The sequence below is a fragment of the Candidatus Baltobacteraceae bacterium genome (genome assembly GCA_036488875.1).
Classification (GTDB): Bacteria; Vulcanimicrobiota; Vulcanimicrobiia; order Vulcanimicrobiales; family Vulcanimicrobiaceae; genus JAFAHZ01.
Genome location: DASXGW010000004.1, coordinates 1 through 111,766, shown reverse-complemented (window position 1 = coordinate 111,766; position 111,766 = coordinate 1). Strand labels below are relative to the sequence as shown.

The 111,766-nt window shown below is 63.8% G+C and carries 117 protein-coding genes and 1 tRNA gene (1 of these 118 cut by a window edge); 66 read left to right on the top strand and 52 right to left on the bottom strand.

The features are described from left to right. Positions 1 to 124, bottom strand: partial view of a hypothetical protein gene (locus VGG89_06085; protein HEY1976089.1) — the start only. Its footprint begins 1,277 nt before the window's first position; the window shows 124 of its 1,401 coding nt (coding positions 1–124); it begins with the start codon at positions 122 to 124; the stop codon falls past the left edge of the window. Positions 125 to 145: 21 nt separating this feature from the next. Beyond that, positions 146 to 406: a glutaredoxin gene (locus tag VGG89_06080; protein HEY1976088.1), complete on the bottom strand. Its 261-nt coding sequence runs from the start codon at positions 404 to 406 to the stop codon at positions 146 to 148. On the opposite strand from VGG89_06080, the gene rsmI reads away from it, so the two are divergent. From rsmI to VGG89_06050, 6 genes are read left to right on the top strand one after another with little or no spacing between them, the layout of a single operon-like run. Then, positions 405 to 1,304 carry a 16S rRNA (cytidine(1402)-2'-O)-methyltransferase gene (gene rsmI, locus VGG89_06075; GenBank protein ID HEY1976087.1) on the top strand — a complete coding sequence of 300 codons (900 nt, stop codon included), beginning with the start codon at positions 405 to 407 and terminating at the stop codon, positions 1,302 to 1,304. The two genes, VGG89_06080 and rsmI, sit on opposite strands and share 2 nt — an antisense overlap. Then, positions 1,301 to 2,848: a methionine--tRNA ligase gene (metG, locus tag VGG89_06070; GenBank protein HEY1976086.1), complete on the top strand. Its 1,548-nt coding sequence runs from the start codon at positions 1,301 to 1,303 to the stop codon at positions 2,846 to 2,848. The genes rsmI and metG overlap by 4 nt, the downstream gene beginning before the upstream one ends. Continuing rightward, positions 2,845 to 4,521, top strand: a complete 1,677-nt coding sequence (locus tag VGG89_06065) for a GGDEF domain-containing protein (protein HEY1976085.1) — start codon at positions 2,845 to 2,847, stop codon at positions 4,519 to 4,521. Before metG ends, VGG89_06065 begins: the two co-directional genes overlap by 4 nt. 12 nt (positions 4,522 to 4,533) lie before the next feature. Continuing rightward, entirely contained in the window at positions 4,534 to 5,298 is a 765-nt protein-coding gene (locus VGG89_06060) for a TatD family hydrolase (GenBank protein HEY1976084.1), read from the top strand. Further along, complete coding sequence (locus VGG89_06055; GenBank protein HEY1976083.1) at positions 5,273 to 6,556, top strand: PQQ-binding-like beta-propeller repeat protein; 1,284 nt, start codon at positions 5,273 to 5,275, stop codon at positions 6,554 to 6,556. Before VGG89_06060 ends, VGG89_06055 begins: the two co-directional genes overlap by 26 nt. Positions 6,557 to 6,559: 3 nt before the next feature. Beyond that, a complete protein-coding gene (locus VGG89_06050) occupies positions 6,560 to 7,798 on the top strand; it encodes a PQQ-binding-like beta-propeller repeat protein (GenBank protein HEY1976082.1) in 1,239 nt (412 codons plus the stop codon). Here the strand turns inward: VGG89_06050 and VGG89_06045 are convergent. Further along, the gene (locus VGG89_06045; protein ID HEY1976081.1) at positions 7,784 to 8,590 is read right to left on the bottom strand and encodes a hypothetical protein; all 807 of its coding nucleotides are present in this window, start codon (positions 8,588 to 8,590) and stop codon (positions 7,784 to 7,786) included. The two genes, VGG89_06050 and VGG89_06045, sit on opposite strands and share 15 nt — an antisense overlap. 55 nt (positions 8,591 to 8,645) lie before the next feature. On the opposite strand from VGG89_06045, the gene VGG89_06040 reads away from it, so the two are divergent. Genes VGG89_06040 through ccsB form a run of 6 tightly spaced genes read left to right on the top strand, consistent with a single transcriptional unit; the run spans position 8,646 to position 13,614 of the window. Continuing rightward, positions 8,646 to 9,359, top strand: a complete 714-nt coding sequence (locus VGG89_06040) for a ubiquinone/menaquinone biosynthesis methyltransferase (protein ID HEY1976080.1) — start codon at positions 8,646 to 8,648, stop codon at positions 9,357 to 9,359. Continuing rightward, a complete protein-coding gene (locus VGG89_06035) occupies positions 9,356 to 10,315 on the top strand; it encodes a polyprenyl synthetase family protein (protein ID HEY1976079.1) in 960 nt (319 codons plus the stop codon). Before VGG89_06040 ends, VGG89_06035 begins: the two co-directional genes overlap by 4 nt. A 23-nt stretch (positions 10,316 to 10,338) precedes the next feature. Continuing rightward, entirely contained in the window at positions 10,339 to 10,641 is a 303-nt protein-coding gene (locus VGG89_06030; protein ID HEY1976078.1) for a twin-arginine translocase TatA/TatE family subunit, read from the top strand. 44 nt (positions 10,642 to 10,685) lie between these two features. Beyond that, a complete protein-coding gene (gene tatC / locus VGG89_06025; GenBank protein HEY1976077.1) occupies positions 10,686 to 11,390 on the top strand; it encodes a twin-arginine translocase subunit TatC in 705 nt (234 codons plus the stop codon). Continuing rightward, entirely contained in the window at positions 11,375 to 12,721 is a 1,347-nt protein-coding gene (locus VGG89_06020) for a cytochrome c biogenesis protein ResB (GenBank protein ID HEY1976076.1), read from the top strand. Before tatC ends, VGG89_06020 begins: the two co-directional genes overlap by 16 nt. Continuing rightward, on the top strand, positions 12,718 to 13,614 hold the full coding sequence (gene ccsB / locus VGG89_06015; protein HEY1976075.1) for a c-type cytochrome biogenesis protein CcsB: 897 nt from the start codon (positions 12,718 to 12,720) through the stop codon (positions 13,612 to 13,614). The genes VGG89_06020 and ccsB overlap by 4 nt, the downstream gene beginning before the upstream one ends. A gap of 1 nt (position 13,615) precedes the next feature. Here the strand turns inward: ccsB and VGG89_06010 are convergent, their stop codons facing one another. Then, positions 13,616 to 13,924, bottom strand: coding sequence for a hypothetical protein (locus VGG89_06010; GenBank protein HEY1976074.1), 309 nt, complete (start codon positions 13,922 to 13,924; stop codon positions 13,616 to 13,618). Positions 13,925 to 14,034: 110 nt separating this feature from the next. Here VGG89_06010 and VGG89_06005 point away from each other — a divergent pair, with 110 nt between their 5' ends. From VGG89_06005 to VGG89_05995, 3 genes are read left to right on the top strand one after another with little or no spacing between them, the layout of a single operon-like run. After that, positions 14,035 to 14,664 (top strand): ubiquinol-cytochrome c reductase iron-sulfur subunit, encoded by a 630-nt coding sequence (locus tag VGG89_06005; protein ID HEY1976073.1) that lies wholly within the window; start codon positions 14,035 to 14,037, stop codon positions 14,662 to 14,664. Between the two features lie 29 nt (positions 14,665 to 14,693). Beyond that, complete coding sequence (locus tag VGG89_06000; protein ID HEY1976072.1) at positions 14,694 to 16,190, top strand: cytochrome b N-terminal domain-containing protein; 1,497 nt, start codon at positions 14,694 to 14,696, stop codon at positions 16,188 to 16,190. An 11-nt stretch (positions 16,191 to 16,201) separates the two neighbouring features. Continuing rightward, the gene (locus VGG89_05995; GenBank protein HEY1976071.1) at positions 16,202 to 17,500 is read left to right on the top strand and encodes a hypothetical protein; all 1,299 of its coding nucleotides are present in this window, start codon (positions 16,202 to 16,204) and stop codon (positions 17,498 to 17,500) included. Here the strand turns inward: VGG89_05995 and VGG89_05990 are convergent. Continuing rightward, positions 17,473 to 19,128, bottom strand: a complete 1,656-nt coding sequence (locus VGG89_05990; protein ID HEY1976070.1) for a glycosyltransferase family 39 protein — start codon at positions 19,126 to 19,128, stop codon at positions 17,473 to 17,475. The genes VGG89_05995 and VGG89_05990 overlap by 28 nt on opposite strands. Before the next feature lie 61 nt (positions 19,129 to 19,189). Here VGG89_05990 and hemC point away from each other — a divergent pair, with 61 nt between their 5' ends. From hemC to VGG89_05950, 8 genes are read left to right on the top strand one after another with little or no spacing between them, the layout of a single operon-like run. Further along, positions 19,190 to 21,070, top strand: coding sequence for a hydroxymethylbilane synthase (gene hemC / locus VGG89_05985; protein ID HEY1976069.1), 1,881 nt, complete (start codon positions 19,190 to 19,192; stop codon positions 21,068 to 21,070). Continuing rightward, positions 21,067 to 22,035 carry a porphobilinogen synthase gene (gene hemB, locus VGG89_05980; protein HEY1976068.1) on the top strand — a complete coding sequence of 323 codons (969 nt, stop codon included), beginning with the start codon at positions 21,067 to 21,069 and terminating at the stop codon, positions 22,033 to 22,035. Before hemC ends, hemB begins: the two co-directional genes overlap by 4 nt. Then, complete coding sequence (locus VGG89_05975; protein ID HEY1976067.1) at positions 22,028 to 22,606, top strand: molybdenum cofactor guanylyltransferase; 579 nt, start codon at positions 22,028 to 22,030, stop codon at positions 22,604 to 22,606. Before hemB ends, VGG89_05975 begins: the two co-directional genes overlap by 8 nt. Further along, positions 22,603 to 23,919, top strand: a complete 1,317-nt coding sequence (hemL, locus tag VGG89_05970) for a glutamate-1-semialdehyde 2,1-aminomutase (GenBank protein ID HEY1976066.1) — start codon at positions 22,603 to 22,605, stop codon at positions 23,917 to 23,919. The genes VGG89_05975 and hemL overlap by 4 nt, the downstream gene beginning before the upstream one ends. Next, a complete protein-coding gene (gene hemA, locus VGG89_05965) occupies positions 23,919 to 25,235 on the top strand; it encodes a glutamyl-tRNA reductase (GenBank protein ID HEY1976065.1) in 1,317 nt (438 codons plus the stop codon). The genes hemL and hemA overlap by 1 nt, the downstream gene beginning before the upstream one ends. After that, a complete protein-coding gene (gene cobA, locus VGG89_05960; protein ID HEY1976064.1) occupies positions 25,222 to 26,745 on the top strand; it encodes a uroporphyrinogen-III C-methyltransferase in 1,524 nt (507 codons plus the stop codon). Before hemA ends, cobA begins: the two co-directional genes overlap by 14 nt. Further along, on the top strand, positions 26,742 to 27,512 hold the full coding sequence (locus VGG89_05955) for a DUF92 domain-containing protein (GenBank protein ID HEY1976063.1): 771 nt from the start codon (positions 26,742 to 26,744) through the stop codon (positions 27,510 to 27,512). The genes cobA and VGG89_05955 overlap by 4 nt, the downstream gene beginning before the upstream one ends. A 16-nt stretch (positions 27,513 to 27,528) precedes the next feature. Beyond that, positions 27,529 to 28,173 carry an MT-A70 family methyltransferase gene (locus VGG89_05950; protein HEY1976062.1) on the top strand — a complete coding sequence of 215 codons (645 nt, stop codon included), beginning with the start codon at positions 27,529 to 27,531 and terminating at the stop codon, positions 28,171 to 28,173. Here VGG89_05950 and VGG89_05945 read toward each other — a convergent pair whose 3' ends face one another. Further along, entirely contained in the window at positions 28,174 to 28,428 is a 255-nt protein-coding gene (locus VGG89_05945; GenBank protein HEY1976061.1) for a glutaredoxin family protein, read from the bottom strand. Positions 28,429 to 28,494: 66 nt separating this feature from the next. Here VGG89_05945 and VGG89_05940 point away from each other — a divergent pair, with 66 nt between their 5' ends. Then, positions 28,495 to 29,193, top strand: coding sequence for a hypothetical protein (locus VGG89_05940; GenBank protein ID HEY1976060.1), 699 nt, complete (start codon positions 28,495 to 28,497; stop codon positions 29,191 to 29,193). Here the strand turns inward: VGG89_05940 and VGG89_05935 are convergent. Genes VGG89_05935 through VGG89_05920 form a run of 4 tightly spaced genes read right to left on the bottom strand, consistent with a single transcriptional unit; the run spans position 29,183 to position 32,176 of the window. Beyond that, positions 29,183 to 29,752 (bottom strand): hypothetical protein, encoded by a 570-nt coding sequence (locus VGG89_05935; GenBank protein HEY1976059.1) that lies wholly within the window; start codon positions 29,750 to 29,752, stop codon positions 29,183 to 29,185. The genes VGG89_05940 and VGG89_05935 overlap by 11 nt on opposite strands. 20 nt (positions 29,753 to 29,772) lie before the next feature. After that, the gene (rocF, locus tag VGG89_05930) at positions 29,773 to 30,660 is read right to left on the bottom strand and encodes an arginase (protein HEY1976058.1); all 888 of its coding nucleotides are present in this window, start codon (positions 30,658 to 30,660) and stop codon (positions 29,773 to 29,775) included. Then, a complete protein-coding gene (locus VGG89_05925) occupies positions 30,657 to 31,745 on the bottom strand; it encodes an AI-2E family transporter (GenBank protein ID HEY1976057.1) in 1,089 nt (362 codons plus the stop codon). The genes rocF and VGG89_05925 overlap by 4 nt, the downstream gene beginning before the upstream one ends. Beyond that, entirely contained in the window at positions 31,742 to 32,176 is a 435-nt protein-coding gene (locus VGG89_05920) for a DUF5069 domain-containing protein (GenBank protein HEY1976056.1), read from the bottom strand. Before VGG89_05920 ends, VGG89_05925 begins: the two co-directional genes overlap by 4 nt. A gap of 85 nt (positions 32,177 to 32,261) precedes the next feature. Here VGG89_05920 and VGG89_05915 point away from each other — a divergent pair, with 85 nt between their 5' ends. After that, a complete protein-coding gene (locus tag VGG89_05915; GenBank protein ID HEY1976055.1) occupies positions 32,262 to 33,266 on the top strand; it encodes a serine hydrolase in 1,005 nt (334 codons plus the stop codon). Here the strand turns inward: VGG89_05915 and VGG89_05910 are convergent. Then, positions 33,263 to 34,204, bottom strand: a complete 942-nt coding sequence (locus tag VGG89_05910; protein HEY1976054.1) for a branched-chain amino acid transaminase — start codon at positions 34,202 to 34,204, stop codon at positions 33,263 to 33,265. The genes VGG89_05915 and VGG89_05910 overlap by 4 nt on opposite strands. Before the next feature lie 251 nt (positions 34,205 to 34,455). On the opposite strand from VGG89_05910, the gene VGG89_05905 reads away from it, so the two are divergent. The 4 genes from VGG89_05905 to fdhD are packed head-to-tail and all read left to right on the top strand — an operon-like array spanning position 34,456 to position 39,785. Beyond that, positions 34,456 to 36,360 (top strand): molybdopterin-dependent oxidoreductase, encoded by a 1,905-nt coding sequence (locus tag VGG89_05905; protein ID HEY1976053.1) that lies wholly within the window; start codon positions 34,456 to 34,458, stop codon positions 36,358 to 36,360. Then, a complete protein-coding gene (locus tag VGG89_05900) occupies positions 36,353 to 38,077 on the top strand; it encodes an NADH-ubiquinone oxidoreductase-F iron-sulfur binding region domain-containing protein (protein ID HEY1976052.1) in 1,725 nt (574 codons plus the stop codon). Before VGG89_05905 ends, VGG89_05900 begins: the two co-directional genes overlap by 8 nt. Further along, positions 38,074 to 38,949, top strand: a complete 876-nt coding sequence (locus tag VGG89_05895) for a 2Fe-2S iron-sulfur cluster-binding protein (protein ID HEY1976051.1) — start codon at positions 38,074 to 38,076, stop codon at positions 38,947 to 38,949. The genes VGG89_05900 and VGG89_05895 overlap by 4 nt, the downstream gene beginning before the upstream one ends. Next, positions 38,946 to 39,785, top strand: coding sequence for a formate dehydrogenase accessory sulfurtransferase FdhD (gene fdhD / locus VGG89_05890; protein HEY1976050.1), 840 nt, complete (start codon positions 38,946 to 38,948; stop codon positions 39,783 to 39,785). The genes VGG89_05895 and fdhD overlap by 4 nt, the downstream gene beginning before the upstream one ends. Here fdhD and VGG89_05885 read toward each other — a convergent pair. After that, positions 39,782 to 40,210, bottom strand: coding sequence for a carboxypeptidase-like regulatory domain-containing protein (locus VGG89_05885; GenBank protein ID HEY1976049.1), 429 nt, complete (start codon positions 40,208 to 40,210; stop codon positions 39,782 to 39,784). The two genes, fdhD and VGG89_05885, sit on opposite strands and share 4 nt — an antisense overlap. A 12-nt stretch (positions 40,211 to 40,222) precedes the next feature. Between VGG89_05885 and VGG89_05880 the strand changes: the two genes are divergently transcribed. Next, the gene (locus VGG89_05880) at positions 40,223 to 40,849 is read left to right on the top strand and encodes an MOSC domain-containing protein (protein ID HEY1976048.1); all 627 of its coding nucleotides are present in this window, start codon (positions 40,223 to 40,225) and stop codon (positions 40,847 to 40,849) included. 4 nt (positions 40,850 to 40,853) lie between these two features. On the opposite strand, the gene VGG89_05875 is transcribed toward VGG89_05880, so the two are convergent. The 3 genes from VGG89_05875 to polX are packed head-to-tail and all read right to left on the bottom strand — an operon-like array spanning position 40,854 to position 45,258. Next, positions 40,854 to 42,749: an ATP-binding protein gene (locus tag VGG89_05875; GenBank protein HEY1976047.1), complete on the bottom strand. Its 1,896-nt coding sequence runs from the start codon at positions 42,747 to 42,749 to the stop codon at positions 40,854 to 40,856. Beyond that, on the bottom strand, positions 42,746 to 43,537 hold the full coding sequence (locus tag VGG89_05870) for an alpha/beta fold hydrolase (GenBank protein ID HEY1976046.1): 792 nt from the start codon (positions 43,535 to 43,537) through the stop codon (positions 42,746 to 42,748). The genes VGG89_05875 and VGG89_05870 overlap by 4 nt, the downstream gene beginning before the upstream one ends. Continuing rightward, entirely contained in the window at positions 43,534 to 45,258 is a 1,725-nt protein-coding gene (gene polX, locus VGG89_05865) for a DNA polymerase/3'-5' exonuclease PolX (GenBank protein ID HEY1976045.1), read from the bottom strand. Before polX ends, VGG89_05870 begins: the two co-directional genes overlap by 4 nt. A 42-nt stretch (positions 45,259 to 45,300) precedes the next feature. On the opposite strand from polX, the gene VGG89_05860 reads away from it, so the two are divergent. Both VGG89_05860 and VGG89_05855 read left to right on the top strand, forming a co-directional pair. Further along, positions 45,301 to 45,873 (top strand): hypothetical protein, encoded by a 573-nt coding sequence (locus VGG89_05860; GenBank protein ID HEY1976044.1) that lies wholly within the window; start codon positions 45,301 to 45,303, stop codon positions 45,871 to 45,873. A gap of 1 nt (position 45,874) precedes the next feature. Then, positions 45,875 to 46,453, top strand: a complete 579-nt coding sequence (locus tag VGG89_05855; protein ID HEY1976043.1) for a hypothetical protein — start codon at positions 45,875 to 45,877, stop codon at positions 46,451 to 46,453. A gap of 4 nt (positions 46,454 to 46,457) precedes the next feature. On the opposite strand, the gene VGG89_05850 is transcribed toward VGG89_05855, so the two are convergent. From VGG89_05850 to VGG89_05830, 5 genes are read right to left on the bottom strand one after another with little or no spacing between them, the layout of a single operon-like run. After that, the gene (locus VGG89_05850; GenBank protein ID HEY1976042.1) at positions 46,458 to 47,021 is read right to left on the bottom strand and encodes a type 1 glutamine amidotransferase domain-containing protein; all 564 of its coding nucleotides are present in this window, start codon (positions 47,019 to 47,021) and stop codon (positions 46,458 to 46,460) included. A gap of 37 nt (positions 47,022 to 47,058) precedes the next feature. Further along, positions 47,059 to 47,565, bottom strand: coding sequence for a helix-turn-helix domain-containing protein (locus tag VGG89_05845; protein ID HEY1976041.1), 507 nt, complete (start codon positions 47,563 to 47,565; stop codon positions 47,059 to 47,061). 2 nt (positions 47,566 to 47,567) lie between these two features. Next, positions 47,568 to 47,912 carry a Rieske 2Fe-2S domain-containing protein gene (locus VGG89_05840; protein ID HEY1976040.1) on the bottom strand — a complete coding sequence of 115 codons (345 nt, stop codon included), beginning with the start codon at positions 47,910 to 47,912 and terminating at the stop codon, positions 47,568 to 47,570. Beyond that, complete coding sequence (locus VGG89_05835) at positions 47,909 to 48,682, bottom strand: SDR family oxidoreductase (GenBank protein HEY1976039.1); 774 nt, start codon at positions 48,680 to 48,682, stop codon at positions 47,909 to 47,911. The genes VGG89_05840 and VGG89_05835 overlap by 4 nt, the downstream gene beginning before the upstream one ends. Continuing rightward, positions 48,682 to 49,266, bottom strand: a complete 585-nt coding sequence (locus VGG89_05830; GenBank protein HEY1976038.1) for an NAD(P)H-dependent oxidoreductase — start codon at positions 49,264 to 49,266, stop codon at positions 48,682 to 48,684. The genes VGG89_05835 and VGG89_05830 overlap by 1 nt, the downstream gene beginning before the upstream one ends. A 115-nt stretch (positions 49,267 to 49,381) precedes the next feature. Here VGG89_05830 and rpsO point away from each other — a divergent pair, with 115 nt between their 5' ends. Continuing rightward, on the top strand, positions 49,382 to 49,651 hold the full coding sequence (rpsO, locus tag VGG89_05825) for a 30S ribosomal protein S15 (protein ID HEY1976037.1): 270 nt from the start codon (positions 49,382 to 49,384) through the stop codon (positions 49,649 to 49,651). 4 nt (positions 49,652 to 49,655) lie between these two features. On the opposite strand, the gene VGG89_05820 is transcribed toward rpsO, so the two are convergent. From VGG89_05820 to ggt, 4 genes are read right to left on the bottom strand one after another with little or no spacing between them, the layout of a single operon-like run. Then, the gene (locus VGG89_05820) at positions 49,656 to 51,689 is read right to left on the bottom strand and encodes a SpoIIE family protein phosphatase (protein ID HEY1976036.1); all 2,034 of its coding nucleotides are present in this window, start codon (positions 51,687 to 51,689) and stop codon (positions 49,656 to 49,658) included. Between the two features lie 16 nt (positions 51,690 to 51,705). Beyond that, entirely contained in the window at positions 51,706 to 52,710 is a 1,005-nt protein-coding gene (locus VGG89_05815; protein ID HEY1976035.1) for a transketolase C-terminal domain-containing protein, read from the bottom strand. Then, positions 52,703 to 53,560: a transketolase gene (locus VGG89_05810; GenBank protein ID HEY1976034.1), complete on the bottom strand. Its 858-nt coding sequence runs from the start codon at positions 53,558 to 53,560 to the stop codon at positions 52,703 to 52,705. Before VGG89_05810 ends, VGG89_05815 begins: the two co-directional genes overlap by 8 nt. A 48-nt stretch (positions 53,561 to 53,608) precedes the next feature. Further along, entirely contained in the window at positions 53,609 to 55,318 is a 1,710-nt protein-coding gene (ggt, locus tag VGG89_05805) for a gamma-glutamyltransferase (protein HEY1976033.1), read from the bottom strand. 87 nt (positions 55,319 to 55,405) lie between these two features. On the opposite strand from ggt, the gene VGG89_05800 reads away from it, so the two are divergent. The 3 genes from VGG89_05800 (at position 55,406) to VGG89_05790 (ending at position 58,994) form a co-directional block, all read left to right on the top strand. Further along, a complete protein-coding gene (locus VGG89_05800) occupies positions 55,406 to 55,792 on the top strand; it encodes a hypothetical protein (protein ID HEY1976032.1) in 387 nt (128 codons plus the stop codon). Between the two features lie 96 nt (positions 55,793 to 55,888). Further along, positions 55,889 to 58,150: a polyribonucleotide nucleotidyltransferase gene (pnp, locus tag VGG89_05795; protein ID HEY1976031.1), complete on the top strand. Its 2,262-nt coding sequence runs from the start codon at positions 55,889 to 55,891 to the stop codon at positions 58,148 to 58,150. After that, on the top strand, positions 58,068 to 58,994 hold the full coding sequence (locus tag VGG89_05790) for an SDR family oxidoreductase (GenBank protein HEY1976030.1): 927 nt from the start codon (positions 58,068 to 58,070) through the stop codon (positions 58,992 to 58,994). Before pnp ends, VGG89_05790 begins: the two co-directional genes overlap by 83 nt. A gap of 4 nt (positions 58,995 to 58,998) precedes the next feature. Here VGG89_05790 and VGG89_05785 read toward each other — a convergent pair whose 3' ends face one another. Continuing rightward, a complete protein-coding gene (locus VGG89_05785) occupies positions 58,999 to 60,744 on the bottom strand; it encodes a hypothetical protein (protein HEY1976029.1) in 1,746 nt (581 codons plus the stop codon). A gap of 385 nt (positions 60,745 to 61,129) precedes the next feature. On the opposite strand from VGG89_05785, the gene VGG89_05780 reads away from it, so the two are divergent. The 12 genes from VGG89_05780 to VGG89_05725 all read left to right on the top strand — a co-directional run bounded on the left by VGG89_05780 (position 61,130) and on the right by VGG89_05725 (position 71,450). Further along, complete coding sequence (locus VGG89_05780; GenBank protein HEY1976028.1) at positions 61,130 to 61,948, top strand: tetratricopeptide repeat protein; 819 nt, start codon at positions 61,130 to 61,132, stop codon at positions 61,946 to 61,948. 62 nt (positions 61,949 to 62,010) lie between these two features. Next, complete coding sequence (locus VGG89_05775; GenBank protein ID HEY1976027.1) at positions 62,011 to 62,664, top strand: hypothetical protein; 654 nt, start codon at positions 62,011 to 62,013, stop codon at positions 62,662 to 62,664. A gap of 85 nt (positions 62,665 to 62,749) precedes the next feature. Then, positions 62,750 to 63,325 carry a hypothetical protein gene (locus tag VGG89_05770; GenBank protein HEY1976026.1) on the top strand — a complete coding sequence of 192 codons (576 nt, stop codon included), beginning with the start codon at positions 62,750 to 62,752 and terminating at the stop codon, positions 63,323 to 63,325. Next, complete coding sequence (locus tag VGG89_05765; protein HEY1976025.1) at positions 63,322 to 63,846, top strand: SCO family protein; 525 nt, start codon at positions 63,322 to 63,324, stop codon at positions 63,844 to 63,846. The genes VGG89_05770 and VGG89_05765 overlap by 4 nt, the downstream gene beginning before the upstream one ends. Further along, positions 63,843 to 64,325, top strand: coding sequence for a plastocyanin/azurin family copper-binding protein (locus VGG89_05760; protein ID HEY1976024.1), 483 nt, complete (start codon positions 63,843 to 63,845; stop codon positions 64,323 to 64,325). Before VGG89_05765 ends, VGG89_05760 begins: the two co-directional genes overlap by 4 nt. Next, entirely contained in the window at positions 64,315 to 65,466 is a 1,152-nt protein-coding gene (locus tag VGG89_05755; protein HEY1976023.1) for a hypothetical protein, read from the top strand. Before VGG89_05760 ends, VGG89_05755 begins: the two co-directional genes overlap by 11 nt. Positions 65,467 to 65,489: 23 nt before the next feature. After that, positions 65,490 to 66,161 carry a response regulator transcription factor gene (locus VGG89_05750; protein ID HEY1976022.1) on the top strand — a complete coding sequence of 224 codons (672 nt, stop codon included), beginning with the start codon at positions 65,490 to 65,492 and terminating at the stop codon, positions 66,159 to 66,161. Further along, the gene (locus VGG89_05745) at positions 66,158 to 67,081 is read left to right on the top strand and encodes a HAMP domain-containing sensor histidine kinase (GenBank protein ID HEY1976021.1); all 924 of its coding nucleotides are present in this window, start codon (positions 66,158 to 66,160) and stop codon (positions 67,079 to 67,081) included. The genes VGG89_05750 and VGG89_05745 overlap by 4 nt, the downstream gene beginning before the upstream one ends. Positions 67,082 to 67,110: 29 nt before the next feature. After that, positions 67,111 to 68,622 (top strand): menaquinone biosynthesis decarboxylase, encoded by a 1,512-nt coding sequence (locus VGG89_05740; GenBank protein ID HEY1976020.1) that lies wholly within the window; start codon positions 67,111 to 67,113, stop codon positions 68,620 to 68,622. Further along, on the top strand, positions 68,619 to 69,473 hold the full coding sequence (locus VGG89_05735; GenBank protein HEY1976019.1) for a UbiA-like polyprenyltransferase: 855 nt from the start codon (positions 68,619 to 68,621) through the stop codon (positions 69,471 to 69,473). The genes VGG89_05740 and VGG89_05735 overlap by 4 nt, the downstream gene beginning before the upstream one ends. Further along, a complete protein-coding gene (locus tag VGG89_05730) occupies positions 69,460 to 70,656 on the top strand; it encodes an ABC transporter substrate-binding protein (protein HEY1976018.1) in 1,197 nt (398 codons plus the stop codon). The genes VGG89_05735 and VGG89_05730 overlap by 14 nt, the downstream gene beginning before the upstream one ends. Beyond that, on the top strand, positions 70,653 to 71,450 hold the full coding sequence (locus VGG89_05725) for a hypothetical protein (protein HEY1976017.1): 798 nt from the start codon (positions 70,653 to 70,655) through the stop codon (positions 71,448 to 71,450). The genes VGG89_05730 and VGG89_05725 overlap by 4 nt, the downstream gene beginning before the upstream one ends. On the opposite strand, the gene VGG89_05720 is transcribed toward VGG89_05725, so the two are convergent. Beyond that, positions 71,447 to 73,063, bottom strand: a complete 1,617-nt coding sequence (locus tag VGG89_05720) for an ABC transporter substrate-binding protein (GenBank protein HEY1976016.1) — start codon at positions 73,061 to 73,063, stop codon at positions 71,447 to 71,449. The two genes, VGG89_05725 and VGG89_05720, sit on opposite strands and share 4 nt — an antisense overlap. A gap of 65 nt (positions 73,064 to 73,128) precedes the next feature. Here VGG89_05720 and VGG89_05715 point away from each other — a divergent pair, with 65 nt between their 5' ends. Next, the gene (locus tag VGG89_05715; protein ID HEY1976015.1) at positions 73,129 to 75,798 is read left to right on the top strand and encodes an AAA family ATPase; all 2,670 of its coding nucleotides are present in this window, start codon (positions 73,129 to 73,131) and stop codon (positions 75,796 to 75,798) included. A 4-nt stretch (positions 75,799 to 75,802) separates the two neighbouring features. Here VGG89_05715 and VGG89_05710 read toward each other — a convergent pair whose 3' ends face one another. The 9 genes from VGG89_05710 to VGG89_05670 form a co-directional block, all read right to left on the bottom strand. Beyond that, the gene (locus tag VGG89_05710; protein HEY1976014.1) at positions 75,803 to 76,099 is read right to left on the bottom strand and encodes a hypothetical protein; all 297 of its coding nucleotides are present in this window, start codon (positions 76,097 to 76,099) and stop codon (positions 75,803 to 75,805) included. Continuing rightward, positions 76,090 to 77,355, bottom strand: a complete 1,266-nt coding sequence (locus VGG89_05705; GenBank protein ID HEY1976013.1) for a YcaO-like family protein — start codon at positions 77,353 to 77,355, stop codon at positions 76,090 to 76,092. Before VGG89_05705 ends, VGG89_05710 begins: the two co-directional genes overlap by 10 nt. After that, positions 77,352 to 77,984, bottom strand: coding sequence for a TfuA-like protein (locus tag VGG89_05700; protein ID HEY1976012.1), 633 nt, complete (start codon positions 77,982 to 77,984; stop codon positions 77,352 to 77,354). The genes VGG89_05705 and VGG89_05700 overlap by 4 nt, the downstream gene beginning before the upstream one ends. A gap of 34 nt (positions 77,985 to 78,018) precedes the next feature. Beyond that, the gene (locus VGG89_05695; protein ID HEY1976011.1) at positions 78,019 to 78,312 is read right to left on the bottom strand and encodes a hypothetical protein; all 294 of its coding nucleotides are present in this window, start codon (positions 78,310 to 78,312) and stop codon (positions 78,019 to 78,021) included. 102 nt (positions 78,313 to 78,414) lie between these two features. Then, complete coding sequence (locus VGG89_05690; GenBank protein ID HEY1976010.1) at positions 78,415 to 79,449, bottom strand: hypothetical protein; 1,035 nt, start codon at positions 79,447 to 79,449, stop codon at positions 78,415 to 78,417. Next, positions 79,450 to 79,602, bottom strand: a complete 153-nt coding sequence (locus VGG89_05685) for a hypothetical protein (protein HEY1976009.1) — start codon at positions 79,600 to 79,602, stop codon at positions 79,450 to 79,452. Between the two features lie 6 nt (positions 79,603 to 79,608). Next, positions 79,609 to 80,670 (bottom strand): hypothetical protein, encoded by a 1,062-nt coding sequence (locus VGG89_05680; GenBank protein HEY1976008.1) that lies wholly within the window; start codon positions 80,668 to 80,670, stop codon positions 79,609 to 79,611. Beyond that, positions 80,667 to 81,581, bottom strand: coding sequence for an ABC transporter ATP-binding protein (locus tag VGG89_05675; GenBank protein HEY1976007.1), 915 nt, complete (start codon positions 81,579 to 81,581; stop codon positions 80,667 to 80,669). Before VGG89_05675 ends, VGG89_05680 begins: the two co-directional genes overlap by 4 nt. After that, on the bottom strand, positions 81,578 to 81,985 hold the full coding sequence (locus VGG89_05670) for a GntR family transcriptional regulator (GenBank protein HEY1976006.1): 408 nt from the start codon (positions 81,983 to 81,985) through the stop codon (positions 81,578 to 81,580). The genes VGG89_05675 and VGG89_05670 overlap by 4 nt, the downstream gene beginning before the upstream one ends. 1,305 nt (positions 81,986 to 83,290) lie before the next feature. Between VGG89_05670 and VGG89_05665 the strand changes: the two genes are divergently transcribed. Further along, a complete protein-coding gene (locus VGG89_05665) occupies positions 83,291 to 83,782 on the top strand; it encodes a hypothetical protein (protein HEY1976005.1) in 492 nt (163 codons plus the stop codon). Between the two features lie 80 nt (positions 83,783 to 83,862). Here VGG89_05665 and VGG89_05660 read toward each other — a convergent pair whose 3' ends face one another. The 3 genes from VGG89_05660 to VGG89_05650 are packed head-to-tail and all read right to left on the bottom strand — an operon-like array spanning position 83,863 to position 86,344. Beyond that, positions 83,863 to 84,390: an AAA family ATPase gene (locus tag VGG89_05660; GenBank protein HEY1976004.1), complete on the bottom strand. Its 528-nt coding sequence runs from the start codon at positions 84,388 to 84,390 to the stop codon at positions 83,863 to 83,865. A gap of 18 nt (positions 84,391 to 84,408) precedes the next feature. Then, entirely contained in the window at positions 84,409 to 85,917 is a 1,509-nt protein-coding gene (locus VGG89_05655) for a GNAT family N-acetyltransferase (GenBank protein ID HEY1976003.1), read from the bottom strand. A 1-nt stretch (position 85,918) separates the two neighbouring features. Further along, positions 85,919 to 86,344, bottom strand: a complete 426-nt coding sequence (locus VGG89_05650) for an ASCH domain-containing protein (GenBank protein HEY1976002.1) — start codon at positions 86,342 to 86,344, stop codon at positions 85,919 to 85,921. A gap of 539 nt (positions 86,345 to 86,883) precedes the next feature. Between VGG89_05650 and VGG89_05645 the strand changes: the two genes are divergently transcribed. Beyond that, on the top strand, positions 86,884 to 88,416 hold the full coding sequence (locus tag VGG89_05645) for an RDD family protein (GenBank protein HEY1976001.1): 1,533 nt from the start codon (positions 86,884 to 86,886) through the stop codon (positions 88,414 to 88,416). On the opposite strand, the gene VGG89_05640 is transcribed toward VGG89_05645, so the two are convergent. Then, positions 88,413 to 89,822, bottom strand: a complete 1,410-nt coding sequence (locus VGG89_05640; GenBank protein HEY1976000.1) for a winged helix-turn-helix domain-containing protein — start codon at positions 89,820 to 89,822, stop codon at positions 88,413 to 88,415. The genes VGG89_05645 and VGG89_05640 overlap by 4 nt on opposite strands. Before the next feature lie 167 nt (positions 89,823 to 89,989). Between VGG89_05640 and VGG89_05635 the strand changes: the two genes are divergently transcribed. Continuing rightward, entirely contained in the window at positions 89,990 to 92,125 is a 2,136-nt protein-coding gene (locus tag VGG89_05635; GenBank protein HEY1975999.1) for a hypothetical protein, read from the top strand. 186 nt (positions 92,126 to 92,311) lie between these two features. Here the strand turns inward: VGG89_05635 and VGG89_05630 are convergent, their stop codons facing one another. Together VGG89_05630 and VGG89_05625 are read right to left on the bottom strand one after the other, a co-directional pair. After that, entirely contained in the window at positions 92,312 to 93,286 is a 975-nt protein-coding gene (locus tag VGG89_05630) for an aldo/keto reductase family protein (protein HEY1975998.1), read from the bottom strand. Positions 93,287 to 93,288: 2 nt separating this feature from the next. Continuing rightward, on the bottom strand, positions 93,289 to 94,125 hold the full coding sequence (locus VGG89_05625) for a YegS/Rv2252/BmrU family lipid kinase (protein ID HEY1975997.1): 837 nt from the start codon (positions 94,123 to 94,125) through the stop codon (positions 93,289 to 93,291). Between the two features lie 58 nt (positions 94,126 to 94,183). On the opposite strand from VGG89_05625, the gene VGG89_05620 reads away from it, so the two are divergent. Then, the gene (locus VGG89_05620; protein ID HEY1975996.1) at positions 94,184 to 95,398 is read left to right on the top strand and encodes an MFS transporter; all 1,215 of its coding nucleotides are present in this window, start codon (positions 94,184 to 94,186) and stop codon (positions 95,396 to 95,398) included. Further along, the gene (locus tag VGG89_05615) at positions 95,395 to 96,174 is read left to right on the top strand and encodes an arginine deiminase family protein (GenBank protein ID HEY1975995.1); all 780 of its coding nucleotides are present in this window, start codon (positions 95,395 to 95,397) and stop codon (positions 96,172 to 96,174) included. The genes VGG89_05620 and VGG89_05615 overlap by 4 nt, the downstream gene beginning before the upstream one ends. A 14-nt stretch (positions 96,175 to 96,188) precedes the next feature. Here VGG89_05615 and VGG89_05610 read toward each other — a convergent pair whose 3' ends face one another. Genes VGG89_05610 through VGG89_05600 form a run of 3 tightly spaced genes read right to left on the bottom strand, consistent with a single transcriptional unit; the run spans position 96,189 to position 98,373 of the window. After that, positions 96,189 to 97,037: an arginine deiminase-related protein gene (locus VGG89_05610; protein ID HEY1975994.1), complete on the bottom strand. Its 849-nt coding sequence runs from the start codon at positions 97,035 to 97,037 to the stop codon at positions 96,189 to 96,191. Continuing rightward, positions 97,034 to 97,636: a GNAT family N-acetyltransferase gene (locus VGG89_05605; protein HEY1975993.1), complete on the bottom strand. Its 603-nt coding sequence runs from the start codon at positions 97,634 to 97,636 to the stop codon at positions 97,034 to 97,036. Before VGG89_05605 ends, VGG89_05610 begins: the two co-directional genes overlap by 4 nt. Continuing rightward, positions 97,633 to 98,373 (bottom strand): SDR family oxidoreductase, encoded by a 741-nt coding sequence (locus VGG89_05600; protein ID HEY1975992.1) that lies wholly within the window; start codon positions 98,371 to 98,373, stop codon positions 97,633 to 97,635. Before VGG89_05600 ends, VGG89_05605 begins: the two co-directional genes overlap by 4 nt. Positions 98,374 to 98,423: 50 nt before the next feature. Here VGG89_05600 and VGG89_05595 point away from each other — a divergent pair, with 50 nt between their 5' ends. Further along, positions 98,424 to 98,546 carry a DUF2283 domain-containing protein gene (locus VGG89_05595; protein HEY1975991.1) on the top strand — a complete coding sequence of 41 codons (123 nt, stop codon included), beginning with the start codon at positions 98,424 to 98,426 and terminating at the stop codon, positions 98,544 to 98,546. Between the two features lie 2 nt (positions 98,547 to 98,548). On the opposite strand, the gene VGG89_05590 is transcribed toward VGG89_05595, so the two are convergent. Both VGG89_05590 and VGG89_05585 read right to left on the bottom strand, forming a co-directional pair. Then, on the bottom strand, positions 98,549 to 98,731 hold the full coding sequence (locus VGG89_05590; GenBank protein ID HEY1975990.1) for a hypothetical protein: 183 nt from the start codon (positions 98,729 to 98,731) through the stop codon (positions 98,549 to 98,551). Between the two features lie 54 nt (positions 98,732 to 98,785). Next, complete coding sequence (locus VGG89_05585; protein ID HEY1975989.1) at positions 98,786 to 99,067, bottom strand: hypothetical protein; 282 nt, start codon at positions 99,065 to 99,067, stop codon at positions 98,786 to 98,788. 116 nt (positions 99,068 to 99,183) lie between these two features. Here VGG89_05585 and VGG89_05580 point away from each other — a divergent pair, with 116 nt between their 5' ends. From VGG89_05580 to VGG89_05560, 5 genes are all read left to right on the top strand, one after another. Next, on the top strand, positions 99,184 to 99,825 hold the full coding sequence (locus VGG89_05580; protein HEY1975988.1) for a hypothetical protein: 642 nt from the start codon (positions 99,184 to 99,186) through the stop codon (positions 99,823 to 99,825). After that, positions 99,804 to 100,241: a VOC family protein gene (locus tag VGG89_05575; protein ID HEY1975987.1), complete on the top strand. Its 438-nt coding sequence runs from the start codon at positions 99,804 to 99,806 to the stop codon at positions 100,239 to 100,241. The genes VGG89_05580 and VGG89_05575 overlap by 22 nt, the downstream gene beginning before the upstream one ends. Beyond that, positions 100,234 to 100,785: a GNAT family N-acetyltransferase gene (locus tag VGG89_05570; protein HEY1975986.1), complete on the top strand. Its 552-nt coding sequence runs from the start codon at positions 100,234 to 100,236 to the stop codon at positions 100,783 to 100,785. The genes VGG89_05575 and VGG89_05570 overlap by 8 nt, the downstream gene beginning before the upstream one ends. Before the next feature lie 74 nt (positions 100,786 to 100,859). Next, a complete protein-coding gene (locus VGG89_05565) occupies positions 100,860 to 101,246 on the top strand; it encodes a BlaI/MecI/CopY family transcriptional regulator (protein HEY1975985.1) in 387 nt (128 codons plus the stop codon). Next, on the top strand, positions 101,243 to 102,493 hold the full coding sequence (locus VGG89_05560; GenBank protein ID HEY1975984.1) for a M56 family metallopeptidase: 1,251 nt from the start codon (positions 101,243 to 101,245) through the stop codon (positions 102,491 to 102,493). The genes VGG89_05565 and VGG89_05560 overlap by 4 nt, the downstream gene beginning before the upstream one ends. 7 nt (positions 102,494 to 102,500) lie before the next feature. Here VGG89_05560 and VGG89_05555 read toward each other — a convergent pair whose 3' ends face one another. Next, the gene (locus VGG89_05555) at positions 102,501 to 102,884 is read right to left on the bottom strand and encodes a hypothetical protein (protein HEY1975983.1); all 384 of its coding nucleotides are present in this window, start codon (positions 102,882 to 102,884) and stop codon (positions 102,501 to 102,503) included. A gap of 97 nt (positions 102,885 to 102,981) precedes the next feature. On the opposite strand from VGG89_05555, the gene VGG89_05550 reads away from it, so the two are divergent. After that, positions 102,982 to 103,632 (top strand): hypothetical protein, encoded by a 651-nt coding sequence (locus tag VGG89_05550; GenBank protein HEY1975982.1) that lies wholly within the window; start codon positions 102,982 to 102,984, stop codon positions 103,630 to 103,632. A 39-nt stretch (positions 103,633 to 103,671) separates the two neighbouring features. Continuing rightward, the gene (locus tag VGG89_05545) at positions 103,672 to 104,268 is read left to right on the top strand and encodes a hypothetical protein (GenBank protein HEY1975981.1); all 597 of its coding nucleotides are present in this window, start codon (positions 103,672 to 103,674) and stop codon (positions 104,266 to 104,268) included. On the opposite strand, the gene VGG89_05540 is transcribed toward VGG89_05545, so the two are convergent. Both VGG89_05540 and VGG89_05535 read right to left on the bottom strand, forming a co-directional pair. Next, entirely contained in the window at positions 104,219 to 104,635 is a 417-nt protein-coding gene (locus VGG89_05540; protein HEY1975980.1) for a hypothetical protein, read from the bottom strand. The genes VGG89_05545 and VGG89_05540 overlap by 50 nt on opposite strands. Before the next feature lie 71 nt (positions 104,636 to 104,706). After that, on the bottom strand, positions 104,707 to 106,776 hold the full coding sequence (locus VGG89_05535; GenBank protein ID HEY1975979.1) for a M3 family metallopeptidase: 2,070 nt from the start codon (positions 106,774 to 106,776) through the stop codon (positions 104,707 to 104,709). A gap of 90 nt (positions 106,777 to 106,866) precedes the next feature. On the opposite strand from VGG89_05535, the gene VGG89_05530 reads away from it, so the two are divergent. After that, complete coding sequence (locus tag VGG89_05530) at positions 106,867 to 107,469, top strand: short chain dehydrogenase (GenBank protein ID HEY1975978.1); 603 nt, start codon at positions 106,867 to 106,869, stop codon at positions 107,467 to 107,469. A gap of 33 nt (positions 107,470 to 107,502) precedes the next feature. Here VGG89_05530 and VGG89_05525 read toward each other — a convergent pair. Further along, positions 107,503 to 107,589, bottom strand: a tRNA-Leu gene (locus VGG89_05525). Between the two features lie 53 nt (positions 107,590 to 107,642). Continuing rightward, positions 107,643 to 108,197, bottom strand: coding sequence for a Uma2 family endonuclease (locus VGG89_05520; protein ID HEY1975977.1), 555 nt, complete (start codon positions 108,195 to 108,197; stop codon positions 107,643 to 107,645). A gap of 82 nt (positions 108,198 to 108,279) precedes the next feature. Between VGG89_05520 and VGG89_05515 the strand changes: the two genes are divergently transcribed. From VGG89_05515 to VGG89_05505, 3 genes are read left to right on the top strand one after another with little or no spacing between them, the layout of a single operon-like run. Then, positions 108,280 to 109,227 carry a trypsin-like peptidase domain-containing protein gene (locus VGG89_05515; GenBank protein HEY1975976.1) on the top strand — a complete coding sequence of 316 codons (948 nt, stop codon included), beginning with the start codon at positions 108,280 to 108,282 and terminating at the stop codon, positions 109,225 to 109,227. Continuing rightward, positions 109,224 to 110,438, top strand: coding sequence for an MFS transporter (locus VGG89_05510; protein ID HEY1975975.1), 1,215 nt, complete (start codon positions 109,224 to 109,226; stop codon positions 110,436 to 110,438). Before VGG89_05515 ends, VGG89_05510 begins: the two co-directional genes overlap by 4 nt. Beyond that, a complete protein-coding gene (locus VGG89_05505; GenBank protein ID HEY1975974.1) occupies positions 110,438 to 111,202 on the top strand; it encodes an AIM24 family protein in 765 nt (254 codons plus the stop codon). The genes VGG89_05510 and VGG89_05505 overlap by 1 nt, the downstream gene beginning before the upstream one ends. A gap of 131 nt (positions 111,203 to 111,333) precedes the next feature. Here the strand turns inward: VGG89_05505 and VGG89_05500 are convergent. Then, positions 111,334 to 111,766: hypothetical protein (locus VGG89_05500; GenBank protein ID HEY1975973.1), on the bottom strand; the 433-nt coding region annotated here is incomplete at its 5' end.

Here is a 111,766-nt window from a genome sequence, read left to right as displayed (position 1 = left end):
GCCGCAGCTCGCCGCCCAAACGCACGCCCTCGCCTTCAATGACGAGACTCGACGCGGGAAGCTCGCGCATGACGAGCGCCGCCGCGTGGATCGGAACCGGAAGATTGCTGTTGGAAACGCTCACGGCGCTCGCTTAATGCACCGTTCAACCACGAGGCGGCCGGCCCCAGCCGGATTGAACGTATTCGCCGTCGATTACTATGGCGGGAACGGTCGGATCGTCGCTGGTATACGAAAACATGCGTTTGCGCAACGCGCGGTCGTTTTGCGCGTCGTACGTCAGGTACGCAACGCCGGCCTTATCATAATAGGCCATCGCCTGCGAGCAATACGGACAGGTGGGCGAGATAAAAAGCTCGACCTTGGAACCGGCCGGCACGCGCTCGACGTCAATTTTGGCGGCCATGACGGCTGCGTGCTTCGGTTTTCGCGGGAGTCCCACCTGGACCGCGAAGGTTGTCGATATGCCGCTGGTTTTCGTACCGACGCCGCTGGGCAACTTGCGCGACATCACGCTGCGAGCTCTCGACACGCTGCGCGAGGCGACCCTCATCGTTGCCGAAGACACCCGCGTTGCACGCAAACTGCTGCACGCGCTCGGTATCGACGCGCCCGAAATTTGGAGCTATCGCGAGCAGAACGCCGCAACCGTCACCGGCGGCATTCTGGAGCGGGCGCGCACGCAGCTCGTGGCCGTCACCACCGATGCCGGTATGCCGGGCATCTCGGATCCGGGCACCGAGCTCGTGGCCGCGGCGCGCGACGCCGGGGTCGCCCTCGAGGTGCTGCCCGGGCCGTCCGCCGCCTTCGGGGTCGCGGTCCTTTCGGGATTCCCCCTCGATCGCTGGGCTTTCGAAGGCTTCCCCGAGCGCAGCAGCGGCGCCCGGCGGCGCCAGTTCCAGGCAGCCCTGAGCGGCCGGACGACGACCCTGTGGTACGAGTCGCCCCGGCGAATCCGGTCGACGCTCGACGACCTGGCCGCGGTGGCCCCCGGCGCGGGCGTCTTTTTGGTGCGGGAGTATACGAAGCTGCACGAACAGCAGGTTGCGGGAACGCCCGCCGCCGTCGCCGCGGCGCTCGCCGACCCGGTTCGGGGTGAGATCGCGTTTGCGATCGCGCCGGCACACGTCGAGGCGGCGCCTTCCGGTGTAACCGACGGCGAGCTCGACGCGCTCGTAATTGCCGGTCGCCGCATAAGCGACGTCGCCAAGGAGCTAGCCAAGCAAGGCCGCGGCGAGCGCAACGAACTCTACGCTCGCGCGGGGGCGCGAAAACGGGTCCTCGAAGAGCGGGCCAATAGATGATGCGCCCGTTTTACGTAACAACGCCGATTTATTACATCAGCGGAAATCCGCATATCGGTCACGCCTATACGACGGTCGTCGCCGACGTATTGGCGCGCACCGCGCGGACCTCCGGTCCGGCGTTTTTTCTGACGGGCACCGACGAGCACGGACAAAAAGTCGCCAACGCGGCCGCCGCGCACGGCAAATCGCCGCAAGACTGGACCGACGAACTGCTGCCGCGCTGGAAAGAACTGTTCGCAGCGTACCACGTCGAGTACGACGACTTCATTCGCACCACGCAGCCGCGGCACGAGAGCGCCGTACGAGCCATCTTCGAAAAGATGCGCGAGAACGGCGACGTGTATCTCGGAACGTACGAAGGCTGGTACTGCATCTACGACGAGACGTTCTGGCTCGAGTCGAAGCTGGTCGACGGAAAGTGTCCGACGTGCGGCCGCGAGGTGCAGTGGATCTCCGAAGACGACTGGTTCTTCCGGCTCTCGAAATACAATGCGCGGCTGCTCGAGCATTTTCGCGCGCATCCCGAATGGGTACGCCCGCGCAGCGTTTACAACGAGATGATGTCGATCCTCGAAGAGGGTTTGGAAGATCTCTCGATTTCGCGCACCAACTTCGACTGGGGCATTCCGATACCGGGCGGCGGCGGCGTCATCTACGTGTGGTTCGACGCGCTGCTCAACTACATCACCGCGCCGGGTTGGCCCGACGGCGAGCGATTCAAAACGTTTTGGCCCGCCACCGTGCAGCTCATCGGCAAAGAGATCGCGCGCTTTCACACGATCATCTGGCCCGCGCTGCTGTGGTCGATCGGCCAAGCCGCTCCGGAGTCGGTCTTCGCGCACGGCTGGATCACGGTCGAAGGACAGAAGATCGGCAAGAGTTTGGGCAACGCCGTCGATCCGTTCGCGCTGGCCGAGCGGTTCGGCCCCGACTCGCTGCGGTATTTTCTGCTGCGCGAGGCACCCTTCGGCAGCGACTTTTCGTATTCGGAGGAGAAGATCGCCCAACGCCACAACGCCGACCTCGGCAACGATCTGGGAAATCTGCTCAAGCGCACCGTAACGATGGTGCAAAAGTATCACGGCGGCACGATTCCGGCCGGCGGCCCCGTGCCGTCGGGCCTAGTGAAGTTCGCGTCCCCGGAGAACGACCTGGCGATCCGCGCGCGCGCCCTGATTCTCAACCTTCAATTTCGCGAAGCGCTCGAAGCGATTTGGGAGCTGGTCACCGAACTCAACCGGAGTATCGAAACGACCAAACCGTGGAATCTGATGAAAACGGCTTCGGACGACGACGTCGCTAAGGTCAACGGGCTGCTCTTCCATTTGTTGGAAGGGCTGCGTTGGCTTGGCATGCTGCTGCATCCGTTCATGCCGGAACGCACCGCCGAACTGTGGCGCCAACTCGGCGTTCCGGGCGCCCTCGACGCGGATTGGAGCGTCGCGCTGGCACGGTGGGGCGATCCGCAGTTTCTGCCGCCGGGAACGACGGTTACGCCCGGCGATCCGCTCTTTCCGCGCGTGGAGCTCGTCTCGGCATGAGCCAAGAACGCCGAGACCAACTTCACGCCGCCGCGAGCGTCCTCACGCTCGCGGTCGCGGTCGCGGTTACGGTCGCGACGCCGTTGATTTGGCACATCCGGCTTACCTTGCAAGAGACGGTCATCGCCGTCGTCGGTGCGATCGTCGTGACCATCGTCGCGATCAACGGTCTCCCGGTTCGCGGACTGCGCATTCGCCGCGGCGACTTCACGGCCGAAGCGCTCTTTTACGATGCCCCGATCGAGATTCCGATCTTCGCGCTGGTCAATCCGGAAACCGCCGCCATTGCGGCGCTGGGCGGCTTCATGCTCGCCGCGGGCGTGCGGCCAGGTCCCGGCCGCCTGGATTTGCTGCGGCAAGGTGCGGTGCGCGCGATCTTGGTGTTCTTACTCGCACCGCTGCGCCCCAAACTCATCGAGGTCGCGCTCGCACCGACGTTGAGCGGCGCCGTCTGGTACATGGTCATCGGCGTTGCCGCGGCGCTCTGCGTCGTCTTCGTCTGTTCGGTTCCGTTCGTAGCGATTCATACGAGTCTATCGATGGCGACGATTTGGCGCCGGCTCGGTCGCGATCGGCGGTTGTGGTCGGGCATTCTCGTCACGGTCTTTTGGAGTTACGTGATCGTTCGGCTCGTGACCCAAGGCTATCCGACGGCCATGATCAGCTTGTGGCTGCCGGTTGCCGCGTATTCGCTGCTCCTGCGCCGCATTGACGAACAGGCCATCGAGCTCCACCGTTTGCGACTGGTACGCGACGCCGTGCAAGCGATGCTGGGCGCGCGCGACCCGCTTCCGCAAATCAACGCAATTCTATCGTCGATTCACGGGACGCTCATCGACGAAACGATCTCCATCATCACCGCCAACAGTCCGGCGGTCGACGACTGGAAGGTCGTGGCGTCGCTGGGGCAGCAGCCGACGAGCGCCGATATCGAGCTGCGCCGCCGCATTCTGTCGCGCTTGAAATTTGCGGGAATGCCGATGGTCGTGCTGCAGGGTGAGTACGCGACGATGCACGCGTTTGCGATTCGTCTGAGCGACGACGACGATTTACTGGGCGCGCTGCTCGTGCGCCGGCGCGGCGCACCGATTCCCGAGAATAGCCAGAAGCAGTATCTTACCGCGGCGCGCGAGATCGCCCCGCTGCTGCGCGACATTCGCTCGATCGCGGCCCAGCAGAGCGCCGCGACGACCGACGCGCTCACCGGCTTGAAGAACCGCGCGGCGATCCTCGACCGCCTGCGGGTGATGCTCGACGACGTGATGCGCGGCGGCGCCGTGCTGCTGCTCGACATCGATCACTTCAAGAAAATCAACGACGACCTGGGCCACGCGACCGGCGACGCGTGCCTGCGGCGCATCTCGGAGATCGCGATCGAATCGGTGCGCGCCGGCGATTCGGTCGGACGCATCGGCGGCGAAGAGTTCCTCATCGTGATGCCCGGCGCAACGCCGGACTCGGCGATGATGGTCGGCGAACGTCTGCGCCTCTCGATCTCACTGAGCGGACTGCGACACGCCAGCGGCGATCCGGTGACCGCGAGTCTCGGCGCCGCCGCTGCGAGCGTGGGCGACACCGCCGAGACGCTCGTTGCGCGCGCCGACGGCGCCCTGTACGAAGCCAAACGATCGGGCCGCAATCGCATCATCGAAGCCGTCGCCGAAACGGCGTAGCCTCGCGCGCCGATGATCGACACGCACTGTCATCTGCACGACCAGCAGTACGACGGCGACCGCGAACAAGCCGTCGCACGCGCGCGCGACGCCGGGCTCTCGGCAATGCTGACGGTCGGGTGCGATCTCGCTGACAGTAAGCGCGCGATCGACGTGGCGCGCCGATTTTCGTTGGCCGCGTCGGCCGGAATCCATCCGCACGAGGCCAAGGACGCTCCCGACGATATCGCGGAGGCGTTCGCGCCGCTTCTGGAAGACCGGACCGTCGTCGCGATCGGAGAAACCGGGCTCGACTACTACTACGATCACAGTCCTCGCGAGGCTCAGGCGCGCGTGCTGCGCGATCAGATCCGTCTCGCCCGCGAACGCAAGCTGCCGTTGATCTTTCACCACCGCGACGCATTCGACGATTTCGTTGCCGTATTGCGCGACGAGTTCGAGCCCAAGACGATGCGCGGCGTCGTACACTGCTTCACCGGGGATGCGCCGCAAGCGCGTACGTTCGTCGACGAGTTCGGACTGAAACTCGGCATCGGCGGCGTCGTCACGTTTGCCAAAGCCGACGCGCTTCGCGACGCCGTACGCGCCGCCGGTATGGAGTGGATCGTTCTGGAGACGGATTGTCCGTATCTCGCACCGGTTCCCAAGCGCGGGCAACGCAACGAACCGGCGTTTCTTCCGTACACTGCGGCGAAAGTTGCGGGCGTCTTGGGAATCGGTCTCGCCGAGGTGGTTGCGGCCTCGGATCGCAATGCGTCTTCGCTGTTCGGTATTTAGCGCGGCGCTGTTCGCGCTCGCGGCGTGCAGTTCGGCTCCGGCCGCGCCGCACCGGACGCCGCAGTCCGGCGACTGGACGCAGTTTCGTCTCAACCCGCAACACGACGCAACCCTGCCCGGAAGTCTCCGCGTCGCGTGGCGCGTGCAGACCGACGGCGGATACTCGTCGAGTCCGGCCGTCGTCGCGAACACCGTGTATATCGGAAACAACGGCGGCACGCTCTATGCGCTCGATCTGCGCACCGGCGCCGTGCGCTGGCGATATCACGCTGCGACCGCGCTCATGTCGAACCCGCTCGTCTGGAACGGGCTCGTCATCGCCGGCGAGGGGAATCAGCAATGGGTCTGGGGCGACCGCTTCCACGAGATCGTCGTTGGAACCAAAGAGAACGCGCTGCTCGCGCTCGACGCCGCATCCGGACGCTTGCGATGGCGTCTGAATCTTGCGGGTACCGCCATGCCGACCGGCGCGATCGTGGCCGGTACGCTGATTCAACACAACGGCGCGGGACTGCTCACGCTTGCCGATCCCGCCGACGGTTCGGTACGCTACACGCTCGATCTGCGCAGCGGTGCGAACATGAGCGCGATTCTGCCGGTCGGCGACGACCGGTTCGCGACGTCGGGCGCGTTCGAAAACCGCGTCGAGGAGCGCGCCGCGCGTAACGGCGCGCTGATCTGGACGCGATCGTTGCGCAAGGAGGACTGGGGGCTTGCCGATTGCCCGTTTGCAACCGACGGCCGCGCGCTCTTCTGCGATTACGTCGCGCCCGCACCCGGAACGTCGAACGTCTATCACGCGGGACGCAACGCCGTCGAGCACGCCGTCGCGCTCTCCACCGGCGACGGCCGCATCGCGTGGGACACGCCGTTGGAGTCGGGTCCCGTGCCCGTATGGAACCGCGCCGCGATCCCGTTGATTGCCGGCGACACGCTGTACGTCGGCGCCGCGAACTCGCCGTTCGTTCACGCGATTCGAACCAGCGACGGACGCGTCCGGTGGCGCGTTCGCGTGCACGGACCGGTCAAGAGCGGCATCGCGCGTAAAGACGGCGTGCTCTATTTCGGCGATTTCGGCGGCTATCTGTGGGCGGTCGACGCGCGCACCGGAAAGGTGATCGGCACGAAAAACGCGCACACGCAGTTCAACGTGGGCTCGCCGGTAATCGTAGGAAACTCGCTGATCGTGGGAAGCAACACGGGAGCGGTCATCGCGATGCCGCTCGATGACGTTCGCTCTTCGCACGACGGTATTTGAGCGATGCGTATGCTCCGATTCGCGTTTGCCGCGTGCGCGGCGGCGGTATTCTGCGGGTGCGCCGGACAGCCGCAATGGACGCAGTTCCGCCTCAATCCCCAACACAACGCGGTCGTGCCGGGAGATCTGCGCGTTTCGTGGCGCTTGCCGACCAAAGGTGCCTACTCGGCGAGTCCGACGATCGTCGGATCGACGCTGTACCTCGGCAATAATGACGGAACCCTGTACGCCATCGACGTGCGCAACGGATCGATTCTGTGGCGGTATCGTACCGGAAATCCGCTGATGTCCAACCCGCTGATCTACCGCGGTCTGGCGATCGCGGGCGAAGGCAATAGCAAATATCGGACGCACCGCTTCGCCGTTGGATCGGGTGAGAGCACGCTCTTTGCAGTCGACGCACGAACCGGCGCACTGAGGTGGAGCGCACCGCTGCGGGGTAGCGGAATGCCGACGCCGGCGATCGTCAACGGTCTGCTGGTGCAGCACAACGGCGGCCGCGAGCTGCGCGCCTTCGAGCCGGAAAGCGGCGCCGCGCGATATACGGTCGATATGGACAGCGCCGCGGCGATGACCGCGATTCTCCCGTTAGGAGGCGATACGTTCGTAACCGCCGGCCAAGATCTCAACGCGCTTCAGGCTCGCATTGCGGGAACGGGCGCGTTCGTTTGGGTGGCGATCTTTCCCAAACGCGCGTGGGGCATCCTCGACTGTCCGCCGGCCACCGACGGGCGCTTCATTTTTTGCGACTATCCCGCGCCGGCAACGGGCGCGCCCGAATACGCAACCGGCCGGCTCGCGCAGGAGCACGCGTGGGCCGTCGATTCGCGCACCGGAAAGTTCGTGTGGAACGTTACGCTCGAATCCGGTCGCGTGCCGAAGCAAAATCTTGCCGGCATTCCGCTCGTCGTGGACGACTCCGTTTATCTCGGAAGCTCCGTCGCGCCATACGTGCACGCGCTTGCGACGCAAGACGGAAAAGTGCGCTGGCGCCTGCGCGTTCACGGCCCAGTCAAAGGTGGCCTCGTTGCCAAGGACGACGTCGTCTACTTCGGCGACTACGCCGGATACCTGTGGGCGGTCGACGCAAAAACCGGCACGTCAATCGGGTCGAAGAATATGCACACGTCGTTCAACGTCGGCTCGCCCGCGATCGACGGGCGGACGCTCGTGATCGGAAGTAATACCGGCGACGTCATCGCGATCCCGCTCGACGTTATTCAAGCGTCACGCGACCGGTAACGGCCGCAGCTCCCGCGCGTGCGCCCAGCACGCTTCGAGCCGATCGCGCACTGCCTCGACGATTTCCGCGTCGGACGTACACGTGCCCCAATCCGGCATGTCGAATCCCCGGTAAGCGACGGTTGCGTTAGCGCTCCCAAGCCATACCCGGTTGCCGGCGACGGCGAGTTTCGCCGAGTCGTCGCAGACGCGAACGCGAACGCCGTCGTCGACGAGCTTTTGCAACGCCGCGCGCTCGCGCGGCGTGCTCGAAAGAATCTTCGCACTAACGAGAAGCCGCGGCGCCTTTCCCTGCCGCCCCAAGCGATCGAGCGCGGCCGACACGGGATTGAATCGCCCGAACGTTTCGGTCTCGGCGATGGCATCGTCGCCGGCGTTGCCTAACAGTGCACCCTCTCTCGCGAGCGCATCCGTTTTGGTCGACGCGATCGATTTGGCAGCCTCGGAATCGTCTTCGCGCACGACGATATCGCCGTCGCCGTCGAAGTTTTTTTCGTCGAGAAAGAGCGATCCGTCGACGTTTATGGCTTTGGAATGCAGAGGGTGATCGAGTTTCGCGTCGATTCCGGCCGCACGCATCGCGGCCACTAATCGGCGGTTTTCGCTTGCAAGGTGACCCTTTTTGTCCGCGAAAGGCTTTCCGTCGAGACGCACCTCGACGCGAGCGCCGCGTTCGGCCGCACGCTTAAGTGCGCCCAAGACGCCGCCGTGGATGGTGTAGGCGGTGACTGCGACGTTACCGGCATGCCCGATCGCCGCGATCAGAGCCGAGGTGGAGCTGAGTCGTAGCATCGCAACTGCAATCCCGACAAAGAACGCCCCTAGCAAGGGTCGAAGGGTCGACGTCATGACCACCATGCCGGCCGGCGGAAAGGGAGCGTTCGTCCGCGATATGTTCGGACGAATCGCGCCCCGCTACGATTTGGCCAACCGCGTTCTGACCGCGGGCTTCGACGAGCGCTGGCGCAAGAGAGCCATCGCGCTCCTAGCTCCTCCGGCGGCCGGGCGCGTCGTCGATCTCTGCTGCGGCACGGGAGATTTGGTCTTTCATCTACTACGGGTCGATCCGACACTCGACGTCACGGGCGTCGACTTTTGCGAGCCGATGCTGGCGCGCGCACGCGAGCGAGCCCGTGCGCCGCAGCGTGGAAAGTCCGCATTCCTCGAAGCCGACGTCATGGCGTTGCCGTTCGACGACAACGCATTCGACGGTGCGACGATGGGATTCTCGCTGCGCAACGTCGTCGACGTCGATGCCGTTCTCAAAGAAGCGCTGCGCGTGATTCGACCCGGCGCGCGCTTGGTCAACCTCGACGTCAGCAAAGCGCCCAACCGCGTGTGGAAGCGTTTCTTCGACGCGTATTTCTACGGCGTCGTTCCGCTCGTGGGCGGCATCGTCGGCGGCTCGCGCGAAGCGTACTCGTACTTGCCGAACTCGCTCACGCATCATCCCAACGCCGTCGAGCTGCGCGGGCGATTCGAGCGCGCCGGCTTTGCCGAATCGGGATACCTTCCGCTGATGGGCGGCTCGATCGCCATTCATTACGGGACGAAGCCGTGATCGCCAAACGCCTCGAAACCGAGCGCGATCTTCACGACCTCGTCGAAACGTTCTTCCGCTCGACGTTTTCCACCGACAACCCGATCATTACCGAAGCGGTGAAGCGCATGCTGGCCGCGGGCGGAAAGCGGTTGCGGCCGCGCATCACGCTGCTCGCGTCGGCGGCCTGCGGCGGCAATGCCGTCGACCACTTGCACCTGGCCGCGTACATGGAGCTCATTCACGTCGCGACCTTGATTCACGACGACGTCGTGGACAACGCGCAAACGCGGCGCGGCGTCAACGCCACCGCCGTCGACTACGGCAATCGCGTCAGCGTGCTCGCCGGCGATTATCTCTTCGCCTGGATCTTCAAGAACGTCACGGCAACGTACCAGCCGCCAATTCCCCACATCCTCTCGGCGACGCTGGCCGACATCTGCGACGGCGAGGTGCTGCAGCTGCGCGCGATGGGCCGGCTGGATTTGAGTCACGACGCGTACGTCGAAATCGCGCAGAAGAAAACCGCGTCGCTCTTCGCGGCTTCGGCCGAGTGCGGGGCGATCGTCGGCGGCGCCTCGGCCGCCAACGTCGCGGCGCTGCGACAGTACGGCGAGCACTTCGGCGTCGCATTCCAAATGAAAGACGATCTGCTCGACATGACGGCCGACGAACGCTCGCTCGGGAAGCCGGTCGGCAACGATCTCACCGAGCGGAAGGTCACCATCCCCCTCATCGAGGCGCTGGCGGACGGCGACGGCAACTTTCAGACCGAGGTACGTCGTTTTTATGACGGAACCGCCAACGACGCGATCTCGGCCATTGTCGCCGGCATCGACCGTCACGGCGGATTGCGCGGCACGCGCACGCAGATTGCCGCGTTCGTACACCGGGCGAAGCAAGCGTTAGAGCCTCTTCCCGCAGGTACGGCGAAGAACGAACTGCTTGACCTCGCCGACGCCTTGCTCGCCGACTAGATCGAGAACACAGGAGAACCTCAATGTTCATACACCCCCTTCTCGCGTTCATCGACGCGCCGATCATCATCGGCATCCTCGTCGTGGGAGCGCTGCTCTTTGGCGCCGAGAAGCTGCCTAAGCTCGCCCGCAGTGCGGGGCAGGCAAAAAAAGAGTTCATGATGGGCCAAATCGAGGCCGATGCCGCAACCGCCAAAGCGCGCGAAGAGGCGCGCTTGCGTGAGGAGCGCAAGCACGCCGATATCATGAACAACGTCGAGGCCGGCGAGATGACCGGCGATTCGGTACCGCCGCCGACGCCCGACAAAGGGACCCCCAGCGCATAGACCTGCAAGAACGGGTCCACGACGAAACGTGGGACCAAAAGGAGATGCCGTTTACGGAGCACCTGAGGGAGCTCCGTACGCGTCTCTTGATTGCCATCGCGACGGTAGGCGCGATCGCGGTGCTGCTCTTCTGGCCGTCGCAGTTTGCGATCCGCTGGATGATGGACGAGTACTTCCACGGCATCCCGCTGCACGCGTTCGGACCGGCCGACGTCATCTTCACCGAGTTCAAGTTCTCAATCGTCGGCGGCATCGTGCTCGGACTGCCGATCCTGCTGCAGCAGCTGTGGCTATTCGTCGTGCCGGCGATTCACCCGAAAACGCGGCGCATGGTGTACGCGTTCATCCTGCCGTCGCTGCTGCTCGCATTCGTCGGCCTGGCCTTCGCGCACTTCGTCGTGATCCCAAGGGTCGTCGCCGCGCTCATCAATATCACTAAGGCGGTCGCCGAGCCGACGTTCGGCATCGCGTCGACGTTGAGCTTCGTGCTCATCCTCTTCGCACTCTTCGCGATCATCTTTCAAACGCCGATCGTTCTGGTCGGACTGGCGCGCATCGGCATCGTCAACGCGCGATCGCTCATGCACTATCGGCGACACGCCATCTTCGGCTTCTTCATTGCCGGCGGCATCGCCGCGCCCGACGGCAATCCGCTGACGATGGCACTCCTGGCCGTGCCCATGTACGTGCTCTACGAAGTGTCCATCTGGTTGATCGTCTTATTGGAGAAATCGTGGCAGCGCGCGTAGCGACGCTCTACGACGACTTCGTGCGCACGTTCGGGAACGTGCTTTTCGCGGTATCGCTGTTCGTGGTGTGGGGCATTCTTACGCTTATCGGCGTCGTCGTCGATCAAGGCAAAGACTCGTCGGCGTATTTGGCCGCCTACGCCGCACCGATCGCCCGCGCGATCCTGCGGCTGCAGTTCGACAATATCTACCACTCGCCGTGGTACATCGCGATCGTCGGCTTGATTCTCTTGTCGCTGACGGTGTGCACGTTCAAGCGCGTGATTCCGGCACGGCTGCCGCCGCTGCACCCGGTGAAGGTCGACAAGATTCCGCTGCACGCTCAGTTCGAGGTCGAAGGCGATGCCGGAACGGTTCGCCGGAAAATCGCCGACTCGTTCGCGCGGCGGGGCTGGCAAATCCGCGACCGCGCGTTCGGCGGCATCGAATGGACTTTTGCCGACAAACACAACTGGGCGCGCCGCGGCGTGCTCGTCGCGCACTTGGGATTCGTCATCATCGCGGCCGGCACGACCTTGTATTGGGCGCGCGGATTCTCGGGCGAAAGCGCCGTGCTCACAGGCCAAACGGTGGAGATTCCCGAGACGCACGCATTGATACGGCTCGACGATTTCGCGTATAAGGTCCAACCGATCATGACCAAGAGCGGCATGGTCTATCAGCCGATCGATTACGTCTCGCGTGTTACCGTCACGGGCAAGGACGCGACGCCGAAGCATTATGTGGTGCGTGTCAACCACCCGATCGATATCGACGGCACGCTCTACTATCAATCGAGCTACGGGTTCGCGATGCACTTCCTCGTAACGCACCGCGGCAAACCCGTGCCGAGCGTTCCCGGACACGCGCTGTTCGAAGGCGACTCGTTCCAAATTCCCGGTACGCAGCGCAGCGTCGTGTACGAGAAGTTCGTTCCCACGGTCGACAAGCAATCGGGAATGCCGTCGGCCGATCCCCGCGTCAACGCGCCTGGCGTCGCTATGGGCGTCGAGCAAAGCGGGAACTCATTAGGCGAAGCGCTGCTGCCGCTGCGCAGTTGGGTCGACCTCGGCGACGGCTGGCGGCTGCTTCCCGACCGCTACGTCCTTTTTTCAGGCTTTCAGTACCGCTACGATCCGGGCATACCGCTGGTCGGCATCGGCGCGTTCGTGCTTCTCAGCGGCCTCATTATCTCGTTTTACTTCCTGCCGGCGCGCTTGTACGTACGGGTCGACGAAGAAAGCCCAGGCAAGAGCACCGTCGGCGTCGCGGCTACGACGGTCAAGGGTTACGACGTTTTCGAGAACGAGTTTATGCGCCTAGTGGTAGGCTTGCGGGAGGCCACGACATGAAGATGCCGCTCGACGAAGTCCTGATGGTCACCGCGCTTGGGAGCTACGTGCTCGCGGCGCTGGCGCTGCTTGCGTATTTCTTCACCCGCGAGGAATGGCTGCGGCTCTTCGGCGCGCCTTTGGCGATCCTGGGCTGTGCCGCGCAGTTCGCGCAGCTCGTCGCTCGTTTCGAGCTGACCGGCGTCTGGCCGCTGCTCAACCTGTACGGATCGCTCTCGCTTTTCGCGGCGATGGCGGTCGCGATCTTCGTCGGCTTCGCATTTCGCTACAAAGCGTGGTGGGCAGGTGGGTTCGTCGTGGGACTGGCGGCGATCTTTCTCGCCTACGGCATAACGTGGAACGAAGGCACGATGCCCGCGGTTCCTTCACTGCAATCGTACTGGGCGAAGATTCACGTACCGCTCGTCGTGTCGTCGTACGCGGCGTTCATGGTTTCGTTCGTCTTTTCGTGCGTCTATCTGCTGAAATACTACGTTGAGCGCGCTTTCGCAAGTTCGCACGAGGCATACGCGACCGAAGGCGGGGCCACCGTAGCGGCGGCCGGCGGGGGTAATCCGTTCGCGCAGTGGCTCGATTCACTACCCACGCTAGCGCAGCTCGATACCATCGTCTATCGGGCGGTCGCAATCGGCTTGCCGTTGATCTCGATCGGCATTATCACCGGTGCGATGTGGGCGAAAGAGTCGTGGGGCGCGTATTGGCAGTGGGATCCCAAGGAGACCGCCGCCCTGTTCTCGTGGATCGTGTACCTTGCGTACATGCATCTGCACACGCGACACGCGTGGCGCGGTTTACGCACCAACTGGGTCAGCGTGCTGGGCTTTCTCTCGATCCTGTTCTGCTACTTCGGCGTAAACATCTGGATCTCGGGGCTGCACAGCTACAAAATGTAAATTACGGCGGCGCCGCCGTCGTCACGTTCGAGAAGACTTGCGTCGCGGGTTGACCCGAGTGGCTCGGGTGCGCCGCGGCGGGAGCGGGTTGCGTAACGACGACGCGAACCACTGCGGGTTTGCGATGTTCCAGAGCGTGCAAGCGCGCAAGCGCGGCGTCACGCTCGGTCCGCGCCTGCGCTAACTGCGCCCGCAGGGACCGGATCTCGGGATCGACCGTCGCGGCCGGCTTGGCGACGGTCTGCTGCGCCGCGTGGCCGCAGCCGCCGAGCAGCAGGGCTGCGGCCAGCAGAATTCTTGCTTGACCCATACCTTTGTTATCGCCCCGGCGACAGGGCCGGCTTATTATGCTTGTGAAATGGGACCGCACCCGGACCCCCGCGCCTTTCGGAGAGAGCGACCTTGTCGAAACATAATAGTTTGACGGCTTACGACATGCCCGAGACTCCCGAGGACGTCTCGCGGCGGGAATTCATGGCGAACGCAACCCTCGCGATCGGCGGCGTCATCGGCCTCGTGCTGGCCGTGCCGATCGTCAGCTCCCTGATCCCGACGGGACAGGGCACCAAGGGCACGTGGTCGCCGCTCACGGCCGCCGAGTTCGCCGACTTACAGAAGGCGACCGACAAACCCATCAAGCTCGAGTTCTCGATGAAAACCAAAGACTCGTATCTGCCCGAGCAAACGTTCGAGGACTACGTTTGGGGCATCAAGGTCGATCCATCGAAGTTCAAAGCGGCTCGTCCCGACCTCTCCGCTACGCTGCCGTACTTCGACGGCACGTACAACGTCGTCAATATGGGCTTCGTGATCATGAGCCCGATCTGCCCGCACTTAGGCTGCCGGCCGATCTGGAGCGCCGACGCCAACCGCTTCCAGTGCCCGTGCCACGGTTCGCAGTTCGACCTTGACGGCGCCCACCTCGCCGGTCCCGCGCCGCGCGGCATGGATCCGCTGCCGCTGCGCGAGCAGAGCGGAGTCGCCGACGTGATGTGGATCAGATATCAGTCGTCGGTTCCCGATCGCGTCATTCTCTCGTATCAGTCGTAAGGAGTTCGCAACGCATGTTGTCTGGCGTGTTGAATTGGCTCGATAAACGCACCGGCTTCGTTTCGATGGCGCAGGAGTTCCTGACCGAGGACGTCCCCGGCGGAGCGAGCTACTGGTACGTCTTCGGCAGCGCGACGCTCTTTGCGATGATCGTGCAGATCGTGACCGGCATCTTCCTGACGTTCTTCTACGCGCCGTCGGCGGCGACCGCATGGGAATCGACGCGCGCCATCTACCTCAATCCGTGGACGCACTTCATCCTGTCGGTCCACTATTGGGGCGCGTCGGCAATGATCGCGCTCGTCTTCCTGCACTTGCTCCAAGTGCTGATCTTCGGAGCGTACAAATCGCCGCGCGAAATCCAGTGGGTCGTCGGCGTGCTGCTGCTGCTGATCACGCTCGTGCTCGGTTTGACCGGATACTTGCTGCCGTGGGATATGGACGCGTACTTTGCGTCGCAAGTCTCGCTGAATATTACCGGCTTACCGCCGGGCGGCGCGATCCTGCAGGGCATCGCGCAAGGCGGCACCGTGATGGGCACCAACACGATCAATCGTTTCTTCGGTCTGCACGTGTGGCTGATGCCCGCGGCGCTGCTCGCGCTCGTCGGCGCCCACTTGGCGATCTTCCGGCACAACGGCTCGGCCGGACCAGTGACCGACGATCCGCGTACCCTCAAAGTGGGACGTTTCTGGCCGGATCAGATGTTCATGGACGGCGCGTTCTCGTTCATCGTGTTCGTCATCATCGTCTTCCTGGCGCTGGTCTTTCCGCCGTACCTCGACGCGAAAGCCGATCCAACGAACGGCGCGTTCGTGCCGTATCCGGCGTGGTACTTTCTCTCGCTGTTCGGCCTGCTCAATCTCGTACCGATCTTCCTCGGTAACGGACCGTTCCCCGAACTGCTCGCAGCGATTATCGTTCCGACGATCGGTTTGGTCATCGTCCTCATTCTGCCGTGGCTCGATCGCAGCACGACGCGCGCGTTTTCGGCGCGCAGAGCGATTCTCTGGCCGACGGTCATCATCGTCGGCATCATCGTCGCGCTGACGATTTACGCCCAAATGGGCATTGTGTCGAAGCAAGCCGCTGGTCCGCCGTCACCACCCGAAGCGCAGGTGCTCGCGGCGCCGGCTGCGGCGGCCGAGACGTCGGAAGCCTCGGGCGGCGCGACGTCGGGCGTCGGTCAGAGCGGCACGGCCAGCGCCGCGGGCGCGAAGGTGTTCTCGACCAACTGCTCGTCGTGTCACGGTGCCAACGGGCAAGGTTCGCCCGGCGCATTCCCGCCGCTGGCGAACAATCCGGTCGTTACGGGCGATCCGCACAAAGTCATCGGCATCGTGCTCAACGGCTTGCACGGCTCGATCACGGTCGCCGGGCAAACGTACAACGGGCAGATGCCGCCGTGGAAGAGCGCGTTGTCGAACGGCGATGTTGCCAGCGTCATCACGTACATTCGCGGATCGCTCGGTAACAACCACGCTTCCGCCGTCACCGAAGCGCAAGTCAAGAACTACAAGCCGTAGGAGCGTAGGCGGTGATTTTCACCGTTTACTACGTTGCCGCGCTGGTTCTGCTCGTCGCCGAAGCGCGCGGGCTGCTTCGTTCGCGCCGCCCCGCGACGCCGCGCTTCCCCGGTATCGCTTGGGTGGCGGTGCTGGTGCTCGCGTACGCAGCGCAAATCGGTGTGTGCGAGGCGATGGCGTCGCGCGGTTCTTGGCCAATTGGCGTCGTGCGGTGGCAGGCCGATGCGACCGGCGCGGTCGCTCTATTGCTCTTGCTCGCGCTCGCGCAGTCGTACGCGCTCCTAGCCCTCTATCGCACCGGTGCGAAGACGGCCGCGGTCGCCGCGGGTGCGGTGTTGATGGCGTTGTTTTCGTTCGCGCCGGTGTTGGCGAATGCCGACGTGTACGCGTACGTCGGTAACGGCGTACTCGGGCGCGCGGCCTACGCGCCACCGGCGGTGCCGTTTGCCGGCGATCTCGCCGCGATCAACGCGTTTTGGCACGTTCCCGTTCCGGCCGCGACGTACGGTCCGCTCTGGATCGCGGTCGCGCGCGCGCTCACGGAGCTTGCGCCGACCTTGCTGTTAAAAATCACGGCGTTTCGCGTGCTGGGCGCGGCGCTGCTTGCCGCGCTGTTCGCACTGCTGCGGGCCTACGGCATCGCGCCGCGCGTGCTCGCGATCGTCGCGCTCAACCCCGCCTTGTATTTCGAGTTCGTGCTCAACGCGCACAACGATCTTCTCCCCGTCGTCATCGTCACGCTCGCGGCGCTGACGGCGCCGTGGTGGCCGCTGGGGGCGTCGCTGTTGATCGCGGCCGCCGCGCTGATCAAAGTACCGTTCGTCTTGCTGGGGCTCCCCGTACTCGCACGGGTTCGCGAACCGCTCGCCCGCGCGTTGGGCGTGGCGGTTGCGCTCGTCGTCGCCGCGGTCGTCTCGTGGTTGGGCGGCGGTGAGGCGTACGCGCGCGCGCTGCTCGCGTACGCATCGGGTTCGCACCTCGAAACCTTCGTGCACGCGATCGCGGCCTTGGCAGCGTTCGCGCTGCTGATCTTCGCCGTCGCAGCCGCGCGCGGACTGCGAACGTCGGTTTGGCTGCTGCCGATGTTCGGCGCGTACACCGCGCCGTGGTACGCGCTGTGGAGCCTGCCGTACGCATTGGGCGCGCAACGCATCCTCGTGTATTTGGCGATCTGGCTGCCGTTCGTGACGTTTCTCACCGAACCGGCGCTGACGCGCGTGTGGACGATTGCCGGTCTTCTTCCGGCGGTCGTGATTCTGGCGCTGGGGCTATCGCCGCGCCGTCAGTCGCCGCACGGCGGACCGTCGTAGAGATAGAGCGCCGCTTTCGCTTCGGTCGCAACCATCGTACGCCGGCGTCCGTATGGCGGATCGTCCGGCGGACGCTCGCGCGGTGCGACGATCCATACTCGCGCCGAGCCGCAGATCTCGGCGTGCGGATTGACGATCCCCGCGCGCGTATCGTGCTCGCCGGCCTTCGCCAAAACGTCGACGATCGGATGCGTGTAGAAGATCAGCGCGTTGCCGCCCGACATATTTTGAATCGCTACCGCGTCGCCGGGCCGGCGCTCGCGGTCGATGATCGCGGCCAGTTTTGGAATGGGCTTGAACGCGTCGCCCTGCGGCAGCACGACGACCGTAATCGCGTCGAACGCAAAGAGCGTGGCTACGGCTAACCCATAAGGCGCCCAGCGCACCGCACCGCCCCGCGCGACGGCAATCGCGGTGACGAGCGAGCCGACGAAAATCACGATACCGGGCGCCGTCAGCGCGGAGAGCGCGACGGCACCCGCTGCTCCCAAGCGATTGTTGTGTGCGAAGGCCGTAATGGCGATGGCAAGCAGGCCGATCGTCAACGGAACGAATCCGGCGGAGATCCACGCCGAACGCGTCCCCCCTTTGTGCACGACGGCGTCGAAATACAGCGCGGTCAGCACCGCCAGCGCCGGAAGTTCCAGCGCAATGTAGTTCGGCAGCTTCGTTCCGGCCAAACTGAAAAATAAAAACGGAACGGCGCACCAGACGATCGACAAGCGGATGAGTCCCGCGTCTCCGTCGAGCTGCGCGCGAAGATTGCGCACGGCGTAAACCAGCGCCATCGGAAAGAAGGCGATCCATGGAAAGAAACCGAGGATGACGACCGGGAGATAGTACCAAATCGGTCCGGATTGATTCTCGATGACGCCGGTGTAGCGGCCGATCGTATAGACGCCGACGAGTTGGTTGACCGGACTCCACCCAAACCGCGAGATCAGAACCGCGGGCCACGGCACCGCGATGGCCGCAAAGCAGAGCAGGCCCACGATCCACGCGCGCACCGACGGTACGTGGGTCGTTTCGCGACGACGATTCCAAAGAAAAAACGGGACGATGACCATGAGCGCGACGACCGGCGCGACCAAGCCTTTGGCGAGAAACCCGGCGGCCGCGGCAATCCAGCCCCACGCGAAGTAACCGTCGCGACCGGTCTGCAGCGCGCGAAACCAGCAGAAGATCGTGACCGCGACAAAGAGATCGAGCAGCGCGTCCATGATCGCCAGGCGGCCGATCACGGCTTGCATCAAGCAGCTCGAGAGAATCATGCTGGCGTAGATACCGACGCGAGTTCCGGCTTGGCGCGCGACTGCGTATCCCGTTGCGGCGCCGAGCGCGATCGTCGCGAGCGCCGACGGGAAGCGCAGAGCGAACGACGTGACTCCCCACACCATTGCGCTGAGCGCACCGAGCCAAAAATAGAGCGGCGGCTGGATGAAGTACGGCGCGAGATTGAAGTGCATGACCCCCCAATCGTGGGTGATCAGGATCTCGCGAGCGACTTCGCCATAGGCGGTCTCGCTGTTGTCCCAGAGCGTACCCGAGCCCAGACCGGGCAGGGTGAATAGCGCCGCTACGATAGCGCCGACAAAAGCCGCACGCGCTGGCTTTTCCGCCGGTTTCATGCGAGGAACCTCACCCCAAGCGGTTTTTCACAAATCGATGCTGAACTCTTTTGAAGCCTCCATGTTGCCCATTGCCTTGCGCCCGGACGGGCGTCGTGCCGTCATCGCCGGCGGCGGCAGCGTCGCCTCGCGCAAAGCCGAATTGCTCGCGGCCGCGGGTTTCCCGCTTTTTGTCGTCGCGCCCCGGATCGACTCGCGCGTGCGCGAGATCGTCGATCTCGCCGGCGGCGATGCGGCCGAGCGCGCGTACGATTCCTCCGACGTCGCGGGCGCCGCACTGATCGTCGCCGCGACCAGCGACGACGCGGTCAACGCTCGCATCGTCGCCGACGCACGCGCCGCCGGCATCCTCGTATGCGACGCAAGCGACGGCGAACGCGGCGACTTTACGATGCCCGCGGTGCTGCGCGCCGGAAGCCTGACCATCGCGGTCGACACCGCCGGCAGCGCGCCCGCGTTTTCGAAACGTATTACCGCCGAGCTCGCGCAGCGTTTCGGTCCGGAATACGGCCGCGCCGCGGAGACGCTCGCGCGCATGCGCGTGTACGCCAAAACCGTGCTCGGCGCGGACGAACGACGCAGCGTTCTGCGGGCGCTCGCGGAACTTCCCGTCACCGAATTGGCGTCGATGAATTCCGTACAAGCCGAACATGAGGTCGAAGCGGCCGTCGAACGTTTACGCGCCGCTCCGGCATCGGTGCCGGCCACCGTCACGTGTGCGACGCGCGGCAGCGCGTTGGCAATGACGCAGACGCGGATGGTGGCGGCGCGTCTTGCCGAGCGCGGCACCGCGACGACGATTCTCACCGTAACGACGACGGGAGATCGCGATCGCTCGCAGCCGATCGAGCGTTTGGGCGTCAACGTTTTCGTGAAGGAGCTCGAAGTTGCTCTGCGCGAGCGGCGCGCCGATTACGCGGTACATTCGTGCAAGGATTTACCGAGCGAACTGCCGCCGGACATGCGCATCGCCGCGGTATCGGCGCGCGAAGACGCGCGCGACGCGTTCTGCAGCGAACGCTTCGAATCGTTCGCCGCGCTGCCGGCGGGGGCGATCGTCGGCACGTCGAGTCCGCGCCGCCGGCGCGCGCTCGCGGCGCTGCGCCCGGACTTGGAGTATCGCGAGATGCGCGGCAACGTCGACACGCGCTTGCGCAAACTGCGTGACGGCGAATACGATGCGATCGTGCTCGCGATGGCGGGATTGCGACGGCTCGGCGCTCGCGCGCGCTATACCGTTGCGTTCTCGATCGATGAAATCGTGCCCGCGGTCGCCCAGGGCGCTCTCGCGATCGAAACGCGCGCGGTCGACGAGGAACTCGCGGCGGAGCTTCGCGCCGCCGTCAACGACGCAACCGCCGAGCTATGCGTCGCGTGCGAACGCGCGGCGCTGCGCGCGCTGCGCGCCGGATGCAGCGCGCCGGTCGGCGTACACGCGACGTTTGCCGACGGCGTGATGACCGTTTGCGGTTTCTACGCTTCGGGCGACGGCGACGTGCGGCGCACGCGCCTGCAAGAGCCGGTCGAATCGCTCGACCGGGCCGAGGCGCTCGGCACCGCGGTCGCAGCCCGGCTCGCCCAGCCGCTCGCCGGCCGGATGATCGTGCTGGCCCGGACCCGAGAGCGGCCGAGCCGCATCGCGCAAGCGCTGCGCGAGATGGGCGCCGAGGTCGTCGAGCTGCGCGAAGGGGATGCCGGACCTGACCCCGCCGAACGCATCCCGGACATGTTGCTTTTCCCGTCGAGCGGCTCCGTGGCCGCCGCGATGCCCTACCTCGAGCGCCTTCGGTCGACGGCGGGGCGGCCGTTGGTCGCCGCCATGGGACCCGCCTCCGGTGCCGCGGCGCGTGCCGCCGGGTTCGAGCCGGACGCGGTCGCCGGTGAGGCGTCCGTCGACGCGCTGATCGCTTTGGCGCACGCACGCTTGGAGACGGCGACGTGATCGCCATCCGTCCGCGGCGTCTGCGCCGTACCGACGTCGTGCGTTCGCTCGTGCGCGAACATCGAGTCCACGTCGATCAGTTGGTCGCGCCGCTGTTCGTCGCGCAACGCGCCGAAGATTCCGGACCGATCGGATCGATGCCCGGCGTCGACCGGTTTACGCTCGACGGCGCCGTCGGCGAAGCCCGCGAACTGTACGCGCTGGGCATCAAGTGCGTGCTGCTCTTCGGCATTCCGGCGGCCAAGGACGCGCACGCGTCGTCGAACTACGACCCGCAGGGCATCGTCCCGTGCGCGATCCGCGCGATCAAAGAAGCGCTTCCGGAGATGGTCGTCGTCGCCGACCTCTGCAACTGCGAATATACCGATCACGGACACTGCGGCATTCTCGACGCGAGCGGCGACGTGGATAACGACGCGACCGTCGCGCTGCTCGTGCGAACCGCCGCGGTGTACGCCGACGCCGGCGTCGACGTCGTCGCCCCGTCCGACATGATGGACGGACGCGTCGGGGCAATTCGATCGGCGCTCGACGCGCGCGACTACACCGGCGTCGCGATCATGGCCTACAGCGCGAAGTACGCATCCGCATTTTACGGACCGTTTCGCGAAGCCGCCGGTGCGACGCCGCAGTTCGGCGATCGCCGCAGCTACCAAATGGATCCGCCCAACGCGCGCGAAGCGATGCGCGAGATCGCGCTCGACATCGAGGAAGGCGCGGACATCGTAATGGTCAAGCCGGGCCTGCCGTATCTCGACGTCGTGCGCGCCGCGCGCGAAAACTTCGACGTTCCGATCGCCGTCTATAACGTCAGTGGCGAATACGCGATGCTCAAAGCCGCGATCGAGCGTGGTTGGCTCGACGGCGACCGCGCGGTAGACGAAGTGCTGACGTCGTTCGTGCGTGCCGGCGCGGACATCGTCATTACCTACTTCGCGAAAGAGTTTGCCAAACGCCATGGCTGACGCATCGACCGCGATCCTCGTCTTGGCCGGCGGCCGCGCCTCGCGCTTTCCGGGAAAACTCGAAGCGCTGGTCGACGGCGAACCGCTCGTGCTGCGCGCCTTTCGCACGGCCCGCGCGACCGGATGGCCGGTGTACGTGAGCGCGCAAGGTCCGTTTCCGGGCGAAATCGACCGTCGTCTCGACTGTCCGGTGCTCGTCGACAGGGAACCCTGGGCAGGCCCATTGCGCGCGCTGTCTTCCGCGTGCGATACGATCGCGCACGACCGTATCTTCGTGCTGGCGGCCGATCTGCCGCGCGTCGACGCACCGCTGCTCAAACGCATCGCCGACGCGTGGCTGCCCGGCGACGACGCCGTGGTTCCGCGTCACGACCACCGCCTCGAACCGCTCGTCGCGCTCTACGCGCGCGCGGCTATCCTTGCGGAATCCTTCACCTTGTTTGGAGAGCCTAGAGCCTCCATGCACGATTTGATCGAGCGGATCGGTGCGCGTCTCATGGACGTCGACGCAAAATATTTCGCAAACGTCAACACGCCGGCGGATCTCGCTGCCCTCGCGAGGCCGCGTTGAGTTTCGAACGCTCCATCACCGCTTTCGGCCGCGCTCGCAACATCATCGCGGGCGGCGTGAACTCGCCGGTCCGCGCGTTCCGTGCCGTCGGCCTATCGCCGGTCTTCATGAAGAGCGGCGCCGGCGCGACGCTCGTCGACGTCGACGGAAACGATTACATCGACTACGTGTTATCGTGGGGACCGTTGATTCTCGGACACGCGCATCCCGCGGTCGTCAAAGCGATCTCGGCCGCCGCCGCGCGCGGTACGTCGTTCGGAACGCCGACCGAAGCCGAAACCGAACTGGCCGAGCTTATCGCGTCGATGGTGCCGTCGATCGAACGCATTCGTTTCGTCTCGAGCGGAACCGAAGCGACGATGAGCGCGGTCCGGCTCGCACGCGGATTCACCCGCCGTCCCAAGATCGTCAAGTTTGCCGGCTGTTATCACGGTCACGCGGACGCGTTCTTGATTTCCGCCGGATCCGGCGCGCTCACCAACGGCGTACCGAACTCGCCCGGCGTCACCGAAGGCGTCGCGCGCGACACGATCGTGTTGCCCTTCAACGACGCGCTCGCGGTCGAAGCCGCGTTCATCGAAAATCCCGATACGATCGCGGCAGTCGTTATCGAACCCTACCCGGGGAACATGGGGCTGGTCGTGCCGCAGCCCGGCTATCTGCAATGGTTGCGCGACTTGTGCACGCAGCATCGCGCGCTGTTGATCTTCGACGAGGTGATGACGGGTTTTCGCGTGGGACGCGGCGGCGCGCAAGCGCGCGAAGGCGTGACCCCCGATCTGACGACCCTCGGAAAGGTGATCGGCGGCGGCCTTCCGGTCGGTGCCTTCGGCGGACGAGCCGACGTCATGGCCTACCTCTCCCCCGAGGGACCGGTGTATCAGGCGGGCACGCTTTCGGGGAATCCCTTAGCCATGGCTGCCGGCCTGGCTACCTTACGCGTTGTGCGCGACGACGCGACGCTCTACGATCGACTCGAAGTGCTGACGCGGTTACTGATCGACGGAATGCGCGAAGTCCTCAACAAGCACGGCGTCGCGCACTGCGCGGCCGCCGCCGGTTCGATGTTCGGCGTCTTCTTTGCCGAAGGTCCCGTGACCGATCTCGAGACCGCGAAAAAGTCGGATACCGCCTTCTTCGCAAAGTTCTTTGCCGGGATGCTCGACCAGGGCGTCTATCTCGCGCCTTCGCAGTTCGAGGCGGGTTTCGTTTCGAGCGCGCATACGACGCGTCACGTCGAGCAGACGCTGGCCGCCGCCGATGCTGCGGTTGCCTACGCCGTCGCGGCGCGCGCGAAAGCCGGCCGATCGTAATGCCGATCGTTTGCGTCGGCCTCTCGCACAAAACCGCGCCCGTCGAAGTGCGCGAACGCCACGCGTTTCCCGCGTCGCGCATGAGTGAGGCGCTGGTCGCGCTGCGCGATTACGACGTCGTCTCCGAAGCCGCGATGCTCCAAACGTGCGGCCGCCTCGAAATCTACGCCGAGGTCGACGACTTCGAAGCCGGTGTGGGAGAGATAAAGTCGTTCTTGAGTAACTTCCGCCACGGCGCGATCGACTACGACATCGAGTCGTTCTTGTACACGCACCTCGGTCAGCGCGCCGTCGAGCATCTCTTCCGGGTGGCGACCGGTTTGGATTCGATGATGATCGGCGAGGCCGAGATTCTCGGGCAAGTCAAAGAAGCGTACGTCGCCGCACAGCACGCCAAGGCGCTCGGAAAGACGCTCCACCATCTCTTTCGCGAGGCGCTCAACGCGGGCAAGACCGCGCGCTCGCAAACGCCGATCGGACACGATTCGGTGTCGGTCGCCACGGCTGCCATCGATGCCGCGCGCGCGCGTTTGGGAACGCTCGCCGGAACGTCCGTCGTCGTCGTCGGCGCGGGAAAGATGGGTCGCACGGCGGCGCGTCGGCTGCGCGACGAGGGCGCGTCGAATCTCATCGTCACCAATCGCACGATGTCGCGCGCGCGCGAGGTGATCGCGGAAGCCGGCTTTGGTGAAGCGGTGGAGCTGCCGGGCTTGGTGGAAGCGCTCGCATCCGCCGACTTGGTCGTCGCGTCGACCGGAGCATCGCACTTCGTGCTCAGCGTCGACCGCGTGAACGAAGCGATGTCGCGCCGTCCGCAGCGCCCCTTGTTCGTCGTCGACATCGCGGTTCCGCGCGACGCCGATCCGGCGATCGCCGAGATTCCAAACGTTTCGCTGGTCGACATCGACGGCCTCAAGTCGATCGTCGAAGAGACGCTCGACGCGCGCCGTCAAGCGATTCCAGCCGTCGAAGAGATCATCGGCGAGTACGTGCAGCGCTTCGCGCAATGGTATCACGCGCGCGTGGCGGTTCCGGTAATCGCGACGCTTACGCAGAAAGCCGAGACGATCCGCGCAGCGGAGCTGGAGCGGCTGTTCGCGCGCTGTCCCGAACTCACCGACCGCGAGCGCATGCTCGTCACCGGTGCGACCTTGACGATCGTCTCGAAGATGCTGCACTCCGTGATTTTGAAGATGCGCGAGAAAGCCTCGCTCGATCGCGCCGAAGCGCTTTCGCACGCTCGCGTCCTCGACGAGCTGTTCGAACTCAATCTCGCCGAAGAGATCGCCAAGCTGTTGCCGCATGCCGGATCGTAAGCCGGGCAAAGTGTCTTTGGTCGGTGCAGGCCCGGGCGATCCGGGCCTGTTGACGTTAAGGGCCGTCACCGCGTTGACCGAAGCCGACGTGGTGCTGTACGACGCGTTGGTTTCCGATGCCATCGTCGAACTCGTTCCCGCGGCGTGCGAACGGATCTTCGTCGGAAAGCGCGGCGGCGACCACGCGATGCCTCAGGAAGCGATCGAGAAGCTGGCGATCGAGCGAGCGCGCGACGGACAACGCGTCGTGCGGCTCAAAGGCGGCGATCCCTTCGTCTTCGGCCGCGGCGGTGAAGAGGCCGAAGCGTTTGCGGCGGCTGCGATTCGGTTTGAAATCGTGCCCGGAATCAGTTCCGCGCTTGCCGCTCCAGCGTATGCCGGCATTCCGGTAACCCATCGCGAGCACAACGTGGCATTTACCGTTGCGACCGGACACGAAGATCCCACCAAGAGCGCATCGGCGATCGACTGGGCAAAGTTGGCCGATCCCCACCGGACCTTGATCTTCTTGATGGCGAGCGGAACGCTGGGCGAAATTGCCGCGGCGCTGATCGAAAACGGCCTCGACCCGTCGACGCCGGCCGCGGCCGTGCAGGACGGGACGCGTCCGTCGCAGCGCACGGTTACCGGCACCTTGCAAACGATCGCCGCTGACGTCGCGCGCGCCGGACTGAAGGCACCGCTCGTTGCGATCGTCGGCAGCGTCGTCGACCTGCGCGGACGTATCGCGTGGTTCGATTCCGGTCCGCTCTTCGGCAAACGCGTGCTGGTCACGCGTGCCGCCGGCCAATCGGCCGATCTCGCCGGCGCGGTGCGGGCGCACGGCGGCGAGCCGATTTTCGCACCGACGATTGCGATCGAACCGCCCGACGACCTGCGCGCGGCACATCGCGCCATCGACGAGCTCGCAACCTATGCGTGGATCGTTTTTACTTCGCGCAACGGCGTGGGCGCTTTCTTTTCGCGCTTACGCGCGCTCGATAGCGACGCGCGCTACGTCGGCCGGACCAAGGTCGCGGCGATCGGCGCGAAGACCGCGGCGCTGCTGCGGCAAAACGGCATCCGGCCCGACCTCATGCCGGCCGAGTTCATCGGCGAGGAGATTGCCCGCGCGTTGATCGAGGGCGCCCGCCGGGGCGATCGCATTCTGGTCTATCGCGCGCAAGAAGCTCGCGACGTGTTACCGCAAATGCTGGCCGACGCAGGTTTCGACACCACCGTGGTTGCCGCGTATAAGACCGTCGGCGTAAGCGATCCGGAGTTTGCAAGCAAAGTCCGCCGCGCCGACGTCGTCACGTTCACGAGTCCCAGCACCGTCAGCGGATTCTCCGCACTGCTGGGCGGCGACGCGCATGCGGTCGAGGCGATACGCGGCAAGACCGTCGCGTGCATCGGTCCCATCACCGCCGGCGCGGCGCGTACGACCGGTTTGCACGTCGACGTCGTCGCCGATGAATACACGTCGGAGGGTCTCGCCGAAGCGCTCGTCGCGCATTTCTCGCTGCGGTGAGCTTCTACGCCGGGGCCGCAGCGTTGGCCGCGCTCGTCGCTGCCGTCGCGTGGCGAGTGCGTTCGCTCTCTCCCAGCGGAGCGTTGGCGGCGTTCGTGGTCGGCACCGTCGTTTTTGGATCGAAGGGCTGGCCCGGAGCGGCCGTGCTCTTTGCGTTTTTTCTTCCGTCGATCGTTCTCTCGCGCATCGGACGCAAACGCAAGCGCGCAATGCTCGACGTCGGGAAACTGGGCGCGCGCGATGCGTGGCAAGTGCTGGCCAACGGCGGCGTTGCGGCCGCGTGCGCGCTGCCGTACGGCGGCGGCTACGCACCGCTGGCAGCGGCAGCGTTCGCCGGCGCGTTCGCCGCCGCTGCGGCCGATACGTGGGGCACGGAAATCGGCACGCTCGCGCGCGGCGCGCCGCGCTCGATTCTCACCTTGCGGCCGATGGTGACGGGACTGTCCGGCGGAATCACGCCGGCCGGCACGGCGGCGACGTTCGCCGGAGCGGCCGTCGTTGCCGCGGTTGCGGCCGCCACGCACGTCGCCGCATTCGTTCCCGTCGTCGCCGGAGGCGTCGCCGGCGCGCTGTTGGATTCGGTACTGGGCGCGAGCCTTCAGGCGTTGCGCTGGTGCCCGTCCTGCGCGACGGCGTGCGAAACCAATCCCCACCACTGCGCAACGCCGACGACCTTGCGGCGCGGTTTCGGATGGCTCGAAAACGACGCCGTCAATCTTACGGCCACGCTGGCCGGTGCCGTCGTTGCGGGAGTGCTCGCGCGCTGACACGTAGTTCCGCATCATGATCGCTCGGGCGTTATCCCCGAAGAACCTGGAGCATCGGCGGCGTCTTGCAAAACGCGCGATTGCGACGGCGCACGCCAAGCTGCCGCCGTTGCCCGCGGGGCCGTACGACATCGTCTACGCCGATCCGCCCTGGTTCTACTACGGGAGCAAAGTCAAAGACGCGGCCGCCGGCAAGCACTATCCGCTCATGTCGCAAGAAGAACTGTCGGAGTTGCCCGTGCGCGACATCATGAGCAAACGCGCCGCGCTCTTTTTGTGGGCGACGTGTCCGCGGCTGAACTTCGCCATCGAGCTCATCGAGCGCTGGGGGTTACACTATCGCGGCGTCGCGTACGTGTGGATCAAAACCAACGCACGCGGTGCGATCATCTCGGGTCAAGGCGTGCCGCCGACGTTTACCAAACCCACGACCGAGCTCGTGCTCGCCGCTACCACCACGCCGTCGGGACGCCCCTTTCCGCTGCAGGATCTCGCGCAGGGCCAAGTCGTGCTGTCGCGGCGTGCCGAACACAGCCGCAAGCCGTCGATCTTTCGCGAGCGCATCGAAGCGCTGTGCGGCAATCGTCCGCGTATCGAGCTGTTCGCGCGCGAACGCGCGCGCGGCTGGGATTCGTGGGGCGTCGAGGCGGATAAGTTCTAGCTACTCGCTCTTTCCGTATGTCTTTTCGACATATTCGATGATCGCGTCGTCGTCGTCGGCGATCTTCACGTCGCCGTCGGTAATCGACGGCACGCCGGTCTCACCGAACAGATCGCGCAGCTGCGTCCGCTGGGCGTGCTCGTCGGGGACGTTGACGACGCGGTAGCGCAGCTGCAGCGCGTCGAACGCGTTGCGAACGCGCGTGCAGTATCCACACCAGTCGGTCTGGTAGAGGACGATGTCGGTGTCGGTCATGTCCCCTCAAAACGCCGTCACGGAACGAAGCAGTTGCGCGTTCGAAGGTCGAAGGGGATGACCGTAATGGCGGTTTCTGAGGCCCGCGTCGCGGGCAGCTCGGTCGCTTCGGTAGCGCTGCACGCACTCGCGGCACTGCTCATCCCGGCTTTGGCCTGGATGCCCTCCACCGCCCCGCCGGTCGAAACGGTCGCCTTCACCCACGTGACGCGCATCGTGATCCAGCCCAAGCCCAAGCCGATTCCCCAGCCACGGGCTCAGGCGCCGCACCACAACACGGTCGTCGTCCGCAGCCGCTCCACCCAGCTCAACCTCGCGCACGTCGCCTCCCGGAAGAAAGCCTCGCCGCCCCCGCTTATCAGGCGGGACGTCTCCGTTGCACCGGTCGTCGGGCAAAGCCAAGTCGGAAAAGGGACGGTGGCCAACGTGTCCCAGGCACAGCCGCAGCCGTCGGCCTCACCCGCGACGCGGTCGGTAGCCAGCGTCGGCGAACGCGCGGCCGGCGGGTATCTTCCGTTTGGCGCGCAGCAACCCGACCCGGTTCTCGACCCCAACGTCTCCAAGCAGCTCGCAACGCTCGGCATTCACGTTACGCTCGTGGTGACGGTCGACGAAAACGGCAAGACCGAGACCGTGGCGTTCGTGCCGCCGATCGACCCCAAGACCGAGAAACAAATCGAATCGATGCTGGCCGACGCGTCGTGGGATCCTGCGGTTTGCGGCGGCGGCGTGTCCTGCGAAGGTCACGCGACCATCAAACTGTAGCGCAGGCGTGCGCGACTGCAACCGCACCTAAACCGGGTTCGTCTTCGCTATAGCGCTCGACGTCGAGACGAAATCCGCGTGCCCAAATCGCAAGCTTCGGCGCGGGCACGACGCTCTGCAGCCCGGCGTCGGCAAAGCCGATGCGCGATGATCCAGGTTCCGAGATAAACAGCACCACGTTGCCGTCGACGCTTCGAACCGCCGTGCGCGCGAAGCGAAGATCGCGAATCGCCGTGCGGCCGCCGGCAAATTGTGTCGCGAACAGGTGCAGCGGAACGTTTCCCGCGTCGGCGTCGACGCACAGCAGCCCGCGACGATCGAACGGGCGCAGCGCCGACACCGGCAGATAGAAATCGTGAACGGCGTGCGCGGTCATGCGGCGTTTCCAGAGCAGCGCCTGCCTTCCGCGATACGCCCACTCCCGATCGAACCGCGTGGCTGTTGCGAGCGCGTCGCCCGCGTCGATCCCGCTCAACGCCGCGACGTCGGGATCGTCGGCGGAAAAGAGCGCGGCGAGCGAACGCATAGCACCCGCCCGCGCGAGCTGCTCCGCGCGCACGAACGCAAGCTTCAGGGAGACTACAGAATCGACTTTCCGAGTCCCGAGCAGATCAAGCCGACCGCAAGCGCCGCGGTCTGATTACGATGGTCGAGAATCGGATTGATTTCGACCATTTCGATCGAGCCGAGCTGGCCGCTTTCGTACAGCATTTCCATCACGAGATGCGCTTCGCGGTAACTCAAACCTCCCTTGACGGGCGTTCCCGTCCCAGGAGCTTCGCTCGGATCGATGCCGTCCATGTCGAACGAAACGTGAATCGATCGTCCGTCGGAACCGGCTAGGGACAGCGCTTCTTCCATGACGCGCTTCATTCCGAGCTTGTCGACGTCGCTCATGGTGAACGCGCGCACGCCCATCTCGCGCAGCATTTGCCTCTCACCGGCATCCACGTCGCGCAATCCGATCTGCACGGTTTGGCCCGCGAGCGCAAAACCGTTCTTCAACGCGAACCACAGCGGCATACCGTGAACGTTACCCGACGAAGAACTTTGCGGACTGTTGATGTCGGCGTGCGCGTCGATCCAAACGAGTCCCGGCGCCGCTCCGCGCGCTTTCGTTAGGCCTGCCAGCGTGCCCATTGCGATCGAATGATCGCCGCCCAGCACGATCGGCAGTCCGCCGGCACGTACGGCGTTCTCGACGACCTCGGCAAGATGCCCGCAAACGTCTTGAATGACGTTGAAATATTTGGCGGCCGCATCGTCGAGTGCGGCGGATTCGCGAATCGGTACCTGCAGGTTGCCGTGATCGACGATCGAGCCGACGCCGAGTGACGCCAGCTTATCGTGCAGCCGCGCGTAACGAACGGCCGACGGACCCATGTCGACGCCGCGCCGGCTCGCACCCAAATCCATCGGTACGCCGACGACGTCGACTCGCTGTATGGCGGCCACGGTCTGACTCACGGTTGCGGCTCGTTCGCTTCCCGCGGACGAAACACCCGCAAGCCGATTACGCGCAGCACGCCCATAACGGGAATCGCGACGAGAGCGCCCACGATGCCCGCTAGTTCGGCGCCGATCAGCACGGCCAGCATCACGACGAATGGACTGAGCTTAACGGTCTTGCTGACGATGTTGGGCGCGATGAGATGTCCCTCGGCCTCATAAATGGCGATGAAGGCGGCCGTGACGAAAAGCGCATTCAATACGCCGTTATTGATGAGCGCCGAGAGCATGGCCGGAAGGTACGCCGCAAGGGCGCCGACGTACGGGATCAAGTCGAAGACCGCCGCGATGAGGCCGAGTATGAACGGATACGGTACGCGCAGCAGCCACATCGCCAGCGTGATGAGAATGCCGACCGTTACTGCAACGATGATCTGCCCGCGAATGAATCCGCCGATGACCGCGTCGAAATCGCCGAGGAGACGCATGGTGGCACGCCAGCGCTCCTCGGGAACGACCGACGAAACCACCATCTTCAAATTGTCCAAATCCAGAAGCAGATACAGCGTGAGGAGCGGGATCACGATGAAGGTTGCCACGACGATTGCAAAGCCGGCGAGTACGGTCAGCACGTGGCCGAACGTGGAGAAGCCGTGCTGTTTGACCCACGTAACGAGTTGCGTGGGAAGCTGCGCCAGCTCGTCTTTGAGAAAGTTCGGAAGGTGCGCGGTCACCGGGTCGGTTGGATTGGTGACGATCTCGTGCACCCGCACGACGATCTGCGGATAACGCTGCACGAGCGTCTGCGACTCTTCGCCGATCCGCGGCACGACGAACCATCCGGTAGCGAAGACGGCCAGCACGATCGCGACGTAAATGATAACGATCGCGAGAACGAGCGGTATCCGGCGCCGCATCCACTGCACGAGCGGATAGATCAAGTACGCAAAAAAGATGGACCCGATCAAGACGTAGACCACGCCTCTGATCCGGACGAGCGCGTCGACGACGAACTCCCCCACGTAGATCGCCAGCACGACGATCATGAGGACCTTGAGCGCGAAGGTGACGCGCTCGTCGGTCATGCCTTTCCAGGGATTCACTTACGCGGCCATAGGCGCTTGGCGGTGCGGGAAATTCGGTTTGCCAAGAAGTTGACAGGCGGTCGAAGCCATGTTGATGCGCGATACCCGTCGTCGAGGTCGACGAACCAAAAGAAGAGCCGGTGCTCGCTGGGCAGACGCGCGCTCCACGCGCGGGCCCGCTCGAGCGCGGAGGCGTCGCGACGGTCGATTTCACTGACGACGCCCTCGTCGTCGGCCGCACCGGCGACGATCTCGGCGAACCGGCGATGCGACAGGCGGAGCTGTCGCAGCAGGCTGTGGTCCATCGGACTGTGGCCGTAGAGATAATCGCCCAGGCAGCCTAGGTTCGATGCCCGCGCCTTATCGATCAAACGCGGCAGCCAATAGATTCCGCTTACTTGCTCGCTCCAGCGCCGCGGCGGGCCGGAGCGTAAATCCCGAACGCCCATTCGAGAGCGCGTTCGCCGCCTTAGCTGTGCAGCCTAGCCCGGCGCGCAGCAGGAGAGGTTCGGGATCGGGAACGAACGCGTCGCTATGTTGCGCCGCATCGCGACCGTCGTTGCGATTGCCATCTTTATTGTGGCCGCTTCGCCGCGCGGCGCGCGCGCCGGCCTTCCCGCTCCGCTGACCGCACTGGCGAACGACGTCCGTTCGCTTGCGGCGCATATTCCGTCGCCGACGGCGCTCGAAGTGTTCGATCTCAGCACCGGATTTCACGCGGGCTTCAACGCGACCCAAAGCATGCCGGCCGCATCGACCATCAAGATCCCCGTCATGGTGGAAGTGTTTCGGCAACTGCAAGCCGGAAAGTTCGATCTGGACCGGCACGTGACGCTGCTCGCACGCGACAAGGACTACGGCTCCGGCGAACTGTGCGACGCTCCCGTCGGAACGACGTACTCGATCACGGATCTCCTCGAGAAGATGATCGACATCAGCGACAACACGGCAACCAACATGCTGATTCGACTCGTCGGCCGCAGAAGCATCAACGTCTCGATGCGCGACCTCGGCTTAACGCGTACGCTGTTGAGCCAAGACATTCGCACCGGCAGCTGGTCGGTTCGCTCGGCGCTGCGGACGTCGCCGCACGATCTCGTTCACTTGCTCGAGCTGATGGCGCGGCGCCGGCTGGTCGACGAATGGTCCTCGAACGAGATGATCTCCATTCTCGAAGAGGATCAGATCAACACGCTGTTACCCGAGCCGTTACCCGACGACGTCGAGATCGCGCATAAGACCGGCTCGTTTTTCGACACGCTCAACGACGCCGGCATCGTGTACGCCGACAACGCGCCGTACGTCATCGCGGTGATGACGACCGCGCTTCCGTCGCAGAACATCGGACGCAGCTTCATTCATCTGTTATCGCGCCGCGTCTACAGCGACGAGCTCACGTTCGCGCGCTGGCGCGAAGCGACCGGATTCGTTACCGCTTACGGCGCACAGCACACGACCCCGACGGGCATGACGCCGGATCTGCGCTACTGGAGCACCGGCTCCACGCAAGATGTCGGAACGGGCGGCGGCGGAGACTAAGCCGGCAGCTTTGCCGTGGCGTGTGCCGGGGTGAGCCAGCTCGCGTAGCGCGGCTCGCGACCCGTGACGATCCGCTCGTAGAACTCGGCGAGGCGTTTGGCGACCGGCCCCATCGTTCCGTCGCCGACCAGGCGCCGGTCGATCGATGCGACGTAACCTACGCCGGCAGCCGTTCCGGTAAAGAACACCTCGTCGGCGGAGTACAGCTCGCCGCGGTCGATCGAACGCTCGACGACTTCGATACCGAACTCGCGGGCGATGTCCATGATCGCGCGCCGCGTGCAGCCTTCCAGCACGTTTTGCGACGGATCGGGCGTGTACAGCACGCCGCGCCGCACCAAGAAGATGTTTTCGGCCGACCCTTCGGCGACGTGGCCGTCGTGCGAGAGCAGAATCGCCTCGTCGTAGCCGTTCAAGATCGCCTCGCTCTTGGCCAGCGCGGAGTTGACGTACAAGCCGGTAATCTTTGCGCGCGGCGGCGCCATAGTATCGTCGGCGCGGCGCCACGAGCTGACGCAGACGTGCAAACCTTTGCTCGTATCGAGATACGCCGTAAACGGAATCGGCACGATTGCGAACGCGTCGGGGACGTTGTGCAGACGAACGCCGACGTCTTCGGCGGCCTTATAGATGAACGGACGAATGTAGACATGCTTCTCGAAGCGATTGCGCGCGCACAGCTCGACGGTAATGTCGATGAGCTCGTCGGTGCTCTTGGGCAACGACATCGTCAAGATCTTCGCCGACGTCGCCAAGCGCTCGTAATGATCGCGCAGCAACACGAGATAGAGCTCTTCATCTTCGGGAACCCAGTAACCGCGGATGCCTTCGAAACAGCCGGTACCGTATTGCAGGCCGTGCGTCAGGAGGCCGACTTTCGCGTCTGCGTATCGCTTGAACCCACCGCCGGCATAGACGACTACGTCACTCAGATCCATCTTAAGGCGCTCCGCTCTAAGCTGCGCGCCCCCACTTCCGTGGGGCCCCCGGACCGTGGCGCGCGACAAGTATTGGCTAGCTACTCATTCCCCTAGGGCGCGCCAAACGAACTTTCGCGGCGCGAACCACCGTATTCCGGTACCACATCGTGCCCCCTTCGGCCGCGTGGCAAAACAAGCGGTACCCAGACCGGCCCGACGTCACACCTGGCTCGTAGGAACAATGCGTACGCGGCCCGCAAACACCGAACATGAAGCCCTACGCTCGTATTACCGAACCGCTGGTGCGCGACGGCGGCACCTTGCGTCCCGCAAGCTGGGACGAGGCGCTCGACCGTGCGGCGGCGGCGCTTGCCGACGCGCGCGATCGCGGCGGAGAGCGGCATTTCGGCATGTTCAGCTGCTCGAAGGCGACCAACGAAGTGAACTACGTCGCGCAGAAGTTCGCACGCGCGGTTATCCACAGCAACAACATTGACAGCTGCAACCGAACGTGACACGCCCCGAGCGTCGTCGGTCTGACGACGGTCTTCGGTGCAGGCGGCGGCACGAGCTCGTACGAGGAAGCCGAGCACGCCGGCGTTATACTGCTCTGGGGTTCGAACGCACGCGAAACCCATCCGATTTACTTTCACCACGTTCTCAAGGGCATTCATAACGGTGCGAAGCTCTACGTCGTCGATCCGCGGCGTACGTCGTCGGCGCAATGGGCGGACCAGTGGCTCGGGCTCGACGTCGGCTCGGACATCGCACTGGCCAACGCGGTCGGCCGCGAAATTTTGGCGGCCGGCTTGGAGAATCGCGAGTTCGTCGACCGCGCAACGACCGGATTCGAGGAGTACCGCGCGAGCGTCGAATCGTACACGCTCGAATACGGCGAGCGCGTCACGGGCGTTCCGGCGCCGCTTATCCGCGAGCTCGCTCACGCCTACGCCACGGCGGAACGCGCGCAGCTGTGCTGGACCCTCGGCATCACCGAACACCACAACGCCGTCGACAACGTGCGGGCACTCATCAACTTATCGCTGCTCTGCGGCCACGTCGGCCGTTATGGCTCGGGCGTGTGTCCGTTGCGCGGTCAAAACAACGTCCAGGGCGGCGGCGACATGGGTGCGCTTCCGGACAAGTTTCCCGGCGGCCAAAACGTCGACCACCATCCCGTCCACGCTAAATTCAAAGCGGCTTGGGGCCCTCATCTTCCGTTCAAACGCGGCTGGACCCTAACGCGCATGTTCGAGGCGATGGAACGCGGTGAGCTCGATACGCTCTACGTCGTCGGCGAGAATCCGGCGCAGTCGGAAGCCGACCAGCGTCACGCGGTCGGACTGCTGCGCGGGCTCAAATCGTTGATCGTGCAGGATATCTTCTTGACGAAAACCGGCGAGCTGGCCGACGTCGTCTTTCCGGCATCGTCGAGCTGGTGTGAATCCGACGGAACCGTCACGAGCAGCGAACGCCGCGTGCAGCGCGTGCGCAAGGCGCTCGATCCGCCCGGCGCGGCACGCGACGATTCGCAAATTCTCTTCGATCTCGCCAAGCGGCTCGGGCACGACTGGGGCGACGCCCACGCCGAAACGATCTGGAACGAGTGCCGTTCGCTTTCACCGTGGCACGCCGGAATGAGTTACGCGCGGCTGGAGGAGCTCGGCGGCATACAATGGCCCTGTTACGACCAGACGCATCCGGGCGAGAAATACTTACACGCGCGCTTGTGGGAGAACCCGATCGGCGGGCCGCGCGCGCCGTTTGCCGCCGTCAAGCACGATCCGCCGGTGGAGGCGCTCGACGATCAGTATCCGCTGCGTTTGACGACCGGACGTCGGCTCGATTCGTTCAACACCGGCGTGCAGACGGCCGGATATACGTCGCCGCTTCGCCGCGGCGAAACGCTCGACGTGTCGCCCGAAGACGCCGCGAGTTACGGTCTATTGGACGGCACGCTCGTTCGAGTGACATCGCGCCGCGGATCGGTGACGATGCCGGCGCGCATCGACAAAGGATTGCGCCGCGGTCTGGTCTTTACGACGCCGCACTTCAACGACGACGTGCCGACCAATCTGCTGACGATCGACGCCACCGACCCGCAATCCGGAACGGCCGAGTTCAAAGCCGCCGCCGTTCGCATCGAGCGCGCCGACAGGGCCGCGCGTGCCTGATCTGCACTTCACTTCGGCCGCGCCGACGCTCGAAGAGCGCGACGCCGTCGACGCGTGCATTGCGGGGCGGGAAGGCGAACGCAGCTTACTGCTGCCGGTTCTGCACGCGATCAACGATCGCGTCGGGTGGATCGGCGAAGGCGCGCTGAACTACGCGTGCGAGCGCCTATCCGTCGCTCCCGCGGAAGCGTTCGGCGTGGCGACGTTTTACTCGATGTTTTCTATCAAACCGCGTTCGCCGGAGGTCCTGCACGTCTGCGACGACATTGCCTGCCGATGCGCCGGGGCCGAGCGCCTCTGTCGCGACCTCGAAGAGGCGAACGTCGCGTTCACCCGCAGCCCGTGCTTGGGGTTATGCGATCGTGCGCCGGCAGCGCTGTACGCGCACGCCGGCCCGAGCCCGGTGCACAAGCAAATCGCTCCGGCATCCTTAGAGACGTTGCGCTCTTCGAGCGACGGCGTTACGGCGGCGCCGCATATCGGCGGATCGACGATTCGGCTGCTGCAGCGTGTCAGCAGCGGAGATCCCGAAAGCCTCGACGACTATCGTTCGCGCGGCGGATACCAGGCGTTACGCAAAGCCTTCGAGCTGGGAGCGCAACGCGCGATCGAGGAGACGATCGCGTCCAATCTGCTCGGCCGCGGCGGTGCGGCCTTTCCCACCGGCCGCAAGATGCAAGCCGTCGCCGCGCAAGCGGCGCAGCCGCACTACCTCGTGTGCAACGCCGACGAATCGGAACCCGGGACGTTCAAGGATCGCGTGCTCATGGAGCGCGATCCGTTTGCGGTGATCGAAGCGATGACGATCGCGGCGTTCGCCGCCGGCTGCGAGCGCGGATTCATCTACGTTCGGGGCGAGTATCCACTGGCGGCTCATCGTTTGCAGACGGCTATCGACGCCGCACGCGCGCAAGACTTGCTGGGCCGCGACATTCTCGCGAGCGGGTTTTCGTTCGACGTCGAGATCCGGCGCGGCGCGGGCGCGTACATCTGCGGCGAAGAAACGGCGCTCTTCAACTCCATCGAAGGCAAGCGCGGCGAGCCGCGCAGCAAACCCCCGTTTCCGGTTGAAATCGGACTCTTCGGCAAACCGACGCTCATCAACAACGTCGAGACGCTCGCGAACTTGCCGCACATCGTGCTGCACGGCGGTGCCGCGTTCGCTGCAGTCGGCACGAAAGGCTCGGCGGGGACGCGGCTATTCTGTCTTTCGGGAACGGTACGCCGTCCGGGTCTCTACGAAGTCGCGCACGGAACGACGCTCGGTGAGGTGGTCGATATGGCGGGCGGAGTGCCCGACGGACGTACGCTCCAAGCGATACTGCTCGGCGGCGCGGCCGGTTCGTTCGTCGGGCCCGCAGCGCTCGCGATGCCGCTGACGTTCGAAGACGCTCGCGCCGCGGAAGCGACGCTCGGCTCGGGCGTCGTGATGCTCTTCGACGACTCGATCGATCTGACGGATATCGTCAAACGCGTCGCGCGATTCTTCCGCGAAGAGTCGTGCGGTCAGTGTGTGCCGTGCCGCGTCGGCACGGTACGTCAGGACGAAGCGCTCGAACGGCTCGCGCAACGCGTGACGCCGGACGATATCGCGCTGCTCAACGACATCGGCCGCGCCATGCGCGATGCCTCGATTTGCGGATTAGGTCAAACCGCCGCCAACGCAATCGCATCGGCAGCCACCTTACGCGTTTTTCCGACGGAGGCGACGACGTGATTCGAGGCCCCATCCCGCAAGATCCGCCCGCGCCGGAACGGCGCACGCTCGAGCTGACAATCGACGGACGGCCGGTCGGCGTGCCGGAAGGGTCGACGATCATCGATGCGTGTACGGCGCTCGGGATCGAGACGCCGACGCTGTGTTTTCTGCAAACGCTCACTCCGGTCAACGCATGCCGCGTCTGCGTGGTCGAACTCGAGGGTGCGCGAACGCTGGTTCCCGCCTGCGCGCGTAAGGTCGAGCCCGGGATGGTCGTTCGCACCGATTCCGAGCGCGTTCGCCACAGCCGCAAGATGGTGCTCGAGTTCCTGGGGTCGTCGGTCGATCTCTCGACCGCACCCGACGCGCAGCGTTACACCGCAGCGTACGACGCCGACGCGTCGCGCTACGGTCCAAATGCGCAAACGGTCGCGCAACCGGTAAAAGTTGACAACCAGCTCTACGTGCGCGACTACGCGAAGTGCATTCTCTGCTATAAGTGCGTCGAAGCCTGCGGTACCGACGCCCAGAATACGTTCGCCATCGCAGCTGCCGGGCGCGGGTTCGACGCGCACATCTCGACCGAGTTCGACGTCGGCCTGCCCGACTCGGCGTGCGTCTACTGCGGAAACTGCATAGGCGTGTGTCCCACCGGTGCGTTGATGTTCAGCAGCGAGCACGAGATGCGGGCCGAAGGCACCTGGGACGAATCGCGCCAGACGCAAACCGACACGATCTGCCCGTACTGCGGCGTCGGCTGCACGCTACGGCTGAACGTTCAAGACAACGAGATAGTCAAGGTGACGTCGCCGCTCGAAACGAGCGTCACCAACGGCAATCTCTGCATCAAGGGCCGCTTCGGCACCGTCTACGTCCAGAACAAAGAATGACGCAGCGTCCCGGGCGCACGGCGGAAGTCGACGTTTTCGCCATCGACGGCGTTTCGGCGAAACGCAAACACGATGCCGTCGTCACCGAAGAACCGCTCGAGATCCGGCTCGCGGCGCGCGGCGTCACGCGAACCTTGGCGATCACGATGCGCACGCCGGGAAACGATTTCGAGCTGGCGGCCGGGTTTGTCTACAATGAGGGCATCGTGCGCGCGCGCGGCGAGATTGCCGGGATCAACTACTGCGTCGATCCTGCGGTCGATCCGGAGCAGCGCTACAACATCGTCAACGTCGAGCTCTCTTCGGCAACGCTTCCCGACCTCGACCGGCTGGAGCGTCACTTTACGACGAGCAGCGCGTGCGGCGTCTGCGGCCGCGCGCAGCTCGACTCGCTGCGCGATCTCGGCATCGAACCTCTCGACGACGGCGTTCGCGTTAACGCCGCGACGCTCTATGCGTTGCCGGATCGCATGCGCGAAGCCCAACGCGTCTTCGAGTCAACGGGCGGGTTGCACGCGGCGGCGCTATTCGACGAAAACGGCGCGGTAAAAACCGTTCGCGAAGACGTCGGGCGTCACAACGCCGTCGACAAACTGGTCGGATGGGGGCTGATGGACGGGCGCCTGCCGTTTGCGCGCTCGATCCTCATGGTGAGCGGCCGGGCCGGCTACGAGATTCTGCAAAAAAGCGCGGTCGCACGCATTCCGATCGTCTGTTCGGTGTCGGCGCCGAGCAGTCTCGCGGTCGATCTCGCTCGCGAGTTCAACGTCACGCTCGCCGGTTTTCTACGCGGCGAGCGTGCGAACGTGTACGCCGGGATGGAGCGAATCGTTTAGGCGCAGTGCGTTACGAGATCGAAGTTCGCAAAGTAGGCCGCTCCTGCGGATAACTCGACCGGAGCATTTGCTTGCGCGGAACACCGCCGAAATCGCTCCCCGTCGAAGGCGCGGTTGCCGGTGTACGCACCGATAACGTTGCCTCGGTACAGGGGGACCGTGACGTGGTAGACGCCCGGAAGCAGGGTGAGAAAGTAATACCGGCCGTTCGCGTCGGTTCGCGTTTGGCGTATATCCACATCGCCGGTAACCATAACTTGAGCATTAGGCACGGGCTTGTAGTCCGGGAATCCGGTGGTCACGGTGCCGCGTATGCTCGCGTAGGTCGCAACACCCGTTTGGCCCGCGAACGGTGAAAAGACTAAACCCGCGAGAATAATTGACAGCATATCCCCATAGCGCGCGGCGTATGGCCGCAGTGACAAGGAGCCTTCAGATTGAGCGCGTCGGCACTCTCGGTGAACGCCGGTTCGGTTCGCACGGTACCATACAACGGCAAGGACGTCGTAACCGGCATTTTTAAGCAACCTGTTGCGGGCCCCGTTGCCGTCGCCGGCGTCAATCTTACCGGCGACGATCAGGCGGACCGTTCCGTCCACGGCGGACCCGATCGCGCGGTGTACGCGTACGCGTCGGAAGATTACGCGTGGTGGAAACGGGAGTTGGGCCGCGACGTACTGCCCGGCACGTTCGGCGAAAACCTTACGACGCAGGGGGTCGACGTCAACGCCGCGCTCGTCGGCGAACGCTGGCGCATCGGTACCGCCGTTCTGCAAGTCACGACGCCGCGGTTTCCGTGTTACAAACTCGCGATGAAGATGGACGATCCCACGTTCGTAAAGGTCTTTTCAGCGGCGCTGCGCCTGGGTTCGTATATGCGTATCGTGACGGAAGGAACGCTCGAGCGCGGCGACGACATCGAAGTCGTTCATCGTCCGTCGCACGCGATGACGATCGGCGAGATGTCGAAGATCTATCTTTTCGAACGGGAGCGGCTACGCGAACTGCTCGTTCCCGACATCCCCGACGAGTGGCGGCAGTGGATCGTCGAGCACGCGCATTGACTCGCTAGCGAGTCAAATGCAGGGCCAGCGGGCGCAGGCGCTCGAGTACCGCGAGGACGTCGCCGGCGAGGACCGGCTTGGGCACGATCGCGTTGGCACCCAAGCGCGGACTGCTTTCGCCGCCGACCGCCACGATCGGAATCGTTCGCTCGCGGCTGAACGCGCGAAGTTTCGCGGCCTGCTCGGCGCTGAGCGCCGATTCTTCGACGTTGACGATCACCGCATCGAGCGTATCGGAGTCGGCCATCGCGAGCAGCTCGTCCACCGAACTGGCGGTGCGCACGCGGTAACCGCCTTCGCGCAAACCGTAGGCCAGAAACGAACCGTCGCGCTCCTGATCGAAGACGACGACGGTGCGCGGCGCCGCCGACCGAACCACGCGCCGCGGAAGCGTCACCGAAAACGTCGTGCCTTCACCTTCCCGGCTTTCGACGGCGATCGTTCCGCCGTGAAGCTGCACGAGCTGCTTGGTCAGGAACAATCCGAAGCCGGTGCCGGATATGCCGAGCTTGCGCGCGTTGGTCGCGCGCGAGAAGCGGTCGAAGATCGTGGTGAGCTCGGCGTTGGGTATGCCGATGCCGCTGTCGCGCACGCGGACCGTCACGAAGCGGCGGTCGCCGGCGATATCGACTCCCGGCGGCGCTTTTCCGGGCGAGTACTTGATCGCGTTGTCGATGAGGTTCGAAAAGACTTGCCGCAGCCGTTCTTCGTCGCCGGTCACGTGAGAGTCACCCTCAACGGTTACCTCGACGTGACGCCGGTCGGCGTATTGCTCCGCTATTCCGTGCGCGAGCGCGGATACGTCGACTTCGGCAAACTGCAGACCCACTTCGTTGCGCTCCAGGCGCGAGAGCGTCAGCGTGTCGGTCGCGAGCTCCGAAAGGACGAGCGCCGATCGTTTGATCGACTCGAGAAACTCGCGCTGCTCGCCGTCGAGCTCGCCGACTTCGCCGATGAGATCCGAGTAGCCGACGATCGACGTGAGCGGGCCGCGGAAATCGTGTGCGAGCATCGCGATCAAGTCGCTCTTGGTTTGATTCAGATCCATCACCGCCGCGCGCCGTTCGTCGAGCTCGTGATAGAGCGCTACGTTGCGAGCGGCCACGGCAAAGTATTCCGCGATAAGGTCGAGCACGAAGAGGTCGGTGTTGCGCAGCTGACGCGCACCGCCGACGAGCGCGTCGAGCACGAAGCGGCCTTCGCCGTACTGACCGGCAAAGACGATCGCGCGGCGTCCGACTTCGTCAACCACGCGGCCCTTGCTCGAAAGCGCGCGCGCGATCCGTTCGTCGCCTTCGGAAGAAAACGCAACGTCGGAACCAAGATCGTCGACTTCGATGGCCGACCCGGCCGGATTGACCGCCAAAACCCGCACCTTCGCGCCGATGAGCTCGCGCACCACGTCTTTGACTCGAACGACCAGCTCGCGAGCGTCGAAGACCGTGAAGAGCCGTCGCGCGGCGCGCACGAGCGCGAGCAGCCGATCGTGTTCTTCGGCCAGCACGGACGTGCGCTCCACCTCCGAGCTGATGTCGCGCTCGATCGAAACCCAATGCCCGACGCGCCCGTTTTCGCCGATCGGCTGCACGGTGATCTCGTTCCAAAACGTCGATCCGTCTTTGCGGTAACTCACGAGCTCTGCCGCCCCGGGCTGACCCGCGGCGAAGGCCGCCCGTATCGCGCGCATGCCTTCGTCGTCGGGCATCGCGAGACGGAACGCGTCGAGCTCGCGCCCGATCGCCTCGTCGCGCGAGTAGCCGGTCTGACGCGTGTACGCGTCGTTCATATACGTCAGGACGAGCTTGCCCGTCTTGGGATCGACCCGGTAAACCAGCACGACGTCGCCGCTCGCGTCGATCGCGCGCAACAGGACGTCGACCGGAATACCTGCCTCTTTCACGGCACGGCGACGCTCAGGAATCCGCGCAGCAGGTCGTTGAACCGCTCGGGCGCGTCGGCGTTGGCGACGTGGCCGGCATTCTCGACGACGTCGAACTGCGCGCCCGGAATACCGCCGGCGATCTCTTGCGAGAGCGCGGCCGGCGCGATCGCGTCGCGCTCGCCGCATAACACCAACACCGGAACCGCGATGTCGGGCAGCACGTCGCGATAATCGCCGGTCCACGTAGCAGAAGTCGAGGCGCGGTAGCACGCCACCGACTTGCACGCCATCTGCTCGACCGTTTCGCGATAACGCTCCGGCGGCAATCCCAGGCGCGCCGCGCGCGACTCCGCGAACGCGCGCATGTCCGTCGCACCGCCGAGCGCGTCGCAAATCGTTTGCGCGTAGCGTTCGCCGTCGGGATAGCGCGCAAAGCTGCCGACGAGGACCATCGCATCGAAACGCTGCGGCGCGCGCTTCCAGAGCTCGAATGCGATCGCGCCGCCCAAACTGCAACCGACCAGCGTAAACGTTTGGACGCCGAGCGCGTCGGCGACCGCCAGAACGTCGCCGGCGAAGTTCTCGCGCGTAATCAGTGACGGATCCGGATCGGTTAACGCGCCGTTGCCGCGCAGCTCGACGGCGGCACAGCGGAACTCGTCGGAGAACGCGGCGAGTTGCGCGTCCCAAATTGCGGCCGTCGAACCGACGCCGTGCACGAAGAGCAGCGCCGCGCCGCGCGCACCGGCAATCCGTGCGCCGGTAACGGCACCGTCCGGGGTCTCGACGCGCATCGTCTCGATCACCGTTCTCGCTTTCTACGGACGAACTCGAGCACCGCATCCAGAGGACGGGTGTTGAGGAGATCATCTTTAGTGAGACCGGCGCGCCGGGCCTGTCCGATCGCGAGCTCCGCGTTGGCAAGATCCCCGGTGCGATGGGCGTCGCTGTCGGCGGTGAACGTCACGCCGAAAGTCTTTGCCTTGCGTACCAGCGGGGCCGGGAGATCGAGGCGCATCGCTTGCCCGTCAATTTCCAACGCCGTCCCGGTTCGCGCGGCAGCTTCGAAGACCGCGTCGTAATCGAACTCGTATCCCGGGCTGCCGTCGAACCGGCGTCCCGTGGGGTGCCCGATGATCGTCACGTAGGGATTCTCGCAAGCCGCAATGAGGCGCGCCGTCATTTCGTCGCGCGTTTGACGGGTTGCCGAGTGCACGGAGCCGACAACGATATCGAGCTTTGCGAGCACCCCGTCGTCAAAGTCCATGGAACCGTCCGGCAGAATGTCGACCTCGCTCGAGCAGAGCGTGCGAATCCCGAATCGGTCGCCGAGCGCCTCGATCGCGGAGCGCTGCTCGGCAATCCGCTCGGGCGTCAACCCGAAACGCGATCCCCGTCCGCTCGAATGATCGCTGACGGAATGGTACTCGTACCCGCGTGCGGCTGCGGCGGCGATCATCGCTTCGAGCGAATCGTCACCGTCGCTCCACGTGGTGTGCATGTGAAAGTCGCCGCGCAAGTCGCGTGGTTCGACCAGCTCGGGAATCGAGGCGCCGAGCGCCAGCTCGATTTCGTCGAGTCCGCTGCGCAGCTCCGGCGGAACGTATTGCATGCCCAGCGCCGCGTAGACACCCGCCTCCTCCGAACACGTGACGACCTCGCCCGTTTCGAGATTCAGGATGCCGTTTTCGCTGACGCGCAGCCCTTTACGCACCGCATATTCGCGTAACTTGATGTTGTGTTCGCGCGACCCCGTAAAGTGCTGGAGCAGATTGCCGTACAGATGATCCGGCAGCACGCGCAGATCGATCTGCAATCCGCCGGGAAGCCAGATGCTGGCTTTGGTCGGTCCTTCGGCGAGCACCGCCTCGGCGCGCGGCCAACCGGTGAAGTGCGAGGTCACTTCCGCGGCACGCGCCGACGTACAAATCAAGTCGATGTCGCCGACGGTAACTTCCTGGCGTCGCAAGCTTCCCGCAAACGTCAGCCGGTCGAGCGCCGGCCCTTCGAGCACCCAATCCATCGCCTCGCGCGCGACGATCAGCGCGAACGCCAGCGGCGTCCGGTTTTTGCGCCCCTTGTACGCAAGAATGCCCCGCTTCCAATTTTCGAGCGTCTTGGGGCCCAAGCGAGGAACGCCGTCAAGCGCGCCGCCCGCGATGGCGCGTTCGAGATCGGCGAGCGATGCGATGCCGTACGTACTATAGAGCATGGCCGTCGTCTTCACGCCGATGCCGTTGACCGCCAGCACTTCCATGATCGAGGGGGGGAATTTCTGATGGAGATCGTCGAGCATATCGGCGTGGCCGGCGGTCACCAGCTGTTCGACGACGGCGCCGATCGATTTCCCGATACCGGGCAGCTTGAGGTGCTCGCCCGACCTGACCAAGTCGGCAAGCGGCGCCGCGTTTTCCACCGACGCGGCGGCCTTTTCGAAGGCCATGTATTTATAGAACGAGTCTCCGCCCAGCTCCATGAGCGTGCGGATCTCGAGCAGCTTGGCTGCGACGTCGGCATTGGAAAGCATCGTGTTGCCTGATGTTTGGCCAACGAGCGCGAACGGTACTGCATGGCGATCCTGCGTATGCGCGAGGCGTGCTTTACGGCACGCGGCGTGCCGGTCGGGCCGGTCACCGCCGCCGTCGAGCCCGGCGAGCGCGTCGCGCGCGCGTTTCCGAGCTGGCGCGATGCGGCAATCGTCGCGCTCATGGCGGCCGGCATCGTCAAGGCGGGAAGCGGCAGCGTGCTCGTCGGCGAGTTCGATCCGCGCGTACAGAGCGTCCACTGCAAGCGGATCGCGGGCTACGTGCCGCACGCACCCTCGCGAATCGCCGAGACGGAGTTCGAGCGTTACGTGGCCTACCGCGCGGCGCTGTGGGACGTCGATGCGACGCGCGCCGTCGCGCACGCCAAACTGCTGATGGAACGCTTGAGCGGCATGCACGAAGCGCTCGCATACGCGATCGCCGGCGCGCTGATCGCTTCGCCGCGCTTGCTGGTGCTCGATCGCCCGCAGCCCGAGTACGCGCAGCAGATTTTTACCGCGGCCGGTGCGTGCGCGATCTTTTCGACGCACGTGACGCCGTCGGCGGCACAAGCGTTCTCCGTCACGATCGCACAAGCGCTGCCGGTGCTGCGATAAGATGAGCGAGCGCGCGTCGATCGCGATCGTCGCGGCGCGGCTGCTCGTGGAGCGCCGCACCATTCTCTACGCGTGCGCCACGGCCGCGGCTGCCGGACTCGCGCGACCGCACGAGCTCGCGGTGTCGATCTTCTTTTGCTCGGCACTCGGCATCGACGCGGCGCTGCTGCAAACGCCCGGACGCTATCCCGATCTCGACGTCTGCGAGCAGAGCGCGCCGCTCTTCGGGCGGCAGCTCGCCCGCGCCAAAGGCGCCACGCCGGCAATCGTCGCCGCGCTCGTCACCTTGGCGTATTTCGCACCGCAGCTCGCCGGAGCGACGACGGTGACGGCGGCGGCGTTCGCGATCGCGGGCGCAGCCTCGATCGCAAGCACCATGGTGGCGCTCTGCGCGACCCTGCGTGAGGGCACGCCGCGCGCGCTCTACATTGCGTTCGCGTGCGCGACGAGTGCGGGCGCGTACGTCATCGCGGCGATCGGAGCGTCGCTCGCCGGAGAACTGACGTACTGCGCGCTCGTGACGTTCCTGGCGCTGCGCCAATACGGCGAAGCGCTCGCGCGATTCGACCCCGTGCCCTAGCGGATTAGACGGGTTGCGGGGGTGCCGAGGCGGCGAGCTTTTCGAGCATGGCGCGGTTGAACTGCGCCATGTCGTCGCCGCCGCGCGTCGAGACCCAGTTCGAATCGCCGACCGTTGGCTGATCGCGATAGAGGCCGCCGGCGTTGCGAATGTCGTCGGCGATCGAGGGCGCGCCCGTGAGTTGACGGCTGCGAACCAGCTGCGACGAGATCAAGACCTGTGCGCCGTGGCCGACCGAGAACGTCGGTTTCTTGGCAGCATCGAACTCGCGAACGAACCGGTGCACTTCGCGGTCGGTACGAATCCGGTCGGGCGACGTCCCTCCGGGAAGCAGCAGGGCGTCGAAATCCTCGGCCGTGCAATCGGCCACGAGCTCCTCGGCACGAGCGCTTTGGCCGTCGTCGAGACCGCGCTTGCCGCGAATCCGCTGGCGAGCACGTTCGTCGAGCCCGACGATCGTCACGACCGCCCCGGCCTCTTCGAGGGCCCGGCGCGGCTCCATGAGTTCTGCCTCTTCAAATCCGTCGCCGATCAGCGCAGCGACCCGTTTACCGTCAACACCTTGCATAGCGGCCGGTCATTCGCGGCCTCCCGTAGCGGCCCCCCTAGAGACTCCCGCCGGTCTGTTGGACCGCCGTGCGTAGCAGGTAGGCCAGCTCGATCTCGACCTTGCCGGCCGCGTCGAGGATTTCGTCGTCGGCGATCGCCTTGAGCGTCGGATTGCGCCGGGTCATGTCGCCTTCGGGGACTTGGTGGCGCGGATTGATCTCGCGCATGTAGATCCGTGCGTCGTATCGCACCGGTCCCTCGGGCAAAAAGTACAGTGGATCGAGGCCGAACGCGTACGCTTCGAGCGACAGGATCTGCGTGCGCTGCAAAAACTCGATCGGCTTCAAACGCAGCGCGAGTGCAAGACGCGCAAGCGCGCTCAGACCGACCCGCTCGTCGCCGGCCAAGATGCGCGCGAACGCCTCGTCGCTCAGACCCGCAGCGGCCGCCATTGCTTCGCGCGTCGTCTCACGCTCTCCGATCAACGCCGAAAGCGACGCGCCGAAGGCGCTTCCTCCCGCGGTGCCGCCGGTTCCATCCCAGGCCGGTGTTTGGTCGTTCATCGTTAGGCCGCGTCTTCTTCGGGTTCGCGCGCGACGAACACCGTGTCGCCGTCGACGTGCACGTCGAAACGCCGCAGCCGCGCGAAGTTTCCAAGGGTCAACATGCCGCTGCGCAAGTCGAAACACCACGCATGCCACGGACACGTCACGGTTTCACCCTCGACGAGACCTTCGCCGACCGGTCCACCCTGATGCGGACACGCGTTCTCGTAGGCGACGATCCCGTCGCCGAGGTCGAAAAGCGCAACGTCGTAGCGGCCGACGCGAACGATCGTACCTCGCCCTGGCGCGACCTCGTGGCGGCGCGCGGCGCGAACGAACTCGCGTCCGTGGAAAACCTCCTTCATCCGAACAGACCACGCGTGAGCCCGCCGTCGATCGAAATCGTCTGACCGGTCACGTACCGTGCCGGTTCGCCGCACAAGAAGGCGACCAGCGGAGCGAACTCTTGCGGATCGGCAACGCGGCCGATCGGAACTTCGGCCGACGCCGATCGTGCCATCTCTTCGTCATTTCCACCGTAGAGCGCCCGCAATCGCGCGGTCTTTATGCGGCCGGTCGCAATGCTGTTCACCGTGATGCCCTCAGCGGCAACTTCGTTAGCGAGCGTGTGCAGCGCCGAAACGAGTGCCGTGCGAAACGCGTTCGAGAGCACGAGCGTATCGATCGGCTGCTTCACCGACGTCGACGTGAGCGCAACGATGCGCCCCCAGCGGCGTTGCCGCATCGACGGCAGCACGCCGTCGACGACGGCGAGCATGCTGCGAAGAATTTGGCGATAAGCCGCATCCCATTCATCGAGCTTCATCTGACTGAACTTTCCGGGCTTGGGGCCGCCGCCGTTGAGCACCAGAACGTCGACGTTGCCCATACGCTCGACCGCTTCGGTAAGTAACCGTGCGATGGAATCGCTATCGGAGAGGTCGACCGCGAACGCGTGCGCGTCGCGCGCGCCGAGTTTTTTGGCGGCATCTCGCACGCGCTCGAGTTCGGCGATGCGGCGCGCGGCCAGCCCGAGCAAAACGCCTTCGCGTGCGAGTTCGAGGGCGACGGCTTCGCCGAGCCCACCGCTCGCGCCGAGCACGAGCGCGGTTCGGCCGCAAATTCCTAGATCCATCAGTAGGGTACTCCCATCGCGCGGCGCGACTTGAGGGCTTCCATGTACCAAACGAACTCGTCGAAGAATTCGGTTGCATACGGCAGCGTCTTCGAATCGGCCGGCGTTCCGTCTTGCGCAAACGCCTCTCCCACGCCGGCGAAGGGCAAGGTCGAAGGAATCGTTACCATCCCCATTTCCGCTAGGCATGCGCGAAGCTGCACGGCGGCGCGGACGCCGCCCCAGCGCCCGCTGGAATACGAAACGATCGCAGCGGGCCGCCAAAAATATTCTTCCGAAAAGTGATCCAGCAAGTTTTTGAGGGCGGGCGGTATGCCGTGATTGTACTCACCCGACACGACGGCAAACCCGTCGGCGGAAAGGAAGAGCCTCGAAAGCTCTTCCATGACGGCGGGCGCCTCGCCGGGCGAGTAGTCCCGGTAGCGGCGGTCGAGCAGCGGCAGCTGCTTCTCGAGCGGGTCGACGAGGACGGGCTTCATTCCACGGCGGGCGAGTTCCGAGACGACGAACCGGGCCACGCGGATGCCCTGGCGCTCGGTCCGCACCGAGCCGTAGATGACCGGCACGACAAGTTGGCTCTCCATGCGGCGGCCATTGCGCTTGCGCCGGGGCGAGCCCTTTGGTATGGTATCCCGGTCGCCGGGACGGGCCAAAGCAGCCTGTACCCGAGCGAGACCATCCTGCCTAAGGAGCTCTTTCGTGCCGCTTAACAAGGAACAGAAGGCGGAAATCGCCGCCAAGTACGGCCGCGGGTCGAACGACACCGGCTCGCCCGAAGTCCAGATCGCCATTCTTACGGCGTCGATCAATCAACTGACCGAGCACCTGAAGGTCCACAAGAAGGATCATCACAGCCGTCGCGGATTGCTGTTGCAAGTCGGTCAGCGCCGTCGCCTGCTCAACTATCTGCAAGCCAAAGATCTCGAGCGTTATCGCACGCTCATTTCCGATCTCGGCCTGCGCCGCTAAGTCCTTATAGATCGAGAACCGCTCTCGCGTGCGACCCCCCGCCGGGTCCACGCGAGATCGTGAATTCTTGCGTCAGTTCCGAGACGATGAACAGTCCGCGGCCGCCCTCGGCCAACACGTCGCGCGGAAGTTCGGGTTCGCGCTCGAAGCCCGTACCTTCGTCGACGACGTGCAGCACCGGTGCCGCCGTCGTCATGTCGACGACGATCTGCAGCGCGCCGGGCGCGTGACGCGCGACGTTGCCGACCAGCTCGCCGAGTACGAGTTTGGCGCGCTCGATGGCGTCGGCACGGACGGCGTGTTCCTCGAGCACGTGCTGCAGCCGCACGCGGACCTTCGATAGTACGTCGGGATCGATCGAATCGTACGTCCAGCAATAAATCCGCTTCGTCGAGTCCGGCGTGCGCTCCGACGGACTGCGCATGCGCAGCACCAAGATCGCAACGTCGTCGCGCGCACCGCCTTCGAGCATGTGCGAACGGATGAACTTGGCCGGATTGGCGGAGTCGTAAAACGCGCGCGAACCGATCAGATGCTCCAACGACGCAATGCCGTCGATCACGTTGTGCGTCGATTCGATCAAGCCGTCGGTGTAAAAGACGAGCACCGCTCCCGGCGCGAGAACGGTCGAACGCGCGTGACGCGCGTTGCGCTGGCGCAGACCCAGCGGTAAGTCGTCGAACTCGAGCGCAATCGGAGGGCCCGCCCTGTAGCGGACGTACGGCGGCGGATGGCCGGCATTTGCGTAGGTCATCGTGTGCGAGACGGGATCGATCACCGCGACGCAGGCGGTGACGTAGCGATCGCCGTCCTCCAGGCGCAGCGACGAATCCGCCGCGTCGAGCATCAGCACCGGATCGGCGTGCAGCTGTGCGGTGCCGCGGATCACTTGGCGCATGTTGCTCATTGTTACCGCAGCCTCGACGCCGCTCCCGACAACGTCGCCGATCGAGATGACCACCCGTCCGTCGCGCAGCCGAAACGCGTCGTACCAATCGCCGCCGATCTGCGCTTCGCTCTGGCCGGGCACGTAGATCGCGTGCATGTCGATCGCCGGAATCTTCGGAAGCTTGCGCGGCAGCGACGCCGTCTGCATGGCGTCGGCAACGCGGTGCTCGCGTCCGAAAAGCTGGGCGTTGTCGATGGCAAGCGCCGATCGCGACGCGAACTCTTGGGTCAGCGGAAGATGTTCCTCATCGTACCGGTAGGCCGCATCGATTCGCATAAATACGATCCAGCCGAGCACGCGATCGCGCGAGACGAGCGGAACGATGATGCTCGATGCAACGCCGGCTAGCTCGTAGAGTTCGAGCATCGTCAGATCGCGTACGTTTGCCTCGCTCATCTCGGGGAGCACGAAACGCGTGAGGAGCGTGCGTCCGCTGCGCAATGCGGCTTCGACGCGTTCGTAGTGCGCCGACGGATTGGCATCGTGGACGCGGCCCACGAGCTGCTGCAACCGCTCGTCGAGGTCGGCGTCGCGGTGCGCGAACGCGCGCGTCGTGATCCCGGTGCGATCGAAGAGATCGATCTCGCACCAGTCGGCTAGCGCGGGAACGGCCTCCTTCACGATAGCGGCCAGCGTCTGCTCGAGATCGAGCGAGGCGTTGATCGTTCGCGCGGCTCCCGATAAAAATGCCTGCTCCTCGGTGAGCGCGCGCCTTTCGTGCACGTCGATGGCGGTTCCGACGCGGTAGAGCGGCGAATCCGAGTTTCCCACGTATTCATAACGGAAGAGATGCCAGCGATAGACCTCATCGGAGGCCCGGCGAATGCGAAACTCCCCCTCGGAGCGCCGTTCGCGCAAGAGCGCGACGATGCGCTCGCGGTCGTCGGGGTGCACGAGCTCGAGGCGCTCCTCAAACGAGGCGCCCACTTCGAGGCCGGCGTACTCGCGCCACGCCTTGTTGACGAACGTGAGCCGTTCGTCAGCGCCGGTCACCCAGGTGATCTGGGGCAGCGCATCGGCGAAAGCACGAATATCGGTCAGGGCCGAGGTAAGGAGGTCGGGCTCTCCCTCGGCCGCGATCGGATTCATACCCTAGTGTTTTCGGCTATTTCTTCCGCTCGTACGCTCGCCGAGCAGCCTGCCGTATAGCCTCGACCCCCATACCGTAAAACTCGATCAGCTCGTAGGGGTCGCCGGATTGCCCGAACCGGTCGTCCACGCCGACGAACTCGATCGGGACCGGGTGTTCGGCCGCCAAGATCTCCGCAACGCGCGAGCCCATGCCGGCTTGCTTCTGATGCTCTTCGACCGTGACGACCGTGCCGCAGGTGCGCGCGGCGTCGACGATCGCCTCGCGATCCATCGGCTTGACCGTGTGGTTGTTGACGACCCGGCACTCGATGCCGTCCTCGCGCGCCAGCTTTTCGGCCGCGAGCAGTGCGTTGTACACCAGGATGCCGCACGCAACGATGGCGACGTCGCCGCCTTCGCGGAACGTTTGCGCCTTGCCGATTTCGAACGGCGTCTGTTCGGTCGTAATCACCGCAGACTTCTCGCGACCAAATCGCAAGTACACCGGTCCCCACATCTCGGTCAGCGCGATCGTCGCCTTCTTCGTCTGCACCGAGTCGCACGGCACCACGACGGTCATGTGCGGAATCACGCGCATGATCGCGATGTCCTCGATTGCCTGATGCGTCGCGCCGTCGGGACCGACCGAGACGCCGGCGTGCGCGCCGGCAATCTTCACGTTGGTCTCGTTGAGGGCCATGATGGTGCGCACTTGCTCCCACGAACGGCCGGGATTGAACATCGCGTAGCTCGCGATCCACGGGATCTTTCCGACCGAGGCGAGACCGCCCGCCATGGCGACGAGCAGCTGCTCGGCCACGCCGATCGCGACGTATTGTTGCGGATAGGCTTTCTTGAACGCTTCGAAGCGCGTCGATTCCGACAGATCGGCGCAGATACCGACGACGTTTTTGTTCTTGCCGCCCATCTCGAGCAGCCCTTCGCCGAATCCGTTGCGCGTTGGGACTTGTTTGATCTCGCCGCTACGATAATCGACGAGATGCATCGCGGCGGGTGCGCCGGCTACATCGCTACGCATTGGCGAGGATCCTTTCGCGCTGGGCGTGCAGCTCTTTGAGCGCCTCTTCGGCCTGCGCGGCGTTGGGCGGCTTGCCGTGCCACGTGTAGTCGCCTTCCATATAGGAGACGCCCTTGCCGGGACACGTGCGCGCGATAATCACTTGCGGCCGTCCCTCGACCTTACGCGCGCGCTGCGCCGTTTCGATGAAGTCGGCCATGTCGTTGCCGTCGCACTCGAGCACTTCCCAGTTGAACGCGCGATACTTATCCGCCAGCGGCTCGAGCGGCATGATGTCTTCGGTGCTGCCGTCGATTTGAATGAAGTTGCGGTCGATAATGCACGTCAGGTTGTCGAGACCGAACTTGGCGGCGGTCATCGTGGCTTCCCAATGCAAACCGCATTGGTGCTCGGCGTCCGACGTGACGACCCAGACGCGAAAGTCTTTGCGATCCATTTTCGCACCCAGCGCCATGCCGGTGCCTTGCGCCAACCCTTCACCCAACGGTCCCGACGTCGTTTCCACCGACGGCAACTTCACGCGTTCGGGGTGGCCCTGCAGCCGCGTTCCGAACTTGCGCAGCGTGAGCAGTTCCTCGACCGGAAAGTAGCCGAAGTTGGCCATCGCGGAGTAGCGCACGGGCGCGATGTGCCCGCACGAGAGCAGCAGGCGATCGCGATCTTCCCAATCGGGACGCTTGGGATCGTGCCGCATCAAGAAACCGTAGAGGGCCGTAAAAACGTCGGCCATGTCGAGCGGACCGGCCGAGTGGCCGGAGCCGGCGGCGAGCAGCGAGCGAATGATGCCTTCGCGTACGTCGTTGGCCTTGAGCTCGAGCTCTTTGAGGCGTTCCGGGGTGAGGGTCTGCATTTCGGCGTTATACCATTCGTGCCCGGACGAGCCCTACGCGCTTTATCGCTAGTAGCCGATAGCAGCACCTTGCGGGCGCCGCCGGTCGCTTCCACCGTAGATCCGGCCAGTCGACGGATCGACGACGATCGCTTGTGCCGATCCCCACCGCGGAATGAGATTGAAGTTGTATCCCATCGCCTTGAGTTGCGCCATCACACCGTCGTCGATCGCGCCCGGCTGGTAGTCGATACGGTCGGGAAGCCACTGCATGTGCGTACGCGGCGCGTCGACGGCTTGTTGCGCGTTCATCCCGTACACGAGAACGTTCAAAATCGTCTCTAACGCAACCGTGATGATGCGCGAGCCGCCGTTGCTTCCGGTAACCATCGTCACTTTACCGTCGCGCGTTACTATCGTGGGCGTCATCGAAGACAACGGGCGTTTCCCCGGCTCGATGTCGTTACGCACCCCCTGCACCAAACCGTACGAGTTCGGCACGCCGGGCTTCGACGTGAAGTCGTCCATCTCGTCGTTTAAAAAGAATCCCGTATCTCCGGCAATGACCGCCGCGCCGAACCAATCGTTGAGCGTGTACGTAACGCCGACGGCGTTGCCCGAAGCGTCGACGATTGAGTAATGCGTCGTCTCGTCGTGCTCGTGTGCGAGCGGTCCCAAACCGGGTTTGACGTCCACGGACGGCGTTGTCGCTGACGGCGAAATCTCCGACCGTATTTTTGCCGCGTATTCCGGCGATAAAAGCTGTGCCACGGGATTGCGCACGAAGTCTGGATCGCCGAGATACGTATTGCGATCGGCGAACGCACGGCGCTCGGCCTCGGTTACGTAGTGCAAGCTATTTGCCGTGTGCCAACCCCACGCGTTCAAGGGATAGGGAGCCACGACGTTGAGAATCTCGCACAGCGTAATGCCGCCCGAACTCGGCGGCGGCGCGGTGGTAATGTCGTATCCGTGATACGAGCAGTGCAGCGGCGCCGATTCTTCGACGGTGTATCGCGCGAAATCGTCGAGGGTCAGGATACCGCCGCCGGCGGTGCCGGCAGCAACCACCGCGCGGGCAATCGGCCCGCGGTAGAATGCGTCTTCTCCGTCTTTCGAAATCAGCTCGAGCGTGCGCGCGAGCTGCGGCTGCTTGAAAAGCGTTCCGGACTTCGGATAGCTTCCGCCCGGCAAAAAGATCGCGGCGACGTTTCGCTGTTTGAACAGTTCGGCGCCCGAGTACCCTTCGGTAGGCGAGCCTTTGAACGGAATCAAATCGCCTTCTGAAAAAACGAAACCGTTGCGCGCGAGCGCGATGGCCGGTGCGATCAAACGTTGCCGCGACATCGTCCCGTACTCGCGGCGCGCCGTTTCCATTCCGGCAACGGTACCAGGAACGCCGACGGCGAGCCAGCCCTTGGTCGAGGCGCGCGAAATGACGTTTCCGTTTTTGTCGAGATACATGCCGGGCCGCGCGCGCAACGGCGCCTTTTCGCGAAAATCGATGAAACGTTCGCGACCGTCGTGCATGCGAATCAACATAAAACCGCCGCCGCCGATGTTGCCGCAGCACGAGTCGACGACGGCGAGCGCGTAAGCAACGGCGACCGCCGCGTCGACGGCATTTCCGCCGGCTCGCAACACGTCGACGCCGGCTTGCGTCGCATAATGCTGTTCGGTCGCAACCATCGCTTCGCGACCAATGGCCGGCGGCCGCGACGCAGGCGGACCCGCGGCGGTAAGGAGCGACAGCGCTAAGAGACAGCAGAGACTACGCATTACGACCCCCTAGCGCCGCCTTCGGGGTTAAGATTCGGCCGACATGCCCATCCTGGAGTCCACGGAATGGTACACTGAGGGCGCTTTATGAGCGCTTCCGTGACGGCCCCGAGCTGGCTCAATACGTTCGACCCCGGTAGCCCGAGCAGCATCGCCTCGTCGTTGAATTCGCTGCTGCCCTCGAGCGCGTCCGACCCGGCAAACTCGTCGACCCCAGCCGGCTTCAACGTTCTGCAGCCGGCGCCGGCCGCACAGCCCGCCGGCCCCTCGCAGTACCAGCAAGCCCTCGACGCGTTCAAGGTCACGGCGGACACGTTCCTGATCCAGAGCGCCCTCAACGGGTATCAGCCGCTGCAGCCGGCGGCGGCCTTCGGCTCGACTCAGGCCTATTATCAGGGCCTCAATGAGACGGCGCAGCAGATCCTGGCGGCCGGCAAGTCCGGCAGCTACGGCAGCCTCAACGCCCTAGCCTAAGCAAGGGCGGCCCTCCCGGGCAGGTCGCAGTGGCGGCCGCCGAGAATCGCGCCCGGTTCAAAAAAGAAGCAACAAGAACAGAAATTAGGAGTTATTGTGCCCGAATCCGTGACCTTAGAGGTCGGCGGGCGCACGATGGTCATCGAGACCGGCGAACTCGCAAAGCAAGCTAACGGCTCCGCTTTGGTTCGTTATGGCGATCAAAACGTCGTGCTCTGCGCCGTGACAGCCTCCGCAAAACCTCGCGAAGGCATCGACTTTTTTCCACTGACCTGCGATTTCGAAGAGAAGATGTACGCCGCCGGAAAGATTCCGGGCGGTTTCATCAAGCGCGAAGGACGTCCGTCCGAGCACGCCGTGCTCAGCTCGCGCCAAATCGATCGTCCCATTCGTCCTCTTTTCCCCGACGGTTTTCGTAACGACATTCAAGTCGTCGCAACCGTTCTTTCGATCGACCCGGAGCTCGACGCCGACGTGCTCGGCGTCTGCGCCGCGGGCGCGGCGCTCGCGCTGAGCGATATTCCGTTCGACAAGACCGTCGCCGCCGTGCGCGTCGGACGCGACGAAAACGGCAACTACGTCTGCAATCCATCGCTGCCGCAATACGCCACCGGCGGCATGGAGATCGTCATCGCCGGCACCGCCGACGCCGTCATGATGGTCGAAGGCAGCTGCCACGAAATTACCGAGGACGAGTTCCTCGGCGCGGTCGAGTTCGCACACGCCGAGATCCGCAAGATCGTTAAAGCGATCGATCAGCTGGCGAAGAAAAACGGCAAGAAGAAGCGCGAGTTTCCGCTGTTGAAGGTCAACTCCGACCTCGACAAATGGGTACGCAAGAACTTCGGCAAAGACGTCGCCAAGGCGATGCGCGTCGTCGAGAAAGGCGCGCGCGAAGAAGCGTTCGCCGAGATTAACGTCAACGAAGCGCTCGCGCGCTGCGGCAAGAAGGACGAAGACGTCCGCGCGCTGCTCGAGGACTCCGCGACCGCCAAGGAGTTCCACAAGATCGTCAAGGCGATGGAGGAGGACGAGCTGCGCGTCATGGTCGTGGACGAGAAGATTCGTCCCGACGGCCGCAAGCCCACCGAAATCCGGCCGATCTGGAGCAAGGTGCATTACGTGCCGCGCGTTCACGGATCCGGAATCTTCACGCGCGGCCAAACGCAGGTCTTCACGGCCTGTACGCTCGGCTCGACGAGCGACGCGCAGCGGCTCGACGGCGTCGTGGCGCTCGAAGACAAGCGCTACATGCACTTCTACAACTTCCCGCCCTACTCGGTGGGCGAAACGCGTCCGATGCGTGGTCCGGGCCGTCGCGAGATCGGTCACGGTCTGCTGGCCGAGCGCGCGCTGCTGCCGGTGCTTCCGCCCAAGGACGAGTTCCCGTACACGATGCGCCTGATGAGCGAAGTGCTCGAATCCAACGGATCGTCGTCGATGGCGTCGGTCTGCGGTTCGACGCTCGCGCTGATGGACGCAGGCGTGCCGATCCGCGAGCACGTCGCCGGCGTCGCCATGGGATTGATTCTCAAGGGCGACAAGTACGCGATCCTCACCGACATTCAGGGCCTCGAGGACGCACTCGGCGAGATGGACTTCAAAGTCGCGGGAACCAAAAAGGGTATCACCGCGATCCAGATGGACATCAAGGTGCAAGGCATCACGATCGACATCATGCGCGAAGCGATGGCCGAGGCGAAGAAGTCGCGATTCTTCATCATCGACAAGCTCGCCGAAACGATCGCGGAGCCGCGAGCCGAACTTTCCAAGTTCGCGCCGCGAATGATCGTGATCAAGATCGATCCCGCGAAGATCAAGGACGTCATCGGCCCCGGCGGCAAGGTGATCAACAAAATCATCGCCGAGACCGGCGTCGAGAAAATCGACATCGAGGACGACGGCTCCGTATTCATCACCTCGCTCGACGGCGAGTCGGGTGACAAGGCCAAGACCTGGGTGGAGAACCTCACCAAAGAGATCAAGGCGGGCGAGACGTATCTCGGCACCGTCACGCGCATCATCAACATCGGCGCGTTCGTGCAGATTCTTCCCGGCAAGGAAGGGCTCGTGCACATCAGCCAGCTCGCGCCGCAGCGCGTCGAGAAGGTTGAAGACGTCGTCAGTGTCGGCGACGAGGTGATGGTCAAGGTCATGGAGATCGACGGTCAAGGCCGCCTCAATCTCTCGCGCAAGGCGCTGCTCGCGGGCGCTTCGTCCAACGGCGACGGCGACGGTGAATACCGCCGCAGAGATCGCGCTCCGCGCGAGGATCGTGAGTTTACGCCGTCGGCAAGCGCACCGGGCGCACCGCCGATGCGTCGCCGTCGCAAACCTCACGGCCATCACGAAGACTAAACCGAACGACACGCAAGCCGTCGTTGTGACCGGTGCCTCGAGTGGCATCGGACACGCGACGGCTTTGCAATTGGCACGGGACGGTTTCATCGTGTTTGCGGGGGCGCGCAGCGAGCGCGATCTGACGCGGCTCGCCTCCGACCACGAATCGATTCGTCCGGTGCAACTCGACGTTACCGATGCCGGCAGCGTCGCGCACGCCTTCGACGTCGTTCGCGCGAGCGGGGTTCCGCTTCACGGTTTGATCAACAACGCGGGGATCGCGCTCGGCGGCCCACTCGAACACCTGCCGCTTGCGGATTTGCGCAAACAACTCGAAGTCAACGTGATCGGGACCGTCGCCGTAACGCAAGCCGCGATCCCGCTGCTGCGTAAGACCCACGGACGCATCGTTACGATCGGATCGATCGCCAGCCGATTCGGTGCGCCGTTCCTCGGTCCGTACTGCGCGTCGAAGGCGGCGCTGGCCATGTTAATGGACTCGCTTCGGTTCGAACTCGCGCCGGCGGGCATATCGGTCTCCCTCTTCGAGTTCGCCGCCGTGAAGACGCCGATTTGGCAGAAAGGCCGCGAGCTCAAAGACGATTTGACCGCGCGCCTGCCGGCCCAAGCGCTAGACGACTACGCGCCGCTGGTCGAAGCGGCAATGCGGCAAATCGATCGCGAAGAGCGCGTGGGACTCGACGTTGCCGCAGTCGCCGGCGCGATCGCGTCGGCGCTGCGTGCGCCGCGCCCGCGCGCGCGATACGTGGTCGGCAAACAAGCGCACGTGCAAGCCGTCGTCGCCGCGCTCCCGCACCGGCTGCGCGACAACATGGTGCGCAGCGTTTTACATATTCCGTAACCGCTTAGCGGCCGAACTGCAAACCGGCGTCCACGCGCGTCGACGCCAAGCGGTCTTCCACGCCGGCGTACCAGCGCAGCGTGCTCGAGATTGGGCCCGAGACGTCGCCGTCGAAGTGGTAAAAGGGCGCTCCGTCGAGCACGTCCTTGCGATAGATCGCGTCGAAGCGCACCGCTCCGCCGTTTTGATAGGTCAGCCACACCGCGCCGACGCTGGGCTGCGTGCCGCTGGGAAGGTACGGGGTCTGTCCGGATGCAGCCGCAGAGTTGCTCGCAACCATTGTCCAGGTGCGCAGCGATACGGTGGGTGCGACCTGCCACGTTGCCGAGACGCCGCTAGACGTTACTTGGCCGTTGGCGAAGCCGCGCACGAACTGCCAGGCTTCTTCCCACGACACGCGCACGCGGCGCTCGTCGGTATACGTTAGCTGCGCGGAGTAGAGATCGGCGCGATCGTACGTGTTCATGCCGTAGTTCTCGTCGAACGCGTACTGCTGCCAAAGCGTCGGCAGATCGAACGAATCGGCGGCCTCGAACGTCGCACCGAACTTCGACTGCGGAAAAAGATCTACGTGCAGCGACGGCGTCAACAACGTTCCGTGCGACGGCGACGAATAGCCGCCGGTTCCACCGCTATAGTTGAAATCGAAAGCGCCGACGCCGGCGGTTGCGTCGTAAAACGAGCCCGTCGCCGTTACGCCCGCATCGACGCGGTTCTGCTGCAGCGCGGCACCGATGCGGGGCGCTCCGACGGATTGCGCGTCGTAGATGCCGGTGGAGATTCGGCTGGCGACGTCGGCAAATACCGACACCGGTCCCCGCGTTCGCACGCCCGCACTCAGCTGACCGTCCGACCAAACGTCGGTCAAGGGCGAGTCGTCGAACCGCGCGGCGTAATCGCCGCGGTCGTAAACGGCATTAGCGTAAAGATCGATCGTCGGCGCAACGTCGTCGAATGTGGCATCGGCATACGAGAAGTTCGCCGACGCGCGGTACGCGCTGGGCTGGTATTGGTACCCCTGCGACGATCCGGCACCGAGACGCACGCTTTGCGCGCCCGAGAGCGGCAACGTCAGTTCGCCGTCGGCGCGCTGCCGCGAATCTTGCCAGTTGCTCGACGAACCAATCGCGAAACCGTTTCCGTTTTCTTCCGACGTCGCGTGGAAAATCGAATCGCTGCCATAGAGCGCGACGCCGCTGCCGCCGGAACCGAATGGGTCGAGCGTTACGATTCCCGAGCCAGCTTGATCGCCGTAGAGAAACGCATCGGAAGCCGAGCGAACGTCGGTACCGCTTTCGTAGTGCGACGGAATCGTCGCGTACGACGACGAGCCGAAGACGATATCGTAATCCGGAACTCCAGCGTCGACGACCAATGCGCCGGCCGGCAACAAGCCGCGGTCGCTTAGCTGCGAACCGGGATAGTAATGCGTCGTCTGGCGCAAAAGCGTAAAGGGCCGCAGTGCGATCGCCGACTCGACGTCGCCGTACGGCAGCGCAGCGACGTCCTCGGACGACGGAGAAGCATCGTTCAACGCAGCGTAGCGCGCGACGATGACCACGACGGGCTCACCTGGGACGCTCGCCACGGTCGCGGCCGCACAAAAGCGGCACGTGACGGTGACCGACGTTGCCCCACCCGCGGGAAGGGCGAAGGTTCCGTCGGCCTCCGTGGCAATCGAGCGAGGGCCCGCGGGCGTCGCTGCCGTTACTCGCGCGCCGGCGACCGGAACGCCACGCTGGTCGCGCACGGAGCCAACGACAAGGGGCACCTGTGCGACCGCCGGGGTGCTGAAAACCAGGAGCCCCAGCACCGCCGGCACAGCTAAGCTGCTTTTCACGGATTCTTTAGACATTCGGCTATAATCGAAAGTGATGTCAAGTGCCCTCGGTCGCTCGTTCCTCGTAGCCGCTTTCCTAGCGGGAACCTTCTTCTGCGGGCGCACCGCTCTGGCGGGCGCCGCCCAGGCCGAAGATCTGCTGGCCGGGCAGCTTATTCCCTCAGCTTCGCCCGCACTGCTGGGTGCGATCACTTCGGCCGGCCGGAAAGGCTGGGATTGCATGCCCGAGCACGCTGCCGCGGCGCCTGCGGTTAGCTCCGCCGAACTTCCGACAGAGCCGGCTTCCCGCTAACGCATGCGGGTCGCTCTCACCGGCGCGCTCGCGACCCTGACAACCGTCCTCCTCCCCGCAGTCGCGTTCGCCCAGACCTACCCCTCGACGACGCCCGTGCCCCGCACGACCTCGGCGCCGGCCCTTCGTGCGTTCGCCACCCAGCGCGAGGTCGAGGAACGCTTCCGAATCGGTCTCGACGACCTGGCCGGACACGACTGGAAGGGCGCCGCGGACGAATTCACGCGGATAGTCGCGCTCGATCCCCCCGAGCCTAAAGGCTCGACCGCGCGTTACGACCTCGCTATCGCCGATGCCAATCTCGGCCGCACCGACGACGCCGCGCACCAGCTGCGCGACGCAATCGCGTTGGATCCCGGATTCTTGGCGGCTATGGCCAACCTCATTGCGGTCGATCTCCAACGCGGCGACCTCCGCGAAGCCCGCAGCATCGCCGATCGGTTCACGGCGCTCGCACCCGACTCGGCGCGCGCGCTCTACGCCCGAGGCATCGTCGCGCTGCAGGCCGGCGATTCCGCGACCGCGCGCGAGGACTTCGGCAAACTGTTGAAAGCCAACCCGGCGTATGCCGTGGCGCACTACGACCTCGCGCTCGCCGAGGAGCGTCTTGGACAACTCGACGCGGCCGAACGCGAGTTGCGCGCCGCACTCGCCCTTTCGCCTAACTACGCGCGCGCCGAGTTCGCGCTCGGCGCCGTCCTTTTGCGTCAGGGGCGCCGTTCGGAGGCCCGTGAAGCATTCGTCCGGACGCTTCACGACGCTACGGGCGACCCCGCCCTGCAAAACATCGCCGCCGCGATGCGCGACAGCATCGCGATTTAAACTTTCTTCATTTCGCATCGCTACGCTAGGACCGTACGAACAGACGCTCCCGGAGGATTCCAATGCTCAGAAAGCTTTCAATACTCTCGCTAGCCCTCGCGGCAGGCATCCTAGCTGCCTGCGGTGGCGGCCACGGAATGGCGCCTAGCGGCATGGGCGGGGGCACGTCGTACGCGCTTCCGCCGATGGGCGATCTCACCGTCGACGCGACGCTGCCGAAACATTCGTTCGGCGAGACCCTGCCGTCAACGCTCGGCACGGTTAAGATGAAGAACTGGAACGACGCCGTCGTAGGCGGATTCACGCAGTCCAAGTGGTCGCAGACGCTCGCGTTTCCGCCGGGCACGAAGATCACGATTCACAACCTGTCGAAGACCGACCAGCACACGTTCAACGTGATTAAAGAAATCTCCGGAACGCAGGTGCGCTTCCCGAAGAGCCCAACCTTGCGTCTTACCGCCAGCGGCGGAGACAGACTCGAAGCGGGATACGCAAGCGGCCCGATTAATCCCGGACATTCGGTCACCATCGTACTTGCAAAGGCCGGTACGTACTTGATCGGCTGCGCGTTCCACTACAAGTCGAACAACATGCGCGACATTCTCCTTGTGAAGGCCGGCGCTAAGCCCGGTCCGCAAGCGACGCCTCCGTCGAACGGCGGCGGCGGTGCGACGCCGACGCCTCCGGGCAGCGGCGGCTGGGACCCCACTCACTAGAGACAAGCTCGAACGGCCGCCGACCAGCGGCCGTTCTTCTTTCTCCATTTATACTTTTTTCATGTTGCGCCCGTAGAGTCGTCGCATGAAGATGAAGAACATTCGACTCATCGCGGTTTCGCTGGCGCTGGGATCTGCGCTTGCAGCGTGCGGCGGCCGCACGGGGGCGCCTTCCTCGCCGCTGACGCCGTCGATGCCGTATACGATCTCGTTCGCGCTTCCCGACAAACTGCCGAAGCACACGATCGGCGAAGAACTTCCTACCGAAGGAGTGGGATCGAAAAAGGATCCCACGTGGGGTAAGGTGGGCGGCTTCACGCAAACCAAGAAAGCGCAAGTGCTCGCGTTTCCACCGGGCACCACCGTCACGATTCGTAACCTCACGAAGACCGACGAGCACACGTTCAACGTCATTGGAAAAGCCGGCAAGCCGCCGGCCCATTTCCCGGCGAATCCGTCGCTATCGTTTAGCGCAAAAGGGGGCGGCAAACTCGGGATCGGTTACGCGAGCGGCATTATCGGCGGCGGACAATCGGTTAAGGCAAAACTCGTAAAAGCCGGTACGTACTTGATCGGCTGCGCCTTCCACTATCAGGAAGGCATGCGCGACGTCATCGTCGTTAAAGCCGGCGCGACGCCGGGCCCGGATTTCCAGCCTTGATTCGTCTTCTAGCCATCCTCGTCGCGCTGTTCGCGCAAAGCGCCGCACCGCAGCTCGTCGATCAAAACGGCCACACGTTTACGCTCGCTTCGCTGCACGGCCGCCCAATCGCGGTGACGTTCGTGTCGGCACATTGCACCGATGCGTGCCCGTTGATCGACGCCCAGTTCGCGCAGGCCGCGCAGGTTATTGCACGACGGAAAATTAACGCCGCGCTGCTGACGGTCACGCTCGATCCCGCGCACGATTCGCTCGCCGATATGCGAAAGATCGCGCGCGAGTTCTCAGCCGACCCGCACCACTGGCTGATCGCCGGCGGTAACGTGCGCGACGTCGGCACCGTCATGAACCAGTTCGGCGTCATCGCGACGAGCGGTAAGAACGGCTATCGGGAGGCACACACGACGTTCGTCTACGTCCTCGACGCCGACGGAAAGCTCGTCAAGACGATGCTCGCGTCGAGCGGCTTGTCGGACGACGTCGTCGACGCGCTCGCGCAACCGCAGGTTGCCGCACGATGAGAACTGCCCGCATAGCGGCGCTGGCGGCCGCGCTCGCATCGTGTACGCCCAACGGAATTCCGTCGAGCGGTGGGGGAGGAACCGGCGGCGGAGTCGTCCACACCGTGGACCTCAACCTGACCGTCTATCAAAACCCGACGAGCACGCCGTACGGACCGAGTATTGCGATCAAACCGCCGATCCTCGACGTCGCGGTGGGCGATACGATCGTCTTCAAGAACGCCGACGGGTTCAACCACACCAGTTCGTCGCTGCCCCTGAGCAGCACCAACGGCGAGACGAAGTTTCCCAGCGCCTCTCCGCTCGGCGCGAGCGCGTTGACGGAAAGCGGAACGACGCTATCCGGTGGCTGGAGCAGCGGCGCGCTGCAGGCCGGCGCGACGTCGCAAACGGTCCTCGCCGATAAGGCCGGCACGTATCTGTACGGCTGCTTCTATCATTACTCCGCGAACATGCGAGGAGCCATCGTTGCGCAATAACGTGTTCGGCGGCGTCGTAGCCGTCCTGGCGGCGTTGCTTTTTATGCTGGCAAGCGCCGCACCGGCAAGCGCGATCCCGATTTTCGCGCAACGTTACGGTCTGCGCTGCACCGCGTGTCACTCGGTGCTGCCCGAGCTTAACGCGTTCGGCGTCTACTTTCGGCAGCACGGCTACCGGCTGCCGCTGCCCAAGCACGGTACGACGATACTCGCGGTACGCTACCAAATGGCGTACGCGCAAGATCCGGCACCCGGCTCGCGCCGCTGGACTCCCGGCGGCATCCTACTCGGCAACGAAGACTTCGGAAGGGTGTCGCTGTTCGTTCATTACAGTCTGGGCGCGGGCGGCGGACCGTCGGGACTCTACTTAGGATTCCTTACGAACTACAACGAGCGCACGAACTCATCGTATCGGTTCGGGCTCTTCGAGTTGCCGCTGGCGCAATCGCCGGGGGAGCGGTTGGACGATCTGCAGCCGTATGGATATTACACCGCGCACGTGGGGCTCAACGATCTTCCGCTCGCGTCGCCGCGCTGGGGTCAGTGGACGCAGCGGCAAATCGGAAACCTTCGCGCGGATTTCACCTTCGCGGTCAGTGAGTTCAAGGGCGCAGCCTACGGCGGAAAGCCGGTGAACACCGGCGAGACCACAACCCCGGCCGTTCCCGAAACGGGATTGTGGCTTGACGAAACCGCCGTGCAGCGTAAAAACGTCGAGTTTGATTTCGGCGGCGCAGTCCTCAACGGTTCGCGCAACATCTTGCTGGCCGGCAGCAAACCGTTCGACGATCCGTACCAACGCTACGGTCTGCTCGCGCACGCGTCGCTATGGAAGGTCGATCTGCAAGCCGAGCAGTGGTGGGGCGACGATCACAACGCCGACGGTGCCGGAACGAATCAATTGACCAGCGGCGGCTACGCCCGTTTGAAGATCTATCCGGTCTCGCACGCCTATCTGGGCGTCCGCTATGACGCCCAAGCCAATCCGGCCGTCACGCGCGACTTCACGTACTATGCGGCGGGCATGGTCGGCCCGGTTCGCCTCCTGGTCCAGGAGGTCGCTCCGATCGCCGCACCGGGTCAAAAGCCGAGCCTGGGGGGCGCCCTGACCATCGCCTGCTGCGGTCCCTTGAAGTATTGAGACGGAGGCCTGCGAATCCTGAGATGATGCGCATCCTGGTCGTCGAGGACAATCTCTCGATCGCGCGAGCGGTGCAAACCATGCTCGAATCGCAGAAGTTCGCCGCGAACGTCGTGACCGACGGCGAGGCCGGTCTCGATCACCTGCTGCGTCAGAGCTACGACGCCGCGATCGTCGACGTGGGGCTGCCCGGCATGGACGGCTTCACGGTCGCGCGCAACGCGCGCGCCGAAGGCGTTCAAACGCCGATCCTCATGCTCACCGCGCGGGACGCCGTCGAGGATCGTGTGCACGGCTTGGATTGCGGCGCCGACGACTATCTTCCCAAGCCGTTCGTCGAGCAAGAGCTGATCGCGCGGCTGCGCGCGATTTTGCGACGCGGCGATCGACCGCTGGTCAGTACCCTGGAAGTCGGGAAACTGCGGGTCGACGTCGGTGCGCGTACGGCGACGTACGACGCGCGTGCGCTCGAGTTGGGCGCGACCGAGTTTCGGCTGCTCGAGCTCTTCGCGCGCAATGCCGGCATCGCGCTGTCGCGCGCGCAAGTGCTCGAACGCATTTGGGATTACGACTTCGAGGGATCGAGCAACATCGTCGACGTGTACGTCAGCCAGCTGCGCCGCAAACTCAAGAAACTCGGCGCCAACGGCATCATCGAAACGGTGTGGGGCGTCGGTTACCGCCTGCAAACTTGATCGCTCGCACTACCGCCCTCTATCTCCTCATCTTCGTTTGCGTTCTCGCCGCCCTCGATGCCGGCGCATTCTTGTTCATGCAGCGCGAATATGCGTCGGCGCTCGGCCCGGCGCTGGGAACGCCGGAGGGCGCGAGAGGCCTCGCGACCGCAATGCGCTCGGTGTCCGTTTCGATTCTCGCGATCGATGTGCCGCTGATCGTGGTCGTCGGGGCGGCGTCGTACGCGATGGCGCGGCTCACGATCGCGCCGCTGGCCGCGGCGCGCGAGCGCGAGCGAGTCTTCGCCGCCGACGCCGCGCACGAGCTTCGTTCGCCGCTAGCGGCGATCGCGAGCGTCGCGCAAGCATCGCGCAATCAGCCGCCGCCCGAGAGCACGCAGGCGTTCGACGCGATCACGCACGACGCGCTCGAAGCCTCCGCACTGATTTCGGATCTGTTGACGCTCGCACGCAATCCGGGCCGCGCCGTGCTGCAATGCGAACCCGTCGACTTGGCGCTCGTCGTCACGACGTGCACGCGCGACGCCGCCGCCGCCGCGAACGCGCGAAACGTCCGCATCGAAGCGGTTACCGACAGCGCGATCGTCGACGGCGACGAGCGGCGGCTGCGCGAGCTCGCACGCAACTTGCTCGAGAATGCGGTCCGGCACGCGCGCAGCCGCGTGAGCATCGCGTCGTCGCGTAACGGCCGTACCTGCTCCATCGTCGTCGAGGACGACGGCGACGGGGTCGCCCCCGACGAGCGCGAGCGCGTCTTCGAGCGCTTCTACCGGCGCACGCAGGATCACAGCGGCACCGGTCTCGGTTTGGCGATCGTCCGCTGGATCGCAAGCGCCCACGACGGAACGGTCGTGGTCGACGCGGCGCCCGGCGGCGGCGCTCGCTTCGTCGCAACGCTTCCGGCACACATACAGGCGTAGCCCAGAGCACCAGCGTACGATAAGGGGCCATGCCCTTCGCGTCTTTGCGCGCCTTCGTCGACGCTTTACGCAACGCCGGCGAGCTCCACGCCATCGACGCTACCGTCGACCCGCGGTTGGAGATCGCCGAGATTACCGACCGCGTCGTCAAAGCGGGCGGCCCTGCGCTGCTGTTCGCCAACGTTAAAGGCTCGAAGTTTCCGGTACTCACGAATCAGTTCGGCTCGCAGCGCCGCATGGCGATGGCGCTCGACGCGAGTTCGCTCGACGAGGTAGCCGCCCGCGTTCGGGGACTGCTCGACGTTTCGCCGCCGGGTGCGTCGTTCGCGGAAAAGATCGGCGCCCTCATGCGGCTGGCGCCGTTGGCCAACGCGATTCCGAAAACGGTGCGCGACGCACCCGTGCACGACGTCGTCGTGCGCGAACCCGATCTCACCAAACTTCCGATTCTCACGACGTGGCCGCTCGACGCGGGGCCGTTCGTGACCTTGCCGCTGGTCATCACCAAAGACCCGCACACCGATCGTCCAAACGTCGGCATGTATCGCATGCAGCTTTTCGGCAAGCGTGAAACCGGAATGCATTGGCAGCGTCACAAACAAGGGCGCGCGCACGCCGCCGCATGGGGTAAGAAAGTCCCGGTCGCCGTCGCGATCGGCACCGAACCCGTGCTCACGTATGCGGCGACCGCGCCGCTCCCGCCGGTACTCGACGAGTTTGCGTTTGCCGGACTCCTGCGCGGCGAGCCGGTGAAACTCGTACGGGCGAAGACCGTCGACCTCAAGGTACCGGCCGAAGCCGAGTTCGTGCTGGAAGGGTATGTCGACAACGACGATCTGCGCGTCGAGGGTCCGTTCGGCGATCACACCGGCGTGTACAGTCTTGCCGACACGTATCCGACGTTTCACGTAACGTGCGTCACGCATCGGCGCAACCCGATCTATCCCGCGACCGTCGTCGGCAAACCGCCGATGGAAGACGCGTGGCTCGGTAAGGCGACGGAGCGCATCTTCTTACCGCTGCTGCAGATGGTGCTGCCGGAAGTCGTCGACATGAACTTGCCGGTCGAGGGCGGTTTTCACAACCTGGCAATCGTGTCGATCCGTAAGGCCTACCCCGGTCACGGCAAGAAAGTCATGAACGCGCTGTGGGGTTTGGGACACATGATGATGCTGACCCGCGTGCTCGTGATCGTCGACGCCGACGTCGACGTGCAGGACACGCGCAGTGTGGCGTGGTTCGTGCTCAACAACCTCGCGCCGGATCGCGACCTCGTGATGATGCCGGGGCCGGTCGACGATCTCGATCACGGCTCGTACACGGTTGCGTACGGCACCAAGATCGGCGTCGACGCGACGCGTAAGGACGCGTCCGAGGGGTATACGCGCGAGTGGCCGCCGGACATGGTCATGGATACGGCGACGCGCGAGCGCGTCACCAAACGCTGGAAAGAGTTCGGTCTCGATTCTATCGCCGCGGCCTTGCGGCCCGACGATTGGTCGGGCCAGGGACCCGTGGCGTACGGCCGCCTTTTCAAATGACGAAGGTCGCGCTTTTTTTACGCGAGATCCGCATCGAGCACACGCTCTTCGCGTTGCCGTTTGCGTACGTCGGTGCGTTCATGGCCGCGCACGGTGTACCATCGTGGTCGTCGCTGGGCTGGATCACGTTGGCCGTTCTGGGTGCACGCACCGCGGCCATGGCCGCAAACCGCTTCCTCGACCGCGACATCGACGCGCGCAATCCGCGCACCGCGCGACGCGCCGTTGCCAGCGGCGCGCTCTCGCCGGCATCGATGGTCTGGGCCATCGTCATCGGACTGGGCGTGCTGTTGTGGGCGGCCTGGATGCTCAACCCGCTGTGCGTCAAGCTGATGCCGATCGCGGTGCTGCTTCTGCTGGTCTATCCGTTGTGCAAGCGGTTTACGTGGCTGGTGCATTTCGTCTTGGGCGCGGTCGACGCGCTCGCACCGCTGGGCGCGTACATCGGCGTCGCCGGCACCGTCACCTGGCCGGCCATCTTTCTCTTTCTTGCGGTCACCATCTGGGTCGCGGGTTTCGACGTCATCTACGCGCTCATGGACGTCCGGGTCGATCGCGCCCAAGGCCTGCGCTCGCTGCCGGCACACTTCGGTGAGTCCACCGGACGCATACTTCCCGGGCTGCTCCATTCGGCGATGGTCGTGCTGCTCGCGCTCGCCGGCTTTATCGACGTCGCGGGATACGCGTACTATCTCGGCGTCGTCGCCGCCGCCGCGCTCGTCCTTTATGAAGACCGGCTCTTCGACAGAGCCGGCAACGTCTTCGTGCTCAACGAGCGCATCTTCATCGCGAACATGGTGTTCTCCATCGTCTTTTTGGTAACCACGGCGGCTGGTTATGCCTTCCGCTAGGATCGCGCGACGTTCGTTCTTGGCGGCGGCCGCGGGCGCGGCAGCCAGTACGCTTGCTCCTGCGAGCGCGCAGGTCTTCGTCACGCCGAATCCGATTCCGCCGAACGCGCAGTTCTTGCGCCAGCTGACGATCGGCATCAACGTCACGCTCTCCGGTCCGCTCCAGAAGTACGGCCAAGAAATCATTCGCGGCGTCCAAGCCGCGATTGACGAAGCCAATCTCTATACGCCGTCGGCGCTGTACGTGTGGGCGTGGCGCGCGTTCGACGACCAAGGCAGCACGGGATTAGCGCGCAGCAACGTCAGCGCGGCCGCGGCCGACGCCACGGTCGTCGCGATGATCGGGAATCTGACGACGCCGTTGACGCTCGACGCCCTCTCGCAGTACGCCAATCAGAACTTCGCGCTCGTCGTCCCAACCTTGACGGCCGACGCGATTACGCGGCGCGGATTTCATAACGTCTACCGCCTCCCCGCCAGCGACAGCAGTTCCGGCCAGCTGTTTGCCAGCGGCGCCCTATCGAAAAAGAACTCCGCTTGCATTGCGGTCGCGCTTGACGGCGATTACGGTTACGACGTCGCACGCGCGTTCGTCCAGCAAGCCAAGGCCGACCATCGCAGCGCCGACGTCTTGCTCTTTCCGCATGACAAGACCGATCCGGCTGAGGCGGCGCGCACGGTGCTCGACCGCAACCCCAACTACGTCTTTCTCGCGGGAAAGACGGCCGATCTCGGCCCGGTCGCCGAAGCGCTGCGCTTAGCGGGTTATACGGGAGACTTCGGGGCGAGCGACGGTTTCTACAATCCCGACACGATCGATCGCTACCAGCGTATTCTCGACGGCTCGCTCGTCGCGTCGTCGATGCCGCCGCTCGACCACGTGCCGAGCGCCGTCTACCTGCTCAACGATTTCGAGCGCAAAGTCGGTCAAGTCACGGCCTTCTCCGCCTACGCGTATGCGGCGACGCAACTCATCATGGCGGCGCAGCAGCGCTCCCAAGCCACGTCGCGCTTTTCGCTGTTGACGTCGATGCAGCAGGGCGGCACGTTCACGACGCTGGTCGGGCAGTTCCGATTCAACATCAGCGGCGATCCGCTCATCCCGGACATCTACCTCTATAGCGTACACAAAGAGGGCTTTAAATACGAGCGCCCGGCTATCCGAACGGGATTCGTTTTTTGAAGCGCGAGCCGCTCCCGACGCGCGAGTTGGCGGCGCTCATCGAGGCGTCGGAGTGCCGTCTGTTACGCGGGTTTTTGGAATCGGCAAAGCGGTTCCGTCCCGATGGCGGTTTCGACTGCCTGGAGATCGCCGGCGGGCTGGCGACCTTCACGGGTGTTGGGTCACCGCTCTCGCAAGCGACCAGCATCGCGCTCAACGATCCCGTGACGGGCGCGGAAATCGAGCAACTGACTCGGTTCTATCGCGATCGCGGCGCGCCGCCGCGCGTTTGGGTGAATCCGCTGGCGGATCCGTCGCTGGAACGCGAGCTCGCGGGAGCGGCTTACGTACCGCGCGTTCGCAACAACGTATTGGCGGTCGACTTGTCCACGGCGGCGGCGGCTCGCGACGAACGCATTGCCGAGGAGAGCGATCGCACCGCATGGGGACGCGCCTCGTACGAGGGATTCAGCAATCGCTACCTCACCGGAGACGAGGGCATTTTCCTCGCCACGACAATCGCGTCGCAGACGGGCATCGTCGCGCTGGCGGCTCGCAACGGCGACGCCATTGTCGCCACCGGCGCGCTGATCGTGTACGAGGAACTCGCCAGTCTCATCGCGGGTTCGACCCTAGACGGGCACCGAGGAAACGGTTATCATCGCGCGATGGTTCTCGACCGCCTCGCGCGGGCACGTGAAGCGGGTGCCCGCTACGCGCGCGCATCCGCGCCGATCGGCAGCACGTCGGAAAAGAACTTCCGCGCCTGCGGATTCGAGGTGCTCTACACGCGGATCTTGTGGGAGCTAGCTTAAACCGACCACTGCCACGCGTTCCACCACGGCGTCACCGTCGGATTCGGACGATAGTTGCGCAAGCGCCGTGAGGTAACGACGAGCCGCCTGCCGTCATTGAGAGGCACGTAGGGCAGATCCGACCAGAGTATCCGCGCTGCGTGGCGATAGATTGCCGTACGCTCGGCTGCGTCGTCGGTTTGCAGGCCGGCTCGCTCGAGCACATCGACTCGCTTGTCGCAAAACCGCGTCAGGTTGGCGCCATGCGGGTACCAGCGGTCGCACGCATACGTATCGTAGGCATCGGGATCCCAGTTCAGCGAATTACCGAAGAGCGACAGATCGTAGGTGCCGCTGAGGATCGGTCCGTTCGGCGCGTCGAGCATCTGATATCCGTACGGTTTAATCGTCGCGTCGATGCCGGCTTTACGAAGTGACGACTGAACGACGAGCGCGATGCGTTCGAACGTCGGCGCACCCGCAAGCGTTGCAAGCGTCATTTCCAAGCGCTCGCCGCGACGCTCGCGAATGCCGCCCGCCGCCGCGTGCCATCCCGCCTCGTCGAGTTCCGCCGCAGCTTTTTTCACATCGTACGCGTGAGCGGGGAGCGGTTCGTAACCCAGAGCGCTCGGTGCCAGCATGCTGCTGGCTCTGGCCTCCACGCCGTGCATGATGCTCCCGAGTATGACGGAATACGGGATCGCGTGCGCGATGGCACGACGCACGGCGGCGTCTTTGAGAAACGGCCGCGCGCAATCGATGAGCAGTTGAACTTGCGCGTTGAACGGCACGGTTCGCACGCTCGCGCCTGCGACGGAGCGATACTGTGCCAGGAGCGCCGGCTGTGCCTCGACGATGAGGTCCACACTATCGGTCGTCAGCGCGAGCGCCGCGGTTTGTGCGTCGGGAATCAACTGCACAACGATTCTTGCCACGTGCGGCCGGCCGCGGAAGTAGTTCTCGTTACGAACGAACGTCACGCGGTCGCCGCGCGCCCACGACGCGAACCGAAACGGTCCGGTGCCGACGGCGTTCGTCGCCAACTCGCCGGTAGTAAAATTGCGAAGGCGTTTCAAAACGTGTTCGGCCAATACCGGCTTTCCGCCGTCTTGCAACGGTGCGAAGAACCGCGTGACGAACGGCGGGTAGCGATCGCGTAAGCGAACGACGAGCGTCCACGGATCCGGCAGACCGATCGAGGCGATGCGATCGTAGCCCTCCCGCTCGACGACGGGATGACCGGGATCGACGATCGCGCGCCACGAGGCCGCGACGTCGCGACCCGTAAAGGGCACGCCGTCCTGCCAGCGCACGCCTCGACGCAGATGATACACGTAGGTGCGGCCGTCCGTGGAGATTCCGCCGTTAGCGGTCGTCGGAACCTCCGTCGCGAGATCTCCGATAAGGTGACCCCGGTCGTCGGATTCCACGAGGTACGAGTAGGTCAGCGAAGCGAGATCGTAGCCGATGTCGCTGGTCGTAAGATAGGGATTTAGCGTGGTGGGATCGGCGATCGTAGCGATCCGCAACAGACCCGGGGCCGCGCGTTGGCCCAGGTGGACGAGTCTCGCCTTCGTGCCGCCGCAACGGGCAAGCAAAAGGAGACCGAGAAACGTCAAAAGCGCCTTTCGCATATGGCGTTTTACCGTGAGCGACGGCAGGTCGCCTGCCCCCGCCACCGTAGCTTTATGGAACGACCATGCACGCCGAAGAGCGCTCTGCAACGGAGCTGATAGGCCGTGCGCGCGAGCTCGATAGTATCGCGCGCGCGCTCGAGCGTTCGCGCAAGGACGGCGTTCCGCTCGTCATCGGGATCGAGGGAGAACCCGGTATCGGCAAGTCGACGCTGCTACACGCCGCCGCGGCGCATGCACGAGGGGATAAGTGGATCGTCGCGACCGCGACGTGCTACGCCGTACAACAGCCGATCCCGTTAACGGTCGTGCGACAACTCTTACGCAGTTTGCTCGAGGCGATCGGAGACGAGCGCGCGCGCTACGCTACGGGTCTGCAAGCCGTTCTCGAGAGCCCAAAGCCCGAATCCGCAGCGCACGCATTTGCTCGTCTCCTCGAAGGCGTCACGTTGGATCGGCCGGTCGTACTGGCGCTCGACGATGCGCAGTGGGGCGATCGGGACTCGTTGCAACTGCTCGACGAAACGATGGCTTCTTTAGGAGATCGCGCGGTCGCTGCGCTGTATGCGACCCGTTCTCGCGAAGAATACGCGACGCCTAAGCCTGAGATAGTCGTACCATTGCAACCCCTCGACGAGGCCGCTGCAAGCGCCGTCGCGCGCCATCTTCTCCCCGAAGTTTCGGACGAAATCGTTGGCGCCGTAGTCAATCACGCACGTGGCTCTCCGCTCGATATCGTCGCGCTCTCCACGGCAATCGCACGAGTCGATCGTCCGTCGGTTGACGACGTCGCGTCCAGCCGTCGCAGCGCAATCGCGCGCGACGTGCAAGCGGCATCACCCGATCTGCGCGAGTTTCTTCAAGTGTGCTCGCTTATCGACGGACCTGTCCGCTATTACGCCTTGGAACAACTTTGGCCGCAACCCGAGAAACTCGACGCTCTCGTCAGGTCCGCAGTCGGTCGATATCTTCGCGTCACGGAGCTCGGGATAGAGTTCGATCACGCGCTCATTGCCGAGGGCATCCGTCATACGATTGCGGTGCCGATTCCGTATCGAAGACGGATCGTCGCCGCGCTGGAGCGTCTCGAGTCACCAGCGCTCGAGGATCTCCAGATACTTGCCTCACAAAAAGCCGAGTGCGGCGATCGCGTCGGAGCGTTTAACGTGTTGGCAGACGTGGCGCAGAAAGCGGCGGCCTCGGGTCAAACGCGCCTCACGGCCAGCGCGTCGGCGCGTGCGCTGACGTTTGCCGAACCCTCGTCCGACGTCGCGCGTACGTTTTTTCCAGATTACGCCGATGCACTGTTCGCGCTCGATCGGGATTCCGAGGCAATTGCCGTCCTCGAACGCGCACTCCGGCTCTTTGACGCTGCCGGGACGGGGATCCCCGGAGCAGCCATCGGCCGCCTCATGCTCGCGCAAAGCTTTAACGATCAACTGACGTCGGCAGAATCGACGTATGCCCGTTTCCTTCCGTTGATGAACGGCGACGCCGAACGCGCGCACGTGATCTCCGCGGCAATCTGGTTCGCAGCGTGCCGCGCGGACATGGAACTTGCAGACGACCTTGAAGAGCAGCTGCTTAAATGTACCTGCGAATTACCGCTTTCGGCTAAGATAAGAATGCGGAACTTTAGAGCCTTCGTGTTGGCGCAGCGGGGGAGGCACAACGAGGCGATGGCCCTGCTGGACGAAGCTGCCGCAATCGTCAACGAAGCAACGCTCCTGGGTCACGTTGGAATTTCGACCAACCAGCGTGACTGGCCACGTCTGTTACTGAGTCTCTTCGAATACGGAACGCGCATTCTCGAACCGCTCGTCGGAGAACGCCTGCGCAATTTTGGCGACATCGGCGTAACGCCCGCCGGCGAGTACTTTCTCGCGCTTTCGGAATTTCTAGGCGGCAGCTGGGATCGTGTCGAGATGCGAATTGCAGAAACCCTCGATCACAATGTCAGTCCTACGGGACGGCGACGATTTTTCAGCTTGGCGGCGGCAATTGCTGCGCTTCGGCATAGCAATTCACCCTATAGCAAAGGAATCGAAACCGATGTTGCGGCGTTCCTCGCGGGGCGACGCGAAGGCTGGTACGTTCCGCTGGCGGCTTGGTGGGCGGTGGCTACGGCCCAATCAGAACCGAAAACGGCCCGGACGGTGCTCGCGCACCTTCTCTCGCAACTAGATAAGGCCGGCGATCCCCACGTATACTTACCGAGGTTGGTGCTCGTATTGCTCGCGCATCGTCTTCGCGACGATGCAAGTCTCGTGCTTCTCGCTTCCCACGCGGGTTATAAGCCCGATATGCCGTGGCACAGGGTTCACGACAACCTTGCGCGCGGGATCGCAGCCTGCCTATTGGGCCGGCACCCCGACGTCGAAATGAGCACGACGGTAGCGCACGCTCGCGAACTCGGACTCAACGTGTATGCCGACCTGGCTGCGACGATGCAAAGCAAAACCGATGCGCTCGCGAGTTCGCGGCTTTCCGCGCTGGGCATCAAATGGTCAGGCACAGCTAAACCGGTCAAGGATGTCTTCCTGAAACCTACCGCGCGCGAGCTTCAAGTCGCCGCCCTTGTAGCGGAAGGAAAGAGCAATCAACAAATCGCCGACGAGCTGGTTTTGAGTCAGCGTACGGTCGAAGTGCACATTTCCAACCTTTTCAATAAGATCGGCGCCACCTCGCGCACGCAGCTCGCAACGTGGTTCGTGCGACTCGACGCAGGCAACTAGGCGACTACGGGCCGTGCTCTTCTCCGCACACGCCGATGACGACCGGAGCATCTGGGCGCGCATCTCTAAAGGCCTCGACGTCTTGCTGCATCTCAGCGCCGAGGTGAGCGTCCATGGCTTCAATCTCGGCGGCAGTGGGCACGCTTTGTAGGAACATGCATTCCTGGAGAAACGTAGCGATGCCGGCGATGTCCCCGGTGCGGGCCACCGGAACCCATGCGTCATACACCTCGGAATGCTTGATGAGTACGTGAACGAATCCGGTAGCAACGTTTTTGATTTGCTGTTGGGTCATGGGCATATCGTTTTCTCCTTGACGATCCGGAATGGGCTAAAAAGCGCCGTCCCGTGCCGGCCGATTCTACCGTTGCTAAAGGTAGTCTCGAGGTTCGGCGCGACGATGCGAACGACGCTAACGGGGACATCGTCCGGCGAAATCTCGATCGCTATAACGGGACCGAGGCCGTCGGCTCGTAGTACGTCGAGCACGAGCTGCAAATCGTGCGCGAGATCGGTGCTGCATCGGTCTCGAAGCTGATCCAACCTCACCTCGCGCGCCGGCAGGTCGAGAAACCAGCGACCCTTCGGCAATAAGCGCGGACGTCGGGTATGTTCGCCGGTGACTCGCGGAGGATCGTCGGGGCGCAATAGATCGTCGCGTGCTCCCGCAATGTCGACGACGCGGCTCTGAACGCATTCCGTGATGGCGCGGCCAACTGCGTGCGCAGGCGACAGGCTGCATCCCATCCCCTGATGAGCCATCGGCGGATCCGAACCGGGCTCAGCTGTCGTCGCGAGTGCTACGACCGGAAGATCGTCCTCCTGGAGAATCATCACGCGCAGCGTCAGTCCTGCCTCTTCGATGGAGCGAGCGAGTCGGTCGAGATAATCATCGCCGCTAGGGAAAGCGAACATTTCGGCGGCGACGGTATCGGGAGCACCACGCCGGTAAAAGCGCGGAACGAGCTCGCACCGTACGTGGAACAGCGACCACACGTGACGCTCGACGAGCTCGGCCAGACCGTGATAGAGCGCCTCGGTAAGCGTATTTCCCGAGGCGACGCCATTGCTGCTCGAACCCGAAAAGAGGCGCTGCCCGTACCACGGACACTGGATCGCGTGCATCGGCACGGGTACGTTATCGCCGCCGAGCAAGTCGGTGCCCCACGCGCACTCCGCTTCAAGATCGCGTGCCTCCGGCAATAGTCCCAACGCGTCTAGATCCAGCACGCGGCTAATTTCGCGCAGGCAGCGGCGGTGTGTCTCAACGGAGGGCGCACCCATGACTTGGCGTTCGACCGCTTCCATCACGGCGCTGACGAGCGCAGCTTCGCGCGTCGCACCCTTACCGTTAAAAACGCTCAGAAGATCCGAGTGCGGAACGACCGCCGAGAACGTCGGGATATCCGGCCGGTCTAGCCGCGTGGTATCGGCAATCCGCGTGATGCCGAAACGCTTGCGCAGCTCGGGCACGAGCGCCAGAGTTCTCTCTATCGAAACGCTGCGATCGTACGAACCGGGCGCTTTGGGCTCCGATGAGGGCATACGCAACGTCATGCCGCTAAACGCCTCAGCACCGAACGAAGGGCGAAGCGCGCGTCCCAACGTTTGAGATCGCCTTCCTCGCTCGCGATCTCGTGCAAGGCACTCCGAACGTTCGGCGGCGCGAGTGCGATGGCGCCCTCCCACGTGCGATCCATGTAAAAGATGTCGCGCGCATCGCGCACCCATGCCTCGGAGACCGGGCGATTCATCAGTCCGCGGCGCACGCCCAATTTCGCGACGTACCGTACGTTGACGCTCGGTACCGTTAACGCGCGCTGCGATTCCGGGTCGACGAGCACCGCGACCTCGTCGTCACCGTCGATCAGCTCGCGAACGTACCACCGCGCGATCGCGCCCAGCGGAACCGCGCCGTACGGCGCGCACTCGGCTGCGCGAAGCGCGCCCATGCTCGATGCGCCGAAAATTGTTACGCGTTCGAGCGCATCGTACACTTCACGCGGCGTCGGAGCGAGGTCGTGATGAAAGACGCCGTCGATAATCAGCATCGTATCGAAGTGCTCGGCGGCTCGCGCGACGTCTCCGCGAGAGGCCGGTCGCAGGTACGTTACGGAGTTGTGAGCGACGCGATCTTCCGGCGGCAACGAAGGACCGCAGAAAACGCAAAGCGAGCGCACGCTCATACGCGGCACGGTAATGCAGGCCTGCAGTGTAATGTTAAGCGATAGCGCGCTCGACGCGAATGGCGAAATGCGGACCGACCGGTCCCTGAAGCGGCGAAACGAGCACGTTCATTCCGCGAACCGACGCCGACGCTTCGGTAGGTGCAGATTCGCGCTCCCACCCTTTCGTCAACGTGCGCACCACGCGGTCGATCTCCGGCGGCAACGCGTCGGCGGCCGTCGTCGCTTCGTAAAGCGCGTTCATGGGATCGTCGGGCGCCGGCGGCGGCGCCAATATTAACCTATATCCCTCGTCCAGGACGTAGAAGCGTTCGTTCGAGCTAGCCATTACGAAGATACATCCTTATCCGGCCCACTGTCACGTTAACCGGTATCAGTCAAGCCGGCATCAGGGTAAGTACGTATCTGCTAACGGGCTGGGACTTTTGAACTACGCTTCGATGCGCCGCCACTGCACGATCGCAACGATACCGTATGCAAGCGCTAACGCCGCAAGAATTCCTATGTGACGAGCAGCCGTCGCGTCTGTGACGAACCCGCCGGCTACTGAGGTGGTCGGCGAGCCGAAGTGCATGTAGCGCAGCGGATCGATGAAGCTCAGCGCCCACGCCCCGTCGCGTACGGCGGTCAGTACCATACTGCCGTTTGGAGAGATGCCCGAAAGGGCAACGACGATGCCCGCCACAGGCCAAGCAAAGCCTAGGACGGCGCCGTAGCCCCGCCTGAGCGACGTCGTCGCCGCCGCCAGCATCGCGTACCATGCCAAAGGCGCGAAGATGCCCGCGCCCAACGCGATCGAATCCCGTACGTCAAACGAAATGTGCGGCATGTCGAAGATGGCATGGACGGCGATGGCAAGTACGCTGCCTCCGATAAAGGCCGCCACCATGCCGGCCCAATCGGCCAGAATCGTTCGTACCGCAAGAAGCTCGCGCGATATGGGTTTGGTGAGCGCAATCTCCAAGTGGCCTTCAGCTTCGCGAGCGAACGGCGCCCCCAAGATCGTCGCTACGATCATTGCGACGATCAGACCGGTCACGAGGTAGACGTAGAGCGGCGTCGGCCCGTCGATCGTAACGTCGTAACGCTGGCTTCTACCGTGTCGATCGGGTTCGAACCGGAAATGTACGACTCCGGACCTCCAATCCCGCGTTAAATCTTTTTTGGCCGTCGGCGACCAGTCGTCGACGACGATATGTTTCCCGTTCCAGCCGCGATCGTCAATGACGGCGCGCGTCTTCTTGACGAGATCGTAGATCGTCGTACGATGCGTGCCGTCGGGAAGGACGACTTCGCTCACTTGTGAGCCAGGATCGCGTCTCATATCGTCGAGCCGGCCGTTCAAATCGTGTTCCACGCCCATTGCCGCGATGCGTAAAACGACGGCAACCAGAAAGAGTGCACCGAGCACGATTCCGGTCCACTTCAGACAGCCGCGAACCCGCAGCCATTCGACGTAGGCCATCTAGCGGACGTACTCGTCTTCCGGAACGACGCGCATGCGGTGCGGAACCTGAGGTTTGGGCATCGGCACACTATCCGTGTCTTCGATAGCGAGCACGAAGCGTAAGCGCCAGGCGCCCAGCGAGATGGTGAAGTTGGTTCCAAGGATCTCCATGACGGTTTATGCCTCCACGCGTTGCCACTGATAGATGGCCAACGCACCGTAAACGAGAGCGAGACAGGCCAGAATAACGAGATCGGTTTGGGGCGGCACCGATGCCGTCAGCGCGCGGCGGTGCTCCTCCGACCCCATGCCGGACATGAAACTGAAGTGCAGGTACGACGTCGGGAACAGCCACAGCAGCGTCGAGCCGATTCGGTGAACGAACTCGGCGAGCGGCGAGTCCCCGAGCGGAGCGTGAGCGATGCCGCCGAGGCCGAGCGCAACGGGCCACGCGATGCCGAGTACGCCGCCGTACGCGCGCTTCATCGACGCGGTCGAGGCGTTGAGCATCCCGTACCAGGCAAACGCGCCCACGAGCCCGATGGCGATCACGACGGTATCGGTGGGACCGTACGTGTAGTTCGGTGCCTCGAAGATCGTGTGACCGACGATCAAAAACACCACGGTCATGGTGAAGGCGGCGGCGATACCCGCGAAGTCGGCCAAGACCGTTTGCAGCGCGAAGTTGATGCGCGTGACCGGCCTGGTGAGCGCGAGCTCGAGGTGTCCTTCGTTCTCACGAGCGAACGGTGCGCCTAGGAGCGTCGCTACGATTAGCGCGACTAGGGTTGCAAAAGCGAAATAGTAGTTGAGGTCTTCGGGGACCAGCGCGCCCGTATCGATCTTTACCAGGCTGCCGCCCGCAACAAACGTACGTTCCGCGTGGACGTCGCCGAAATCCATCTTCGACGAATGCGTGTTCGCGGGTTTCTTTTCAAAAATTTCGACGTGCTTGCCCCAGTAGCCATGGTCGTCGATCGTGATGCGCGTGCCGGTGGCGGCATTATTGATGATGGTGCGTAACGTCCCATCCGGAAGCTTGACCTGCGTCTTGTTTGAAGTGGATTCGAAGTCGGGCAAATCCTTTTCGTCGATGAAGATGCCCGAAAAGCCGTGCGCGTTGGGACGGATATCGAGATACGTAAACCGCGCGAACAGCACCAGCGCAACGCACGCCGCCAGAACGATGGCCGTCCACTTTAGACAACCGCGAACGCGCAGCCACTCAACGTAGTTCATTGCGCGTTTTCCCTGGCGATCACGTCTGCCGTTGCGTCCGCCGGCGAGACCGCGTAAAGGAAGATGTCTTCGAGGTTGAGGTCGACGACGCGCACGCCGCTTGCGCCGGCGGCGGTGAGCTGCGCGGCGATGGCGTCTGCGTCGCTGCCCACGAGCAGCCGCACGATGCGCTCGGTACGATCCGCGCGCAGCACGCGCGAATCGCCCGCGATGCCGTTGAGCGGATAGTTTGCGTCGGGCAGGATGCCCTCGACGATTTTGCGATCGGCTTTGAGATCGTCGACTGCGCCTTGCAGGATGAGCCGTCCCTTATCGACGACCGCGATCTGCTCGGCCGCGCGTTCGACTTGGCCGATCTGATGCGATGAGAAGAGGATCGTGCACCCACGCGCCGCTTCGTTGATGATGAGGCTGAGCACGTGGCGCTGATTGACCGGATCGAGCCCGCTGGTCGGCTCGTCGAGAATCAGGATATCGGCATTGCGAGCAAAGGCCATCGCAACCATCACCGCGGTGCGCATGCCTTTGGAGAGCGTGCGCGTCTTCTTACGCCGGTCGATGCTGAACGCCGTCAGCAACTCGGCGGCGCGAGCGGGATCGAACTTCGCAAACGCCCGCCGGTTCATCTCGACGTGTTCGGCGACGTTCATCCATTCGTACAGAACGCTGCGCTCGGGAACGTAGGCGATGCGCTCGAACGTTTCGGGCACGAGCGGCTTCCCGTCGTAGAGAACGGTGCCGTCGTTCGCGCGCGCCAAGTCGAGCATGCATTTAAAGGTCGTCGTTTTACCGGCGCCGTTGGGCCCGAGCAGACCGAAAACGGTACCGCTTGGAATTTCCAGCGACAGATCGTCAACGGCCGCAAACGTTCCGTACGTTTTGCGCAGGTGTGAAATTTGAATCGTGCTCATGGAAGCTGCTGTTCCTCCGGAAACCACCGGTTAACGGCGGCATCGATGAGTTCGCGCAGGTCGCTGCGAGAGAGTCCGACCGATTTGACTTCGCGGAGCGCCGAGTCGAGGGCGTCGCGTGCGACGTCGTTCGCGGCGGCTTTAGCCGAAGACGCCACACCGTTACCGCGGACGAACGAGCCCCGTCCGGGGGAGGTTTCGATCACGCTGTCGCGCTCGAGTTCGCGATACGCTCGCGCAACGGTGTTGGGGTTGACGGTCAGATCCAGCGCGAGCTGCTTGACGGTTGGGAGTTGCTCGCCGGCTTGCAGGATCCCCAGAGCGACGGATCGCTTGACCTGTTCGATGATCTGCAAGTAGATCGGAACTCCGCTGCGCGGATCGACCGTGAGTACGGCCGGCATCTTAGTTGCGGAACCTTAGAACTTCGGGCCCCAGCCTTGGAACAAACCGGCAGACATCTGCTCGGGAAGACGGACGGGGGTACGGGCCTCGCGGGCCATCTCGGAGTCGGGGCGGGCGGTCGTGAACCGGGTCATGGTGGCTGTCCTTTCAGTCTGCCTAGTACCAATCTGTTGTTGTACTAGTACACTAGTACAATAGTGCATCCATACGCCCCCGTCAACCCCCCTTTGTGAGAAAAGCCCAGAAAATGCGTCGCTGGCACGGCTAGAACGCATTCGGGGCGTTGCCCGCGGGGTGAACTTTGGACAAGCGACGTCGTCGGTCCATGCCCGAGCGTTTTTCGGAGCTCATCAGCCTGTACTGCGTGCGAGAAGATCTCTGCAAGATTATGAGGGCCGGCTTCGACCGCTCTTGACCCATGTGGTGCTTGCCGCCGAACTTCCAACCCGAGCCCAGCGCCTGCGCCCACGGTACAATTTGGGGTTCGAGCAACCTTGTGCAAGCGTAATTCTAACCGATTCGTTCCACCCAGAACTACACGAGGTGCGGCGCGTCTGGCAGCAAGTCCCGTGCGACCTGATTCGACCTATGCTCTCACAGTGTCAGGACTTCTGAGTCGCCAAGTAGCAGTGAACGCAGCCTTCGACGCGCAGCTCTCTACCGGGAAATGGTGATTCAGCACTACGCAATGGGTCGATCGCCCTCACCATAGACTCCCGTCTAACAAGACGCGGCTTCGGTACAAGAGCAGCATGGAGCCTTAGGAACGTAGGATCGTGGAGGACATGGAAAGCAGCGCCGTCTAGGCAAGTAGTGGCTTCGCACAGCGTCGCAGTTCGAATCCATGGGAGACGCTCGACTGATGGCACGCGGGGAGTACTGACAATATGCGATGCATTTTTTGCAAGGAGACTTCGGACCGCTCGAGCAGCGTCGAGCATGTCATTCCGGAGTCTCTCGGAAATTCGAAGGCTGTGCTTCCGCGAGGCGTCGTTTGCGACGGCTGCAACAACTATTTCGCGAGGAAGATCGAACAACCGCTTCTCGCGGAGCCGTTTTTCAGCGATCTTCGCGGACGACAGCGCGTGGAGAGTAAGAAAGGGCACATACCGCGGTCAGGGATGGTAGTCGCTGACCTGACGGATGGGCTGCGACGCCCAGGGACGATGCAGATGCCGCCTCCCCGCCACAAGGTTCGCATTCCCCAATTGGATGTAACTCCCGACATTTTTCAGCGGGTGATAGACAATCCGCGATCAATCCGCATCGTACCGCGGCTCGAAGAGTTGCAGAATAGGACCCTCATGAGTAGACTGCTGGCGAAGATCGCGTTGGGTATGCTGACGGGTCGCGTAATGGTTAGGGACTCTTGGGAGACGTTTATCATCGACAACGTTGAGTTCGATCCCATTCGCAACTGGGCGCGGCGCGGCTCCGGCGGCAACTGGGAGTACGGTGAGCGGACGATCTACGGTGAGAACCAGCCGTTTTTTTCGCTCGTATCGAATGCACAGCAGCTCGTCTGGGAATGGACGCCGCTCTTGATTTGGCTGGCGCCCGAAAAGGCATCGGTGTATTCAGTGCTGTGTCTATTCGGCACGGAGTATGCGATCGGTTATGCCGATCCAGACATAGCTGGGTACAAACTATGGCTCGAAAAACGCGGGGGCCGCAGCCCGCTTTATGACCCGTTCGTGGTGAAACAACAAAGCTTTTTTGCAAAAAGGGAGCCCGGCCAAAGTTCGCCTGAGATGGGCTTCGCAAACTACAACCTTCTTAGCGACCTCGAGGGCTAGGCACCCCGACGCAAGAGACATCTCCCACACCACACCCGGCCCTCGCTACTCGACATAAATACGGACGCTTCCGCGCCGATTCATTGGATGACGAGAGAGGCGATTCTGGCCTGGACATCAGCAGCCTCATCCGACCTTACAATAAATAGTGGGATGCGTAGTTCTCGCGCATACTGCTCGGCCAGCTTCATTGCCTTTTGTTGCTCTGCGGCAAGCCATTCTTTCGAGCGAAAGGCTCGCATACGGCTCGCATCGTTCGCCTTTCGTCGCTCAATTTCGGCCGCCTCTTCGTGCACGAAGACCATGGCATCAAGTTCGAGGCGACGGATGACATCGTAAGGAATTTCTACGATTGCGGAATCGGTATCGATGAGAAGATGTCCGTCGAAGAACACTGCATCGCATTCGGTTCTCATCCGCCAAGTTGATAGGCCACGGACGATGATCTCCTGATTGCTTAGGATGCCGCCCTCCGTGCAAACCCGAAGCGCGTCGCGGGCGACGTCAGTGAGGCGTTCCTGGAGGAGCGTGCCCGCGGAAATCCCGAGCCAGCTCGGCTGTTTCGCGATGAGCACGTTGATGAACGTGGTCTTGCCGACGCCGGAGATTCAATACGCCGATCGTCTTCATGCGTATCCGAGGTTCTCGTGAACGCCCAGCTGCGCATACGCGGTCTTGTCGACTGTCCGGATGCTCTGCGGCACCCCTTTGATCGCGCCGGTGGCATTGAGAAGCCCCAGCGGAATTGGATCGTCGAGGTGACCGATGAGCAGAAAGTCGAGGACCTTGACGGGTGAGCCTTTGATCATGTCCATCTGCTCGTCGGCGCTATACACGGATCGGCGGCCCGTAGCGCGCAGCAAGTCTTCCGCGCCGTAGATCTCGCGGTAGTTCTCGACGATACCGACGGTTCGGACAGCTCCAGAGCCGATTTCGTTGCCGGACATGTAGAAAAGCAGAACGTCGCCTGCATTAACATTACGCATCTGCGCCTTGCAGAGGTACACCTTGCGAATGGTGTTACCAGGCGTTCGTTCCGCGCCGCCCTGATGGTGCCCGGGAAGCAAAAGCGGCTCCGGCGCGTTTTCTGGAAAGAGCACCCGATACCACCGCGGTTGGATCGGGACGCAAAGCACCTTCACCTTGTTATCCTCACGGAAGCAAGGATATTGCGCGTAGTCGTCGCCGAGCGGAACGCCGACGGCGCGAACTGGCCCGCGATACATCTGCTTTTCGTAAAGTGTTTCGCCCGTGCTCTTCTTGGTGCCCGTTTCCTTGAAGCCATACTGAACGAGCAGGTCGGCAAGCACTTCCTGCTGTTCCTTGAATGCGGTCAGGTAAACGAGGTCATATCGGTTGCGTTGCGCGTACCACAAGATTTGCTTGAGAAGATGCTCCCCGAACTTCTCGCCGCGGTACTCTTCCTTGACCTTGAACGTCGATACTTTCAGGATCTTGTCGCCCGGCAACGTTGCATCGGTTTCGGCACGCGATTCGTTGTCCTTGCGGATGACGATTCCCGCCGTCGCGCCGTCGACTTCGAGACACCAGCAAGCGCGCTGCGGATTTCGGTCTATCCATTCGTCGAACTCGGGGTAACCGTCGCGAAGCGTGTCGAAGATGGGGTCGCTTCTGTCGAGCTGATAGCACTTTTTCTCGACGATGTGCTGAAGCGGCACCGCCGCCGGCTCGAACGTGCGCGTAAGCCAATCGACCGCGTCGCGTACGCGCAGGACGCGGTCCTGGAAACCAGCGTTTCTCGCTCGACGATGCAGGCCGAGATCCTCCGTAACGAGGAAATCGACGACCTTTCGATCGAGCGCATTTAGCATCTGGACATCGACGCGGTCGTGATCGTTCGCCGCCTTGCCGAAGCGGCTCTCGAGCACAAGTTCGGGAGGCATCGGTACGTTGGAGATCCGGGGAAACTTGGCGATCTTCGATAACGTGACATCTCGACGCGCTGCATCCTTATCGCGTCTGATATCTTCTTCGGAGGCCTCGTGAACGTAAAGTGTCACGCCACTTTCCTGGGCGCGCCGCACCATCTCCGAGAACTTGGCCTGGACAGGCTTGTCGTCTTCGAGTTGAATGATGACGTTCGTATCAATGAGGAACGACCGCCCCTGCGCCACGCTATCCGATCAACACGCGGTACTCGATCCCGGCATACCGATACGATTGGGGTGCGCGAAACCCGAACCGCTCGCGAAGGTACGTTATCGAGGCAGATTTCTTGAAACGTCGCGGATCGCGGAGCGCGATGACGTATCCGTGTGTGAGTCCGTCGAAGTATGCGTCGAACTCCGTCCTTGAGACGGAGGCCGCGCCGGCGTACTGGTTCCAGATGTCTTCTAGTCGGAGACGTCGGACGTCAGCGATGATCGCATAGCCGAGCATTGCTTTCGTCGGCCCCGACGAATAGATGAACGCGCGAGCCCCGATCGGCGCCTCGTTAGCGAAGCGACGACGCAGCTCAACCGTCTTCACGCCCTCCATGATGCGGTCGGCGTATTTCGGTTTGATACTGAAGATCACGTCACGATCCGATAGGTCTAGCACTAGCTGTACTCCTCTGTCAGTCTGCACGCGCTACGCCTTTGGCCTTCGCAATGGCGCACTGTCCAATCGCCCCTTTACGTCCTCGTACTTTTGGACAGCGAGCAGATCGTCCAAAGCGGCGTTCACAATGGCACTTACCGACGTGTCGTGCCGCTGCGCCAGGTCGCGGAGTTCGCCACGCCGCGTAGGTGTAACGCTCACGCATATCGGGACGAAGCCACTGGACTCAGCGCCCTTACGCATTTGTTATTAGTTATCAGTTATTAGCAGTTTTAGCAAGCGCGGGGATCCCCACGTGTGTACGGACCCGCCTGCGTTAAAAGGAGTACCCTTTCAATGCTTAGCTGCTCCCGCCACGCTTCCCAAAGACTTTGGTGGCCCGTCGGCGAGGAACCACCTTATCCGCGAGAAGTCTGAGCGGAGCCACGGATGGCGAGAGCTCAGAGGAAACTAGTAGCCTTTCGCACGAGGCGAAAAGGCGCGCGTCCCCGGCCGGTGAGGGGGTACCGCAGCCAAAGCCAACCAAAAAACCCGCAACAATGGCGATGCCGCTCTTCGAAGGTCCGTTCAGCCTCCGCGACCCCTCCGAGCGGATCTCGTTTGGGGCGACCGCCGTTCTGGCGCTTCCGGCCGCCCTGCTCATCGGCTACGTTTTGCACGAATCGATCGGCGCGTCGCAAGTCGCGCTCTTCATCGTGGTGGCGATGGTGTACGTGACCTTGGCCCGCGGACGGCTTCTGGGCTCGAGCGTTCGCGTGCACGAAGCCCAGTATCCGCGCGTTTTTTCGATCGTCAAAGATGCGTGCGCGGCGCTCGAGATTCCGATGCCGCTGATCTTCGTGCGAGAAGACAGCTTCGTACCGGTGGCCGCTCTGGGCTTCGGGGAACCGTACTCGCTGGTGTGCTCGAGCCACTGGATCGAAGTCTTCGAAGACGACGAGCTGGCGTTCGCGATCGGTCGCGAGCTCGGGCATATCGCCGCGGGACACACGCGGTTTCTCTCGCTGCTCAGCGTCAACGGCAACGAAAACCCCATCGTCTCGCTGATTTTCGGCGGCTGGCTGCGCCGCTGCACCATGACCTGCGACAAGGTCGGTTTGTTGTGCTGCGGCTCGCTCGACGCGGCGATACGCGCGATGGGTGTGAGCGCGTTTCACGAGTTCGCGCGCAAAGTCGACTTCGACGTCTTCGCGCAGCAGCAAGCGGAAATCGAATCGGATACGATCTTCCGTTGGGGTGTCTGGCTCGGCAGCGAACCGTACGCCACCACCCGGATCGCGTCGCTGCGCGCGTTCATGACCACGCCCGCGTACGAGTCCGCGCGGGGATGGTTTTTACGCGAGCGCGGCGAGGAGCCGCCCGCCATCGCGGCGCCGGGAACGACCACCGTCGTCGAGCGCGACTGCGCGGGCTGGTGGCGCCGCTTTGCGGCGTACGCCATCGACGCGATCGTCGTCAGCGCGCTCATTACGTCATTCGGCGGAAACGTCGCGCCGGTGCGAGTCACTACCACAACCGACGATTCAGACGTCGCCTCGGTTTCGCCGGGACACGTCAATATCAACATCCCCGGCGGCGAAACGATCCACATCAACGGAAGAGATCGCAAGGGAAAAAGTGCGGTGACGATCACGACGCCGGCACCGACCGCCCAACCGACGGCTACCGCGTCGCCCACGCCCACGGCGACGCCGTTCCGCGTCGGGCCGTTCTCGATTGACGAAGCCAATGGTCTGATGCTCGAGGGAGTTCCGCTCAGCAGCGAGGGAGTCGCGCGCTGGCTCAACGGCTTGGGATTCTACTTCTGGTTTCCGATTTATCTCGGCGTACTCGTCGCTATCGCCGGACAGTCGTTCGGCATGATGATTACGGGATTGCGTGTGGTGACCACGGACTTTCACAAGCCTCGCGTGGCGCAAACCATCGTGCGCTATCTGATGGTGGGATTCCTATGGTGGCTCATCATCGCGGTGAGCCTGTTCAAACGGCGCGTGCTTTTACACGACCGGTGGACCAAGACGCGGTTGGTGAAAGTCGAGCGCGTCGTCGCTCGCGCGACGGGAACGAACTAAGACCCGATCCCGATCTTCTTGATGTGCGGATCGGCGCGCAGCACCGCAAAGCGCGGATCGCTCGCCATTTCGGCACGCGTGAACTCGTGCGGCGCGCGGCTGAGCAGCGACAGGGCGGTCGCGCGTTCGCCGATACCCGCCAGGGCCAGCGCAAGATCGTCGGGTGCAACCTCCTTGGGATTCGCTTGCGCGATGGCCAACTCGGCGCGCGCCGCGGCGATGCGATTCGACCGCGCGAAGAGCCCCGCCATGAGCGCCGCCGCTTGAGCGCGGCAGTCCGAACAGCTGCGAGCAAACTCGCGGTACGCCCCGAGCGCGCGCTCCTGGTCGCCGAGCGCTTCGTACGACAAGCCCAGCGTCTGCAAGACGTCGTGTCGCTGCGGCGAGAGGTCGAGCGTCTCGCGCGCGTAGGCGATCGCATCGTCGTAGCGATGTTCGTGATAGGCCGCACTGCTCAGCCATGCCGTAGTGGCGACCGAAAGCGGATCGAGATCGGCGGCCGTTCGCAGCTGATAATACGCGTCGTTGAAGCGGCCGCGTTCCAACAGCGCGACGCCATACCATTCGTGGGCCGGCCCGCTGCCCGGATCGAGCGCGATCGCGCGCTCGAGCTCGTCGAGCGCGTTTGCCATCTGCGCGTTCGACGCGTACCTCATCGAGCCGATCATGCCGAGCACGGCATAGGCTTCGCCCGAACTGGGATCGATCGCGAGCGCCTTACGCGCGTACGCTTGTGCGCGGGCGAAATACGTCTTCGGCGCGGCGGTGCCGTATTCGTAATCCGCCATCAGCGCGTTGGCCGACGCCAGCGCGGCGTAGCCGCGCGAGTTGTGCGGATCCGTATCGACGACGCGCGTGAAGTACTGCAAGCTTTTCCGCATGCCGTCGGGCGTGCGCATATTCCAGTAATAGCGGCCGATTTCGTATAAGCGCGCGCCGTCGGGCGACAGCGCGGTATGGGTCGTAGCGCTATGCGGCGCCAGCGCACCCGTAAAGAGCGCAGCCAAAAACGCGACGGCGATGCTCGCGGCTGCGGCAAGTCCCCAGAACGGGCGGCGGCGACGCGCCGCGACCGGTTCGGCCAGCGGCACGTGTTCGCGTCGAACGACGTCGCGCGTGAAGCGATAGCCGCGGCGCGGTATCGTTTCGATGGCGTCGGTATCCCAGCGAGCGCGCAGCGTCTTGCGCAGGACGTAGACGTTCTGCGCGAGGTTAGCCTCGTCGACATAGCCTTCGGGCCAAATGCGATCCAGCAGCGCGCTCTTGGTGAGCACTTCGCCGGGGTGCTCGACGAGGGCGAGCAGGGTCTCGACGACTTTCGGTCCGAGCGCGACCGGTTCGCCGCGATCGAGCAACAGCAGGCGCTCGGAGTCGAGCACAAATGGTCCGAATTCGTAGACGCTCATCACGCGCTCCATAAATCTTTGATGGGTTTCTGAGGACGTCGCCCCCAGATGCGAGTGACGCTGATATATCGATGAAACCTTTCGGTCTCGTCCTCGCGACGCTTCTGTGGGTGGCGTTCTCCGCTACCCCTGTATACGCCGTTGTGGAGCCAAAGTTTTCGTTTCCGATGGCCCGCGCACCTCATCCCTTGCCGCTCGATCCGTCGCTGAGCGATCCGGCATGGGCGGCCGGGCAGGTGCCTAACGGCAACGGCCCGTGGGAGAACGTCACCACCCGGTCGCCGGCGCAGCACGAGACCACCGCGTACGTCCTGTACGACGACCGCAATCTCTACGTCGCGTTCAAGGCGGCCCAGCGAGGGACGCCGATCACGGCCACGCAGTCGACCAACGATAACGGCTTCGGGATCGATGATTTCGTGGGTATCGGCATCGCGACGGGCGGCGGCGGAAGCGATGCCTACTACTTCGAGACGACCCCGCGCGGGGTTCGTTACGAACAGGCCAACGAGAACGTCCGGTACCGTCCTCGCTGGCAGGCCGTCGCTAAGATCGCCGACGGGAGTTGGAACGCCGTTATGGTCGTTCCGCTGTCCGCGCTGAAAATTGGTGGGTCACAAACCTGGCACATCCAGTTCGTCCGCGCGGTCGCCGCGCGTGGCGAGCACTTCGTGTGGGGCTTCAGCGGCATCATGCAGGATGCGCCGGCCGGCAACTGGCCGCAGTTCATCGACACGCGCTTTTGGCCGTCGGCGACCGGCATCAAGCTTGCCGGCCAGCGGGGTCACGGCCGCGCGGACGTCTACGGCCTAGAAAGCATCGGCGGCGAGCGCAACCTCTTCCAACAAGCCGACGGCCAGTTTTTGCCGATGAAGGTCCGCAACTACGGGATCGACGTGAGTTATCCGCTGACCCCGACGATCAACTTCGTCGGTACGGCCAACCCGGATTTCTCCAACGTCGAGATCGACCAGCAGACGATCGTACCGCAAGAGTTCCAGCGCCAGCTCGTCGAGTACCGCCCCTTCTTCGCGCAGGGCGCGAGCTTCATCAACGCGTCTTCCGGCTCGCGGACGCCCAGCGGCGGCATCACGACCGCACCGAATCTCATTTTCTATTCGCCGAACATCGGTCCGTTCGACTGGGGCGCGAAGACCGAAGGCACCTTCGGGCAGCAGAGTTTCGGCGTTCTCGCGTTTCGCGGGTTCGATCAGACGACCGGAAATACGTTTTCCGACGAAGCGTACGGCTACGAGCACGCGATGCCCGACGGTACGTTCTATTATTGGAGCGACGGCGTCCTGGCACACCACAGCATCTCGGGCGACGACGATACGGTCGAGGTCGGCGCGCAAGGGCGCAACTATCACAACGGACTCGTGTGGTTCGTCGATCACGCGTTCGAGGACGGCAGCTGGGTACCGCAGGGACACGCCGATTTTTCGCAGGCGAGTCTCGACATTCACCGGCCGAACTGGGAAATTTTCACCAGCTATATGGACACGGCGCCGAACTACGATCCGATCGACGGTTACACGCCCATCTCCGACGTTCGCGGCCCGATGGCGTTCCTCAACTTCGTCGGATCGACGCCGGGCATCAAGAACTGGAGTTGGTTCACGGGCGCCGATCGCTTTATCGATCAGACCGGTGAGGTCCATCAAGCCGACACGCAATCGTTTCTCAACGTCGTCTTCAAGAATAACTTCTCGATAGACGGTGCCGGTATCGCCGTCGGCCAGCTCCGTCAATACGGAATTCCGTCCGGTCCGGACTGTACGGGCCCGATCGTTTACCAATCGACTTTCACCGGCTATCCGTGTTACCGCGACGGGGTGACGCAGCCGTACAACTTTTATCAGATACCGATCGGCTACGGCGACGGCACGCCGTCGCCCGTCGACGCAAACTACACGTGGGGGCCCTTCGGCGGGGATTACGTGCACCTGTTCACGCTGTCGACGGCTCGCCCGGTCGCTCGCATCGTGACCTTGGGTTTAAACTACGACGGCACTTACGAACGCTCGCAGTCGACCGGCGTGCTCGACTCGCAGTGGCTGCGCAGCGTCTCGGTTGCCGTCAACCTCAGCGACGAAAGTACGTTTACCGTCGCGTTACGCGATATTAACGGCTATGGGGGCTTCGCGACGCAAGTCGGCAACAATCTGGCCGTCGCGTTTCACGAGCGCTTCCGCGGCGGCAACGAGCTCTACGTCAATTACGGCAGTCCCGCTGCCGGCGCGACCGTCGACCGGCTGATCGTCAAGTATATTTTCCACGCCGGCGCCGACGCCGGAACGTGAAACAAACGTCATCGAGTTCCCGTAGGTGCGGGTGTACGATGAGTACGGAAGGACACTTGAGATGAACGCCCCTCGGAAAAAAGTCGCAACCTCGAAGGAAGAAGCCCCGGTACTCTCCTTCACGCGCGTGATAGAAGCCGCACCTCGCCTCACGGGATTCACGGGCTGGGGCCCGACTCGCTGGAACTAAGCTAAATACGGCTCGTGCGGCACTACCGGCGCGAGGATACGGTCCATCTCCGCGAAGATTGCGGGATCCACGTCCAAGTCCGCCGCCGCCACGTTTTCCTCGACCTGCGCCACCTTTGTAGCACCGACGATCGCACTGGTTACCTCGGGCTGACGCAGACACCACGCTAGCGCGAGCTGGCTTTGCGAACAACCGGCACGCGCCGCCAACGGCGCAAGCGACCGTACCGCATCGAGCACCGGCTGCGTGAAGTAATCCTCCATCATCTCCTTGTACGCGCTCGACGCGCGCGATCCCGACGGCGGCCGCGACGCGTCGGTATACTTCCCGCTGAGAATGCCCATCGCCAGCGGCGACCACACGACGTTACCGATGCCGTACCGGCGGCACACCGGCAACACGCGCTCTTCGATGCGCCGCCACAGCGCGCTATACTGCGGCTGATTGCCGATCGGCGCAGACCAGCCGCGCGAGGTACAGAGCGTTACCGCCGCGGCGATTTGATCCGCGTTCCACTCCGAAACACCCCAATAGAGAATCTTCCCGGCCCTAACCAAATCGTTCATCGCCCCGCACGTCTCTTCGAGCGGCGTCGTCACGTCGTACCGGTGACATTGATAGAGATCCACGTAGTCGACTCGCAAGCGCGCGAGAGAGCGGTCGATTTGGTCGCGAATGTGCTTACGCGACAGACCGCGCTGATTGGCGCCCTCGCCGATCGAAAAGTACACTTTCGTCGCCAAGACGAGCTCGCCGCGTTCCAGCTCCGCGACGATCGGTCCGAGCGTCTCCTCGGCGGCACCGCTTGCGTAGACGTTCGCCGTGTCGATAAAGTTGACGCCGAGTTCCCACGCGCGCAGAATGCACGCGCGCGCGGTTTCGCGCTCCACCGTGTTTCCGTACGTCAGCCACGAGCCGAGCCCGATGGTCGACAGCTTGAGACCGGAGTGTCCTAAAGATCGATATCGCATCGTTATTGCTCCGAAGGAACGTAGACGCGCAGCGCCTTGGGAAGAACCTGGAAGGTCGCGGGCGTCTCGCCGGCGGGTTCTCCGTCGGCGCTGATGTGGTGACGATGGCGCGTGTGCACGTGGAACGCCGTCGAACGGTAGGTTCGCAATCCGGGAGCGTCCTGCCATTGTCCGCTCAAGACCGCGCGCGCGACCGAGAGCGCCTCGCGCGCGTTGTCGATCTCGATCGAATAGACGTCGAGCCATCCGTCGTCGATGGCGGCGTCCGCCACGCTAAAGACGCCGCCGAACCGGTGGCTATTCGCTACCGTCAGCTGCACGGTCTTGAAGCGCTCGGTCCTTCCGTCGAAGGAAAGCGCCACGTTCATCGGCCGCACGTAACGAAACGCCTGTAACGCCGTCGCAATGACGGCCAGCGTTCCGAAGCGCCGCTTTTCTTGCGGAGTCTGGAGCCGAGCGATTCGGCTGGAGACACCGATGCTGGCCTCGCTGGCGTAATACACGCCGTTGACGCGCGCGACGTCGATGGTACGCGTGTGACCGGCGCGGATCGTCGCGCACGCCCCCGCGACGTCGAACGGAATCTTCAGCGTCCGCGCCAGATCGTTGAACGTTCCCAACGGCACGACACCGATCGGAACGTTCAGTTCGATCGCGCGCGCCATCGCACGCGTGAGCGTTCCGTCGCCGCCGGCCGAGATAACGCAGTCGACTTTCGCGCTTTGGCCCACTGCGCCGTCGATCGTCTCGACACCGCAGCTCCGCAAATCTGCGCGCAGCGCAGGCGCCATCTCACGGCCCCGGCGCGATTGCGGATTGAGCAGTAACAGCGCGCGCATCGCAGGTACCTGCCGCGCGGTGCGCGCACAACCCTTTATGGTCCGACCGCACAACCCGATGCCCGAATCGCGCTACGAAGTGCTCGCGCTCTTTACCGGCGCGATGATCGGCGCATCGCTGTTCGTCATGGCGACCGGAGCGCTCATGCCATTCTTCGAGACCGCGTTCCACTTGGGCCAAACTCAGCTCGGGCTCGTGCTCTCGGTGCAGATGGCGGGCTCGCTGCTCATGACTGCGGTCGCGGGAATGCTGACCGACCGCTTCGGCGACAAAGCGGTCGTGTTGTGGAGCGGTCTCTTCATGGGCGTCGCGCTGTTGGCGGCGTCGGCCGTACACGACTTCGGTTGGCTGCTCGTCTGGCTGCTGATGTACGGGATTGGTTTTGCGGCGGTCACGCCGTCGGGAAGCCACGCGATCGTCTACTTCTTCAAAAAGGAAGAGCGCGGGCTCGCCATGGGGATTCGCCAATGCGGCGTTCCGATCGCCGGCGTTATCGGATCGATCGTGCTTCCGGCGATCGCGCTGCATTTCGATTATCAGTGGACGCTCGCAGCTGCCGGAATCGCGACGATCGTTGCCTGCGGCGTCGCCTCGCTGCTCTATCGCGAGCCCGTCGAGCTGGAAGGCGAGCCCGTCTCCGCACGCAACATGTTCGCCGAAATGGTGGTCATGGCGCGCGACGCGCGCCTGATTCTGATGACGCTCGTTTCGATGGTACTCGTCTGCTCGCAGCTTGCGGTGATGGCCTTTCTCACGCTCACGATCGTTCACGAAGCGAATGCCCCACTGGCGGTAGCGATCGGCATGTTCACGATTTCGCAGCTTGCGGCGATCGGCGGACGCGTGTTCTGGGGATGGTCGAGCGATAGAATTTTCGGCGGCAAACGCGCGCTGCCGCTGGCAACCGTCTGCGTCGTCACCGCGGTGCTCGCGATACTGTTCTCTTTCATGACGCCGTCGACGCCGCTTTGGCTGATCGGGGTCGTCTGCGCGGCGCTCGGATTCGCCGCCGAAGGATGGTTCGGCGTCGCAGTGCTCGGATTCGCGGAAATCGGCGGCGAGGAGCATTGCGGCAGCGCGCTCGGCGTCGCGCTGACGTGGGTCTTCTTCGCGGCGTTCGTCGCGCCGACGCTCTTCGGAGCGATAGCCGAAGTCTACGGCTTTCCGTTCGCGTGGCGCGGTCTGGGCATACTGCAGCTCGCCGGAATTCCGCCCGCGCTGATGGCGGCGGCCTTCATGGCGCGCTTCGCTTCGACGGTGAAATCGTCGTGAGCTACCGTTTCTCGCGCGCGCTCGCGCGCACGCCCGGAACGTCGTTTGCACAGGGCCTGACCTCTGCGACGCTCGGTGCCCCCGATCTCGCGACGACGCTGGCGCAGCATCGCGCCTACTGCGCGGCTCTGCGCGACGCCGGCGTCGACGTGACCGTGCTCGATGCCGACGACGCATTTCCCGATTCGACGTTCGTGGAAGATACGGCGATCGTCGCGCACGGCCGCGCGATCGTCACGCGTCCGGGCGCGCAAAGCCGCGCCGGTGAAACGACCGTCATTCGGGCGGCGCTCGCCGGACGTTTCGACGGCATCGCTTCGATCGTACCGCCGGGAACGGTCGACGGCGGCGACGTCTGCGAAAGCGACGACCGCGCTTTTGTCGGCATCTCGCATCGCACGAATGGCAACGGTGCCGAACAGCTCGCGAGGTGGCTAAGCGAATCGGGCCTCGAGACGATCTGCGTGGATATTCGCGACCTCGACTTCATTCTGCACCTCAAGAGCGGCATGTCGTACCTTGGCGACGGAATCTACGTGGTCGACGAAGCGCTGCGCTCGCGGGTGCCGCTCGACCGTGCCGACGTCATCGTTCCTTCTGCCGGCGAGGCCTATGCCGCCAACTGCGTGCGCGTCAACGACGTCGTTCTGCTGCCGGCCGGATTTCCGCAACTGCAATCGGCGATCGAACAGCGCGGACTGCGGGTCGTTACCCTCGACGTATCGGAATACCAAAAAATGGACGGCGGTTTAAGCTGCTTGTCGATCCGTTTTTAGAAAGCCCAACGTTTTTAGTCCAAAAAGTTTTTCAGACAGAAGACGCTGCCCCCCGCCTTTTCGAATTCCGACGTATCCACGATCAGGGGTTTGAGGCCTTCCCTGCGCGCGATCGTCGACAGCTCGTCCGAGACGTGCGACGCAATGAAATATCCGTTTACCGCAATGCCGTTGCAAGCGAAGCGCATCGCGTCCGCCTGCGAAACCTCATGCAGCCGCTTGAAGACGCCTCGCAGCGACGCGATCGCCGCCGGCGAGAGCGCGGGCGCATATATCAACGCGGCATGCGAGCTCAGCGGCGCAAAACACGTATCCAGATGGTAGAACGTTTCGTCGACCAGCTCGAGCGGCGTTACGCCGATTTCCTCGCGCTCCATCGCTTCGGCGAACTTACGCACCCCGGCTTGCGATGACCGAAAGCCGTAGCCCGCCCAGACGTGCGGATGATTCGGATGCCAAAGAAGATCGCCGCCACCCTCGAGAAAGTCTCCCGCTTCGCAATCGAGGCGAAGATTGATCGAACGAAAGCCGTGCTGTTTGAACCACTGTACGTAGTGGGGCACTTCGCGCGCCCGCGAAGGATATCGCATCGCGCTGGGCACGAAGAAGCGCGTGCCGCTGCTGTCGACGCCGACGAACGCTTGGTTAGCAGCGAAAGTCATGTCTTCCAGATCGTCGGCGGCGTCGATTCTTTCGACCGTCACTCCGGCGGTGGCAAACGCGTCCTCGAGCGCGCTCCATTGCCGCTTCGCAAGGTCGCGATCGACCGGCTCGCCGGATGCCATGAACGGGTTCTTGACGTCTCGCACCGTGAAGTAGTCCGGCGGGCACATCAACACGCGGCGGTGGCTGATATCGATCATACGGCCTTTCTTTCGATAATTGGAACGTTCGGCGCGGCGTCGCGCGGCAGCAAACCGGTGAGGCGCGGATCGTCGCTGATTTCGATTTCCAGTCTGAACGGCGTAAATCCCGAGCGGCGATAAAAATCGACGGCGTCGGGGTGATCGAGCGTGCACGTATGCAGCCAGAAACGCCGGATCGGCCGCGCCCAGGCGCGCTCGATCACACGATTCATCAGCCACCGTCCGGCGCCCGTTCCAATCGCTTCGGGAACCAGTCCGAAGAAGCGCAGCTCGCACTCACCCGGCTGGTGAAAGTCCAGCTCGAACCAGCCGGCCACTTCGCCCGCGTCGCGCGCGACGTAAATCTCGCAGTCGGGATCGTGAATGATGGCTGCCAGCGCGCCGTCGTCGAGCTCGAGACGCGAAAACCACAGATACGGCGCGCCGACGAGGCGAAACAGCGCGCGGTACTCGTCGAGCGGGGGACGCTCCCAGCGTACGGACGTCAGCACGGTGGCGGTTCTTTCCGCTCGCGGCGCCGGAGCCGCAAACATTTCGAGGTCGGTCACCACGTTGGCGATCTTGCCGGGCGGAAGCGCTGTGTAGCCGTCTTTCACCGCACGTAACTTCCGCCGTTGAGGTCGATCGTGGCGCCGCTCGCGTAATCGCCTTTGCTCGAGGCAAAGAACGCGATGATGTCTCCCACCTCCCCGGCGCTTCCGATATATCCCAGCGGAACTTCGGCCTCGAGTTCGGCCCGGCGCGTTGAGTTCGAAAGATCCGGCGCCGCCATATCCGTCTCGATGAAGCCCGGCGCGATGGCGAGGGCCTTGATCCCGTAGCGTCCGCACGAGCGCGCGATCGACTTCGTAAAATTGACTAAAGCCGCTTTACTGGCGCCGTAGTCCGCTACCGAGAGCTCTCCGCGATGGGCCGAACGCGAAGCGACGTTGACGATTTTCCCCGCTCCCTGCGCGCGCATGTGCTGCAGCACGAGATACGTCAAATGAACGCCGCCGAAGAGGTTGATCGAAAACGTCCGGTCCCAACCGCGGCGCCACGCCGCGTAGTCGGTGTCGAAGAACGGATTTTCCTCGAAAATCGCGCCGTTATTGATCAGCACGTCGATACGTCCGAAACGATCGACGCACCCTTCGACGAGCGCCGGCAGCGCGTCGTAGTCGGCGAGATCGCAGTGCAGCGCGACCGCACGATCGCCGAGCTCGCGGGCGAGCGCCATCGCCGATTCGGCATTGCTGGCGTAGGTGAACGCCACCTCGGCACCGTCGCGATGCAGCGCGCGCACCGCCGAAGCACCGATGCCGCGAGAACCCCCGGTTAAAAGGACGACCATGCGTGGCGCTTTCGCCGGGACGCACTCGAATGGCTGCCAATCATATAACAATGAACCGTCCGATCGGCGTTATTTTCGACTTCGATGCCAACGGCAAGGTCATAGGAATCGACTTCGAAAACGCGACCGAGTTCACCGACGTCGAGAACTTGCCGCCGCTTCCCGCGGAGTAGCGCTACGGTGCTTTGAACTGCGTGAGGTCGCTCACGAGCGCGCGCGCCGTGGCGGCGGGCACGCCGAGGCTTTGCAGCAGCGCGGCGTCTTTGAGCAGCGCTTCCCCGGCGCCGTGTTCGCTCGAGGCCCCAAAATACCGCACCACCGCGGTGGCGTTGACGGCGTCGGTTTCGGCGATCGGCATCGCGCCGACCGCGAGCGCATCGCGCGGCCTTCGCCGCGCGTTGGTTCTATGCCGCTATTGAAGCGGCTCGAAGACCGGCACGACCCCTTTGACGAGCGCAACTCGCACGCTATCGTTCGGTTTGAGCTTCGAAAAGTCGACGTCGCCGCGCGCCACCAGCACCGTTTCGACGCCGTTGCTCATTAGAACGAGCACGTGGTGTGCGTCTTGAACGCGCTCCACTTTAACGACGTATTGCCCGTCGGGAATCATGTTGGAATCGACGACCGCTGCCAAAGCCGGAGCGGTACACGCAAGTACGAGCGAAGCGGCGACGAGCTGAACCTTGGTCTTCACGAAAGCAGTTTCTCGAATTCGCGCCCCGCTCGCCATAGTTGTCGCCGTAGGCTTCGTTTATGCTCCCTTAAGAGTGGAAAGGACGACCGGGCGCTCTCACGCATATCTTCGCCACCATGCAAAGAATCGCGTTCATTCTCTGTACCGTTACGTTTGCGTTAAGCGCTTCAGCCGGCGCACAAACTTCGGCGGCGCCGCAGCTTGGAACGAACCTTCTGATCAACGGCGATGCCGAGGCAAACTTCGGCGCAAGCGACGCGTCGCGCGTCGTGAAACCCAGCCGCTGGGAAACGACCGGCGAATTCTCCGTCGTGCAATACGGCGCGAAGGGCGAGTTTCCGGATAACGCGACGCCGGGAAGCACGAACGGCGAGCTCGAGTTTTTCGCCGGGGGAAACGCTGCGCTGTCGACGGCGACGCAAGCCGTTTCGCTCGCGCCGTTTACGTCGCAGATCGATAGCGGGAACGTCAAGTACGAGCTTTCGGGAAAGCTCGGCGGCTTCGGCGCGCTCGACGATTCCGCGGCGGTCGACCTGAGCTTCCTCGATGCAACCGGCAAGACGCTTGCAAGCGACGCTATCGGGCCGGTCAACGCCCAGCAGCGGCTGCTCAACACCGCGCTGCTCAACGAGCAGGCCGGCGGCACTGTGCCCAAAGGTACGCGCTCGGCAATCGTTAAGATCGTCCTGACGCGCGCCGGCGCCGACGGTTACAATCACGGCTTCGCCGACGTCGTATCGCTCGTGCTGCACGAATAGGAGGCACTGCCGTCAAGCCGCTCGAGCTCCGCGGGATCGATCACGTCTTGCTTCTCGTCGCCGATCTCGAGAAGGCTCTGGCGTTTTACGAGAAGGTCGTGGGGTGTTCGGTCGAAACGCGATTGCCGCAGTACGCGATGATCGAGCTTTGCGCGGGCGAGTCGCATCTCGACCTCGTCGACATCTCCGCGTCCGAAGGCGCGTGGGCGCGGCCGGAAATACTCGGTGGCCGCAACGTCGATCACGTCGCGCTGGCGGTTGCGTCCCACGATGCCGGCGCGCTTCGCGCGCACCTTCAGTCGCACGGCATCGACATCGGCGAAGAGCGCGTCGAAGGCGATCGCACGTCGTTCTACGTACGCGATCCGAGCGGTAACTCGATCGAGCTGCGAAGCGCACCGCGGCCGCATGCCTAAACCCGTGCTCGAAGCACTGGAGACCGAACGCCTGCGGTTGCGCAGATACCGCAAGGACGATTTCGAAAACGCGTACCGGTTGACCGGGGATCCGCGCGTTATGCGCTACTATCCGGCGGTGTACGATCGCGACCGCGTCACCCGCATGATCGGCAACATTCTGCGCTCGTACGACGAGAACGGCTACTCGGTGCTCGTCGTCGAGCGCAAATCCGACGGTGTCTACCTCGGCCAGATCGGGCTTCTCCGCTGGAACGACGTCGACGGCCGCGAGGACGTGGAGGTCGCCTATATGCTCGCTGCCGAGGCCTGGGGCAAGGGATACGCGACCGAAGCGGCGCGCGCGTGCCGCGACTGGGCGTTCGAGCGGTTAGACCTCGATCGCGTCGTGTCGTTCATCGCGCTCGCGAACGAGCCGTCGATGCGCGTCGCCGAGCGCAACGGAATGACACGCATCAAGCGGCTCGACGTCAACGCGCTGGGGATCCCGATTTACGTGTACGCCATCGGCCGCGCCGATTGGGAATCGCTGCACCGGACATAACTCTTATGAATCTAGTTGACAAACCCGAACTTTCCGGCTACCATCTACACCTATGAATCTAGTTGTAACAATCGATGCCGCGTAAGCGCTCCGCGACCTTGACCGACCACGAGCTTCGCCTGATGGAAGTGCTGTGGAACACCGGCACGGCGACGGTGGCCGAAGTCACCGCCGGCGTTGGTTCGCCGCCGCTGGCTTACAACACGGTGCTCACGACGTTGCGCACCCTCGAGCAAAAGGGATACGTCGACCACGAAGAAGACGGTCGCGCGTTCGTCTATCGTCCGCTGGTCGCGCAAACGCAAGCCGCCGACTCGGCCGTCCGTCAACTGCTGCAGCGTTTTTTTGGAAACTCGCCCGGAAAGCTCGCGGTCACCTTGCTCGACGAAGCGCGTCTCAGCCACGACGACTTGGCGCGCATTCAAAAATCACTCGCTCGCAAACGAAAGGCAGCGCGATGATCGTTACGTTCCTCGTCAACTCGTTGTGGCAAGGCCTCGTCGCCGTTGCGCTGACCGCGCTGCTGCTGCGACTCGTGCCGATGCGCGACGCGGCGACGCGATATGCCGCGTGGCTTCTCACCCTCGCGGCGCTCGTGACGATTCCGGCGCTTACCGTTTGGACGCATTTCGGTTCGCAGCTCGTGGCCGCCGTCGCACACGGCGCGTCGGGCCGCGGTACGTATTCGCTGACACTCGCGGGAACCTTGACGAGCGAAGCGGCCAATCCGAATCTCGAGCGCATTGTGGTCGCGCTGTGGTTCGCGGGAGCGGCGATCGGTTTGGGACGCCTCGCCGTCAGTCTCTCTCGCATCGTCCGGCTCGTTGCCGGCGCAACGCCGCACTCGACCGTCGACGGCGTACCGGTGTTGAGCTCGCGCGATCTCGCGATCCCGATTGCAACCGGGCTGTGGTCGCCCGCCATTCTGCTGCCGGCTGAACTCGTCGAGTCGCTCGATCCCGCCGGCGTACGGTGCACGATCGAGCACGAGCTCGCACACGTGCGGCGCTGCGACGTGGCCGTCAACGCGCTGCAGCGCATCGTCGAAGCCGTGTTCTTCTGGAATCCCTGGGTGCAGATCGCCGGACGCCGGCTCTCGGCCGAACGCGAGGCGGCGTGCGACGATCGCGCCGCACTGCGGATCGGCGGAGCGCGCGAGTACGCGCTCTGTCTGGCCACACTCGGACGACGCATCGCCGAACGCAGCGCACCGCTGCTCACCCCCGGCGCGTTCGGAACGCGCAACTCGCTGGTCGCGCGGATCGAACGCCTGATGAGCGACGGTTCGCCCGGCAACGCACGTATTAACTATCTTGCCGTAGGAGGTATCTCGATGCTCTTCGCTGCCCTCACGCTCGTCTTTCAAGCACTCGTTCCCACGCCGGCAAACGCCTCGCCGGTGCAAACGTCATCGACTGCAGCGGTCGTCGCGGCGGCGTGCACGAAACCAAACGCAGACCCCGCCGCCGTGAATCCGGCGGCCCCACAGGTTCCATTTAGAATAACGCGCGTGGTTTCGGCGGTAGTCGGAGTGACGATTACCCCGAGCGGCAGCGTCGCCGGTGCGAAGATCTATAAATCGAGCGGAAATGCTGCCATCGATAAGGCGGTTCTAACTGCCGCCGAAAAGTCGACGTACTCGCCTAAGATCGTAAACTGCGTCGCGGTGCAAGGCACGTACCTCTTCTATGCTCGCTTCGCACCATAGCGTTCGATTATAGCGGATTCTGATTGCCGGCGGCCTGCCATTGCGTGCCGTCGGCAAACCGCACCGCTTGCACGGTGCACGTCAACGACGAAAACTTCAACATGCGAAACCCCGGCGGCGCTTTAACGGAATCGGTCCGAACGACCGTTCCGTGCGCGGGAATCGCTCCGTCGAGCTGCGCGATCGACGGCGGATCGGTCTCGAAGCCCTCCCAATCCGGTTCGTAGATGCGAATCCACACGCGATCGATTGCAAAGCCGCTGTAGTTGGCGAGCTCGAACTTCATGGTCACGTCGTGACGTTCGTCGGGCTGCTCGACCATGTCGCAAATCACGCTCATCGGGCCGTCGCCGCCGACGGTGATGGCAAAGGCTAGGATCGGTGCCAGCATACCGGCAGTCTAGCCGGAACCCGTCCAAAAGCCGTCCTCGCGTGACTTTGAGCGTACGTTGATGGCCGGAGCCTCCCACCACCGCTAGAATGTGGCCATGAAGCGTATTGTGTATGCCCTGCTCGCAGCAGTCGTCATCACGTCTACAGCGGCGCCGGCCGACCAAAATCCCACCAAGACCGCCGGAGCGCTATCGCCCTCCGAGAAGGCCTTCGTCGTGGCGATTCAGAGCGACCTCATGGGGCGCTTTGCGACCGCGGCCGACGCCGAGCGCGCCGGCTACTTCCGGTACACCAACGAAGACAACACCGGCGCGATCAGCTACGCCAACCTGAAGTGGGCGTCGACCGATCCCAAGCATCCCAGTCAGTTGTGGTACGACAAGAACGGTCAGCTGCTCGGCGCGGACTTCTCGGTGCTGACGACTACGAGTCCCAAGCGGCCGGTGCTGTGGGGCGTCGATCCCGGACGTTGGTACGAGTTCGACGGTCACATTCACTGGGTGGGGCGCGACCCCGCAACCGGTAAGCTCACGTACGATCACTATGCGTTGAATCCGGCGTTCGTCAAAGCCGGTGGTGACTTGAGCCATCCGACTGCGGCGACGTTAGTTGCCATGAAAAAGGTACCCAACGCAAAAGACGTCGCCACGGTGTTTGAGTTTCCGGGAATCTGGGATTTGATCGTTTGGGTCAAGCCCAATCCCAGCGGCGCCTTCGCCGAGAAGAACCCGACCGTCAAACCGTAACGGCGGGGGCAACGCAAAGCCGCTCGCGAAACCTGTGACATGATTACACGTTTCGTTGCAGCGGCTTTCGCGGTCGCGTTGATTGCCGGATGCGCCCCGCTCGTTTCCGGTCCCGACGCCGGCATGGCGCAACAGTCACAGCACGTACAACAACCGGATGCCTCGGCTGCGGCCAAGTACTGCCGATCCACCGGCGGTCAGGTGCAAAAGCGCATACCGGTCTCCGGTACGGACGATTCTTCCTCGAAGCAAGAGCTCGTGCTCGCCGGCAGCGCCCAGTTCTGTATGTACGCAAAGAAGAACTCGCGCATCTACGTGCTGGTGAGCACGTTGTATGCAACGAAGCCGACGTTAGCGGCGCTCGCCTATTACAAAGCGCCTAAAGTTCCGAAATCGTGCAACGCCGGCGACCCGGCCTCGTGCTACTGCACGTACGTGGGCGGATCGGATAGGTTCAACGACGTGGGCGTCGCCGAAGGCGCCTGGGTGCTCGAAGGCGCCGCCGACGTCGATCTGGATGCGTGCATCTTCCCGGATCTGTCGTCGATCGATTCGTGGGGCTTAACCTATCACGCGGACAACGTCGTCAGCGGGATCGATCTGGCGAAAGTCCTCCGCTACCGCCCGAAACATTGACGCCGGCGGCCAGCGCCGCGAACGACGCTCGGTTGCGCCAGCAGAGAAATGCCCACAGCACCATGACGGGGATCGCAAAAAAGAGGCCGACCGGCATCATCGTGACGTGAAAAGCCAAGCTGTTGTAGAGAAATCCAGCCAAAATGATGAGGGCGATCGTCACATAGCGATTGGCGAGCAAGAGAACGCCCGCCGTGAATTGCGCCGCACCGACGAACATCGACCAGTGCGAGTGAACGAACGCGTCGTTAAACGCGCCGGCCATACCCGGGAGCGGCGGCGGATTGGTAAAGACGAACGCGAATACGCCGGCGACGACGAAGATCAGGCCGACGAGGACGCGGACGATGACGGTAATGACGTTCATGGTAATTCCCTTTCACCAGCTACGTCGAACGGGAGGCCCCGATTTCGACGAGCATCCGGAAATCTCGGGTGTCAATGCGGCGTGGGCGTAGGCTCCGGAACCGTCTCAAACTGCTTGTAGAACGCGTCCGAACTCATCGGCCGTCCTAGGAAGTTGCGGACCTCGACGTCGGGTTCGTACGTACGCGCCGGCTCCAAGATCGTCTTACGGTATCGTTCGCCGACGGCCGGGTTTTCCAATCCGCCGTTTTTGAACGCGGTGAACATGTCTTGTGCGTACACGAGGGCCCACAAATAGCTGTAGTAACCCGCATCGTACCCGAAGAGATGCCCGAAGGCTGCTTGCGGATGCGTTCCCGCAACCATGGCGAGCGGCGTGTACTCCGAAGAGATCTGGGCCCAGATCGCCGTGGTATCGACCCTCGGCCCGCTCGAGTGATACGCCATGTCGACCATTCCGAGTTTGATCTGGCCGGTCGTGAAGTACGCTTCGTCGACGTAACGTGCCGCGATCATTTTCGCGATCAGATCGTCGCGCAGCGGCGCGCCGGTCGTAACGTTGGAACTGATTTCCTTGAGAATCGACGGCTCCCACATGAAGTTTTCGAGCATCTGCGAAGGCGCCTCGACGAAATCCTGACGGAATCCGCCGCTGAGTGTTTCATACGGCGCGGTTCCGAGCAGCGCGGCTAAGTTGTGCCCGAACTCGTGGAAGAACGTGATCACGTCTTGATGCGAAAGCAATGCGGGCGAACCCGGAGCCGGGCGCGGCCAGTTGCCTAAGATCGCCGTGACCGGCGGCCGGTACGATCCGTCGGACAGTTCACGCGCGGGCAGCAGCGGCCAGTTCGCAAAGTGCGTGAACTTTCCGGGCCGCGGATAGAGATCGAAGAAGGTGGTGCCGATGAACTTGCCGCTCTTGGTATCGAAGACGTTGTAGCTGATGACGTCGGGAGCCCAAGCCTTAGGATCGGGAACTTTCACGAACGTCACGCCGAGAATCTTGTGATACAGATTCATGATGCGGTCGATGACGACGTCCACCGGGAAGTATTGCCGGATTTCCTCGTTGTCGACCGAGTACTTCGTCTTGACCAGCTGGTTGTAGTAGTACGAGACGTCCCACGGGTCGATCGTGGCATTGGGGTCGCCGGTGTCCTGCGCTTTGAGCTGCGCCAATCCCGCGATGTCGCGCTTGGCTTGCGGCATGAGCTTTTCGTCCAGCGAACGTTCGAACGTCAACACGCGATCGGGTGTCTTTGCCATCCGGTCGGCTAGCCGATACGCCGCCCACGAGTCGTATTCGAGCAACTTTGCCAACCGATCTCGCACGCTGATGGCGTTTTCGAGCACGGTGACGTTGGACGCGGCGCGATTGTTGTATGCGAGGTAATAGGTCTTCCGTGCGACCGCGTCGCGTTCGTTTTGCAAAAACGGGGTGACCGTGCTTTCGTTCACCTTAACGGTGTAGGTACCGTCAGGGTTGTGGGTTAGGGTCTTTACGAATCCCGCCGGCAAGCTCTGCGCTTGGTCGGCGGTGACGTTCACGGTGGTGGCCTCGTTGTTGAGCGTTTCGCTCCACTTGCTGCTGAGGGCGGTCAATTCATTGGAGAGCGCGACGAACGATTGACGCTTCTGCGCCGAGAGCCCGGCGCCGGACTGGCGCGCGCTCACGAGATAGTACTCCAGAAGTTTTTTGTCGGCATCGGTGCGCGCGGTGCCGCTGCGCTGGACGTCAACCAGCGCGCGATAGACGTCCGGCCGCGCACCAAACGCCGCAAAGTAATTGCTCTGAGCGATGTTGCAGCGATCCGAAGCGTCGCGTACGGGCTTGTCGATCGCCATATTGAAGAGAAAGCCTTGGGCGACCAGGCGGTCGCTAAAATCGGCTTCCGCGTTTTCGAGCGGAAGCAGCATATTCGCAAACGTGCGCTGCCCGCGGACTGCCATAATCCGCTTGACGGCCGCGTCGAACGCCGCAATCTGCGCCGTGCAGCTCGACGCGATCTGCTCGGGCGTAAGGTTCCAATCGATGGCAGTAGGGTGTGCCGGCTGAAGCGGTGCGGCATCGGCTGCCGCGACGGGCAAGGGAAGAAGCAGCGCTGTCAGCAGCGCACAAACGACGTGAACGACTCTATGCATAGGGACCGCTCATTCACCACGCCGCTCGAAGGTACTTGCGAGGCAGCTTGAGGGCGCAACCGGCGGGGGTCGCCACCGGTTGACGAGGGCATGAAAATTCTCGTAATCGGAGCCAAGGGCACCATCGGTAAAGCCGTCGTCGACGAGCTGAAGCAGCGTCACGAAATCGTCACCGCGGGCAGGTCGCACGGCGACCATCAGGTGGATCTCGCCGATCTTGGCAGTATTCGCAGCCTGTTCGAAAAGGTCGGCAAGATCGACGCAGTCGTCAGCGCGGCGGGTAACGTGCATTTCGGACCGCTACTCGACATGACGCCCGAGCAACTTGGAATCGGAGTCGCCGACAAACTCATGGGACAGGTGCATCTAGCGCTCGAAGCGGCAAAACACTTGAACGCCGGAGGGTCGGTAACGCTCGTTGCCGGGACGCTGAGCCGGGATCCGATCCGCTACGGCGCCAGCGCTTCGCTCGTGAATGGGGCGCTCGAAAGCTTTGTACGCGCGGCCGCGCTCGAGTTTCCACCGGGAATGCGGATCAACGCCGTCAGTCCAACCGTGCTTCGAGAATCCATGGCGGCGTATGGGCCGTACTTTCCCGGCAGCGAAGGCGTTTCGGGAAAGCGCGTAGGCCTCGCGTTTGCAAAAAGCGTCGAAGGCGCTCAAACGGGACAGGTCTATTCCGTCGAAGAGTAGTTTAAAAAGCACCACACGAGTGCTTGTTGTTTTTGGTGCCCAGAAAGGGACTCGAACCCCCACGATGTTGCCACCACTGATACCTGAAACCAGCGCGTCTACCAATTCCGCCATCTGGGCACGGCGCGACCGCACCCGATTCGCGTCGGCGGGCGCCGGCCCTGCCTCGGGCGCTACTTCGGCGGCCATGCGAAGACGGCGTCGAGGTCGAGACTCAGACCTTCGAGCGTGGCCGACGGCATCGAGCCGCCGTTAAACGCCTGCACCTCTTCATACGATTCCCCCACCGGGCGCGCGCAGCGCTCGATCGTCTTGCGCGCGATGTCGACGATCCAATATTCGCAGACGCCGTAGCGCGCGTAGAGCGCACGCTTGCGAACGCGGTCGGCGCTCGCGCTCGACGGCGAGATTACCTCGACCAGTAATGACGGGGCGCCGAGAATCGCCTTCTCGCCGATAATCTCGCGGCGCTCGGATCCGATGTAGGTGAGATCCGGCGCCGTCACGTCGCGGTCGCCGAAGACGACGTCCACCTCCGCGCAGAACGCGACCGCGCCGTGCCGAGCAGCGTACTCATGAAGGCGCACGAAGATCTCTCCGACGACGAACTGGTGCGCGGGGACGGCGCTGGGCGACACGAGCAGCTCTCCTTCGATGAGCTCCCGCCGTACGTGGTCTTCCGGGAACCGCTCGAGGTCGGCGTAGGTCAGCAGTGCCGTACGTGCCATGGCTCCGGTATCGTATCACGCGAACGGCGGCCGGCGGCAAGGGCGAAACCTCCGCCCGGGGGGCAGGTTTGCAGAGACTACGATGCCCCTCACCCTCGTCGGCGCGGAAGCGCCTACTCTGCTCGATCCGTACTCGGAGGCTGTTACCGCGGCGGCCGAGCGCGTCAGTCCGGCGGTCGTCTGTATCGAAGCCCGCAGCGGCCGGCACGGCGGAAACGGTTCGGGCTTCATCTTTACTCCCGACGGTTTCGTGCTGACCAACAGCCACGTCGTGCACGACGCCGACCACGTCACTGTTGCGCTGCTCGACGGGCGCGAGCTGCCGGCGCGGCTCATCGGCGACGACCTCCACTCCGACTTGGCCGTGCTGCGCATCGACGCGCCCGAACTCGCGCACGCGACGCTCGGCGATTCATCGGCGCTGCGACCGGGCCAACTCGTCGTTGCCGTCGGCAACCCGTTCGGACTTGCCTATACGGTAACGGCCGGCGTCGTCAGCGCACTCGGACGCAGCCTGCGCTCGCAGTCCGGCCGCATGATGGACAACATCGTTCAAACCGACGCGGCGCTCAATCCCGGCAACTCCGGCGGACCGCTCGTCTCGAGCGACGGAAGCGTTATCGGCGTGAACACCGCCGTGCTGCCCGGACAAGGTTTGTGCTTTGCGATCGGCATCAACACCGCTAAGCACGTTGCCGCGCTGCTGATCCGCGACGGTAAGGTGCGCCGCGGCTACCTTGGAATCGCGGCGCAGGACGTCGTGCTGGCGCCGGCCGCCGCGCGGCGTTTCGGACTCGACGACCGGCGCGCGATCCTCATCGATTCGGTCGAACCGGGAAGCCCAGCGAATATCGCGCGCCTGCAAGCGGGCGACGTCCTCGTTGCGCTAGAGGGCCAGCGCTTGACTGGACTCGACGCGCTGCACCGGCTCATGACCACCATTGATTTGAGCCGCCCCTACAAACTCGACCTCCTTCGCAAGAGCGAGCGACTCTCACCGATAATCTTGGCGGTAGAGTCGCCAGAATGATTCGCAAGCTTTTACCGATCCTCGGCGTTACGTTCATCGACATCCTCGGATTCAGCATGCTGATTCCGATGCTGCCGTACTTCGTGACGCACTTCGGCGCGTCGGCGTTCGTCGTCGGCGTGCTGTTCGCGACCTTTTCGTTCTGCCAGCTCGTCTCGGCGCCGATGTGGGGCAACATCTCCGACCGCCTCGGTCGCAAGCGGGTGCTGATCATCAGTCAGATCGGCGCTACGATCGGCTGGGCGATGCTCGGCGTCGCTCCGAACATCGCCGTTAGTCTCGGCTTACCGGTCATGGGCGTCGTTTTCGTCGCGCGCGTCGTCGAAGGCGTCTCCGGCGGAAACATCAGCATCACGCAAGCATACGTCGCGGATCTCGTCGAAGCCAAAGACCGCTCGCGCGCGTTCGGTCTCATCATGGCGATGTTCGCCGCCGGCATGGTCTTCGGTCCGTTCGCGGGCGGCGTTCTGTTCGCGCATTTCGGATTCGCGGTCCCGTTCTTAGCCGCAGCCGGCCTGCAGTGCGTAACGCTCGTGCTCACCATCGTCATGCTGCCGGAGTCGCGCACCAAAGACGAGGAGGCCGAATCGAAAGGCGTCGGCTTGCGCGAGATCTTGGCCTCGTTCGGCCGGCCGCGCTTGGGACGCCTCCTCTGGCAGAAGCTGGCGATCTCGATGGGTCAGTACGGATGGTTCGCGGCCTTCGCGCTGTTCTTGCAACGGCAACTCGGATACGGGCTCACGGAAACGGATTATCTGTTCTCCGCGTTTGCCGTGTTCAACGTCGCCATGAACGGCTTCGTCGTCGGTCGCGCGTCGGCGCGGCTGGGCGACCGGACAATGTCGAACGTCGGGTTGGCAGCGCTCGTTGGATCGTTTGCCGGCGTCCCGTTCGTTCACACGCTCGCAACCATGCTGATAACGATGGTGCTGTTTTCCATCGGGATGGCGTTCACGAACACCGGCATCACGGCGCTCATCAGCAATGCCGCCTCGGATCGCGAACAAGGCACCGTGCTGGGGACGAGTTCGTCGCTCGACTCGCTCTCGGGAATCGTCGCGCCCCCGGTTTCGACCGGCTTGCTTGCTACCTACGGAGCGCGCTTCGCGAGTATCGAATCGCTGGGGTTTGCGGCGATCGCGCTTGCCATGGGTATTGTCAGCGGACGCGGCGAACAGGCTTCGTCCCCACTCAAGGAGGCGCTTGAATAATGAAAAGCAAGATCACGGGAACCACCCTCCCCGTTCTCGAGATCGGGCTCGAGCCCGGTGATACGATCGTCGCCGAGCCCGGCGAATTTTCGTGGATGACCGAGAACGTCCAACTCAAGACCACCACCATGACCGCGGGCGCAAAAGGTATTTTTGGCGTGTTGGGACGCGCGCTTTCCGGCGGCGGCCTCTTCATGACCGAGTACACCGCGCCTGCCGGAAACGGTTTGATCGCGTTCGCCGCAAAAGTACCCGGTCAAATCGTGCAAGTCGACGTGCAGCCCGGCCACGGTTTCATGATTCACCGGCATGGATTTCTCTGCGCGACGCACGGCCTCGAACTCTCGATCGGTTTCCAGCAGTCGCTCGGCGCCGGAATCTTCGGCGGCAACGGATTCATCATGCAGAAGCTTGCCGGCACGAGTTCGGCTTGGGTCGAGCTCGGCGGTGAAGTCGTCATTTACGATTTGCAGCCGGGTGAGTCGATTCAAGTTCATCCCGGCCACATCGGCATGTTCCAAGACTCCGTCAACTTCGACATTCGCATGATGCGCGGCATCACCAACGCCCTCTTCGGAGGCGACGGACTCTTTATCGCGCATCTGACCGGTCCCGGAAAAGTGTGGCTCCAAACGCTCACGCTTCCGAATCTCGCCCACGCCCTGCTGCCGTACATGGGCAAAGAAACTGCGGTGCAGACCACGCAAGCCGGAGTTGCGGGCGGCATCGCCGGCGCCGTCTTAAAGGATATGTTCGGAAACTAGCTCGGGACTGTCATCCTGAGCGTAGCGAGGCGCAATGCGCCGAGCGAAGTCGAAGGGCAGGCGCATGTTGTGATTCGCCTGCCCTTCGACTTCGGCGCTTCGCGCCTACGCTCAGGATGACAACCGTTGCGCTAAGCTGCAGTCTTTTTCTTGCGCTTCGGGGCCGGTTTGTCTTGAGACGCGGTGCGGCGCTTCTTGCTTTCTTCCAGCGATTGCGCGAGCACGTCCATGAGGTTGACGACCTTCGACGGCTTCGAGACCTTCTTGGGTTCGGGCAGCTCTTTGCCGGCGGCGCGCGCTTCGATCATCGCGAGCATTTCGTCGTGATAGCGGTTCGTGAACTTATCGGGCTCGAATTCGTCAACCGTCATCGAATCGATGAGCATCTTGGCCATCTTCATCTCGGGCTCGGGCAACTTGACGTCGCCCGGAAAATCCAGATCGCCTTGCTCGACCAGTTCTTCGGCCCAGTGCATCAGTTCGAGGACGAGTGCTTTACCGCTCGGTTTCACCGCGGCGATCGTTTCCTTCGTGCGGATGACGACGCGCGCGATCGCGACCTTT

Excerpts from the sequence above, each read along its gene's own strand:
- VGG89_05705 (HEY1976013.1), bottom strand. The coding sequence starts at position 77,355 with ATGACGTTGCGTATGCCCTCATCGGAGCCCAAAGCGCCCGGTTCGTAC.
- hemC (HEY1976069.1), top strand. The coding sequence starts at position 19,190 with ATGTTGCCCATTGCCTTGCGCCCGGACGGGCGTCGTGCCGTCATCGCC.
- VGG89_05515 (HEY1975976.1), top strand. The coding sequence starts at position 108,280 with ATGCCCCTCACCCTCGTCGGCGCGGAAGCGCCTACTCTGCTCGATCCG.
- VGG89_05630 (HEY1975998.1), bottom strand. The coding sequence starts at position 93,286 with ATGCGATATCGATCTTTAGGACACTCCGGTCTCAAGCTGTCGACCATC.
- VGG89_05860 (HEY1976044.1), top strand. The coding sequence starts at position 45,301 with ATGGCGATCCTGCGTATGCGCGAGGCGTGCTTTACGGCACGCGGCGTG.
- VGG89_05915 (HEY1976055.1), top strand. The coding sequence starts at position 32,262 with ATGTTGCGCCGCATCGCGACCGTCGTTGCGATTGCCATCTTTATTGTG.
- polX (HEY1976045.1), bottom strand. The coding sequence starts at position 45,258 with ATGCTTTCCAATGCCGACGTCGCAGCCAAGCTGCTCGAGATCCGCACG.
- VGG89_05710 (HEY1976014.1), bottom strand. The coding sequence starts at position 76,099 with ATGCCCATGACCCAACAGCAAATCAAAAACGTTGCTACCGGATTCGTT.
- VGG89_05530 (HEY1975978.1), top strand. The coding sequence starts at position 106,867 with ATGAAAATTCTCGTAATCGGAGCCAAGGGCACCATCGGTAAAGCCGTC.
- fdhD (HEY1976050.1), top strand. The coding sequence starts at position 38,946 with ATGACGCAGCGTCCCGGGCGCACGGCGGAAGTCGACGTTTTCGCCATC.
- VGG89_05845 (HEY1976041.1), bottom strand. The coding sequence starts at position 47,565 with ATGAACGACCAAACACCGGCCTGGGATGGAACCGGCGGCACCGCGGGA.
- VGG89_06065 (HEY1976085.1), top strand. The coding sequence starts at position 2,845 with ATGAGCCAAGAACGCCGAGACCAACTTCACGCCGCCGCGAGCGTCCTC.
- VGG89_06040 (HEY1976080.1), top strand. The coding sequence starts at position 8,646 with ATGACCACCATGCCGGCCGGCGGAAAGGGAGCGTTCGTCCGCGATATG.
- VGG89_05820 (HEY1976036.1), bottom strand. The coding sequence starts at position 51,689 with ATGAATCCGATCGCGGCCGAGGGAGAGCCCGACCTCCTTACCTCGGCC.
- hemA (HEY1976065.1), top strand. The coding sequence starts at position 23,919 with ATGCCGATCGTTTGCGTCGGCCTCTCGCACAAAACCGCGCCCGTCGAA.
- VGG89_05750 (HEY1976022.1), top strand. The coding sequence starts at position 65,490 with ATGATGCGCATCCTGGTCGTCGAGGACAATCTCTCGATCGCGCGAGCG.
- VGG89_05685 (HEY1976009.1), bottom strand. The coding sequence starts at position 79,602 with ATGGAGATCCTTGGAACCAACTTCACCATCTCGCTGGGCGCCTGGCGC.
- VGG89_05690 (HEY1976010.1), bottom strand. The coding sequence starts at position 79,449 with ATGGCCTACGTCGAATGGCTGCGGGTTCGCGGCTGTCTGAAGTGGACC.
- VGG89_05840 (HEY1976040.1), bottom strand. The coding sequence starts at position 47,912 with ATGAAGGAGGTTTTCCACGGACGCGAGTTCGTTCGCGCCGCGCGCCGC.
- VGG89_05910 (HEY1976054.1), bottom strand. The coding sequence starts at position 34,204 with ATGGATCTGAGTGACGTAGTCGTCTATGCCGGCGGTGGGTTCAAGCGA.
- VGG89_05720 (HEY1976016.1), bottom strand. The coding sequence starts at position 73,063 with ATGCGAAAGGCGCTTTTGACGTTTCTCGGTCTCCTTTTGCTTGCCCGT.
- VGG89_05570 (HEY1975986.1), top strand. The coding sequence starts at position 100,234 with ATGCCTAAACCCGTGCTCGAAGCACTGGAGACCGAACGCCTGCGGTTG.
- VGG89_05855 (HEY1976043.1), top strand. The coding sequence starts at position 45,875 with ATGAGCGAGCGCGCGTCGATCGCGATCGTCGCGGCGCGGCTGCTCGTG.
- ggt (HEY1976033.1), bottom strand. The coding sequence starts at position 55,318 with ATGCGTAGTCTCTGCTGTCTCTTAGCGCTGTCGCTCCTTACCGCCGCG.
- VGG89_05675 (HEY1976007.1), bottom strand. The coding sequence starts at position 81,581 with ATGAGCACGATTCAAATTTCACACCTGCGCAAAACGTACGGAACGTTT.
- VGG89_05600 (HEY1975992.1), bottom strand. The coding sequence starts at position 98,373 with ATGGTCGTCCTTTTAACCGGGGGTTCTCGCGGCATCGGTGCTTCGGCG.
- VGG89_05540 (HEY1975980.1), bottom strand. The coding sequence starts at position 104,635 with ATGAACGTCATTACCGTCATCGTCCGCGTCCTCGTCGGCCTGATCTTC.
- VGG89_05640 (HEY1976000.1), bottom strand. The coding sequence starts at position 89,822 with ATGAGCGTCTACGAATTCGGACCATTTGTGCTCGACTCCGAGCGCCTG.
- VGG89_05760 (HEY1976024.1), top strand. The coding sequence starts at position 63,843 with ATGAGAACTGCCCGCATAGCGGCGCTGGCGGCCGCGCTCGCATCGTGT.
- VGG89_05700 (HEY1976012.1), bottom strand. The coding sequence starts at position 77,984 with ATGAGCGTGCGCTCGCTTTGCGTTTTCTGCGGTCCTTCGTTGCCGCCG.
- VGG89_05735 (HEY1976019.1), top strand. The coding sequence starts at position 68,619 with ATGACGAAGGTCGCGCTTTTTTTACGCGAGATCCGCATCGAGCACACG.
- cobA (HEY1976064.1), top strand. The coding sequence starts at position 25,222 with ATGCCGGATCGTAAGCCGGGCAAAGTGTCTTTGGTCGGTGCAGGCCCG.
- VGG89_06010 (HEY1976074.1), bottom strand. The coding sequence starts at position 13,924 with ATGGGTCAAGCAAGAATTCTGCTGGCCGCAGCCCTGCTGCTCGGCGGC.
- VGG89_05770 (HEY1976026.1), top strand. The coding sequence starts at position 62,750 with ATGAAGATGAAGAACATTCGACTCATCGCGGTTTCGCTGGCGCTGGGA.
- VGG89_05555 (HEY1975983.1), bottom strand. The coding sequence starts at position 102,884 with ATGCTGGCACCGATCCTAGCCTTTGCCATCACCGTCGGCGGCGACGGC.
- VGG89_05565 (HEY1975985.1), top strand. The coding sequence starts at position 100,860 with ATGCCGCGTAAGCGCTCCGCGACCTTGACCGACCACGAGCTTCGCCTG.
- VGG89_05775 (HEY1976027.1), top strand. The coding sequence starts at position 62,011 with ATGCTCAGAAAGCTTTCAATACTCTCGCTAGCCCTCGCGGCAGGCATC.
- VGG89_05975 (HEY1976067.1), top strand. The coding sequence starts at position 22,028 with ATGGCTGACGCATCGACCGCGATCCTCGTCTTGGCCGGCGGCCGCGCC.
- VGG89_05580 (HEY1975988.1), top strand. The coding sequence starts at position 99,184 with ATGCAAAGAATCGCGTTCATTCTCTGTACCGTTACGTTTGCGTTAAGC.
- VGG89_05550 (HEY1975982.1), top strand. The coding sequence starts at position 102,982 with ATGAAGCGTATTGTGTATGCCCTGCTCGCAGCAGTCGTCATCACGTCT.
- VGG89_05800 (HEY1976032.1), top strand. The coding sequence starts at position 55,406 with ATGAGCGCTTCCGTGACGGCCCCGAGCTGGCTCAATACGTTCGACCCC.
- tatC (HEY1976077.1), top strand. The coding sequence starts at position 10,686 with ATGCCGTTTACGGAGCACCTGAGGGAGCTCCGTACGCGTCTCTTGATT.
- ccsB (HEY1976075.1), top strand. The coding sequence starts at position 12,718 with ATGAAGATGCCGCTCGACGAAGTCCTGATGGTCACCGCGCTTGGGAGC.
- metG (HEY1976086.1), top strand. The coding sequence starts at position 1,301 with ATGATGCGCCCGTTTTACGTAACAACGCCGATTTATTACATCAGCGGA.
- VGG89_05990 (HEY1976070.1), bottom strand. The coding sequence starts at position 19,128 with ATGAAACCGGCGGAAAAGCCAGCGCGTGCGGCTTTTGTCGGCGCTATC.
- VGG89_06080 (HEY1976088.1), bottom strand. The coding sequence starts at position 406 with ATGGCCGCCAAAATTGACGTCGAGCGCGTGCCGGCCGGTTCCAAGGTC.
- VGG89_06055 (HEY1976083.1), top strand. The coding sequence starts at position 5,273 with ATGCGTCTTCGCTGTTCGGTATTTAGCGCGGCGCTGTTCGCGCTCGCG.
- VGG89_05810 (HEY1976034.1), bottom strand. The coding sequence starts at position 53,560 with ATGCAGACCCTCACCCCGGAACGCCTCAAAGAGCTCGAGCTCAAGGCC.
- VGG89_05680 (HEY1976008.1), bottom strand. The coding sequence starts at position 80,670 with ATGAACTACGTTGAGTGGCTGCGCGTTCGCGGTTGTCTAAAGTGGACG.
- VGG89_06050 (HEY1976082.1), top strand. The coding sequence starts at position 6,560 with ATGCGTATGCTCCGATTCGCGTTTGCCGCGTGCGCGGCGGCGGTATTC.
- VGG89_05715 (HEY1976015.1), top strand. The coding sequence starts at position 73,129 with ATGCACGCCGAAGAGCGCTCTGCAACGGAGCTGATAGGCCGTGCGCGC.
- VGG89_05510 (HEY1975975.1), top strand. The coding sequence starts at position 109,224 with ATGATTCGCAAGCTTTTACCGATCCTCGGCGTTACGTTCATCGACATC.
- VGG89_05610 (HEY1975994.1), bottom strand. The coding sequence starts at position 97,037 with ATGATCGATATCAGCCACCGCCGCGTGTTGATGTGCCCGCCGGACTAC.
- VGG89_05945 (HEY1976061.1), bottom strand. The coding sequence starts at position 28,428 with ATGACCGACACCGACATCGTCCTCTACCAGACCGACTGGTGTGGATAC.
- VGG89_05595 (HEY1975991.1), top strand. The coding sequence starts at position 98,424 with ATGAACCGTCCGATCGGCGTTATTTTCGACTTCGATGCCAACGGCAAG.
- VGG89_05535 (HEY1975979.1), bottom strand. The coding sequence starts at position 106,776 with ATGCATAGAGTCGTTCACGTCGTTTGTGCGCTGCTGACAGCGCTGCTT.
- VGG89_05635 (HEY1975999.1), top strand. The coding sequence starts at position 89,990 with ATGGCCCGCGCACCTCATCCCTTGCCGCTCGATCCGTCGCTGAGCGAT.
- VGG89_05590 (HEY1975990.1), bottom strand. The coding sequence starts at position 98,731 with ATGCCGATCGCCGAAACCGACGCCGTCAACGCCACCGCGGTGGTGCGG.
- VGG89_05505 (HEY1975974.1), top strand. The coding sequence starts at position 110,438 with ATGAAAAGCAAGATCACGGGAACCACCCTCCCCGTTCTCGAGATCGGG.
- VGG89_05520 (HEY1975977.1), bottom strand. The coding sequence starts at position 108,197 with ATGGCACGTACGGCACTGCTGACCTACGCCGACCTCGAGCGGTTCCCG.
- VGG89_05670 (HEY1976006.1), bottom strand. The coding sequence starts at position 81,985 with ATGCCGGCCGTACTCACGGTCGATCCGCGCAGCGGAGTTCCGATCTAC.
- VGG89_05695 (HEY1976011.1), bottom strand. The coding sequence starts at position 78,312 with ATGGCTAGCTCGAACGAACGCTTCTACGTCCTGGACGAGGGATATAGG.
- VGG89_05830 (HEY1976038.1), bottom strand. The coding sequence starts at position 49,266 with ATGGAGAGCCAACTTGTCGTGCCGGTCATCTACGGCTCGGTGCGGACC.
- VGG89_05665 (HEY1976005.1), top strand. The coding sequence starts at position 83,291 with ATGAGTAGACTGCTGGCGAAGATCGCGTTGGGTATGCTGACGGGTCGC.
- VGG89_05850 (HEY1976042.1), bottom strand. The coding sequence starts at position 47,021 with ATGCAAGGTGTTGACGGTAAACGGGTCGCTGCGCTGATCGGCGACGGA.
- VGG89_05620 (HEY1975996.1), top strand. The coding sequence starts at position 94,184 with ATGCCCGAATCGCGCTACGAAGTGCTCGCGCTCTTTACCGGCGCGATG.
- VGG89_05940 (HEY1976060.1), top strand. The coding sequence starts at position 28,495 with ATGGCGGTTTCTGAGGCCCGCGTCGCGGGCAGCTCGGTCGCTTCGGTA.
- VGG89_05740 (HEY1976020.1), top strand. The coding sequence starts at position 67,111 with ATGCCCTTCGCGTCTTTGCGCGCCTTCGTCGACGCTTTACGCAACGCC.
- VGG89_05950 (HEY1976062.1), top strand. The coding sequence starts at position 27,529 with ATGATCGCTCGGGCGTTATCCCCGAAGAACCTGGAGCATCGGCGGCGT.
- VGG89_06030 (HEY1976078.1), top strand. The coding sequence starts at position 10,339 with ATGTTCATACACCCCCTTCTCGCGTTCATCGACGCGCCGATCATCATC.
- rsmI (HEY1976087.1), top strand. The coding sequence starts at position 405 with ATGACGGCTGCGTGCTTCGGTTTTCGCGGGAGTCCCACCTGGACCGCG.
- VGG89_05645 (HEY1976001.1), top strand. The coding sequence starts at position 86,884 with ATGGCGATGCCGCTCTTCGAAGGTCCGTTCAGCCTCCGCGACCCCTCC.
- VGG89_06045 (HEY1976081.1), bottom strand. The coding sequence starts at position 8,590 with ATGCTACGACTCAGCTCCACCTCGGCTCTGATCGCGGCGATCGGGCAT.
- VGG89_05730 (HEY1976018.1), top strand. The coding sequence starts at position 69,460 with ATGCCTTCCGCTAGGATCGCGCGACGTTCGTTCTTGGCGGCGGCCGCG.
- VGG89_05625 (HEY1975997.1), bottom strand. The coding sequence starts at position 94,125 with ATGCGCGCGCTGTTACTGCTCAATCCGCAATCGCGCCGGGGCCGTGAG.
- VGG89_06060 (HEY1976084.1), top strand. The coding sequence starts at position 4,534 with ATGATCGACACGCACTGTCATCTGCACGACCAGCAGTACGACGGCGAC.
- VGG89_05560 (HEY1975984.1), top strand. The coding sequence starts at position 101,243 with ATGATCGTTACGTTCCTCGTCAACTCGTTGTGGCAAGGCCTCGTCGCC.
- VGG89_05780 (HEY1976028.1), top strand. The coding sequence starts at position 61,130 with ATGCGGGTCGCTCTCACCGGCGCGCTCGCGACCCTGACAACCGTCCTC.
- VGG89_05920 (HEY1976056.1), bottom strand. The coding sequence starts at position 32,176 with ATGGGCGTTCGGGATTTACGCTCCGGCCCGCCGCGGCGCTGGAGCGAG.
- VGG89_05815 (HEY1976035.1), bottom strand. The coding sequence starts at position 52,710 with ATGCGTAGCGATGTAGCCGGCGCACCCGCCGCGATGCATCTCGTCGAT.
- VGG89_05545 (HEY1975981.1), top strand. The coding sequence starts at position 103,672 with ATGATTACACGTTTCGTTGCAGCGGCTTTCGCGGTCGCGTTGATTGCC.
- VGG89_05835 (HEY1976039.1), bottom strand. The coding sequence starts at position 48,682 with ATGGATCTAGGAATTTGCGGCCGAACCGCGCTCGTGCTCGGCGCGAGC.